Source organism: Streptomyces sp. NPDC104367, from assembly GCF_055583825.1.
On sequence record NZ_JBVJND010000006.1, the window covers coordinates 227200 to 339740 of the forward strand.

Genomic DNA, 112541 nt, shown 5'->3' on the forward strand with positions numbered 1-112541 from the left:
GCCGGAGAAGGGCAGCCGCACCCGGACCGGGTCCACCCCCCGGCGCTGGGGCAGGGGAGAGGGCGGGGCAGGGGTCTTCCGTCTCATGTGCAGCCAGGGTAGGCGCAGCGCCGCGCGCTAGACCGCCTCGGGCACGGGAACGGCCGCCCGCCGCTCCGCGCGCGTCAGCCTCCACCAGGCTCCCAGCCCCACCGTCGCGGCCAGGAAGAGGACCGTGAACCACCGGAAGTACCAGTGCCCGCCCGCCGGGTCGTACACCGCCGCCCGGGGCCAGGCCAGGTTCACGGCCATGAGCAGCCCGTAGAGCAGCGCGACCGCGTTCACCGGCACGCCCCAGCGCCCCAGCGAGAACAGCGGTGCCCCGGTCTCGTCCGTGCCCTCGACCCGGAACTCACCCCGCAGCCGCCGCACCAGCAGCGGTCCGGTCACCATCGCGTAGGCGAGGTACAGCATCACGATGCACGTGGTCCCGATCGCGAGGAACGCGTCCGGCGAGACGAAGTTCAGCAGCAGCAGTACGGCGGCGAGCACCCCGACCGCCACGGCCGGCGCGGCCGGCATGCCCGTACGGGGGTTCACCCGGGCCAGCCGCGGGGCGAACGGGAGCTGCCCGTCGCGTGCCATGGAGAAGAGCATCCGGGAGGCCGCGGTCTGGATCGCCAGCGTCGCGACCGCGATGGCCACCACCACGTCGGCCAGCAGCACCCGGCCCACCCCGTCCCCGAGGCTGCTGGTCAGGACGTAGCTCAGGCCGTCGACCCCCAGGTGCCCGTCGGTGAGGCTGGGCGCGGCCAGCAGGCCGCCCAGCACGACCAGCCCGCCGAGCAGTCCCGCGGCGGCCAGCGCCGTGAGAATCGTGCGCGGCGCGGTCCGCCGGGGGTGGTGCGTCTCCTCGCTCATCTCGCCCGCGCTGTCGAAGCCGATCATCACGTACGCGGCGGTGAACGAGCCCACCAGGAGCGCGCCCAGCAGACCGGACCCGGCGGCCGTCCCGGTGTGGAACGTGATGCCGGGGGAGCGCTCGGAGTGGGTGAGCAGCAGCACGATGATCAGCACCGCGCCGATGATCTCGGCGGTCACCCCGACCCGGTTGATCACGGACATCACGCGGTTGTCCAGGACGTTCACCAGAGTGGTCAGCGCCAGCAGCACGACGCCCAGGACGGCCGCGTTGGCGGCTCCGTCGGCCGAGGTGGGCGCGGGGTCGGTGCCGATCAGCTGGAAGCCGGACCACAGCGCGGGCAGCACCATCTGGAGCGCCAGCGCGGCCGCCGCGACCACCACGACCTGCCCGATCACCATGATCCAGCCGGCGAACCAGCCGAAGGCCGGGTTGGACAGGCGTGAGGACCACTGGTAGATCGCGCCCGAGATCGGATAGCGCCCGGCCAGCTCGGCGAAGCAGGCGGCCACCAGCAACTGGCCGGTCAGCACGGCCGGCCAGGCCCAGAAGAAGACCGGGCCGCCGAACGCGTACCCGAAGGCGAAGAACTGGAAGACGGTCGTCAGTACGGAGATGAAGGAGAACCCGGCGGCGAAGGAGGCGTACCGGCCGAGGCTGCGGTGCAGCTCCTGGCGGTAGCCGAACTCCTCCAGGGAGCGGTCGTCGGGTTCCACGGAGCGGTCGTCGAGTGTCGTCACGGCGGCACCTGCCTGTGAGGCCTATTTCCTGTCGGGCGACAGAAATTAGGGACGCGCTGTTTCGGACGCGTCACCAAGGCGTGTCCGGTGCGGGCCCAAGTCCTCACGCCCTCGCGGGGCCCTTTTGTACGCGATACATCGCGTGCGTCGACGGTGGCGCTCGACTCGCGGCGCTGACGGGTTCCCCCGCCCTCGCCGGTGGCGCGCGATGAGCGGCGCCTTCTCCCGGACCTGGTTCATGACCCGGCGTCAGCTGCTGGTGTCCGCCCGCCGGCCCGCGCTCGCGGTCATCGCCCTGATCCAGCCGGTGATCCAGCCGGTGATCCAGCCGGTGATCCAGCCGGTCCTGTTCGGCGGCCTCTTCGGGAACGTCGTCGGCCACCCGGTGCCGGGCGTGGTCGTGATGAGCGCCCTCGGCTCCACCGGGTGGGCGGGCACGGGCGCGTCGGAGGAGATCCGGCGCGGCACCCTCGACCGCTTCCCGGGCACCCCGGTCGGCCGGGCCGCGCTGATGGACGGCGACGTGGTGCACGACGGCCCGGTCACCGCGGGCCAGTCGCTGATCGTCGCGCTGCTCGGCGCGGCGTGGCGCGGACTGCCGGGCGTGATCACCGGCGTGACCGGCGTGTCCGTGCCGACGGCGGCCGCCGTCCCGCTCGGCACGGTCTTCGGGGCGCTGTCCGACGCACTCGGCATGCCGGTGCGGGAGCGCGAGTCGATCACGGGTCGGCGGCACCCCTGGGCGCCGCCGGTCTCACGGTTTTCTCAGGCCCCAGGCCCCAGGCCCCAGGCCCCAGGCCCCAGGCCTCAGGCTCCAGGCATCCTCAGGCTCCAGGCATCCTCGGGCCTCAGGCCGCCGCCGCGCCGCCGCTCTCCTGCTCGGCCTCGATGCGGGCGTTCCACTCGCGCTTGGAGGCCTGCCAGCCGTCCTCGTTGTGGCCGAGACGCCAGTAACCGGAGATCGACAGGTCCTCGCGCGCGATCCCGCGCTCGACCCGCAGCAGCGCCCGCAGCTCCTTCACGAAGCTCGCCTCGCCGTGGACGAAGGCGTGCACCCGGCCCGCCGGGAACTCCAGCGCCTGTACCGCGGCCACCAGGGCCTCGCCGACCGGCCGCTCGCCCCGGTGCAGCCAGACGACCTCCACATCGGAGTCGATCTTCTGCTCCTCCTCCGGACCGGAGACCTCGATGAAGGCGAAGGCCTTCGACCCGGCGGGCAGGGACTCCAGGGAGCGGGCGATCGCGGGCAGCGCGCTCTCGTCCCCGGCGAGCAGGTGCCAGTCGGCGTCGGTGTCGGGGGCGTAGGCGCCGCCGGGACCCATGAAGCGCACGGTCTCGCCCGGCCGGACACGGCACGCCCACGGCCCGGCCAGACCCTCGTCGCCGTGCACGACGAAGTCCAGGGTCAGCTCGCGGTGCTCGGGGTTCCAGGAACGGACGGTGTAGGTCCGGGTCACCGGCCAGTGCTCGCGCGGGAACTCGGCGCGGATCCGCTCCAGGTCGAAGGGTTCCGGGTAGGTGACGCCCGCGGGTCCGAAGAGGAGTTTGACGTAGTGGTCGGTGCAGGTGTCCGCGGCGAAGCCGGCCAGTCCGTCACCGCCGAGAACCACCCGCTGCATGTGCGGGGACAGCCGTTCGGTGCGTACCACCTGGGCGGATTGGGGCTTACGCGGCTTACGTCCCGGGCGCTCTGCCATGATCGGCCTCCCTGCTCCATTGGTTAGGTTTACCTAAGTTAGCACCTCCTTCCCAGTTAACACCTCTTCCATGAACACTTGATGAGCGTGTTTTGCCTGAATAATTCTTTGACAGCATTCCGTCCGCTGCCAAGTCGGCCGCCGGGTCAGCCGCCGAGTGTCAGCAGGAGCCGGTGCAGCGAGCCGCCCAGCCCCCAGCGCGCCGCCAGCGCGTCCAGTGCGGCCGGGTCGCGCGGGGCCTTCGGCAGCGCGGTGTCGACGTCCGGCAGCGGTACGTCACCGGCCACCCGCACGACCGTCGGCGCGACGGCGACGTACGGCCGGGCCTCGTCCAGCCGCCTGCGCTGCGAGGGGGTGAGCTTCGCCCCGGGATCGTCGACCGCGGCCATGATCCCGGCCAGGTCGCCGAACTCGGCGAGCAGTTTGGCCGCGGTCTTCTCCCCGATGCCCGGCACGCCCGGCAGACCGTCGCTCGGGTCGCCGCGCAGCAGCGCCAGATCCGCGTACCCGGCTCCGTCCACCCCGTACTTCTCGCGCAGCCACGCCTCGTCGGTCGTCTGGAGCGTGCCGACGCCCTTGAGCGGGTACAGCACCCGCACCCCGCGCGCGTCGTCCACCAGCTGGTACAGGTCGCGGTCGCCGGTGACGATGTCGACCGGGCCGTCGGCGCGTGCCGTGAAGGTGCCGATCACGTCGTCCGCCTCGTAGCCGGCCACACCGACCCGGGCGATGCCGAGCGCGTCCAGCACCTCCTCGATGACCGGCACCTGCGGCGAGAGGGTGTCCGGCACCTCCTCCTGGTCCGGTCCGCCCGCGCGCTCCTCGGCGACCCGGTGCGCCTTGTAGGAGGGGATGAGGTCGACCCGCCACTGCGGCCGCCAGTCGGCGTCCATGCAGGCCACCAGCCGGTCCGGGCGGTGGTCCCTGACCAGCCGGTCGATGAAGTCCAGCAGCCCGCGCACGGCGTTCACCGGCGTGCCGTCCGGGGCCCGCACGGAGTCGGGGACGCCGAAGTAGGCGCGGAAGTACAGCGAGGCGGTGTCGAGAAGCATCAGTCGCGCGGTCACGCCTCGCATCATGCCGTACGGCACTGACGACACGCTGTCGCGCAACGGGTTGCGTTCTGCGCACCACGGCGTGACCTGGGCCACGTCCGCGTTTGATCTTCACGGCCCAGGGCAGGCGCGGCTTTTGTCGTGTACCCCGAGGCGCCGCCGCCCCCGGCCGGGCGCCCCAGAGAGAGGTTCGTGTGTCACCCAGGCTTGAGACCGAGCACCTGTTCAAGGTGTTCGGCAGACGACCGGACGCAGCGGTGGAACGGCTTCGGCAGGGCGCCGACCGGGAGGAGCTGCGCGCCGACGGCACCACCGCCGCCGTGATCGACGCCTCCTTCCAGGTCGACCCCGGCGAGATATTCGTGGTGATGGGCCTGTCCGGCTCCGGCAAGTCCACGCTGCTGCGCATGCTCAACGGCCTGCTGGAACCGACCGCGGGACAGGTCCGCTTCGACGGCCAGGACCTCACCGCGCTCACCGACCGTGAACTGCGCGACCTGCGCTCCCGGAAGATCAGCATGGTCTTCCAGCACTTCGCGCTCTTCCCGCACCGCAGCGTCCGTGACAACGCCGCCTACGGCCTGGCCGTGCAGGGCGTGCCCCGCGCCGAGCGCGTCCGCCGCGCCGACGAGGCGCTCGCCCTGTGCGGTCTGGCCGGCTGGGAGGACTCCTGGCCCGACGAGCTGTCCGGCGGTATGCAGCAGCGCGTCGGCCTGGCCCGCGCCCTGGCCACCGACGCCGACCTGCTCCTGATGGACGAGTCGTTCAGCGCCCTCGACCCGCTGATCCGCCGCGACATGCAGGACCAGCTCCTGGAACTCCAGAAGACCCTGAAGAAGACGATCGTCTTCATCACCCACGACCTCAACGAGGCCATGCGCCTGGGCGACCGCATCGCCGTGATGCGCGACGGCCGGGTCGTCCAGACCGGCACCGCCGAGGACATCCTGCTGCGTCCCGCCGACGACTACGTGGCCTCCTTCACCCAGGACGTCGACCGCTCCCGGGTGCTCACTGCCGCCGCCGTCATGGACACCGACGTGCGCGGCGACGAGGCCGGCTGCGGCTGCGCGACGGCGTCCCCCGGCACCCCGTTCACCGAACTGTGCGCGCTCAGCGCCCGGTTGCCGCACCCCGTCGCCGTACTGGACGAGACCGGCGCCGTCGTGGGCGTCGTACCGAGGGAGCGGCTGATCGGCTTCCTGTCGGAGGAGAAACCGGAGGAAGAGAGCGAACCCGTGGTCTGCGACGGTGGGGAGAAGGTGACCGCCCGTGCCTAGGCTGCGTCTCGGCGACTGGGTCGACTCCGGCGTCGACTGGCTGGTCGCCCACATGTCCTGGCTCTTCGACGCGGTCCGCGCGGTCGTCGAAGGCATGTACGACGGCATCGACGCCGTCCTCACCGCCCCCGAACCGCTGCTGCTCGCGGGCATCCTCGCGGTACTGGCCTGGTGGCTGCGCGGCTTCGGCGCGGGCGTCCTCGCCTTCGCCGGGTTCGCGCTGGTCGACTCGCTCGACCTGTGGGACCGGGCCATGTCCACCCTGGCGCTGGTCCTCGTCGCCACCGTGATCGCGCTGGTCGTCTCGGTGCCGCTGGGCATCTGGGCGGCCCGCTCCAGGGCGGTCAGCGCGACCGTGCGGCCGGCCCTGGACCTGCTCCAGACCATGCCGTCGATGGTCCTGCTGATCCCGGCCATCCTCTTCTTCGGCCTGGGCACCGCCGCGGGCGTCATCGCCACCCTGATCTTCGCGCTCGCCCCCGGCGTCCGCATGACCGAGCTGGGCATCCGCCAGGTCGACGCCGAACTGGTCGAGGCCGCCGAGGCGTTCGGCACCCCGCCCCGGGACACCCTGCTCCGCGTCCAGCTGCCGCTCGCCCTGCCGACCATCATGGCCGGCGTCAACCAGGTCATCATGCTGGGCCTGTCGATGGTCGTCATCGCCGGCATGGTCGGCACCGGCGGCCTCGGCGGCGCCGTGAACGAGGCCATCGGCCAGCTCGACATCGGCTTCGGCTTCGAGGCGGGCGTGGGCATCGTCGTCCTCGCCATCTACCTCGACCGCATGACCAGCGCGCTCGGCACCCAGCTCTCCCCGCTCGGCCGCCGCGCCGCCGCCAAGGCCCGCCCCACCCCGTGGACCTACCGCCCCCGCCCGGTCGTCGCCGTCGTCGGCGTGGTCGTCCTGGCCCTGGTCGCCGGCGGCATGGGCGTCTTCGGCTCCGCCTCCGGCACCGCGGACGCGTCGTCCGCGACCAACGTGGGCCAGGGCAAGGAGATCAAGATCGGCTACATCCCCTGGGACGAGGGCATCGCCTCCACCTTCCTCTGGAAGGAGCTCCTGGAGCAGCGCGGCTACAAGGTGACCACCGCCCAGTACGCGGCCGGCCCCCTCTACACCGGCCTCGCCACCGGCCAGCTCGACTTCGAGACCGACTCCTGGCTGCCCACCACCCACGCCGAGTACTGGAAGAAGTACGGCAAGCAGCTCGACGACCTCGGCAAGTGGTACGGACCCACCTCCCTGGAGCTGACCGTCCCCTCGTACGTGAAGGACGTGAACTCCCTTGCGGACCTGAAGAGCCACGCCTCCGAGTTCGGCGGCAAGGTCGTCGGCATCGAGCCCAGCGCCGGCATGATGGGCCTGCTCAGGACCAAGGTCCTCAAGGAGTACGGCCTCGACGGCACCTACCGGGTCGTCGACGGCTCCACGCCCGCCATGCTCGCCGAGCTCAAGCGGGCCTACGCCAAGAAGCAGCCGATCCTGGTCACCCTGTGGTCGCCGCACTGGGCGTACAGCGAGTACGGCCTGAAGAAGCTCGACGACCCCAAGGGCGCCTGGGGCAGCGGGGACGGCGTGCACACCCTGTCCCGCAAGGGCTTCGCCGACGACAATCCGCGGGTCGGGAGCTGGCTCAAGGACTTCTCCATGACGGAGAAGCAGCTCACCGGCCTGGAGGCCGAGATCCAGAAGGCGGGCCAGGGCGGCGAGCAGTCGGCGGTCCGCGCCTGGCTGAAGAAGAACCCGGGCCTCGTCGACAAGTGGGCGCCGGTCGGGAAGTGACCCGGCGGGAGGGGAGGGGCGGCACCCGCCCCTCCCGCCCCCGCTCGTTCCCGGCCCGTCCGGACCCGGCCGCGCCTACGAAAAGGATCCGGCCAACCACATAGCGCTACGGCGCTGCCCGGACCTCGCCGTTCCCTCCGGCGGAAGCCCCGATCGGGCGTTCGAAGCGCGCCGCGCTCACGCCCGCCGCGCCGAGCGCGCCCCGGACGGGTCCGCGGTCCGCCGGGACACCGCGGGACCGGGCTGTCACCGCCCCGCCACCGGCCGCCGACTCCGCTGCGCGCCAAGGGACTTCGGGGTCCGGCGGGCCCGCTCTGAGCAGCGGCTCGGCCCGGCGCCGCCGGGCCGGGGCGCCACCGGAGACACCGCCGCCCGCCCACGCGCCGCACTCCTGCGTGTCCCCTCGCCCTGTCCCGGGGGACGCGCGCCGGCCGGGCGGCTCCGGGAGCCGGTGGACGCCGCGGCCCCGGCCGGGGCCGCGGGCCGGGCCCGCGCCTCCCCGGGGCGGGCCGCACCCGCGCCGGTCCGCCGCCCGTCCGGCCCTTCTGGGCAGCGCTTTCGTCCCGGACGAGGAGCCCGCGCCCGGCGCGTTCGGCGAGCGCGGGCACTGGCGCGAACCGTGAGGGTCGGGGTCACCGGACGTGACAGGGATGTGACGGCCGCCTGAAACGGTTTGCCGAACATGCGTAGGGTGCAGAGAACCCATCAGGAGGGGTGTGCCCCGAGCGGCGCGCCCGCGGGACGGAACGACGAGCGAAGGAGGGAGCCGGAGCGATGGGCGACCACAAAGACCAGCAGCCCGTGCGAGTGGGCGCGGCAGTACGGCGGCGCCGTCGCGCGCTGGAGCTGACCCTCGCCGTCGTGGCCGAGCGCAGCGGCCTGTCGGTGCCCTTCCTGAGCCAGATCGAGAACGACAGGGCCCGCCCCAGCCGCACCTCCCTGGAGAAGCTCGCCGACGCCCTGCGCACCACGGCCGTGGAACTCCTCGCCGCCGCCGACCCGGCGTGCAGCGTGGACGTCGTACGGGCCGAGACCGCCGAGGCGGACTTCGCGCCCAAGGTGCGCTCCCTGGTCCGCGGCCACCACCAGCTGCACGCCTCGGAGTTCACCGGCGACCACGACGCCGGCCGTGAGTTCCAGCACCGCAACGACGAGCTGATGTACGTCGCCGACGGCGCCGTGGAGATCGAGGCCGAGGGCCGCGCCTACCGCCTCGGCCGCGGCGACACCCTCTACCTCACCGGTGGCGTCCGCCACCGCTGGCGCGCGACGGTCCCCGACACCCGGGTGATCGTGGTGGCGGTGGCCGAGCACATCGAGGCCGTCCACGACCGGCAGCGCTGACGGGGCCTCGCCGGCGCCACGGACCGGCGCACCCGTCCGGTCGAACCCCGGCCCGCCCGGCGGGCTGGTCAGCGGGCGGCGCCCGACGTGGTGCGGCCCGTCACCGGCAGCGGCGCCGCGGGGGCCGACGCGGGCCCCGCGAGCAGCTCACCGCCGAGCAGCCCGCGCACCGTGCCGGACGCCGCCGCGAACCAGCCGACGACGAGCAGCCCGTACAGACCGAGCGCCAGCCCGTCGTAGACGGCGAGCCCGGTGTGCCGGGCCAGCGCCGCCGCGCCCGTGACGCACGTCCCCACCGGGAAGGTGAACGCCCACCAGGTCATCGCGAACCGCATCCCCTGCCGCCGGGCCCGCGCCACGTGCGCGACGGACAGCGCCAGCCACAGCAGCGCGAACCCCATGACCGGAACGCCGTAGAGCACGGCGAGCACGCCGAACCCGCCGTCGTAGGGCGCCGGTACGACGCCGGGCGCGAGGTCGGCGAACGCGCCGACCGCCGTGGTGGACTGCCCGAGCGGCCCCAGCACCAGGAAGAACGTCGGCGTCAGCGCGAGCGGCAGCGGCCCGCCGCCGATCACCCGGGCGAAGACCAGGGGCAGCATCAGCAGCGTGGCCAGCAGGCTCAGCCCGAACATCGCCACGCAGGCCAGCAGCAGGGTCTCGCGCGGCTGCCCCGGCGGCAGATGCGGTACGAGCCGCGGCCCGAGCGCGGCCGACACCATCGGCGCGACCAGCGGCAGCAGCCACACCGGGGTGGCCTGCCCGGGCTCCACCCGGTGCCGTACGGCCATCAGGTACGGCACGGCCACGGCCGCCGCCAGTCCCACGGCCGTACCCGCGGTGAACAGCACGGCGTCCAGTGCCACGGCCGCCGGTGCGCCGATCCAGTCCTGCCCGAGCGACAGGGCACCGCCGCCGACGGCGAGCAGCGCCATGGCGAGGCATCCGTAGAAGGGCGCCGTCGCCGGATCGAGGAGATGGGCGCGGGCCTGGTCGCGGTGGTGGACCCAGTGCAGGGTCCGGGCGGCGAGCAGCGCGAGGAGCTGGAGCAGGGACAGCGCCCAGACACCGACGAAGACCGCGCGGAGCGGGCCGGTGCCGACGGCGGCGCCGGCGGTGGCGAGGGCGGCGGTGCCCATGACGGAGGCGTACCAGTTGGGGCCGAGATGCCTGACTGCGGTGACCATGACACCCACGGTGCCGCGCGCCCGGGCCCGCGACCAGGGAGCCCTCTCCTATGGGGGCATAAGCTGGTCTTATGAGCGAGACGGAGGACCGGGCGCCGAGGTCCGGCACGCTGGCGCACCGGGTGCCGGACCTCGGCGCGCTGGAGCTGCTGCTGGCGGTGGCGCGGCTGGGCAGCCTCGGGGCCGCGGCACGGGAGGTCGGCATCACCCAGCCCGCGGCCAGCAGCCGGATCCGCTCCATGGAACGGCAGCTGGGCGTGGCCCTCGTCGACCGCTCGCCGCGCGGTTCCCGGCTCACGGACGCGGGAGCGCTGGTCACCGACTGGGCGCGGCGCGTGGTGGAGGCGGCGGAGGCCTTCGACGCGGGGACACAGGCGCTGCGGGACCGGCGGGACTCACGGCTGCGGGTCGCGGCGAGCATGACCATCGCCGAGTACCTGCTCCCCGGCTGGCTGCTCGCGCTGCGCGCGCAGCGCCCCGACACGGCGGTGTCGCTGCTCGCCGGCAACTCGGCGGCGGTGGCCGAGCGGCTGCTCGCGGGCGAGGCGGACCTGGGGTTCGTGGAGGGGCTGACGGTCCCGCCGACCCTGGACTCGGCGGTGGTCGCCCACGACCGGCTGATCGTCGTCGTCGCCCCCGGCCACCCCTGGGCCCGCCGCCGGCGCCCGCTCGCCGCGGCGGAGCTGGCCGCGACACCGCTCATCCTGCGCGAACGCGGCTCCGGCACCCGTCAGGTCCTCGACGCGGCGCTCGGCGGCCTGGCCCGCCCGCTGATCGAGCTGTCCTCCACCACGGCGGTGAAGGCGTCGGCGGTGAGCGGCGCGGGCCCGGCGGTCCTCAGCGAGCTGGTGGTGGGGGAGGAGCTGGCGATGCGGCGCCTGGTGGGCATCCCGGTGGAGGGCATGGAGTTCCGCCGCGACCTGCGGGCGGTCTGGCCCACCGGCCACCGCCCGGCCGGCCCGGCCCGGGAACTGCTCGCGCTGACCCGCGGCTGACGGGCCCCGGCCCGTCCGGGACCTTCAGGACGCCGCCGCGACCAGGGCCCGCATCACCCGCAGGTCCTCGCCCATCTCCGGGTGCCACTGGACACCGAGGAGCCAGCCGCGTCCGGCGGGCAGCTCGATCGCCTCGACGGTGCCGTCGGCCGCGTGGGCGGACGCCACCAGGCCGTCGCCCAGCCGGTCCACCGCCTGGTGGTGGAAGGTGGGGACCGAGGTCTCCTCCGGGACCGTGTCGGCGTAGAGCGTGCCGGGGACCGGCTTGACCGGGTGGCGGCCGAAGACGCCCGGCACCTCCGCGTGGCCGTCGATGTGCTGGACCAGGGTGCCGCCGAGGGCGACGTTGAGGAGCTGGTGGCCGCGGCAGATGCCGAGGAGGGGGACGCGGGCGGTCAGGGCCGCGTCGATCAGGGCCAGCTCCCAGGCGTCCCGCTCGCGCGCGGGGCGGCCGGTGCGGGGGTCGGGCTCGGCGCCGTAGCGGACCGGCTCGACGTCCGGGCCGCCCGCGATCACCAGGCCGTCCAGCCGGGCCACCGTCGCCGCCGCGTGCTCGGGGGCGTCCGGCGGCAGCATCGCCGCCAGGCCGCCGGCCCGCTGGACCAGCCTCGGATAGCCGGCCGGCAGCAGCGCCGCCTCCAGCTCCCAGGAGCCCCAGCGCGCGCCGGCCTCCAGATACGTGCTCACGCCGATCAGCGGCCGTCCGGTCATGGGCCCCTCCCCAGTCACAAAGGTGTTCGTGCGTACCTTTATGACACGCCCATGGCCCGTTACGCCAGAAAGCCCCGCAGCAGCGCCGCCGTCCCCGCGCAGTGCTCCCGCATCATCTCCCGGGCGCCGTCCGCGTCCCCGTCCAGCACCGCCTCCACCAGGGCGATGTGCTGACGCTGGGAGTGCTCCAGGTTGCGGACCAGCAGCGGGATGCAGTCCAGCAGGTCGTTGACGGTGGCCCGGACCGCCGCGTACTGGGCGGTGAGCGAGGGCGAGCCGCACAGCTCGGCGAGGGTCAGGTGCAGCAGCGTGTCCAGCCGGCGATAGTCCGTGAGCGGGGCGTCGTGGGTGCGGGCCAGCGCCTCGCGGAGCCGCTCCGCCTGCTCGTCGGTCAGGCCGTGCGCCGCGCACAGGCCCGCCGCGCCCACCTCGAGCACCTCGCGGAAGCGCAGCACGTCCTCGATGTCGACCGCGGAGATCCGGCGCCGCAGCTCGTCCTCGCCGCCCGCGTCCGCGCGCGGCAGCACGAACGTGCCGCCGTACCGCCCGCGCCGGGACTCCACCAGACCCTGGTCCTGGAGCACCTTGAGCACCTCGCGCAGGGTCACCCGGCTGATCCCCAGCCGCTCCGCCAACTCCCGCTCCGCGGGCAGCCGTTCGCCGCCCGGAACCAGGCCGAGCCGGACGACCTGGAGGATCTGCTCCAACGCCTCCTCGAAGCCGTTGCCCGCCCGCACCGGACGCAGCACCGGTGTCAGCGCGTCGTCGAGGGCGCCGTCCGCGTCCAGCGACATCTGGCCCCACCCCCTTCCCAAGCAATGGTTCTATTCAATACCTTAGGGCTCCCGGCCCGGTCGCAGAAGCGCAGCACCAGCAGTACCCGCTGTAACCGCGTGAAAGAAGCCGAAGGAGCTCCCCCGTGGCAGACCGCACACCCCCGCTGAGCGTCGAGGAACTGCACACCCTCGTCGCCGGCGGCGAGATCGACACCGTCGTCCTGGCCTTCCCCGACATGCAGGGACGCTTGCAGGGCAAGCGGTTCGCCGCCCGGTTCTTCCTCGACGAGGTCCTCCGGAACGGCACCGAGGGCTGCAACTACCTGCTCGCCGTCGACACCGAGATGAACACCGTCGACGGCTACGCCATGTCCTCCTGGGACCGCGGCTACGGCGACTTCGCGATGCACCCCGACCTCTCCACCCTCCGCCGCGTGCCCTGGAACGCGGGCACCGCCATGCTCGTCGCCGACCTCGCCTGGAACGACGGCTCCCCGGTCGTCGCCGCACCCCGCCAGATCCTCCGCCGCCAGCTGGAGCGCCTCGCCGAACTCGGCTACACCGCACAGGTCGGTACGGAGCTGGAGTTCATCGTGTTCAAGGACACCTACGAGGCGGCCTGGGACGCGAACTACCGGGGACTGACCCCGGCCAACCAGTACAACATCGACTACTCGGTGCTCGGAACCGGCCGGATCGAGCCCCTGCTCCGCCGCATCCGCAACGAGATGGCGGGCGCCGGGCTGACCGTCGAGTCCGCCAAGGGCGAGTGCAACCCCGGACAGCACGAGATCGCCTTCCGCTACGACGAGGCCCTGGTCACCTGCGACCAGCACGCCATCTACAAGACCGGCGCCAAGGAGATCGCCGCCCAGGAGGGCGTCTCCCTCACCTTCATGGCCAAGTACAACGAGCGCGAGGGCAACTCCTGCCACATCCACCTCTCGCTCACGGACCCGGACGGACACCCCGCGTTCGCCGCCGGAGCCGGCATGTCCGACGTGATGCGGCACTTCCTCGCCGGACAGCTGGCCGCGCTGCGCGACTTCTCCCTCCTGTACGCACCCCACATCAACAGCTACAAGCGGTTCCAGCCGGGCTCCTTCGCGCCCACCGCCGTCGCCTGGGGCCACGACAACCGCACCTGCGCCCTGCGCGTCGTCGGCCACGGCCGCTCCCTGCGCTTCGAGAACCGGCTGCCCGGCGGCGACGTCAACCCGCACCTCGCCGTCGCCGCCCTGGTCGCGGCCGGCCTCCACGGCATCGAACAGAAGCTGGAACTCCCCGAGGCCTGCCCCGGCAACGCCTACACCGCCGACTTCGCACACGTCCCGACCACCCTCCGCGAGGCCGCCGAGCTCTGGGAGAACAGCCCCATCGCCAAGGCCGCCTTCGGCGACGAGGTCGTCGCGCACTACCGCAACATGGCCCGCGTCGAGCTGGAGGCCTTCGACGCCGCGGTGACCGACTGGGAGCTGCGCCGCTCCTTCGAACGCATGTGAGGCACCCCTTGTCCCGAGAACACGAACTCGACGTCCTCAACCCGGCCACGGAGGAGGTGATCGCGACCGTCCCCGGAGCGGGGGAACAGGACGTGGACGCCGCCGTACGGCGGGCCGCGCGCGCCCAGGAGCGCTGGGCCGCCCTCGCCCCCGGCGAACGGGCCCGGCTGCTGCGCCGCTTCGCCGTCGTCGTCGACGAACACCGCGAGGAACTGGCCCGGTCGGAGGTCCGCGAGGCCGGCCACACCGTCGGCAACGCCCGCTGGGAGGCCGGCAACGTCCGTGACCTGCTCGACTACGCGGCCGGCGGAGTGGAACGGCTGTCCGGACGGCAGATCCCGGTGCCCGGCGGCCTCAATGTCACCCTCCTCCAGCCGCTCGGCGTCGTCGGCGTCATCGCCCCCTGGAACTTCCCGATGCCCATCGCGGCCTGGGGCGCCGCACCCGCGCTCGCCGCCGGCAACGCGGTCCTCCTCAAGCCCGCCGAGACCACCCCGCTCACCGCGCTCCGCCTCGCCGAACTCGCCCTGGAGGCAGGCCTGCCCGAGCACCTCCTCCAGGTGCTGCCCGGCCGCGGCGACATCACCGGCGAGGCGCTCGTGCGACACCCGGGCGTCGCCAAGATCGTGTTCACCGGCTCCACCCGCGTCGGCAAGCGCATCATGGCGCTCTGCGCCGACCAGGTGAAGCGCGTGACCCTCGAACTCGGCGGCAAGAGCCCCAACATCGTCTTCGCCGACGCCGACATCGAGGCCGCCGCGGCCGCCGCCCCCATGTCCTTCCTGGACAACTCCGGCCAGGACTGCTGCGCCCGCACCCGCATCCTCGTCCAACGCCGGGTCCACGACCGCTTCCTGGAACTCCTCGCCCCGGCGATCGAGTCCGTCACCGTCGGCGACCCGGCCGACGAGAACACCGACATGGGCCCGCTGATCTCCAGGGCCCAGCTGGAACGGGTCCGTTCGTACGTCGACGCGGACGCCCCCGGCATCCGCGGCAAGGCCCCCGAGGGCCCCGGCTTCTGGTTCCCGCCGACCGTCCTCACCGGCATCGACCCGCACGCCCGGGTGGCCGTCGAGGAGGTCTTCGGACCGGTCGCCGCGGTCATCCCGTTCGACGACGAGGCCGACGCCGTCCGGCTCGCCAACGACACCGACTACGGCCTGTCCGGCTCGATCTGGACCCGCGACGTGGGCCGCGCCCTGCGCGTCTCGCAGGCTGTCAGGGCCGGCAACCTGTCCGTCAACTCCCACTCCAGCGTCCGCTACTGGACCCCCTTCGGCGGCTTCAAGCAGTCGGGGATCGGCCGCGAACTCGGCCCGGACGCCCTCACCGCCTTCACCGAAACCAAGAACGTCTTCATCAGCACGGAGGGCCCCGCACAGTGACCGCATCCACCGAAGAGATCGTGTGCCGCCGACTCGTCGGCCGTACCGCCGTCATCACCGGAGCCGGCAGCGGCATCGGCCTCGCCACCGCCCGGCGGCTGGCCTCCGAGGGCGCCCACGTCGTCTGCGGCGACGTGGACGACACCCGGGGCAAGGCCGCCGCCGAGGAGGTCGGCGGGATCTTCGTGAAGGTCGACGTCACCGACGCCGAACAGGTCGAGGCCCTGTTCAAGACCGCCTTCGACACCTACGGCAGCGTCGACATCGCCTTCAACAACGCCGGTATCTCGCCGCCCGACGACGACTCCATCCTGGACACCGGCCTGGAGGCCTGGAAGCGCGTCCAGGAGGTCAACCTCACCTCCGTCTACCTGTGCTGCAAGGCCGCCATCCCCTACATGCGGCGGCAGGGCAGGGGCTCCATCATCAACACCGCGTCCTTCGTGGCCAGGATGGGCGCGGCCACCAGCCAGATCTCCTACACCGCCTCCAAGGGCGGAGTTCTGGCCATGTCCCGTGAACTGGGCGTGCAGTTCGCCCGCGAGGGCATCCGGGTCAACGCCCTGTGCCCCGGACCGGTCAACACCCCTCTGCTCCAGGAGCTGTTCGCGAAGGACCCGGAGCGGGCCGCCCGCCGCCTCGTGCACATCCCGCTCGGCCGCTTCGCCGAGGCCGAGGAGATCGCCGCCGCCGTCGCCTTCCTGGCCAGCGACGACTCCTCGTTCGTCAACGCGAGCGACTTCCTCGTGGACGGCGGGATCTCCGGGGCCTACGTCACACCCCTGTAGGAGCCGCCCGGGCTCCCGTCCTACAGTGCGGGAGTGAGCATGACGCCGCCCGGCTGGTACTCCGACCCCGAGGCCCCGCCCCTGGAACGCTGGTGGGACGGGCTGGCCTGGTCCGAGTACCGGCGCACCCCGTCCGGCCTGCCCGCGCCGCCCGTCCGGGCGGCCGGCGGGTCCGGACGCGCCAGGGCGGTCGCGCTCAGCACCGCCGGGGCGGTGCTGGCGACGGCGATCGTCACCGGCGGGACGGTCCTGCGCACCGACCTCGCCGGCGGCGGCAGAGGGACCGACACGGCCCCCGGCGGCCCGCCGGACTCCCTCGTCGTCGACCGGCTCAACGGCATCACCCTGCCGGTACCGGCCGGCTGGACCGGCACCTCGGCCGTCGCCCAGGACGACGTCGTGATGACCACCGACGGCACCTACGACTGCCCCGCCGCCACCGGCCGCTGCCGCCACGGCCAGGTCATCAGCCGTACGGCGGGCAGCTCCGACGGCGCCTCGCCGCGCGCCGTCGCCGAACGGGACGTCCCCGACGCGGCCGAGACGGCCTACGGCCAGGACTCCGGGGGCCGGCAGCCCTACGGCGGCATCCGCTCCCACCAGGTCGTCAGGGCCGGGCGGGTCGCGGTCGCCGGGCACGACGGCTACCTGGTGCGCTGGCGGGTGCGGACCGCCGAGGGACCCGGCGGTTACGTCCAGTCCGTCGCCTTCCCGTCCGACACCGGCATCCCGGCCCCGGTCGTCGTCCGCCTCGTCCTCGACGCGGGCCCGGACGGACCGCCGCTGTCCGACATGGACGAGATAACCGACGGCATCCGCCCGGTGGGCCGCCCCGGGGGCCGCCCGCGCGGTTAGAGGAAGGTCTGCCCCTCACCCCGGTACGTCGGCACGGTCGCCGTCACCCGGTCGTCCTCGACCAGGTGCAGCTCGGCGAACCGCTCGCACAGCTCGCCCGCCTTGGCGTGCCGGAACCACACCTTGTCGCCGATGAGCAGGTCGTCCGCCGCCGAGCCGAGCAGCGGGGTCTGCACCTCGCCGGGGCCCTCCTGCGCGTCGTACGACAGCCCCTCCGGCAGGTACGGCACCGGCAGCCGGTCGCGGCCCGCGACGCCCGAGGCCGGGTAGCCGCCGCCGAGCACGGTCACCACCCCGACACCGGGCCGCCGGACCACCGGCACGGCGAAGAGCGCGGCCGGACGGCCGCTGAACGACGTGTAGTTGTCGAAGAGCCGCGGCACGTACAGGCCGGAGCCCGCCGCTATCTCGGTGACCGCGTCCTCCGCCGCCGTGGTCTGCACACTGCCGGTGCCGCCGCCGTTGACGAACTCCAGCTCCGGCGCCACCGCACGGACCGCCCGCACCACCGCGGCACGCCGCTCGGCCAGTTCACGGCGGGCGGTGGCCTGCATCAGCCGCACCGCGCGCGACCGCAGCGGCCGGCCCGCGACGTCGTCCCCGACCCCGGCGATATGGCCCTCGTACCCCATGATCCCGACCAGCCTGAAGCCCGGCCGGCGGGCCACGGTCCGCGCGAGATCGGCGAGCTGGGCGGGGGAGTACAGCGGTGAGCGCCGGGCCCCGACCCGCACCCGGCCCCCGAACATCTTCAGCGAGGTGTCCAACTCCAGGCAGATCCGGACCACTTCGCTCCCGCCGTCCCGGGAGGCGTCGATCAGGTCCAGCTGCGCCGGGTCGTCGACCATCACGGTCACGGCGGCGGCCAGCTTCGGATCGGCGGCCAGCTCGGCGAAGCCGGCCCGGTCGGCGGACGGATACGCCAGCAGGACGTCGTCGAACCCCGAGCGCGCGAGCCACAGCGACTCCGCGAGCGTGAACGACATGATCCCCGCGAAGCCCTCCTTCGCGAGGACCCGCTCCAGCAGATGGCGGCAGCGGACGGACTTGCTCGCGACCCGCACCGGCTTGCCGCCGGCCCGGCGCACGAGATCGTCCGCGTTGGCGTCGAAGGCCTCCAGGTCCACGATCGCGAGGGGGGCGTCCAGGTGGGCGGTGGCCCGGTCGTAACGGGCCCGGTCGGCGGCGCGCGCAGTCATGAACGAAGCCTGCCAGACAGGATTACCGCAGGGTAGGGGGACGATACGGGCAGATGCCCCGGGGGCGCGGACTGGTTCCCGTTCGCCCTCGCGCAACCCGTAGAGTGACGCGGACGTACGGCGGAACGGCCCCGGTCGCCTGACCCGCGCCGGGATGCGGATCCGCACGTGCGGGTATGCGTGCCCGGAGGGCGGCTGTGCCGCGCCGCGGGACACGGCGGCCCGTACGTGGAGTTGGCCCGGGCCAGAGGAGACGGGGGGCGCATGAGCAGGGAAGCGCAGCACGCCCCGAACCCGCGGGAGGAAGGTTCCGCCGCGGACGTGCCGGGCCGGATGAATGGGACCCGCCCCTCCGACGTATCCACCGGTGGAGCCGGCACGGCCGGCCGGAGCGGGACACCGCACCGGTCCGGGCCGCGGCAGCAGAGTGAGCGGACTAGTTCGGGCGGTGCGGTGGGGCAGGGCGAGCAGGGCAAGGGCGCGGCGGACCGGGTCGGCGGCCGTGTACCGTCCGCCGACCGCATCACCCGCCCCCGCCACCCCGACCTCCGCCCGCCCCAGAGCCCGGCCTTCCCCCCGCCCCCGGCCTCCGCCCGCTTCCCCGACACCCCGCCCCGCCCCACCCCCACACCCCCCGACCGCCCTGCTCAGCCCACACCCGCAGCCTGGACCCCCACCCGCACCACACCCCCCGGCCGCACGACCTCGCCCGCGCAGGACACCACCCGCACGACGCCGACACCTCCCGCCCACACCGCTGACCGCGCCGTGCCCCCCGCGTCTCCCGGGCGTGCCGGGTCGTCCGGGTTCTTCGGGCAGGCTCCGGGCCGGCCGGCCCCGTCCGCGTCCCCGGCACAGGACTCCGCCCGCGCGACGTCGACACCTCCCACCCGCACGACGCCGACACCTCCCGCCCACACCGCTGACCGCGCCGTGCCCCCCGCGTCTCCCGGGCGTGCCGGGTCGTCCGGGTTCTTCGGGCAGGCTCCGGGCCGGCCGGCCCCGTCCGCGTCCCCGGCACAGGACTCCACCCGCACGACGCCGACGCCTTCCGGCGACCGGGACGTGCCGTCTGCCGCTCCCGGGCGGGAATCCGACCGCCCCGCGGCGCAGCCCGTGTCGTTCGTGCGGGAGGGCGGGCGGGTCAAGCCGCCGTTCCGGCTGTCGTACGGGGGGCCGGGGCGGTCCGTGAGGGCTGCGGCGGAGCCGGAGGAACGGGCCGGGGGCGGTGAGGCCGCCGACCCGCGTCCGGACGGTGACACGACCGGGAGCAGGCGGCCCGTCCGCGGGGAGTTCTCCGCCGGGTTCGGCGCCCCCGCGTCGGGCGCCGCGTGGAGCCCGCACATGCGGACCTTCCCCGTACCGACGGCCCCACCACGCCCCACCGCACCCCCGAAGGCCGCCCCGCCCCCCGCCGTCCCGCCGCGCCCGACGGAGCCGCCGAAGACCGTGGGCCGGACGGAGACCGACGCCCCGCACCACGGCCCGGACCCCGCCATGTCCTGGAGCGCCTCCGTGGGAACTCCCGGCAGGGACCGGCCCGTTGTGAGCTTCGGCGAGCCGGAGGGGTACGACGAGCGAGGACGGGGGCGGTCGTTGTTCGGTCGCGTCGCGCCCCGCACCGTCGCGGCCACCGCCTGCATGGTGCTCGGCATCGGCCTCATCGGCGGCGCCGTCACCGGCAGCTGGCTCATCGACGACGGCACCGACGCCGCCTCGGCGACCACCTTCAGCGCCGCCTCCGGCCTGTGGCACAACGTGCCCGTCGACGAACTCTTCCCGCCCACCGTGGAGGGCACCGGCGCCGGCCCCGGCGGAGCCGACCGCACCTGGACCCGCATCGCCGTCGCCCCGGCCACCGGCTGCACCGACGCCTTCGACCCGCTGCTGCGCAAGGTCCTCGCCCCCGTCGGCTGCCGGCGCCTGATCCGCGCCACCTACACCGACGCCACCCAGAGCTACGTGACCACCGTGGGGCTGCTGTTCACCACGTCCGACCCGGCCGGGATGACCGCCCTCGCCAAGCGGTTCGAGACCGAGGGACTGGACCGCCGTACCGACCTGATGCCCCTCCCGTACGCCGCGAAGGACACCGCCGCCGAACGGTTCGGCCCGCACCAGCGCGCCTCCTGGGCGATCTCCGTGCTCACCGACGCCCCGGTCGTCGCCTACGCGGTCTCCGGCTGGGCCGACGGCCGTACCGTCGACACCCCGCAGTCCGCCGCCGACGCCGAGGCGTCCGGCGCCACCACCGCCCCCGCCCAGGCCGGCCTCGGCAACGAGGCCCAGGGCCTGGCCGACCGCATCGAACGGCGGCTGCGCCAGGACATCGCCGGTACGGCAACGGAGTCGCCCTCATGAACCGCCGCGCAACCGGTGCCGCGCTGAGCCTGCTGCTCGCCGGATCACTCACCCTGCTGCCGTCCACCACCGCGTACGCCGACAGCATCCGCGCCCAGCAGTGGGGCCTGGCCGCCCTGCACCTCGACGAGGCCTGGCAGACCACCAAGGGCAAGGGCGTCACCGTCGCCGTCCTGGACACCGGCGTCGAGGCCGACCACCCGGACCTCGTCGGCAACGTCCTGGCCGCGAAGGACATGATCGGTTTCGGGGCCACCGAGGGCAATCGCAACTGGGCCCGGCACGGCACCGCCATGGCCGGCATCATCGCCGGTCACGGCCACGGCGTGGGCAACGGCGACGGCGTGATGGGCGTCGCCCCGGAGGCAAGGATCCTCCCCGTCCGGGTCATCCTGGAGGACGGCGACAGCGCCCGCGGCAAGGCCCGCGCCACCCGGGGCAACGCCCTCGCGGAGGGCATCCGCTGGGCCGCCGACCACGGCGCCGACGTCATCAACCTCTCCCTCGGCGACGACTCCGACTCCGCCCACCCCGAGCCCGGCGAGGACGAGGCCATCCAGTACGCCCTGAAGAAGGACGTCGTGGTCGTCGCCTCGGCCGGCAACGGCGGCAAGAAGGGCGACCACATCTCCTACCCGGCCGCGTACCCGGGCGTCATCGCCGCCACCGCCGTGGACAAGTTCGGCGTCCGCGCCTCCTTCTCCACCCGCCGCTGGTACGCCACGGTCAGCGCCCCCGGCGACGACATCGTCATCGCCGACCCGGACCACAAGTACTACGAGGGCTGGGGCACCAGCGCCGCCTCCGCGTTCGTCTCCGGCGCCGTGGCCCTGCTCAAGGCCGCGCACCCGGGTCTCACCCCGGCCCAGATCAAGAAGCTGCTGGAGGACACCGCCCGCGACGCCCCCTCCGGCGGCCGCGACGACTCCCGGGGGTTCGGCATGGTCGACCCGGCGGCCGCCATCAAGGCCGCGGCCAGGCTCAGGACCGAGAACCTCACCTCGGCGTCCTACGGCGACAAGTTCTTCGGCACCGGCCCCGACACCGGGACGAGGACCACCAGTGCCACCGACTGGGCGGCCCCTCTGGCGGGCGGCGCGGGCGGTGTCCTCCTGGTGGCCGCCGGAGTCCTGTGGCGATCCCGCCGCCGCCCCTTCGAAACCCCCTGAGGACACCCCGCTCCGAAGGGGGCGCGGGGAACGGCGCGATCGACCCCCACCGTCCCGCAGCCGAACACGAGCCCCTACTGCGAAGCAGAAGCAGAAGCAGAAGCAGAAGCAGACGCCGAAGCCGACGCATCCGCTCCCGTGAACGACCCCACGGCCGCCTTCGCCGCCGCCTCCACCAGCGAGATGCCCTTCGCCTGGCTCACGGTCCCGTTCGACAGCACGGCCACGAGATAGTCGGTCCCGTCCACCGTCACCCGCCCGATGCTGTTGACGTCCCACAGCCCCGTCGTGCTCCGCGCCAGCCACCCGTTCTTCAGCGCGTACGACGAACCGTCGGCCGCCGCCGAGACACCCCACCGCTGGTCGGACTCGACCGTCTTCATCAGCCCCTGGACGTACGCCCGCGAGGCCTCGCTCAGCTTCGAGTCGTCCCCGAACACCTGCTGGAGCAGCGTGAGTTGGTCGGCGGCGGTGGTCTGGGTCAGCCCCCACAGCGCCCCGTCGCCGCCCTCCGTCTCCGTCAGCCCGAAGCGCTTGTTCGCCGCGTCCAGCCCGCTCGCCTTGCCGATGGCGTCCCACAGCTGCGACGCCGACGTGTTGTCGCTGTTCTGGATCATCTTCGTGGCGTACGCCTTCTCCGTCGCCGTCAGATGCCGGTCCGCGTCCTGCGCCTGCAACAGCAGTGCCGCCAGGATGTCGACCTTCACGATGCTCGCGGTGTCGAAGGCCGCGTCCCCGTGGACCGCGCTGTCCCCGGAGTCCAGGTCGAGGACGGCCGCCGAGACCTTCGCCCCGGACGGCACGGTCAGCGCGTCCATCGCCGTGCTCAGCAGTGCGTCCCGGTCCACGGCCGGTTCCGCCACGGGTTCCACCGATGCCTCCCCGTTCGCCGACACCGAGGAGGAGGGCGACGGCGACGCAGCCGAGGATACGGTCCCGCCGTCGCCCGCGTGCGCCGTCATGTACACGGTTCCCGCCGCCGTGGCGCCGACGACGGCGACCAGGGCCAGACCCGTGTAGAGAACGGCCCGGCGCCTCGGCCGGCGGGCGCGACGGCGGTCTCGGCGGGCTCCTGAGGTGGCTCTGGGGGACTCCATGCCCGCGATGCTCGGGGCGTGGACTGTGTGCGCCGTTAGCCGGAAGTGAGAACTGGGTCAGGGAAATCTGAGATTCCCGTGAATCCTGTGCCGACGCGGTTTCGGGGCCCGCACAAGCCCAGCAGCATCCCACCGATAGGGTCGGGGACCGTGGCGAACAAGAACATTCCCGACTCCGGTTACTCCGACGACGACGGCTCCGCCGACCCCGGCCTCGCCGCCGCGCTGGCCGCCTGGGGCGAGGACCGGACGGCCGTGGCGCCGGTGCTGGAGGCGCTCAGGGGCGCCCGGCTGCTCGTGCCCGTGGTCGCCGTGCTCGGCGAGGTCGAGGAGGACGAGAACGGGCTGCGCCGCGAGAAGACCAGCGACATGGCCGTCCCCACCCTGAAGGCCGGCCACCGCACCGCCCTGCCCGCGTTCACCTCCACGGAGTCGCTGGCCCGCTGGGACCCGGCGGCCCGGCCCGTCGCCGTACCGCTGCACCAGGCGCTCCAGGCCGCCGCGCACGAGAAGGCGGACACGGTGGTGCTGGACGTGTCGGGGCCGGTGCCCTTCGAACTGACCGGGCCGGCGCTGCTGGCCCTCGCCGAGGGGCGTACGGCGGTCGACCCGCTGGCCGACCCGGCCGTGGTCGAGGCGGTCAGGGCCGCCGTGGCCGCCGAGTCCGGCATCCTGCGCGCCCACCTCGGGCCCGGCCCGGCCGACGGCACCCTCGCGCTCGTCCTCGACCCGGCGGCGCCGCCCGCCGAGACCGCGCGGGCGGTCGCCGAGCGGCTCGCCGCGGACGAGACGCTGCGGGCCCGCCTGGTGCGCGGCCTCGACCTGGCACTGCTGCCGGCCGGGACCACGCCTCCGGGCGAGCCCTTGTACGTGCGGAGCTGATCCGCCGGCTGATCCGACGGCCTCCGCCGGATCGGCCGGTCTAGCCGTAGACCGGGCCGGTGTACTTCTCGCCGGGGCCCTGGCCCGGTTCGTCGGGGACGATCGAGGCCTCGCGGAAGGCCAGCTGGAGCGACTTCAGGCCGTCCCGCAGCGGAGCCGCGTGGAAGGAGCTGATCTCGGTCGCGGACGCGTCGAGCAGTCCGGCGAGGGCGCTGACCAGCTTGCGGGCCTCGTCGAGGTCCTTGTACTTGTCCCCCTCCCCTTCCTGGGGGGCCAGACCCAGCTTCACGGCCGCGGCGCTCATCAGGTTGACGGCGACCGTCACGATCACCTCGACCGCGGGGACCTCGGCGATGTCGCGGGTCATCTCGTCGAAGTCGGGCTGCCCGGCGTCATCGGGGCCGGGAAGGGGCGTCTCACTCATGTGCCACACGATAGGCGCAGGGGCGCGCGGGACCGTCACCCAGGCCCGGTTCGCCCCGGCCGATGCCCCGGCCCGCCCCAATTAGCCCTCTCTCCGCTTAGCTGCTAACCTTGTGTGACGACCGGCCGGACAGGTATGCCTCACGGCACACCGAACCGGCCCACAAGTGGAGGCTTCGAACTCCCACCCGACCACCCCCAGGGCGGCGGGTCACCGGTCAGACGGTCGCTCCGCCGTTCACGGCGGCGGCGTTCCGTCCGATTTCGCGCCCCGCGATCCTCGCGGCGGTGTTCCGGTAGTTCGAGGAGCCCCGCCTGTGATCGTCCGGGGCATTTTTCTTGCTTCGGTGCGGTTAGGTCTTACGAAAACAGACGTTACGCGGCTGTCCGCCAGACCGTCGTGTGGTGCTACCGAGGAGGATCCATCAGCACCGAGCCCCGCATCAACGACCGGATTCGCGTTCCCGAGGTGCGACTTGTCGGTCCCAGCGGCGAGCAGGTCGGGATTGTTCCGCTTGCCAAGGCGCTGGAGCTTGCCCAGGAGTACGACCTCGACCTGGTCGAGGTGGCGGCGAGCGCACGTCCGCCGGTCTGCAAGCTCATGGACTACGGCAAGTTCAAGTACGAGTCGGCCATGAAGGCCCGTGAGGCGCGCAAGAACCAGGCGCACACGGTCATCAAGGAAATGAAGCTCCGGCCGAAGATCGATCCGCACGACTATGACACCAAGAAGGGTCACGTCGTCCGGTTCCTCAAGCAGGGCGACAAGGTCAAGATCACGATCATGTTCCGTGGTCGCGAGCAGTCCCGGCCCGAGCTGGGCTACCGACTGCTGCAGCGTCTCGCGGAGGACGTCCAGGACCTCGGTTTCGTCGAGTCGAACCCGAAGCAGGACGGCCGGAACATGATCATGGTTCTCGGTCCGCACAAGAAGAAGACCGAGGCGATGGCCGAGGCCCGGCAGGCGCAGGAAGCCCGCAAGGCGGACGCCAAGGCCAACCCCGGTCGCTCGCAGAACGCCGCCGAGATCGAGGCCGAGGCCCCCGCCGACGCCGAGGCCGAGGCCGAGGCGCCTGCCGAGGAGCACGCCGAGGCGTGATCCCGGGGCAACCGTCCCGGGGCAGCAGCCAGGGGCGACAGCCCCAGGATGTAACCCATACAAGAGCGACGTTCCACCGTGCCCGGTTTCACGACCGGGCACCGGAGCGCCACCGACGAGGAGATAACGGCGCTATGCCGAAGAACAAGACGCACAGCGGTGCCAGCAAGCGCTTCAAGGTCACGGGCTCCGGCAAGGTGCTCCGCGAGCGCGCCGGCAAGCGCCACCTGCTCGAGCACAAGTCGTCCCGCGTGACGCGCCGCCTCACCGGCAACGCCGAGATGGCCCCGGGCGACGCCGCGAAGATCAAGAAGCTTCTCGGCAAGTGACACGAGGGCGCCTCGCCGCGCCCTGAGTCAGCACATCCGGGACCCAGTCGTTTCCGGGCCGCGTGAGTCCAACCGCGGCCCCGCTACAAGGAGTTAAACAAGTGGCACGCGTCAAGCGGGCAGTCAACGCCCACAAGAAGCGCCGGGCGATCCTCGAGGCGGCCTCCGGCTACCGCGGTCAGCGTTCGCGTCTGTACCGCAAGGCCAAGGAGCAGGTCACCCACTCGCTGGTCTACAACTACAACGACCGCAAGAAGCGCAAGGGCGACTTCCGTCAGCTGTGGATCCAGCGCATCAACGCCGCTGCCCGCGCCAACGGCATCACCTACAACCGCTTCATCCAGGGTCTGAAGGCCGCCAACGTCGAGGTCGACCGCAAGATCCTCGCCGAGCTGGCCGTCAACGACGCGGGCGCCTTCGCCGCCCTCGTCGAGGTGGCGCAGAAGGCGCTGCCGGCCGACGTCAACGCCCCCAAGGCGGCGTGACGCTGCGCTGGCTCCGGCCGACGTGACTTGAGGACCCGCAGGCTTCACGGCTTGCGGGTCCTGTTGTTGGCCCACGGCATTCGTTCGGCTGCGGGCCTGTGGGGGCTGGTCGCGCAGTTCCCCGCGCCCCTTCGGGGCGCGCTTTCGCCGCGTTTCTTCGAAAGTGACCGACACGATGCCCACCCCCGAGCTGATCTCTCCCCGTTCCACGCGTGTTTCCGCCGCCCGGCGGCTGGCCAGGCGGAACTTCAGGGGGAAGGACCGGCTGTTCCTCGCCGAGGGGCCGCAGGCCGTCCGGGAGGCGGCCGGGCATCGGGTCGACGACGAGCCGACGCTGGTCGAGCTGTTCGCCACCGTCGAGGCCGCCGAGCGGTACGCCGACATCGTGGGGGAGGCCAGGGCGGTCGGCGCCCGGATCCACCTCGCCTCCGAGGACGTCATCGCCGACATCTCCACCACCGTCACGCCCCAGGGGCTCGTCGGTGTCTGCCGGTTCCTGGACACGCCGTTCGAGGAGATCCTCGCCGCCCGTCCCCGGCTCGTCGCCGTCCTCGCCAACGTCCGCGACCCCGGCAACGCCGGGACCGTGCTGCGCTGCGCCGACGCCGCCGGCGCGGAGGCGGTCGTCCTCACCGACGCGTCCGTGGACCTCTACAACCCCAAGGCCGTCCGCGCCTCCGTCGGATCGCACTTCCACCTGCCGGTCGCCGTCGGCGTCCCCGTCGAACGGGCCGTCGCCGGACTCAAGGAGGCCGGCGTGCGCATCCTCGCCGCCGACGGGGCCGGGACCGACGACCTCGACGACGAGCTGGACAAGGGCACCATGGGCGGGCCCACCGCCTGGGTCTTCGGCAACGAGGCCTGGGGGCTCCCGGAGGAGACCCGCGTGCTGGCGGACGCCGTCGTGCGCGTTCCGATCCACGGGAAGGCCGAGAGCCTGAACCTCGCCACCGCCGCCGCCGTATGTCTCTACGCATCGGCCCGTGCACAGCGCGCCTCCGGAGGGTGCCGTTCCGTCACCGAGAGCTAGTAGGGTGACCAGCTCGGGGGCCTGCTGCGCCGTCTGAGAGGTGGAGTACGGGGTATGAGTGTCGGCACCAGCAACGCGCCGGGGGGCCGCGTACCCGCGCCCCGGCACGGCGACCTCACCGGGCTCGGCGTCGACCCCGACGAACTGCCCGACGGCCTCGTCATCGCCGACGAGCACGGTCTCGTCGTCTGCTTCAACGCGGCCGCCGCCCGGATCACCGCCACCGCCCCGGCCGACGCCCTCGGGCAGCGCCTGGAGAAGGCCCTCCCCTTAGAGGACCTGGAGGGCCGGCGCTGGTGGCAGCTCACCGATCCCTACGGCGGCCTCGCCATCCGGGTCGGCCAGCCCGAGCGCAACCTGCTGCTGCCCGGCGGCCGGGAGGTGCTGGTGTCCGCGAAGTACGTGCGGACCGAGCCGACCGGACCCGTCCGGCGGGTCGTCGTGTCGCTGCGGGACACCGAGGCCCGCCTGCGCACCGAGCGCAGTCACGCCGAGCTGATAGCGACCGTGGCCCACGAGCTGCGCTCGCCGCTCACCTCGGTCAAGGGGTTCACGGCCACCCTGCTCGCCAAGTGGGAACGGTTCACCGACGACCAGAAGCGGCTGATGCTGGAGACCGTCGACGCGGACGCCGACCGGGTCACCCGGCTCATCGCCGAGCTGCTCGACATCTCACGGATCGACAGCGGACGCCTGGAGGTGCGCAGGCAGCCGGTCGACATAGGCGCGGCCGTCGGACGGCACATCCAGGCGTACGTCGCCGCCGGGCAGCCCGCCGACCGCTTCCTGCTCCGCGTCGAGCAGCCGCTGCCCGCGCTGTGGGCCGATCCCGACAAGGTCGACCAGGTCCTCAGCAACCTCATCGAAAATGCGGTGCGGCACGGCGAGGGAACCGTCACGATTGACATCACGGCCACGGCGTCCCCGCGCGAGGGGGAGAGCCACGAGAACGCAGCCACGTCGGTCACGGTGAGCGACGAGGGGCCAGGCATCCCGGAGGAGTCCATGAACCGCGTCTTCACCCGCTTCTGGCGGGGCAGCAAGCGCGGTGGCACCGGCCTCGGGCTGTACATCGTCAAGGGCATCGTCGAGGCCCACGGCGGCACCATCACCGTCGGACGCGCCGCCGGCGGCGGCGCCGAGTTCCGATTTACGTTGCCCGTGGGCGCCCCGGCGTATCTCGCCTGACGGCCCGCGGGCTCTTCGTATACCTCCACCCCGTTAGACTCGGCCTTTGGCACTTTTGTGTCCTTCACACGGCCCACCCATCGGTCACGGGGACCATCCGCCAGCCAATCGGAAGCACGGGAAGAGATGTCGGCACCGAATAAGTCGTACGACCCTGTCGAGGTCGAGGCGTTGAAACCGGAAGAGATCGAGCGCATGCGGGACGAGGCGCTCGCCGCCTTCGCCGCCGCGGACTCCCTCGACGCGCTCCAGGAGGCCAAGGTCGCCCACACCGGCGGCACCTCCCCGCTGGCCCTGGCCAACCGCGAGATCGGCGCCCTGCCCCCGCACGCCAAGGCCGCCGCGGGCAAGCTGGTCGGCCAGGCCCGGGGCGCGGTGAACAAGGCCCTCGCCGGCCGTCAGGAAGAGCTGGAGGCCGAGCGTGACGCCCGGGTGCTGGTCGAGGAGGCGGTGGACGTCACCCTGCCGCACGACCGGGTCCCGGCCGGCGCCCGGCACCCGCTGACCACGCTGTCGGAGCGCATCGAGGACATCTTCGTGGCCATGGGCTACGAGGTCGCCGAGGGCCCGCAGGTCGAGGCCGAGTGGTTCAACTTCGACGCGCTCAACATCGGCCCGGACCACCCGGCCCGCGGCGAGGCGGACACCTTCTTCGTGCAGGGCCCCGAGGGCGGCACCGAGTCCGGTGTCGTGCTGCGCACCCACACCTCCCCGGTCCAGATCCGCTCGCTGCTCGACCGCGAGCTGCCGGTCTACGTGATCTGTCCGGGCCGGGTGTACCGCACCGACGAGCTGGACGCCACGCACACCCCGGTCTTCCACCAGGTCGAGCTGCTCGCCGTGGACGAGGGCCTGACCATGTCGGACCTCAAGGGCACCCTGGACCACATGGTCCAGTCGCTGTTCGGCGAGGGCATGAAGACCCGGCTGCGGCCGAACTTCTTCCCCTTCACCGAGCCGTCCGCCGAGATGGACATGCTCTGCTACGTCTGCAAGGGCGAGTCCGTAGGCAACCCGGACCGGCCCTGCCGTACCTGCTCCTCCGAGGGCTGGATCGAGCTGGGCGGCTGCGGCATGGTCAACCCGCGGGTGCTCACCGCGTGCGGCGTGGACCCGGAGAAGTACAGCGGCTTCGCCTTCGGGTTCGGGATCGAGCGGATGCTGATGTTCCGCCACAACGTCGAGGACATGCGAGACATGGTCGAGGGCGACGTCCGGTTCACCCGGCCGTTCGGGATGGAGATCTGATGCGGGTCCCGCTTTCTTGGCTGCGGGAGTACGTCGACCTGCCGGCGACTCAGACCGGACGTGACGTCCAGGCCAAGCTCATTTCGGCCGGTCTGGAGGTCGAGACCGTCGAGCAGCTCGGCGACGGCCTCAAGGGCCCCCTGGTCGTCGGCCGGGTGCTGACCATCGAGGAGCTGGAGGGCTTCAAGAAGCCGATCCGCTTCTGCACCGTCGACGTCGGCACCGCCAACGGCACCGGTGAGCCCCAGGAGATCGTCTGCGGCGCCCGCAACTTCGCCGTCGGCGACAAGGTCGTCGTCGTGCTGCCGGGGGCCGTGCTCCCGGGCGGGTTCTCGATCAGCGCCCGCAAGACGTACGGCAAGACCTCCCACGGCATGATCTGCTCCACCGGCGAGCTGGGCATGGGCGACGACGGCAGCCACGGCATCATCGTGCTGCCGCCGGAGACCGAGGTCGGCAAGGACGCCATCGAGCTGCTGGAACTGGTCGACGAGGTCCTGGACATCGCCGTCACCGCCAACCGCGGCGACTGCCTGTCCATCCGCGGCGTCGCCCGCGAGACCGCCATCGCCTACGGCCTGCCGCTGCGCGACCCGGCCCTGCTCGACGTGCCCGGCCCGAACGCCTTCGGCTACCCGGTCCAGGTCTCCGACCCGCTCGGCTGCGACCGCTTCACCGCGCGCACCGTCGTCGGTCTGAGCCCCGAGGCCCGCTCCCCGATCTGGCTCCAGCGCCGCCTCCAGAAGGTCGGCATGCGCCCGATCTCGCTCGCCGTCGACGTCACCAACTACGTGATGATGGAGCTCGGCCAGCCGCTGCACGCCTACGACCGCAGCCTGGTCCAGGGCACCATCGGCGTCCGCCGCGCGGCCGAGGGCGAGAGGATCGTCACCCTCGACGGCACCGAGCGGAAGCTGCACGCCGAGGACCTGGTGATCACCGACGACCGCGGCCCCATCGGCCTCGCGGGCGTCATGGGCGGCGCCAACACCGAGATCGCCGACCACGACGCCGCCGAGAACGGGGGCAGCTCCACGACGGACGTGGTCATCGAGGCGGCCCACTTCGACGCCGTCGCCATCGCGCGCACCGCCCGCCGGCACAAGCTGTCCTCGGAGGCCTCCCGCCGCTTCGAGCGCGGGGTCGACCCGCAGGCCGCGGCCGCCGCCGCGCAGCGCACCGTCGACCTGCTGGTGCTGCTCGCCGGCGGCACCGCCGAGGCCGGGGTCACCGAGGTCATCGCGCCGTCCGCGCCGCACACCATCACCGTCGCGGCGGACCACCCCGACAAGGTCGCGGGTGTCGCGTACGGCCGGGAGACCGTCGTGCGCCGCCTCCAGGAGGTCGGCTGCGACGTCTACGGGCAGGACGAGCTGATCGTCACCGTCCCGTCCTGGCGGCCCGACCTGGCCGAGCAGAACGACCTGGCCGAAGAGGTCATCCGGCTGGAGGGCTACGAGAACCTGCCCTCCACGCTGCCCAAGCCGCCGTCCGGCCGCGGCCTGACCGGCCGCCAGCGGCTGCACCGCCGGGTCGGCCGCGCGCTGGCCGGGGCCGGCTACGTCGAGGCGCCGAACTACCCGTTCGTGGGCGAGCAGGTCTTCGACCAGCTCGGTCTGGCCGCCGACGACCCGGCCCGCCGTGTCGTCCGGCTGACCAACCCGCTCAACGACGAGGAGCCCGCGCTCCGTACGTCGCTGCTGCCGGGCCTGCTCGGCGCGCTGCGCCGCAACGACGGGCGCGGCGCGCACGACCTGGCGCTGTTCGAGACCGGTCTGGTCTTCCTCCCGCGCGAGGAGCCGGGCGTCGCCGGGCACCTGACGGTCGACCGCCGTCCCACCGACGAGGAACTGGCCGCGCTGAACGCGGTGCTGCCCGAGCAGCCGCGCCATGTCGCCGTCGTCCTCGCGGGCTCCCGCGAGCAGGCCGGCTGGTGGGGCAAGGGCCGTCCGGCGGACTGGGCCGACGCGGTCGAGGCGGGCCGGACCGTGGCCGCCGAGGCGGGCGTCGAGCTGATCGTGCGCTCCGGGCAGTACGGGCCGTGGCACCCGGGCCGGTGCGCCGAGCTGGTGGCCGTCGCCGACGGCACCGAGCGGGTCGTCGGCCACGCCGGTGAGCTGCACCCGCGCGTGGTCAAGGCGCTGGGTCTGCCGGCGCGGACCTGCGCGATGGAGCTGGACCTCGACGCGCTGGAGCTGGCCGGCGACGGCGTGCCGCAGGCGCCGGGCATCTCCACGTTCCCGGTGGCCACGCAGGACGTCGCCCTCGTCGTCGACAAGGCGGTGCCGGCGACCGAGGTCGAGGCGGCGCTGCGCGAGGGCGCGGGTGAACTCCTGGAGGGCATCCGGCTGTTCGACGTCTACGAGAACGCCGCCCAGCTCGGCGGCGAGAAGAAGTCGCTGGCCTACGCGCTGCGCTTCCGGTCGGCCGAGCGGACGCTGACGGTCGACGAGGCGTCGGCGGCCCGGGACGCCGCGGTCGCCCTCGCGGGCGAGCGCACGGGAGCGGTGCTGCGCGGCTAGCCGTGCGGCCGGCCGCCGTCGGGGCCGTGTGACCGGCCGGGTGCGGGTTTCGCCGCGGCCGGTCACGCGGTTTCCGGCGCCCCCGACGGGGCGTCGGCCCCTGCGACCTGCATAAATGCGAGTGTCCTGGGAGTGGTCGCTCATTCGGGTGAGATCCATCCGGGACCTGGCCCGTTCGGGGCATGCCGTCGACAGAATCGGACCGGCCTCACGGGGCCGGTCCGTCTGTTCTGTCAGGGCCTACTTGGGGGCCATCGGCATGATCCGCATCAAGGCTGGGGTTCCCCGCAGCGGGCGGCCCCGGACGAATCCACGGCCCGGGCGCCGTGCTCTCTCCCTCGGGTTGCCCACGGTGTGGGGCGCCGTCGCGATCGGCTACAGATTCGGGTGCCCACTGGCCGCGCAGAACCAGCTCGGCGCGCGGATCGTCACCAGCGCCGTGTTCTTCGCGGTCGGCACCGGGCTCATCCTCCACGTCCGGCACGCCCTGCTCCGCGAGCTGCGGCAGGTCCGCAAGGTCGCCGGCGCCGCCCAGCGCGTGCTGCTGCGGCCGTTGCCGCCCCGCCTCGCCGGGCTGGACGTGGCCGCCGCCCAGCTCTCCGCCGACCGGGGCGCGGCCATCGGCGGCGACCTGTACGAGGCCGTCGCCACCGAACACGGCGTACGGGTGGTGATGGGCGACGTCCGCGGCCACGGGCTGGCGGCCATCGACACCGCCGCCGCCCTCCTCGGCAGCTTCCGCGAGGCCGCCCACGACGAGCCCGAACTGGGCCGTGTCCTCGCCCGGCTGGACCGCACCCTCGCCCGGCACCTGCGCGAACGCGCCAGGATCGAGCACCCCTCCAGCGGCCGGGACCCCGACAGCCCGGTCGCCGAGGAGTTCGTCACCGTACTCCTCCTGGAGATCGCCCGGGACGGCGAGCTGCGGGCCCTCAACTGCGGCCATCCCTGGCCGTACCTGATCAGTGGGGCGACCGTCGACCTGCTGTCGCGGGCCGATCCGCTGCCGCCGCTCGGGCCCTTCCCGCTGCCGTCCGACCTGGCCGCCTCCGACTGCGGCCGGCTGCTTCCCGACGAGTCGCTGGTCCTGTACACGGACGGGGCGGAGGACGCCAGGGACGCGCGGGGGCGCTTCTTCTCCCTCCGGCAGGCCCTGGCGGAAGCGGTCCGCGACCGCCCGGTCGCACCGCAGACGATCCTGCGGACGGTCATCGCCGCCCTGCTCCACCACACCAACGGCCGCCCGACCGACGACATCGCCCTCCTCGCGCTCACCAACGACCGTGCCGCGGCCGACGAGGCACGGCTCGGCTTCCTGGAACACGGCCAGGCCACCGCACTGTAGGAGGGGGAGCCGGCGGCCCGGCCGGCCTCTTGCGAGGCAGTTCAGTCAACCGGCACGACACGCTCCGCAACAGTGTGCACACGCTGCGGATGCGCGCACTCCGTTCACACCCCGTGTGAACACGAACGCACTACGCTGACCGCACCAGGCCACCGGGGGGGCATCCATGCAGCCCAACTCTCTGCTCGACGCGATCCTGGACGAGGCGGGGATCTCGCACGCGGGTCTCGCCGCCCACGTCAACCAGGCGGGCCGGGCCCGCGCACTCTCGCTCCGCTACGAGCACACCGCCGTGGCGCGGTGGCTGAAGGGCCAGCGGCCGCGCGGCCAGGTGCCCGACCTGATCTGCGAGGTGCTCGCCGTCCGGCTGCACCGCCCGGTGACCCTCGACGACATCGGGCTCGGCGTCCCCGGCGAGCCCAGCACCCCGCACGCCGGCTCGCTCTCCGGGTTCGTCGAGCGGGCCACCGCGCTGTGGCGCTCCGACGAGCAGCAGCGCCCGCACATACTGGGCGCCCCCGCCGTCACCGGCACGCCCGCGGTGATGCCGGTGTGGGAGTGGGAGAACCCGCCGGAGGACGTGGACGTCTCGCGCGGCGGGCGGCACCGGGTCACCGCGGCCGACCTTCAGATGCTGCGCGCCGCCCGGGCCCACTACGAGCAGATGTACCGCAAGGCCGGCGGCATGGCGACCCGCACCCGGATCGTCGGCTTCCTCAACGCCGAGGCGGCCCCGCTGCTGCGCGGCAGCTACACCGATGCCACGGGCCGTCAGCTGCACCGGGCGACCGGCGGGCTGGTGGCGATCACCGGGATCTGCGCCTACGACTCGGACGCGCACGGGCTCGCCCAGCGCTACTTCCACCAGGCGCTGCGGCTGGCGAAGGCCAGCGGGGACCGGGGGCTCGGCGCGTACGTCATCGCGCTGCTGGTCAACCAGTCGCTGTTCATGCGGGAGTACCGGCAGGCCGTCGCCTTCGCGGAGGCCGCGCTGCGCACCGCGGGCAAGCACATCACCCCCGCCCTCGCCTCCGACCTGTACGCGATGCAGGCCAAGGCGTACGCCCACCTCGGCGACGGCACGAGCGCGCTGTCCTGCATCCGGCGGGCCGAGGCGGCCGCCGAACGCATCCGGCGGGGCTACGAACCCGACGAGACCGGCTATGTCCAGCCGGGTCTGGTCAACGTGCAGGTGGCCGAGGCGCTGCTCAGCCTCGGTGAACTGGCCGCCGCCCGGGAGCATGCCGCGGCCGCCGTGGACAACCCGGCCCACGACCGGGGGCGGGTGCACCGGCTCGCCATGCTCAGCACCATCGAACTGCGCCAGGGGAACGCCGACAACGCGGTGGCCACGGCCGTGAAGATGGCCGAACAGGCCCGTGGAATGGAGTCCCAGCGGCTGCGCGACAGACTCCGCGCGGTACGCGAGCACCTGGTGCGCAGCGGCTCGGCCGGAACCGCCGAAGCCGCCGAACTCATCGACGGGGCGCTGCGCGTACCGCTGTAGAGGCCCGGTGGGCCTGAGGAGTCCCTGCTGCGATATTGCCACTTACTCGGCGGAAGGTGGCAGAACCGTGCAGTGGACGAAACAGAACGAACAAACTGTGTATGAAAACCGCTGGTTCAGCGTCAATCTCGCAGATGTCGAGCTGCCGGACGGCCGGCACCTCGACCACTTCCTGATACGGCTGCGGCCCGTGGCCGTGGCGACGGTGGTCAACGAGGCCAATGAGGTCCTCCTGCTGTGGCGCCACCGTTTCATCACCGACAGCTGGGGCTGGGAACTCGCGGCGGGAGTCGTGGAGGACGGCGAGGACATCGCCGTGGCGGCCGCCAGGGAACTGGAGGAGGAGACCGGCTGGCGGCCGGGGACCCTGCACCATCTCATGACCGTGGAGCCGTCCAACGGCCTCACCGACGCCCGGCACCACATCTACTGGTCCGACGAGGGCGAGTACCTCGGACACCCGGTGGACGACTTCGAGTCGGACCGCCGGGAGTGGGTCCCGCTCAAGCTCGTCCCGGACATGATCGCCCGTGGGGAGGTCCCGGCCGCCAACATGGCGGCCGCGTTACTTCTGCTGCACCACCTGCGGCTCACCGACGACTAACGGGCCAGCGTCTGCCAGACGGTGACCACGAGGGCGCCCAGTGCGATGAGCGCGGCGAGCGAGGGCAGGGGCCAGCGGGCGTGCTCCAGTGAGGCGAGGCGGGTGTTCAGGTCGTCCAGTTCCTTCGCCGTCTCCTTGGTGCGGTGACTGAGCAGGTTCAGTCCTCCCTCGACCTGTGCGTAGGCCACGTCGAGGCGACGGCGTAACTCTGCGAGTTCTCCTTGGACCACGGGATGCTCTGGTTCGGTGGTCACGGGTCCACTCCCTCCGCGTAGTAGAAGATGTCGTTCCGCATCCCTTGCATGCGCATGAAGAGTGAACTCGCCTGGTGAGCGCGAGGGGAGAGTGTGCGAAGGGCATATGCGAGCCCGGTACGCACACGGTGTGTGAAAGCCGCGGGCCCGGCACCGACGACGGTGCCGGGCCCGCGGGACGTCGCTCCCTGTAACCGCTCGGGGGACGCGGGTGCGGTCACCCGTAGGTGTAGAACCCCGAGCCGGACTTCCGGCCCAGGCGGCCCGCCTCGACCATGCGCTGGAGCAGCGGGGGAGCGGCGTACAGCGGCTCCTTGTATTCCGCGTACATCGAGTTGGCGATCGACACGATGGTGTCCAGGCCGATCAGGTCGGACAGCTTCAGCGGGCCCATCGGGTGGGCGCAGCCCAGCTCCATGCCGTTGTCGATGTCCTCGCGGCCCGCGATCCCGGACTCGAACATCCGGATCGCCGAGAGCAGGTACGGCACCAACAGCGCGTTGACCACGAAGCCGGAGCGGTCCTGGGCGCGGATCGCGTGCTTGCCGAGGACCTTCTCCGCGAACGCCTGGGCGCGGCTGAGGGTGCCCTCGGAGGTGGTCAGCGCCGGGATCAGCTCGACGAGCTGCTGCACCGGGGCCGGGTTGAAGAAGTGGATGCCGATCACGTGGTCGGGGCGCGAGGTCGCGACCGCCAGCTTCACCAGCGGGATCGAGGAGGTGTTGGAGGCCAGGATCGCGTCCGGGCGCGTCACCACCTGGTCGAGCACCTGGAAGATCTCCGTCTTCACCTGCTCGTTCTCGACGACGGCCTCGATCACCAGGTCACGGTCGGCGAACTCGCCGAGGTCCGTGGTGAAGCTCAGCCGGGCCACCGTGGCGTCCCGCTCCGCCTCGCTGATCTTGCCGCGCTCGGCGGCCTTGGCCAGGGAGTTGAGCAGCCGGGTGCGGCCGATCTCCAGGGCCTCGCCGGTGGTCTCGGCGACCCGCACGTCCAGACCGGCGCGGGCGGCGACCTCGGCGATGCCCGCTCCCATCTGGCCGCAGCCCACGACTCCGACCTTCTCGATGTCGGTCACATCGTCCCCTTCGCTGATCTACGGGCGGCCGGCAGGTCCTCCGGATCCGGTGCCTGCTCCGTTCGTGCACGTTACCCGTAAGTATCGATGATCGATCGTCCGGGTGGGGGCATCCTGTGGCGCGGAGGCGATCCGTGACGGCGCGGATCCGGAGAGTGAGAGGTTCTCACGATGGCAGGAGTGTCTCGCAGGACATTTGCGCTGACGGCGCTGTCGGCGATGTCGACGCTGACTCCGGCCGTGCCGGACGCGGCGGCCGCACCCGGGCGGCCCCGCCGGACGGCCACCGAGATGCGGGGCATGTGGCTGGCGACCGTCTCCAACCGCGACTGGCCCTCCCGCACCGGCCTCACGGCCGCGGACCAGCACAAGGAGCTGACCGCCTTCCTCGACAAGGCGGTCCACTACCGGCTCAACACCGTGATGTTCCAGGTGCGGCCCACCGCCGACGCCTTCTGGCCCTCGCCCTACGAGCCCTGGTCCCAGTACCTCACCGGCACCCAGGGCAAGGACCCCGGCTGGGACCCGCTGGGCACCGCCGTCGCGGAGGCCCACGCCCGCGGGCTGCAACTGCACGCCTGGTTCAACCCGTACCGGATCGCCAACCACACCGACCCCGGCAAGCTGGTCTCCTCGCACCCCGCCCGCAAGCACCCGGACTGGGTGGTGCCCTACGGCGGCAAGCTCTACTACAACCCGGGCATCCCGGCCGTCCGCGCCTTCGTGGAGCAGGCCATCCTCGACGCGGTCGCCAAGTACCCCGTGGACGCCGTCCACTTCGACGACTACTTCTACCCCTACCCGGTGGCCGGCCAGACCTTCGAGGACGACGACGCCTACGACACCCACGGCGGCGACTTCTCCTCCCGGGCGGCCTGGCGGCGGGACAACGTCGACAAGCTGGTGACCGAGACCGCCGCCGGGATCAGGGAGCTGCGGCCCGGCACGCGGTTCGGCATCAGCCCGTTCGCGGTATGGCGCAACGCCACCACCGACTCCCGCGGCTCCGACACCAAGGCGGGCGTCCAGACGTACGACGACCTGTACGCGGACACCCGCAAGTGGGTGCAGAAGAACTGGATCGACTACATCGTCCCGCAGGACTACTGGCAGATCGGCAACGCGGCCGCCGACTACGCCAAGGTCCTCGACTGGTGGGCGGGCGTCGCCCAGGGCACCGGGACCCGGCTCTACATCGGGGAGGCGCTCTACCGGGCGGGCGCCGCCGACTCGCCCTCGGCCTGGCAGGACCCGGCCGAGCTGTCCCGGCACCTCACCCTGGCCGACCGGTATCCGCAGGTCGGCGGGCATGTGTACTTCGCGGCGAAGGACGTGGCCGCCGACCCGATCGGGGCCATGTCGCGGGTGGTCGCCGATCACTACCAGCAGCCGGCGCTCCCGCCCCGCTGACCCGTGCGCGGCCGGCGGCCCCGCCGTCGCGGCCTACTGCCGTTGTGGGGTCTCCCGGTGCCTGACCTGGCAGTCGGGGCCGGGGGACATGATGGCCTCGTGGCCGTCCTCGAAGCGGACCCGGTAGGGCGGGGTGCCCTCGGGGCCCAGCACCTTGACGACGGTCGAGACCTGGTCGTGCTGTCCGACCACCCTGCCGTGCTGGACAAGCTGGTCGCCCTCGGATGCACGCATCTCCAGGGCCTCCTCACGATCGCGATCGTTGGGTGACGGCGATGCACACGAGCACGGCGGCGGCCGTGAGTGGAGCGGCCGCGGAGAGGTGCTCGCCCAGCAGCAGCACCGACCACACCAGTGTGAGCAGCGGCTGGGCCAACTGCAACTGGCTGGCCTTCGGAATCCCGACCGCCGCCATGCCCCGGTACCAGACCACCAGGCCGAGGAACTGCGAGCCCGCCGCCACCCACAGCACACCGGCCACCCCGTGCACGGTCCAGACCACCGGCTCGTACGACAGCGCGAGCGCGGCGGCCGGCACGGTCAGCGGCAGGCAGAACACCAGCGCCCAGCCGATCACCTGCCAGCCCGGCATGATCCGGGCCAGCCGGCCGCCCTCGGTGTACCCGGCCGCGCACACCACCAGCGCCGCGAACAGGTAGCCGTCGGCGGTGGTGAGGGTCCCGCCGCTCTGCGCGACGGTGAACGCGAGCACGGCCGCCGCGCCGGCCAGGGCCGCCGCCCAGAAGGTCCGGGAGGGGCGGTGGCCCGTCCGCAGCGTGGAGAGGAGGGCGGTGGTCAGCGGGAGCAGGCCCACCACGACGGCCGCGTGCGAGGTGGTGGAGGTCTCCAGGGCGAGCGTGGTCAGCATCGGGAAGCCCAGCACGACCCCGGCCGCGACGACGGCCAGCCCCGCCCAGTGCCGGCGATCGGGCAGCCGGACCCGGAGGAACAGCAGGCAGCCGCCCGCCATGAGCGCCGCCAGCACACTGCGCACCGCCACCAGCGACCAGGGCCCGAAGCCCTCCAGGCCCCAGGCGGTGGCCGGGAAGGTGAGGGAGAACGCGAGGACGCCGAGGGCCGCCTGGAGCGTGCCGAACCGGTGGGCGGCGGGGACGGCCGGGGCGGCAGGGGGAGTGCCGACCGCTATCGAAGTCGGGCCGGTAGCGCTACTCTGTGTTCTCATGCGAGAGCGTAGCAGTGTGCTGGAACTGGCGGAACAGCTGCGGCGGGACCTCGACCGCTACTCTCCCGGTGGAAAGCTCCCGTCGAGCAGGGCCCTCGTGGAGCGGTTCCGGGTGAGCCCGGTGACCGTCTCGCGGGCGCTGGCCCACCTGGTCGCCGAGGGCCTCGTCGTCACCCGGCCCGGCGCCGGGGCCTTCAGGGCCCGCCCGCACACCACGCCCGAACCCGCCGGGGACACCTCCTGGCAGGAGGTGGCACTCAGCGCCGACGGCGCCCTCGACGTGGTCCCGCGCACGGTCGACGCCTCCGGGGTCACCGTCTGCCTCGCCGCCCCGCCGCCCGGCGTCCTGGAGTTCAACGGCGGCTATCTGCACGCCTCCCTGGAGCCCGAACGCGCGCTCGCCGCCGCCCTGGCACGGGCCGGCCGCCGCCCCGGCGCCTGGGGCCGGCCACCGCTCGAAGGCCTGCCCGAGCTGCGCGAGTGGTTCGCCCGCGACATCGGCGGCGCCGTCACCGCCGCCGAGGTGCTGGTCGCGGCCGGCGGCCAGTCCGCCCTGGCCACCGCGCTGCGCGCACTCGCCCCGCCCGGCGCCCCCGTCCTCGTCGAGTCCCCGACCTACCCCGGCATGCTCGCCATCGCCCGCGCCGCCGGACTGCGCCCGGTCCCGGTACCGGTCGACCCCGACGGTGTGAAGCCTGAGCTGCTCGCCGACGCCTTCCGGGCCACCGGCGCCCGGGTCTTCGTCTGCCAGCCCCTCTTCCAGAACCCGACCGGAGCCGTCCTCGCCCCCGGCCGCCGCGCGGAGGTGCTGCGCATCGCCCGCGAGGCCGGCGCCTTCGTGATCGAGGACGACTACGTGCGGCGGCTGGTGCACGCCGACGCGGGCCCGCTGCCCCGCCCGCTCGCCGCCGACGACCCGGACGGGGTCGTCGTCCACGTCGGCTCGCTCACCAAGGCCACCTCGCCGAGCTTCCGGGTGGCCGCCCTGGCCGCCCGCGGCCCGGTCCTCGAACGCCTCCGGGCCATCCAGATCGTCGACTCCTTCTTCGTCCCCCGCCCCCTCCAGGAGGCCGCCCTCGAACTCGTCGGCTCCCCGGCCTGGCCCCGCCACCTGCGCACTCTCTCCGCCGAGCTGAAGGCCCGGCGCGACGCCCTCACCGGCGCCCTCGCCCACCACCTGCCCCTGCTCGCCCTCCCGCACATCCCGTCCGGCGGCTACCACCTCTGGCTCCGCCTGCCCGGCCGCGCCGGAGCGGACACGGCCCTGACCGCCGCCGCCCTGCGCGCCGGTGTCGCCATCACCCCCGGCAGCGCCTACTTCAGCGCCGAACCCCCGGCCGCCCACGTCCGCCTGAGCTTCGCGGCGGTCGCCGGGGTGGGGGAGATCGCCGAAGGGGTACGGCGGTTGCGCGTGGCCTGCGACGAGGTGCTGCGGTCCGGTACGTGAAATCCGGTCGACGCGGCCACCCCCGACCGGCGAGCATCCCCGCATGAACGACGCGACCAGGCTTCCCGAGGGCTACGAATTCTCCGCCGACACCGACCGCGTGGACGTCGGCCGGGTCCACCGCTGGCTGTCGACCGACGCCTACTGGGCGACCGGCCGGCCGCTGGAGAAGCAGCGCCGGGCGATGGACAACTCCCTCAACTTCGGGGTGTACGAGGCGGTCACCGGCGAGCAGGTGGCGTACGCGCGGGTGGTGACCGATCTGGCGATGTTCGCCTGGCTCGCCGACGTGTACGTCGACCCGTCGGTGCGCGGGAAGGGCGTCGGCACCGCGCTGGTCGGGGCGATCCGCGAGCACCTGCGGCCGTACGGGCTGCGCCGCGTGCTGCTGGCCACCCACGACGCCCACGGGGTCTACGAGAAGCTGGGCTTCGCCCCGCTCGAACAGCCGGACCAGTGGATGGCGCTCCACTACGAGCCGTCCGCGTCGCCCGAGCCGTCCGCGTCAGCCGCGTCAGCCGAGCCGTCCGCGTCGCCCGAGTCACCCGAGCCGTCCGCGTCGCCCGTGTGACATTACGGTCGACTTGTCGGACACCTCCTGACCTTTGGGTAACATTTCGTCCGCCCTGAACCATTCACAGCCTTGCAGACCTTGACCTGTCCACAGGTGCGGCAGAACATCGCCGCATGCCACTTCGGGTCACGTTCGTAGCAGCCGCGCGCAGCTCGGCGCTGCTCGGGGAGCGCTTCGAGGACACCCGCCCGCTGGACCAGGCGGGCTGGGACGAGGTGCTGCGCGTCGCCGGTGAACTGCTGCCGCTCGCCGCGGCCGAGCTGCGCTACTGCTCGCCGACCCCGCGCAGCCGCTCGACCGGCGAGGCCCTCGGGTACGCCCCGTTGGTCCAACTGGCGCTGCGCGACTGCGACATGGGCCGCTGGCGCGGGCTGACCCTGGGCGAGGCGATGGCCAGGGAGCCGGACCAGGTCGACGCCTGGCTCGCCGACCCGCGCTCCACCCCGCACGGCGGCGAGTCGCTGCTCTCCTTCATCTCCCGGGTCGGCGGCTGGCTCGACACCCGGCCGGTGGGCGACGGCGGCCGGATCGTCGCCGTCGCCGAACCCGCGGTGATCCGGGCCGCGCTCGTCTACGCCCTCAAGGTGCCGCCCTCGACCTACTGGAACCTCGACGTCCGCCCCCTGTCGACCACCATGCTCACGGGTCACGCCGGCCGCTGGAACCTCCGCTTCGAGACCGCGTCGGCACAGGCCCCACGGCTGTAGCGGCCCGCCGCTCCGTCGTGGACCCCAGCCGCTCCGTTCAGGTGAGCCGGGTGTAGTCGGTGGTGAGGAGCAGGTCCTTCGCCGGGCCGCCGACCCGCCAGGCGGTCCGCCAGTGGTCGGCGTCCCGGACGGTGAACTCGCCCCGGTAGAGGTCGGCCGCGCAGGGGTGGTCGGCCACGTACCGTCCCGAGGCCAGGTCCAGGTCGTGGAAGGGGCGCCCGTCGGCGAACCGCACCTCGGCCGTCCCCGGCCGCGCGCCCGGCAGGAACCGCAGGGTGCGCTCGGCGGGCCGGGCCACGCCCTGCCAGGTGAACGTTCCCGACTCCTCGTGCAGCAGCCCGCCGCCCTCGGCCGGCCGGAACACCGTCGCGCCCTCGAACCGCCCCTCGTCCCCGCTCGCCAGGTCCCGTACGGTCCGCTCCACGCGCCACCGTCCGGCCAGATGCGCCAGCACGTCCGGCACCGGCCACAAGCCGCCCACGGTCATCCCTTCCTCGGGCGCGGGCACCCGGCCGGCACCTCGCGCTCCACCGGCGCCCGGACCTCGTGGTGCGCGGGGTGACCTGTCACCCGGGACGCCTCCCCGTGCGCGGCCCGCGCGTCCGCATCCCCCGACCCTACGCCCGCCCCATTGACGCGCTCATGGCGTGTACATATCTTGCCGTTCGAAGTGCTGACCGCTGTCCGATATTTCGAATAAGCAACTCCCTCAACTCCTCACGAGCCGCGGAGTATCCATGTCACGCACCACCCGCACCCGGCTGAGACTCGGCCTTGGGGCAAGCGCTTTCCTGCTGGCCGTCGGGCTCGTCCCGGCCCCCGCCCACGCCGAGGACACCACCGACTACTCGATCACCGTCGACCCCGCCGCCCAGGGCGCCAGGATCGACAGGACGATGTACGGCGTCTTCTTCGAGGACATCAACCGCGCCGCCGACGGCGGCCTGTACGCGGAGCTGGTCCAGAACCGGTCCTTCGAGTACACGACCGACGACAACAAGTCGTACACCCCGCTCACCGCGTGGACGGTCACCGGCACCGCCCAGGTCGTGAACGACTCCGGCCGCCTCAACGACCGCAACCGCGACTACCTCTCCCTGGACGCCGGTTCGTCCGTCACCAACGCCGGCTACAACACCGGTGTCAGCGTCGAGGACGGCAAGCGGTACGACTTCTCGGTCTGGGCCCGCGCCGACGCCGGGACCACCCTCACCGTCGGACTCTCGGACGCCGAGGGCACCCTCGCCGCCGCCCGCCGGGTGGCCGTGGAGAAGAACGGCTGGGCCAAGTACACGGCCACCTTCACCGCGACCCGCACCAGCTCCACCGGCCGCCTCACCGTGGCCAGTTCGGACGCGGCCGCCCTCGACATGGTCTCGCTCTTCCCGCGCGACACCTACAGGCACGAGTCCAACGGCCTGCGCAAGGACCTCGCCGAGAAGATCGCCGCCCTGCACCCGGGCTTCGTCCGTTTCCCCGGCGGCTGCCTGGTCAACACCGGCTCCATGCAGGACTACAGCGAGGCCTCCGGCTACCAGCGCAAGCGGTCCTACCAGTGGAAGGACACCGTCGGCCCGGTCGAGACCCGCGCCACCAACGCCAACTTCTGGGGCTACAACCAGAGTTACGGACTCGGCTACTACGAGTACTTCCGTCTCGCCGAGGACGTGGGCGCGATGCCGCTGCCCGTCGTCCCCGCCCTCGTCACCGGCTGCGGGCAGAACAAGGCCGTCGACGACGACGCGCTGCTGGAGCGGCACATCCAGGACACCCTCGACCTCATCGAGTTCGCCAACGGCCCGGCGACCTCGAAGTGGGGCAGGGTGCGGGCCGGGATGGGCCACCCGAAGCCCTTCCACCTCACCCACATCGAGGTCGGCAACGAGGAGAACCTGCCCACCGAGTTCTTCGCCCGCTTCACCCGGTTCCGGGCCGCCGTCCAGGCGAAGTACCCGTACATGCAGGTGATCTCCAACTCGGGCCCGGACGACTCCGGTACGACCTTCGACACGGCCTGGCAGCTCAACAAGGACGCCCAGGTCGACATGGTCGACGAGCACTACTACAACAGCCCGCAGTGGTTCCTGCAGAACAACGACCGCTACGACTCCTACGACCGCAGCGGCCCGAAGGTCTTCGTCGGCGAGTACGCCTCCGGCGGCAACACCTTCGGCAACGGCCTCGCCGAGGCGGCCTACATGACCGGCCTCGAACGCAACGCGGACGTCGTCAAACTCGCCTCCTACGCACCGCTGTTCGCCAACGAGGACTACGTCCAGTGGCGCCCGGACCTGGTCTGGTTCAACAACCACGCCTCCTGGGACTCGGCCAACTACGAGGTCCAGAAGCTCTTCATGAACAACGTCGGCGACCGGGTGGTCCCGAGCACCGCCACCACCACACCGGACGTCAGCGGCCCCATCTCCGGCGCCGTCGGCCTGTCGACCTGGAACACCAGCGCCGCCTACGACGACGTCCTGGTGACCGACGCCGACGGGAACACGCTGCTCAGCGACGACTTCTCCGGTGACGACGCGCAGTGGACGCACACCGGCGGCGGCAGCTGGAGCGTCCAGGACGGGCAGTACGTCGAGACGTCGGACACCGCCGAGAACACCATGGTCCAGGCCGGCGACACCGGCTGGCACGACTACGACCTGCGGGTGAAGGCGACCAAGAAGTCCGGCCAGGAGGGCTTCCTCGTCGCCTTCGGCGTCAAGGACACCGGGAACTACTACTGGTGGAACATCGGCGGCTGGAACAACACCCAGACCGCCGTCGAGCAGGCCGTGGGCGGCGGCAAGTCCACGCTCATCGCCAAGGCGGGGTCGGTCGAGACCGGCCGCACCTACGACGTCGACATCAAGGTGCGCGGCCGGCAGGTCACCCTCTCCCTCGACGGCCAGGAGTGGGGCAGCTTCACCGACGACAAGCCGGCCGAGCCCTTCCGGCAGGTCGTCACCAGGGACCAGAAGACCGGCGACCTGATCGTCAAGGTCGTCAACGCCCAGCCCGCGGCGGCCCGTACGGCCGTCGACCTCGGCGGCGCCAAGGTCGCGGACAAGGCCCGGGTGACCACGCTCGCGGCGGCCCAGGACGCGGTGAACACCGAGACGTCCACCGCGGTCGCCCCGGTCACCTCCACCTTCACCGGGGTCGCCGACAGGTTCACGTACACCTTCCCGGCGAACTCGGTCACCTTCCTGCGGATCAGGCAGAGGTAGCGTCCGGCGCGGGCTGCTCTGCGACCGGCAGCAGCCCGCGCTCGGCGAACACTCTTCTCGGCCCTCCTCGCGACCGGTCACCGCAACGCCACGAGCCGGAGCGCGCTCCAGGTCGAGCCGGCGCGGCCGTCACCCCGGCGCACGCGGCGCGGTCAGGGCGTCCCTGTCGCGGACGGTCTCCGCGGCCCTCTGGAGTTCGGTGAGTACGGTGCGGACCGCTCGGCGGGCGGTGCGTTCGGGGCGGTGGAGCGCGTCGATGTGGCGGTGGGCCTCGATACCGGCGAGGGGGCGCAGGACGATGCCCGGATGCGGGCGGGAGGTCCAGCGGGGCATCAGGGCGATCCCGCCGCCCGCGGCGACCACCTCGGCGACCACCGCGATCTCGTTGACGCGGTGGACGATCTCGACCCGGCGTCCGGCGGCCGCCGCGACGGCCTCCACGGTCGCCAGCAGCGGGAAGCCGTCGTGCACGGAGATCCACGGTTCACCGGCCACGTCCCGCGCGGTCAGCTCCGGCCGCCCGGCCAGCGGGTGGCCGACCGGCAGGGCGATGTCGAGCGGCTCGCGCAGCAGCGGTGTGGCCGCGGCGGTGCGCGGCCAGGGTGGCGCGTGGTCGAGGCGGTGGGCGACGACCAGGTCGTAGACGCGGGTCAGGGGCGGGAAGTCGGCCTGGGCGACATCCTCGTCGTGGAGGGCGACCCGGGGCGCCCCCGGTCCGCGCAGCCGGCGCAGCAGCGGGGGGAAGAACGCGGCCGCCCCGCTGTGGAAGGCCGCCACCGTCACCGTGCCGCCGGGCTCGGCGACGTACGCGTCGACGGCGTGGCGGGCCCGCGCCAGCGCCGTCTCCACCCCGATCGCCGCGTCGGCGAGGGCCTGGCCGGCCGCCGTGAGGACCAGCCGGCGCCCGGCGCGCTCGGTGAGCGGGACCGGGATCGAGCGCTGGAGCAGGCGCAGCTGCTGCGAGATCGCCGACGGAGTCACCCGCAGCGCCCGGGCGACCGCCGTGACGCTGCCCAGTTCGCCCAGCTCCCGCAGGACCCGCAGCTGCCGTTCGTCCACGGCGTGAGTGTAGTCCGTGCGTGTAGCTCTGCTTAAGCATCGGTTGAGAAAGACGTCGTTTACTTCAAAATGCAGGTCGGGGATCGTGAACGCCATGCCGACCACCCGCCGTACCGACGCGGTGCTCCTGGTCGTCGCCGTGGTCTGGGGCTCCAGTTACCTGACGGCGAAGACGGCCACGGACACCCTCCCCGTCCCGCTCGTCCTCTTCCTGCGGTACGCCATCGCGGCCGTGGTGTGCGTCGCCCTGCTGGGCCGGTTCGGCCCGCCCACCCGGGACGAGCGGGTCCACGGCTGCCTGCTCGGCCTCACCCAGGCCGTCGTCCTCGTCCTGGAGACGTACGGCGTCGCCCGCACCAGCGCCGGGAACGCGGGCCTGATCATCAGCCTGACCCTCGTCCTCACCCCGGTCCTGGACCGGGTGGCGTTGCCCGGGACCTTCTTCCTGGCGGCCGGGGTGTGCGTGGTCGGCGTCGGTCTGCTCGTGTCCGGGAACGGGCTGCGCGCCCCCGGCGGCGGCGACCTGCTGATGCTCGCCGCGGCGGTCGCCCGGGCCGGTCACGTGGCGCTGGTCGGGCGGGTGACCGCGGCCCGCGCCGTGCGCCCCGCGCACCTGACCGGTGTGCAGTGCGCGGTCGGCGCCGCCCTGTGCCTGCTGCCCGCCGCGCCCGCACTGCCGCGCCTGGCCGGAACCGGCGCCGCCACCTGGGCCCAACTGGTCTACCTGGCCCTCTTCTGCGGCCTGTTCGCCTTCCTCGCCCAGACCTGGGCGGTCCAGCGCACCTCCGCCACCCGGGCCGGCCTGCTGCTGGGCACCGAACCGGTCTGGGCCCTCCTGGTCGGCGCCGGTCTCGGCGGCGAACACCTCGCCCCGCTCGCGGTGCTGGGGGCCGCCCTGATCGTCGCGGGCACGTACTGGGGACAGTCCCTCGAACGCGCCTCCCTCGCAAGCGCGTTCACCTGAACAGCATTTCCCCGAAGCCTTCCGTTCTCTTTTAGGGCGCGCATTCTTTCCTGGGCCCTACACGGATTCGGAATTCGACTTATTACTTCACAGCCGAGACACAACCATCAGGAACATCCACCCGTCTAAGTCGGCGAAACAACGACCTGCGGGGAGTGACACCCCCGTATTTCCCTGGGGGCCGCGGACAATGAATCGCACCATCCTGGCCGGACAAGGAAAGGGGGCGGATCCGGCAGGGGGCGAAGAAGAACGCGAGCCCGGGCCGGTGAACCCGCCCGGCGCCGCCGCGCGACGGGCCGCGGCCCTCCTCGCGGCCTTCCTGGCGGCCCTCGCGTTCTGCGCCGCCGACGCGGTGGCCGGCAGCTACCCCTTCGGCTCCCGCACCCGGGACGTCAACGACCTCGGCAACCAGTACGTCCCCTTCCACGCCCACCTGTGGGACCTGCTGCACGGCAGGGCGGACGGCGGTCTCCTCGTCAACTGGCAGTCCGGCTACGGCTCCAGCTTCCTGCCCGACGCCGGCACCTACCTCAGCAGCCCGTTCGCCCTGCTGGTCGGGGTGTTCCCGCGCCACGAGATCGACCTCGCGGTGTACGTGATCACCGTGCTGAAGACGGCGACCGCCGGCGCGGCCATGGCCTGGCTGCTGCTCGGCCTGCGCCCGGGACGCTGGTGGGCGGCCGGCCTCCTGGGCGCCTCCTACGCCCTGTGCGGCTGGAACCTCGCCCTCGCCTCGTACAACCCGATGTGGCTCGACGGCCTGATCGCGCTGCCGCTGCTGTGCCTGGTCGGCGAGTGGACCCTGGCCGCCCGGCGTCCGCTGCTGGGCGTGCTGGTCGTGGCGCTCGCCTGGACCGCCAACTTCTACACCGCCTACATGGCCACCCTCGGCGCCGCCCTGGTGCTGCTGCTCAGGCTCGTCCTGGCCCGGCCGCCCCGGCGGCGCGCCCTCCTGGTGCCGGTCCGGGCCGCCGTGACCGCCGGGCTCGGTGCCGGGCTGGCCGCGCCGCTGGTCGTCGTCGTGTACGCCGGCACCAGGCACGCCTACCCGGGCCGCGAGGGCCACTTCGCCCCGGTCGGCGCCGACGACCTGCTCGCCCGGCTGCTGCCGGCCACCTACAGCTACAGCTCCCCGGCCCTCTACGTCGGCGTCACCGCGCTGGTGCTCGCCCTGGCGCTGCCCTTCCACCGGGGCGTCCCGGTCCGGGTGCGGGCGGGCTGGACGGTCCTGGTGCTCGCCGTGGCCCTGTCCTTGCAATGGGCGCCGACCAGTCTGGTCTGGCACGCCTTCGCGGCCCCCAACGGCAGCTCCTACCGCCAGGCCTTCGTGCTCTGCGGCCTGCTGGTCATCGCCGCCTGGCACGCTCTCGCCCAGGGCCCGCCGGACCGGCGGGCCCTGGGGGCGGCGGCCGTCCTGCTGGCCCTGGTCGCGGCCGCCGCGAGCCGCAGCGCCCTGACCCGGCAGCACGGCCACCACACCTGGCCGGTGGTCGCGCTGGCCGCCGCGGGAGCCCTGGGCGGGCTCGTCCTGCTCGGTCTGCGCCGCGGCCGCCCGGCACTCGTGGGCCTCGCCGCGCTGCTGCTGATCGGCGCCCAGTTCGGCGAGGCCGCGGCCACCTCGGCCGTGGCCGGCCGCGCGCGGCTCGGCCAGATGGACGACTACGCTCCGTGGGGCGAGCGCCAGCGCCGGGAGGCGGCCGCGGTCGCCGGGCACGACGCCTGGCCCGCGTACCGCACCGAACCCGGCCGGGACCAGACCGTCGCCAACGACCCGATGACGGTGGGCGGTCAGGGCGCGCAGTACTACAGCAGCCTCACCGCCGACGTCCTCACCCGCACGCTCACCGCCCTCGGCGACGGCTGGACCTCGCGCGGCCGCAGCCTCCAGAGCCTCGACAACCCGGTCACCGACGCGGTCTTCTCGGTGGGCGCCCGGGTGCACAACCCGCCGGACCCGCACCAGAAGTGGCTGCCCCAGGGCGGCGGTCCGCCGACCGTCACCCGCGAGGACGTCCCGCCGCTGGTCACCGTGCGGGCCACCACCCGGGGCGGCACCACAGCGGCCGGCTTCGGCCCCTCGCCCTACCGCAACCAGGAACTGCTGCTCGGCGCCCGCGTCTACACCCTGCCCCGCACCACCCTCGGCGGTGGGCCCGAGGGGGACGCGGTGCGCGGACTGCTCGTCCGGGGGCCCCGGACGCTCACCGCGCGGTGCCGGGCCGGGAACGAGGTGTTCCTGTGGGCGCCGCACTACTCGGGCACGGCCCGGCTCGCCGGCGGGGGCGCGCCGAAGCTGTTCCGGTCGGACGCGGAGGGCACCAGGACCGCCGCGATGCAGCCGCTCGGCACGGTGCGTGCCACCGGTCCGGTGCGCGTCGACCTGAGGCCCGACCGGCTCGGCCGGATACCCGCCCGGGGCGCGGTCGGCTGCCTCGACACCGCTGAACTGCACCGTGCCGTGCGGGACTTGAAGTCCTCCGCCGCGACCGAGGTGACCGTCCACGACGGCACCCTGCACGCCGAACTGCCCGCCGGGAGCCGCGGCACCGCCGTCGTCGCCGCTCCCCGGATCGCCGGCTGGCGCTGCTCGGCCGGTGGCGCCGAGGCCCCCGCGGGCGAGTTCCACGGCCTGATCGCCGTCCCCTTGCACGGCTCCGCCACCAGCCTGACCTGCACCTTCCACCCGCCCGGCCTGCGTCTGGGGGCCGCCGTCGGCGGCGCCTCGCTGCTGGCCCTGATCCTGCTCGGCGTCGCCTCGGCCCTGCGCCGCGGATCCGCCACCCGCCCCGGCGAGCGCACGACCACCGCCCGCCGACCCGTCCCCAGGGGGAAGAACCCGTGCTGATATCGATCGTCGCGCCGTGTTACAACGAGGAAGACGTCATCGAGCGCTTCCACGAGCGGATCCAGCGGACCGCCGGCGAACTCCTGCCGCTCGGGCACGACATGGAGTTCGTGTACGTCGACGACGGCAGCCGCGACCGCACCCTCGCCCGCCTCGGCTCGATCGCCGACCGCGACCCGCGGGTCCGCTACGTCTCCTTCAGCCGCAACTTCGGCAAGGAGTCGGCCCTGCTCGCCGGTCTCCAGCACGCCTGCGGCGACTGTGTGATCGTGATGGACGCCGACCTCCAGCACCCGCCCGAACTCGTCGGGCGCATGGTCGAACTCCGCGGCGAGGGCTACGACCAGGTCATCGCCCGGCGCACCCGGCAGGGCGACCGGCTCGCCCGCACCCTCACCGCACGCCTGTACTACCGGCTCGTCAACCGGCTCGTCGACGTCGAACTCGTCGACGGCGTGGGCGACTTCCGGCTGATGTCGCGCCGGGTGGTGGACGCCGTCCTGAACCTCACCGAGTACAACCGCTTCTCCAAGGGGCTGTTCGCCTGGGTCGGCTTCCCCAGCACCACCTTCGAGTACGAGAACGCGGTGCGCGCGCACGGCACCAGCTCCTGGTCGTTGCGCAGCCTGCTCGATTACGGCCTCGACGGGCTGCTCTCCTTCAACAACCGCCCGCTGCGCGCCGCGCTCCACCTCGGGATGACCCTGCTCGCCCTGGCCGGCGCGTACACGGCGTGGATCGTGGGCGGTGCGATGATCCACGGCGTCGAGACACCCGGCTATGTCACCATCATCACAGCCGTCACCGCCCTGGCCGGCGTCCAGATGATCATGCTCGGGGTCATCGGGGAGTACACCGGCCGGATCTACTACGAGGTCAAGGGGCGCCCGCACTTCCTGGTGAAAGCGACGAACGTGGACCGAACGGAAGACCGCACCCGCGACACGAAGAAGGACCTCATCCCCTGATGCCGAACGCCCTGTCGACCGCCACCGGACCCGCTCGCCCGATATCGGGTCAGATCGCCACCTTCGCGGCGGTCGGTGTCGTCAACACGGCGACGTACTACGGGCTCTACCTGCTTTTCCTCAGGTATTTGCCGTACCTCGCCGCGCATATTCTCGCATTCGTGCTGAGCATGATCGGATCGTTTTTCCTCAATGCGAGGTTCACTTACCGGACGCGTCCCACCTGGCGGAAATTCCTGCTCTTCCCGCTCACCAACGCGACGAATTTCGTGCTCACGACGGTGGGTGTCTACGTGTTCGTCGACGTGCTGCACGCGGGGAGCACGTTCGCCCCGCTGATGGCCTCGGCGGCGGCGATCCCGGTGACCTTCCTGGTCTCGCGGTGGGTCATGCTGCCGAAGGCGGAGGCCGCATAGAGATGCCAGGCGTTGCATAAACGTGCAGCGCGCCGTATAGTCATGCCATCCAGAGGAGGATGGACATGGCGGTACGTGCGGCGGTGGCCGGAGCGAGCGGATACGCGGGCGGAGAGGTCCTGCGGCTGCTCCTCACACACCCCGAGGTCGAGATCGGTGCCCTGACCGGCAACTCCAACGCGGGCCAGCGCCTGGGCGCGCTCCAGCCGCACCTGCTCCCGCTGGCCGACCGTGTGCTGGAGGAGACGACCGCCGAGGTCCTCGCCGGCCACGACGTGGTCTTCCTCGCACTCCCTCACGGCCAGTCCGCCGCCGTCGCCGAACAGCTCGGCCCGGACGTCCTCGTCGTCGACATGGGCGCCGACTTCCGGCTGGCCGACCCGGCCGACTGGGAGCGCTTCTACGGCTCCCCGCACGCCGGCACCTGGCCCTACGGCCTCCCCGAACTGCCGGGTGCCCGCGCCGCGCTGGAGGGGGCCAAGCGCATCGCGGTACCCGGTTGCTACCCCACCGCCGTCTCCCTCGCCCTCTACCCGGCCTACGCCGCCGGCATCGCCGGGCCCGAGGCGCTCGTCGTCGCCGCGTCCGGCACCTCCGGCGCAGGCAAGGCGGCCAAGCCCCACCTGCTCGGCAGCGAGGTCATGGGCTCCATGACGCCGTACGGCGTCGGCGGCGGCCACCGGCACACCCCCGAGATGATCCAGAACCTGAGCGCGGTGGCGGGGGAGCGGGTCGCCGTCTCCTTCACACCGACGCTCGCGCCGATGCCCCGGGGCATCCTCGCCACGTGCAGCGTCAAGGCCGTGCCGGGGGTGACGGCCGAGTCCGTGCGCGCCGCCTACGAGAAGGCCTACGCCGACGAGCCCTTCGTCCACCTCCTCCCCGAGGGCCGGTGGCCCGCCACCGCGTCCGTCTACGGTTCGAACGCCGTTCAGGTGCAGGTCGCGTACGACGACGCCGTGGGCCGCATCATCGCGATCAGCGCCATCGACAACCTGACCAAGGGCACCGCCGGCGGTGCCGTCCAGAGCATGAACCTCGCCCTGGGTCTCGCCGAGGCCACCGGGCTGACCACGATCGGAGTTGCGCCGTGAGCGTGACGGCAGCGAAGGGATTCACGGCCGCGGGCATCGCCGCCGGGATCAAGGAGAGCGGCAACCCGGACCTGGCCCTCGTGGTCAACAACGGTCCGCGCCGCGCCGCCGCGGGCGTCTTCACCTCCAACCGCGTGAAGGCCGCGCCCGTGCTCTGGTCCGAGCAGGTCATCGCGAGCGGCCAGGTCTCGGCCGTCGTCCTCAACTCCGGCGGCGCCAACGCCTGTACCGGCCCCAAGGGCTTCCAGGACACCCACGCGACGGCCGAGAAGGCGGCCGAGGCGCTGGGCCGGGGCGCGATCGAGGTCGCCGTCTGCTCGACGGGCCTGATCGGCGTGCTGCTGCCCATGGACAAGCTGCTGCCCGGCGTCGAGACCGCCGCCGCCCAGCTCTCCGAGCACGGCGGCGAGAAGGCGGCCATCGCCATCAAGACCACCGACACCGTGCACAAGACGGCCGTCGTGGCCAAGGACGGCTGGACCGTCGGCGGCATGGCCAAGGGCGCGGGCATGCTCGCCCCCGGCCTCGCCACCATGCTGGTCGTCCTCACCACGGACGCGGTCGTCGGCGCCGAGGACCTGGACCGGGCGCTGCGGGCCGCGACCCGCACCACCTTCGACCGCGTCGACTCCGACGGCTGCATGTCCACCAACGACACCGTGCTGCTGCTCGCCTCCGGCTCCTCCGAGGTCACCCCGGACCAGGCGGAGTTCGCCGAGGCCGTCCGCGCCGTCTGCGACGACCTCGGACAGCAGCTGATCCGGGACGCCGAGGGCGCCAGCAAGGACATCAGGATCGAGGTCGTGAACGCGGCGACCGAGGACGACGCCGTCGAGGTGGGCCGCTCCATCGCCCGCAACAACCTCCTCAAGTGCGCCATCCACGGCGAGGACCCCAACTGGGGCCGCGTGCTCTCCGCGATCGGCACCACCCGCGCCGCCTTCGAGCCCGACCTGCTCAACGTCGCCATCAACGGCGTCTGGGTCTGCAAGAACGGCGGGGTGGGCGAGGACCGCGAGAAGGTCGACATGCGCTACCGCGAGGTGCACATCGTCGCCGACCTCGCGGCCGGCTCCGAGACGGCCACCGTCTGGACCAACGACCTCACCGCCGACTACGTCCACGAGAACAGCGCGTACTCGTCATGAGCACCACGCGCAAGCACACCGCGCTGCCCAAGGCCCAGACCCTCATCGAGGCGCTGCCCTGGCTGGTCCGTCACAACGGCCGGACCGTTGTGATCAAGTTCGGCGGCAACGCCATGATCGACGAGGACCTGAAGGCGGCCTTCGCCCAGGACGTCGTCTTCCTGCACCACGCGGGCCTCAGGCCGGTCGTCGTGCACGGCGGCGGCCCGCAGATCAGCGCAGCCCTCGACAAGCACGGCATCGTCAGCGAGTTCAAGGCCGGGCTCCGGGTCACCACCGAGGACGCCATGGACGTCGTACGGATGGTGCTCGCCGGGCAGGTCCAGCGCGAGCTGGTCAACCTGCTCAACCAGCACGGGCCCCTCGCCGTCGGACTGACCGGCGAGGACGCCCACACCATCACCGCCACCAAGCACCGGCCCACGATCGACGGCGAGTTGATCGACATCGGGCGGGTCGGCGAGATCACCGCGATCGACACGGGCGCGATCGAGGCCCTGCTCGCCGACGGCCGCATCCCGGTCGTCTCCTCCATCGCCCGCTCCCAGGACGACGGACACGTCTACAACGTGAACGCCGACACGGCGGCCGCGGCACTCGCCGCCGCTCTGGGCGCCGAGACCCTCATGGTCCTCACCGACGTCGAGGGGCTCTACGAGGACTGGCCGAACTCCGACGAGGTGATCAGCCGCCTCACCGCTTCCCAGCTGGAGAAGCTGCTGCCGGACCTCAGCGCCGGCATGGTGCCGAAGATGGAGGGCTGCCTGCACGCCGTGCGCAACGGCGTGCAGACCGCCCGGGTCATCGACGGCCGGGTCCAGCACTCGATCCTGCTGGAGATCTTCACGGACGAGGGGATCGGCACGATGGTCGTGCCGGACCCGGAGGGTGAGTCATGAGCAACCAGGAACTGACCTCGCGCTGGCAGGGCGCGCTCATGAACAACTACGGCACCCCGCGGCTGCCCCTCGTCCGCGGCGAGGGCGTCAGGGTCTGGGACACCGAGGGCCGGGAGTACCTCGACTTCGTCGGCGGCATCGCCACCAACGCGCTCGGCCACGCCCACCCGGCGATCGTCGAGGCCGTGAGCAGCCAGATCGCCTCCCTCGGCCACATCTCCAACTTCTTCATGGCCGAGCCCACCGTGGCCCTCGCCGAACGGCTGATCCAGCTCTTCGGCCGGGACGGCAGGGTCTTCTTCTGCAACTCCGGCGCCGAGGCCAACGAGGCCGCCTTCAAGATCGGCCGGCTCACCGGGCGGACCCACATGGTCGCCACCGAGGGCGGCTTCCACGGCCGTACGATGGGCGCCCTCGCGCTCACCGGACAGCCCGCCAAGCAGGATCCGTTCCGCCCGCTGCCCGCCGACGTCACCCATGTGCCCTTCGGCGACGCCAAGGCGCTGGCCGCCGCGGTCACCGAGGAGACGGCACTCGTCGTCATCGAGCCGGTCCAGGGCGAGAACGGCGTGGTCGTGCCCCCGGCCGGCTACCTCAAGGCGGCCCGCGCGATCACCGCCGCCACCGGCGCCCTGCTCGTCCTCGACGAGGTGCAGACCGGCGTCGGCCGTACCGGCACCTGGTTCGCCTACCAGGCTCACGAGGGCGTCCTGCCCGACATCGTCACCCTCGCCAAGCAGCTCGGCGGCGGGCTGCCGCTCGGCGCGACCGTGGCCTTCGGCCGCGCCGCCGAACTGCTCCAGCCCGGCCACCACGGCACCACCTTCGGCGGCAACCCGGTCGCCTGCGCCGCCGGCCTCGCCGTCCTCGACACCATCGGCAACGACGGACTGCTGGAGAACGTCAAGCGGCAGAGCGAGCGGCTGCGGGACGGAATCGAGGGCCTCGGCCACGGCCTGATCGATTATGTCCGGGGTGCGGGCCTGCTCCTGGGTATCGTGCTCACCGAGCCGCTGGCGCCGCGGGTGCAGCAGGCGGCTCAGGAGGCCGGGTTCCTGGTGAACGCGCCCGCTCCCGACGTCGTACGGCTGATGCCGCCGCTGAACCTGCGCGACGACGAGGCGGACGCGCTCCTGCGGGCACTGCCAGGCATCCTCGACGCAGCGGGCGGGCACGGACGATCCGGAGAATGAGACGACGATGAGCCAGGCGCAGGAGTTCGACCAGTCGGGCGGGACGGGGGCGGCGGTGCCGCAGACCCGGACCGCCCGGCACCGCCGGATCGTGGACATCCTCAACCGGCAGCCGGTGCGCTCGCAGAGCCAGCTCGCCAAGCTGCTGGCCGACGACGGGCTCACGGTCACCCAGGCGACACTCTCCCGGGACCTCGACGAGCTCAACGCGGTGAAGATCCGCAACACCGACGGCGAACTGATCTACGCGGTCCCCAGCGAGGGCGGCTTCCGCACCCCCCGCGCCCCGCTGGGGGAGTCGGCGAAGGAGGAGCGGATGCGCCGCCTCTCCCAGGAACTGCTGATCTCGGCGGAGGCCTCGGCCAACCTGGTCGTCCTGCGCACCCCGCCGGGCGCGGCCCAGTTCCTGGCCTCGGCGATCGACCAGGCCGAGCTGCACGACATCCTCGGCACCATCGCCGGCGACGACACGCTGCTGCTGATCAGCCGCGAGCCCACCGGCGGCCAGGCCCTCGCCGACCACCTGCTGCGCCTGGCCCAGAACGGGCACTGACCCACGTGCGGGGCCCGTCCCGCCGACGGAGAATGGACATGTGATCTTCCGCGGCGGGCGGGCAATCCCCTGGCGGCCGTCGAACGTATACAGGGGTGTGTCGGGATTCGGGTTCCCCGTCGGCCGCCTGCCGGACGAAGCTCTGCTGTCCGGGCTGGCCACCGGAGATCCGGAGCTCGCTGTGATCTTCGTACGGAGGTTCCAGCACCGGGTCTTCGGGGTGGCCATGGCCGTCACAGGTGATCAGCAGCTCGCCGAGGACATCGCCCAGCAGACCTTCGAGCGGGCCTGGCGGCACGCCCAGATCTACGACTCGCGCCGCGGCTCGGTCGCCACCTGGCTGACCACCATCGCGCACAACCTCGCCGTCGACGCCGTCCGCGCACGCCGCACGGAACCGATGGCGCCCGAGGACCTCGACCCCCTGCTGGACGCCGTCACCGAGACCCCCGAGCGGTGGGCCCTGGCCGAGGAGGCCGCCACCCAGCTCCGGGCCGCGCTGGCCCGGCTGCCCAGGGAGCAGGCCAGGGCCCTGATGATGGCGGGCGTCTACGGCATGACGGCCCAGCAGATCGCCGACGTGGAGAAGATCCCGCTCGGCACCGCCAAGACGCGGATCAGGACGGCGATGGCGAAACTCCGCACCGCCCTCGCGTCCCCCAAGCGAGGCGACCATGTCCGGTGACGCGCACTGCGAGAAGCTGCGGGAGGTGGGCGCCGAGCTGGCGCTGGGCGTCCTGCCCGGCCGCGAGCGCGCCGAGGCGGTCGCCCACCTGGACGGCTGCGCCGACTGCCGGGAGTACGTGCGTCGGCTGACCGGGATCGGTGACCGGCTGATCGGCCTGCTGCCGGACGCCGAACCCCCGCCCGGCTTCGAGACCCGGGTGGCCCGCGCCCTGACCGCCCGGCCGGCCGGGGCCGAGGGACAGCGCCCGGCCGCCGTCCCGCGGGGCCGGCTCGGCCGGATCGGACGCGCCCGGCTGCGGCTCGCCGCGGTGGCCACCGCCCTGACCGTCGCCGTCGGCTTCGCCGGCTGGGCGATCGGCGGCGCCGTGGAGGGTGCCGTCACCGCCGCCTCGACGCCCGCCTCCGAATCCGAGCCCATGCTCGTCGGCGACATGATCCCGGCCGGCGGCGGACAGCCCGTCGGCGAGGTCTACGCCCACCCCGGCAGCCCCGCCTGGATCTTCGTCTCCGTCGCCCTCCCCGGCACCCCCTACAACGGCAGGGTCACCTGCCTCCTCGACCGCGCCGACGGCACGGCGGCCGTCCGGGTCGGAGACTTCCCGCTGCGCGCCGGACGCGGCAGCTGGGGCGTGGCCGTCCCCGTCGACCTCACCAGGTACGGCGCCGCCCGTCTGACCGCTCCCGACGGCACCGTCCTCGCCACCGCGCGGCTCCAGCAGGGCACGGTGGTCACACCGCACGGGTCATGACGTCAGGACGGGGCATGACCCGTCAGGACAGCACGGCTCCCGCCTCGTGCAGCCGGTGCAGCCGGGCGTACGGCCCCTCGCGCCCGAGCAGCTCCGCGTGGGCGCCGTCCTCGACGACCCGGCCGCGGTCGAGCACCACGATGCGGGTCGCGTCCCGGACGGTCAGCAGGTTGTGGGAGATGACCACGGTCGTCCGTCCGGCCATCAGCCGCCGCAGCGGGTCCATGATCCGCCGGCCCGACCGGACGTCCAGCCCGGCCGTCGGCTCGTCGAGCAGGAGCACCGGCGCGTCCCGGACCATCGCCCGGGCGATCGCCAGCCGCTGGCACTGCCCGCCGGACAGCGTCCGGCCGCGCTGGCCGACGAGCGTGTCGTAGCCCTCCGGGAGCCGCTCGACGAACTCGTGCGCGTCGGCCGCCCGCGCCGCCGCGACGATCTCCGCCTCCGTGGCCGACGGCCGCCCGTAGGCGATGTTCTCCCGCACGGTGCCGTGGAAGACGAGCGTCTCCTGGAGCACCACCGCGACACTCTCCCGCACGTCGGCGAGGGCCAGCTCGCGCAGGTCGGTCCCGTCGAGGCGGACCGCGCCCCGGTCGGGGTCGTAGAACCGCAACTGGAGCTTGGCCAGCGTGGACTTGCCCGCGCCGCTCGCCCCGACCAGCGCCAGGGTCTCCCCGGGCGCCGCGTGGAACGACACGTCCGACAGCGCCCAGGCCCCGGTGCCCGGGTAGCGGAACCACACCCCGTCGAACTCCACGTCCCCGCGCGCCCGCCGGATCCGCCGGGCCCCCGGCGCCTCGGCCACCTGGGGCCGCTGGTCCAGCAGTTCGATGATCCGCTCCGCCGAGGCGGAGGCCGCGTAGAAGGTGGTGCCGAGCCCGGACAGACCGTGCACCGGGCCGTACAGCTTGCCGATCAGCGCGAGGAAGACCAGCAGGCCGCCGAGGGTCAGCTGGCCCTGCGCCAGTTTCCAGGTGCCCAGGCCCAGCACCGCGAGACCGCCCGCCACCTCGATGAACTCGACGACCGGCCCGTACACCCCGCGGATGCGCGCCGAGGCCATCGCCGCCCGGAACCTGCCGGTGTTCTCCCGCTCGAACCGGCGCTCCTCCCACTCCTGCCGGTTGTACGCCTGCACGAGCACGACGTTGCCCAGGGACTCCTCCGCGATCGCGCTGAGCGAGCCGCCGCGCCGCCTGCGCTCCCGCGACGCCTCCTTGATCAGCCGCGAGAAGTGCCGGGCCGCGCCCCAGAACAGCGGCACGATGACGAGGGCGAGCAGGGTCAGGTCCCAGCGCAGGTAGAACAGCAGGCCGACGAAGACGGCGAGCCGGATCACGTAGTACAGGGCGTCCGCCACGCCCGAGAGCAGGAACGTCTCCACCGCGTCGACGTCGCCGGTGACCCGGGAGAGCACGTCACCGAGCCGGCGGCGCTCGAAGAAACCCAGCGACAGGCCCTGGACGTGCCGGAACACGTCGGTGCGCAGCGCCAGCAGGAAGCGTTCGCCGACCCAGGTGGAGGTCATGTCGTCGGCGAAGCCGAGGACGCCGGAGCACAGGACGAGACAGAGGTAGGCGGGGGCGATCCACAGGAACGGGCGCAGGTCGCGGGGGACCAGCACGTCGTCCACGACCACCTTGAACAGCCAGAGCTCGGCCGCGTCGACGGCGGGGGCGGTCAGGCTCAGCGCGACGACCGGCAGCAGCCAGCGGCGGCCGCCGCGGGTGTACGGCCAGAACCGGCGGAACACCTCGCGCGGGGACACCGGGGGCGCCGCGGCGACCACGGCGTCGGAGGTGCCGCCGGTCGAGAGCGGACGCCGTACGGGATGCGCCATGGCACGGGTTCCTCACCAGCGGTCGGCGAAGCGGACCGGCTTCCCCGGACGCCGGTCCGCTCACCCTTTCCGGTGTGGTCAGTAGCCGTTGCGGCCGTGCCGGTCGCCGTGGTCGTGACGGTCGCCGTCGAAGCGGTCACGGTCGAAGCGGTCGCCGTGGTCGTGCCGGTCGCCGTCGAAGCGGTCGCCGTGGTCGCCGTGGCCACCGTGGTCCCCGTGGCCACCGTGGTCGCGGTGCATCGCCGGCATCAGATTGCTGAAGACAGCCATGGTGTTCCTCCCGAAAATCCCTACACAGGGGATACGGGCGAGAGGGCTGCCGGGATGGGGGAACCGGGAAGAAAGTCCTGACCGGTCTCGGTGCCGGGCGCCGGTGCGCCGGGGCTCGTCGCGCGGTTCCCCGCGCCTGTGCCGGGGCGCCTCAGCCCAGGCGGGCCGCCAGGCCCCCCGTGCAGCGCACCTCGTCGCCGGCCGTGATCAGGAGGCCCTCCACGTCCGGCAGGGACTCCAGCCAGGCGAGACCTTCGCGGGAGCCCATCGCGAAGGCCGCGGTGGCCCAGCAGTCCACCCAGGTCAGACGGGGTCCCACCACCGTGACCGCGACCAGGTCCGTCACCGCGGACTTGCCCGTCCGGGGGTCGACGATGTGCGCGCCGCGCTCCGCCGTGCCCGAGGTGGCGACCGACAGCTCGTCCACCCCGGCCGCCGAGATCACCGCCGCCAGACCGCCCGGCCGCAGTGGGTCGGCGATCCCCACCCGCCACGCCCGCGTCGGCTCCGGCGCCCCGAACATCTGGACGTCGCCGCCGCCGTTGACGCTCACGCCGCTCACCCCGGCCACCCCGGCGAGCAGCCGTGCGGCCCGCTCCGCGGACCAGCCCTTCACGATGCCGGTGGGGTCGAGCCGGCCCCGGTAGCGGGTGCTGAACCAGCCGTCGCTCACCCGCTCCGCCTCGGCCGCCAGCTCCAGCACCTCGGCGACCTCCTGGTCGCACTCCGCGACGCCGATCTCCTCCCGGGCCAGCCGGGACACCTGGCTGTCCTCGCGGTAGGTGCTGAACACCTCGTCGACCCGGTGCAGTGCGGCGACCGCCTCGTCCAGGGCCGCCCGTACCGCGTCCGGATCCCCGCCGCGGACGTCAAAGGAGAAGACAGTCCCCATGACCTCTTCCGCATGACGTACCGCGGCGGGAGCTTCCGCGGACTCCGCCACCGTGTCAGCCACCGGCCTGGTCCAGCGCCGACTGCAGTGACTGCTTGTAGCCGGTGCTGGTGTAGGTGGCTCCGGAGACGGAGTCGATGTCGGCGCTGCCCGCCGCCACCGCCTCCTGGTTGAGCTTCGGGACCGAGAGCGCGGTCTTCTGGTCGCTGGTGCCGCCGCTGGGCGCCTGCACGGCCTCGGCCTTGGTGATCTTCCCTCCCGAGACGGTGATCCGGACCTGGACCGGCCCGTACTGGGTCTGCGCCACCTGCCCGGTCACCGTCTTGGCCCCGGCCTGCGCGGACCCGGACGACGAGCCCGATCCCGACGAGGAGCCCGAGGACGAGCCCGTGGACGGGGAGGAGCTCGCCTCCTTCATCTTGTCCAGCGCCGACTGGAGCGACTGCTTGTAGCCGGTGCTGGTGTACGTCGCTCCGGAGACGGAGTCGATGGCCGCGCTCTGCGCCGCCACCGTCTCCTTGTTCAGCTGGGGCACCGACAGCGCCGTCTTCTGGTCGCTGGTGCCGCCCTTGGGCGCCTGGATCGCCTCGGCCTGGGTGATCTTCCCATTGGCGACGGTCAGCCGGACCTGCACGACCCCGTACTGGGTCTGGGTCGCGTCGCCGTCCACCGTCGTGGTGCCGGCCGCCCCGGTGCCGCCCTGCGGCGACTCCTGCCCGGCCGCCGTCGCCGACGGGGCCACGCCCGCCGCCGACGCGGACGCCGGATCGGACGCCGGCTTCAGCGACAGCAGCAGCACGACACCGGACACGGTCGCCGCGGTGGCCAGCACCACACGCCTGATGGGGTGACTCTTCCTCATCGTTCCAGAACTCCCGATTCCCCTGGATTCCCTGAATTCCCGTCGCTCACATCTCGAACGACTCGTGATGGATGCGGCGGGCGGGAACCCCCGCGCCGCGCAGCGCCTCGTACACTCCCTGCGCGAACCCGGGCGGGCCGCACATGAAGACGTCGTGGTCGTCGATGTCCGGGATCTTCCGCTGGAGGTTCTCCGCGGAGATGTCCGGCCGCTCGCCCTCCGGGCTGTTGACCGCGTACATCAGCCGGGCCCCGCGCTCGTTGGCGATCTTCGCGAGTTCGTCCCAGAGCGCCAGGTCCTGCGTGGTGTTGGCCCGGTAGAGCAGCGTCAGGTCGCCCGCGGCGCCGGGCAGCGTCTCGAACAGCGCCCGCATGGGCGTGATCCCGACGCCGCCCGCCACCAGCAGGACCTTGCCGCGGCTGCGCCGGGACGCGGTCATCGCCCCGTACGGCCCTTCGGCCCACACCTTGGTCCCGGGCCGTAGTTCGCGCAGCCGCGCGCTGTGGTCGCCGATCGCCTTGACGGTGATCCGCAGCATGCCGGGGCGCGGTGCCGCCGACAGCGAGTACGGGTGCGAGCTGAACCGCATCCCGGGAGCCAGGAACCGCCAGCGGAAGAACTGGCCGGCCTCCGCGCCCATCCGGTGCAGCTTGCGCCCGCCGATCAGCACCGACACGATGCCCGGCGTCTCCTCGATGACCGCCTCGACCCGCATCCGGTGCCGCAGGTTGAGCCGGATCGGGGTGAGGATCCGGTACCAGACCACCAGCGCGCTGACGGCGCCGTACAGCCCGTACCAGAAGGTCTTGGCCAGCGGCGTGAGCGCGAAGTCGTTGCCGGTGGTGATCTGGTGCCAGAAGGTCAGGAACACGGCCCCGTACGTGAGCAGGTGCACGTGGTACCAGGTGTCGTACGGCAGCCGGCGCCGGACCGGGCCGATCGAGGTCAGGCCGATGACCACGAACAGACCGGTGCCGATGGCGGCCTTTCCCATGTCGGGCAGTTGGTTCACGGAGTCGACGGTCTGCTGGACGATGTCGTTGAGCGTCTTGCCGGCCTGGAGCGCGTAGCCCCACATGATGAGGAAGACGTGCGCGAAGACCAGGCAGAGGGTGTAGCGGCCGCTCATCGCGTGCCAGCGGGCGACGCGGTCGGAGCCGACCCGCCGCTCCAGCGCGGGCACCCGGGCCATCTGGAGGACGACGAGCGCCATCAGGTAGCCGGCCAGCAGGCCCGTGATGCGGCCCGCGTTGAGGATCTTGCCGTTCTGGTCGGCGATGGACGGGGTGTTGTGCCACCACAGCCAGAGCACGGCCGCCGCGCCGGCCCACACGGCGAGCAGCAGCGGTACGGCCGGGGAGCGGCGCGGGCGGATGCGGCGCATCGTCTGGCGGCGGGCGGCACGTCCGCCTGCGAGTGTGGTGGTCACGGTTCCTCCGTGGGGACTTGACCCTTGGCCCACAGATACGTGCCGTACCGCCCGAGTGTTCAGAGACCTGCCGAGTCCAGTGCCGACTGGAGGGACTGCTTGTATCCGTCACTGGTGTAGGTGGCCCCGGAGACGGTGTCGATGTCCGCGCTCTGCGCCGCGAGCGCCTCGCTGCGCAGCTGCGGGACGGCATAGCTGTTGATCTGCTGGTCGCGGGGGTTCTCCGTCGGGTACTGCACCGCCGTGACGTCCGTGATCCTGCCGTTCTTCACGGTCACCCTCACCTGCACCGGCCCCCAGCGGGTCTGCACGGTGTCCCCGGTGACGGTCCTGGTGCCGCCGCTGGACGTGCCGCCGGAGGCGCCCGGCGTGGCGCCGGCGCTGCTGGAGGGGGCCGGGGCCGCCGAGTCCGTGACCACGGCCGGGCCGGTGTGCGGCTTCAGCGCGAGCAGCATCACGATCCCGGAGACGGTGGCGGCACTCGCCAGCACGACCCGGCGCAGCGGGCGGTTCTTGTTCAGTGCGTGCACGTCAGGGGCCTCACAGCTCGAAGGACTCGTGGTGGATACGGCGGTCCGGCACCCCGGCGGCCCGCAGCGCGCCGTACAGCTGCCGGGCGAAGCCGTGCGGGCCGCAGATGTAGACGTCGTGCCCGGCGAGGCCGGGGAAGGTCGCGCGCAGCGACTCGGCCGAGATGTCCGGGCGCTCGCCCCGGGGCCCGTTCAGGGCGTACAGCACCCGTGCCCCGCGCCAGCGCGCTATCGCCTCCAGCTCGCCGCCCAGCGCCAGGTCCTCGGCCGTCCGCGCCCGGTAGAGCAGGGTGACCTCGCCGGGCAGCGTCTCGAACAGCGCCCGCAGCGGGGTGACACCGACACCGGCCGCGATCAGCAGGCTCCGCCCGCCGGTGGCCCGGTCCGCGGTGAGGGAGCCGTAGGGCCCCTCTGCCCACACCCGGGTGCCGGGGCGCAGCAGCGGCATCGCCGCGCTGTGGTCGCCGAGCGCCTTGACGGTGATCCGCAGCAGGTCGCCGCGCGGCGGCGCCGACAGCGAGTACGGCGTCGACGCCCAGCCCATGCCGTCGCCGCCGAAGAACCGCCAGCGCAAGAACTGCCCCGCCTCGGCGCCCAGTTCGCCGATCCGCCGCCCCCGCATCACGACCGAGTACACCCCCGGCGCCTCCTGCTGCACGGACTCCACCCGGAGCCGGTGCCGCAGGTTGAGCCGCACCGGCGCCAGCACCCGGAACCACAGCACCAGCGCCGCGGCCCCCAGGTACAGCGCGTACCAGAAGGCGGTGGCGACCGGCCTGCCGTTGAGGTCGTCGCCGAGCGCCAGCTGGTGGCCGAAGGCGAGGAAGACGGCCGCGTAGGTGAGGAGATGGACGTAGTACCAGAACTCGTAGCTGGTGCGGCGGCGCACCGCGCGCACCGAGGTGACGCCGACCGCGAGGAGGATCACCGTGCCGATGGTGGCCTTCAGCATCTCCGGGTAGTGCAGGACGACGTCCACCGTCTCGCGGACGAGCGGGGCGTGGTCCTGGGCCGCGTACCCGGTGAGGACCAGCACGATGTGCGCGACCAGCAGGCAGACCGTGTACCGCCCGGCCATCGCGTGCCACCGGGCCACCCGGTCGGAGCCGACCCGGACCTCCAGCAGCGGCACCCGGGCCATCAGCCCGACCAGCACCGCGCAGGAGTAGCCGCACAGCAGCCCGGCGATCCGGCCGGCCCCGGTCAGCCAGCCGGCCGCGCCGACGACCGTGCCGGTGTCCGACCACCACAGCAGCAGCACCGCCGCCGCCCCGGCCCACAGCACGGCGAGCACGGCGGCGGCGGGGGAGCGGCGCGTGGCCACGGCGGGCCCGGCCGGGGCCGTACGCCGTTCGTCCACGGTCGTCATGAGTCGCGTCCTTTCTCCGTTCGGTGCCGCCACTGTGCAGCCCGAACTTCTGAGCGACCTCTCAGTGACCGCCCCGCTCAGCGGACTCAGAGGAAACTCAGAGCACCGCAGGTCGCTCGCCGTCGCCCGCAGGAGCGATGCTGGTAGACGCGATGAACACCACCCGATCCGGCCGCCCGGCCCTCACCAGACCCGACGGCACCCCGCTGCGCGTCCTCGTCGTCGACGACGACCCGGACCTCGCGGAGGTCCTCACCGGCGCCCTGCGCTACGAGGGCTGGGAGGTCCGCGGGGCCGGTGACGGCGCGAGCGCGCTGGCCGCGGCCCGGGAGCTGCTGCCGGACGCGGTCGTCCTCGACGTGATGCTCCCGGACACCGACGGCTTCGCCGTCCTGCGCTCGCTGCACCAGGTCAAGCCGGACGTCTGCGTGCTCTTCCTGACCGCCCGGGACGCCGTCGAGGACCGGATCGCCGGGATCACCGCGGGCGGCGACGACTACGTCACCAAGCCCTTCAGCCTGGAGGAGGTCGTCGCCCGGCTGCGCGGTCTGCTGCGCCGCGCCGGCATGGCCCGCCAGCAGGAGGACGGCCCGCGCCTCGTCGTCGGCGACCTCGCCATGGACGAGGAGGCCCGCGAGGTCACCCGGGCCGGCGAACTGATCGAGCTCTCCCCGACCGAGTTCGAGCTCCTCCGCTTCCTGATGCGCAACCCGCGCCGCGTCCTCAGCAAGGCGCAGATCCTCGACCGGGTCTGGTCCTACGACTTCGGCGGCCGCGCCCATGTCGTGGAGCTGTACATCTCCTACCTGCGCAAGAAGGTCGACGCCGGCCGCGAGCCCATGATCCACACCGTGCGCGGCGCCGGGTACGTCCTCAAGCCGGTGGCCAGGTGAACCCCGTACGACGGCTCCGGCGCCTGCCGCGCCCGCGCGTCCCCCGTACCCTCCGCGCCCGCCTCACCGCGGGCCTGGTCGTACTGCTCGCGCTGAGCTGCGCGGCCGTCGGCGTCGCCGCGGTCGTCGAGCTGAACGGCTTCCTCACCGGACGCGTCGACCAGCAGCTCCAGCAGACCGGACCGAGCTTCCCGCAGTCCCTGGAACACGGCACCTACAAGCCGAGCGACCGGGACGGCGACGAGCGCGGCGACACCCGCCGGCAGGCCGCCGGCACCTTCGGCGCCCGCCTGCTGAACGGCGAGGTCACCAACGCGGCCCTGATCCCCTCCGGCGCCGATCCCGACCTGACCGTCGGCCTCACCGCCGGCGACCGCGCGGCCCTCGCCCGGGTCCCGGTGGACGGCAGGCCGCACACGGTCCGGCTCTCCTCGATCTGCTCCTACCGGCTGATGGCCTGGTCGGGCCGGGACGGCGACGTCCTGATCACCGGTCTGCCCCTGGAGCCGGTCCGGGCCACCGTGCACCGTCTGGAACTGGTCTGCGCCGCGGTCTTCGGCCTCGCCCTGGCCGTGGCCGGGGTGGCCGGCGCCCTCTGGGTCCGCTGGTCCCTGCGCCCCCTGAGCCGGGTCGCGGCGACCGCCACCCGGGTCAGCGAGCTGCCGCTCGCCAGCGGCGAGGTCGCCCTGCCGCCGCGCGCCCCCCGGTCCGATCCGCGCAGCGAGGTCGGCCGGGTGGCCACCGCCTTCAACCGCATGCTGGGCCATGTGGAGGACGCGCTCACCAAACGCCACGCCAGCGAGGAGCGCCTGCGCAGCTTCGCGGCCGACGCCAGCCACGAACTGCGCACCCCGGTCGCCTCCGTCCGCGGCCACGCGGAACTGGCCCTGCTCCACCCCGGCCCGGTGCCCGCCGAGGTCACCCGGGCCCTGGAACGCATCGCCGCCGAGTCCTCCCGCATGGGCGAGATGGTGGACGACCTGCTCCTGCTGGCCCGTCTGGACGCGGGCCGCCCGCTGGAGAGCCGTCCGGTGGACCTCACCCGCCTCATCCTCGACGCGGTCACCGACGCCCGGGCCGCGGGTCCCGACCACCGCTGGACCCTGGACCTCCCCGAGGACCCGGTGACGGTCACCGGCGACACCCACCGCCTCCAGCAGGTCCTCGCCAACCTCCTGGCCAACGCCCGGCTGCACACACCCGCGGGCACGACGGTGACGGTGACCCTGGAGACGGACGGGGCGGCGGTCCTGCTGCGGGTCCACGACGACGGGCCCGGCATCCCGCCCGACATCCGGCCGGGCGTCTTCGAACGCTTCACCCGGGCCGAACACCGCCGCCGCCAGGACGCGACGGGGGCGGGAGCGGGCCTGGGCCTGTCGATCGTGGCGGCGGTGGTGGAGGCGCACGGAGGCACGGTGACCGTGGAGAGCCGCCCGGGTTCGACGACGTTCACCGTGCGCCTGGTGCCGGGGGCGCCCGCATAGGGCCGCAGGGAACCCCTGCGGCGAAGCGCCGATCTCAGTACCGGGTGAGAGCGGTGTCCCCGCTCGCGGTCCCCATGGCGATGTGCGGTGCCTTCCCGGGATCCGCCCACTGCATGATCCGCCGCATCGCGTCCTCCGGCACCGACACGCACCCCGCGGTGGCCCCGGCCCCGTTGACATGCAGGAAGATCCCGGCCCCGCGCCCGCGCACCGGCCGCTCGTAGTTGAACCCGATCACCAGGGCGTGCGCGTACTGCGTGCCGTAGGACGACAGGTGCTCCGCCTCCGTGGTCCGGCAGTCGGCGGGCAGCGGCTCGGTCCAACGGTTGTAGGAGGCGGAGTCGTTGTCCTGGCACCACCAGGAGTCCGCGGTCACCGCCCGGTACTCGACCCTGGTCCCCGCCGGCGCCGCCCGGAGGCCGAACCCGAACGGAAGGCCGTACAGCCCCGTGGGGGTCGTCTTCGTGCCCTGCTGCCGCTTCGCGCCCTCGACCAGCCCGTTCGCGCCGAAGCGGGCGTCGGCGGAGCCGACCTTCGCCCACTGCCCGTCCCGGAGTTCCCACCAGGTCAGGGTCCCCGAGGTCGAGGCCGTCCCGGCCGCCTCGGCGGTGATCAGCTGGCTGCCGCCACCCGTGTCGGCCATGAGAGCGGGCAGCGGTGACGGGTCACCGGCCCCCGGTGCCGCTCCGAGCAGCAGCAGGGACGCGGAGACGAGGGTGCCGACGACGCCTGGACGCATGGCCCAGACGCTAGACGGGGCCGGTGGCCCCGGCAGCCCGGGTGGGCCGTCCGGGGGTGCGGGCCCCGGACGGACGGGAACCACCGTGGCCGCCCCGGCCGGCGCTCTCAACGGGGCGGCCACGGCTGCCTGTCACGTCACTTGGTGAGCGTGCAGGCGGCCAGGGAGTCGAGGCCGGTGGGCTTGGTCGAGGTGCGGCCGATCGAGATGGCGATGCGGTCGATGGTCGACACGCGCTTGTCCTTGAGGGGGCCGAGGATGGCGTTGTTGACGAAGTTCGGGCCGCCCTGGCCGAGGGTGTCGACCAGGCGCTTGTTGGCCTCGTCGATCTGCGTCTGGAGGAGGGTGAGGTTGCGGGTGACCTCGGCCTGCGCGGAGGCGGGGACTGCGGGGAGCTGGGAGGCCACGTCCGGGCAGGTGATCGTGCCGGCGGCGCTGGTGCTGGTGCCCGTGCCGCCCGTGGACTGCTGCTGGGTCGCCGTCGCGCTGGGCGCGGCGGAGGCCGTGGCCGTCGCCGTACCGCTGCCGGTGTTGGTCGCGGTCCCGCTCGCGTTCAGGGTGCAGGCGGCCAGGGAGTCGAGGCCGGTGGGCTTGGTCGAGGTGCGGCCGATCGAGATGGCGATGCGGTCGATGGTCGACACGCGCTTGTCCTTGAGGGGGCCGAGGATGGCGTTGTTGACGAAGTTCGGGCCGCCCTGGCCGAGGGTGTCGACCAGGCGCTTGTTGGCCTCGTCGATCTGCGTCTGGAGGAGGGTGAGGTTGCGGGTGACCTCGGCCTGCGCGGAGGCGGGGACTGCGGGGAGCTGGGAGGCCACGTCCGGGCAGGTGATCGTGCCGGGCGAGGCGGCGAGCGTGCGGGCGTTGCTGGTGGCGCTGCTGTCGGGCGTCCCGGCGAGGGCCGAACCGGCGATGACCGCACCGGACAGCGCCACGGCGGCAGCGCCACCGATGAGCGCGACGCGACGCTTGTTGTACTTCGGAAGAGCCCTGGACATGGCGGATGCCTCACTTGGGTCAGGAGTGTGTTTACCAACGCGGCGCCAGCGTTCAGGCATGGGTACGGGAAAGCGGTTTCAAGTGTTCAAGCCTCTTTGACAAATCTCCGACATGCCCCGGACGGCATGCCCGGATTGACGAATCATGCAGAGCTCTGCATACTCATGCATAGCAAGGATGCACGTGAGGAGGGACCCATGACCGAGCGCGTCGTACTCGCCTACTCCGGCGGGCTGGACACCTCCGTCGCCATCGGCTGGATCGCCGAGGAGACGGACGCCGAGGTCATCGCCGTCGCGGTGGACGTCGGCCAGGGCGGCGAGGACCTGGACGCCATCCGCAAGCGCGCGCTCGCCTGCGGTGCGGTCGAGGCCGAGGTCGCGGACGCCAGGGACGAGTTCGCCGAGGAGTACTGCCTCCCGGCCGTCAAGGCGAACGCCCTCTACATGGACCGCTACCCGCTGGTCTCCGCGCTCTCCCGGCCCGCGATCGTCAAGCACCTCGTCGCCGCCGCCCGCAAGCACGGCGCCTCCACGGTCGCCCACGGCTGCACCGGCAAGGGCAACGACCAGGTCCGCTTCGAGGCCGGCATCGTCGCCCTCGCCCCCGATCTGAAGTGCATCGCCCCGGTCCGCGACTACGCGATGACCCGCGACAGGGCCATCGCCTTCTGCGAGGCCAAGCGGCTCCCGATCGCCACCACCAAGAAGTCCCCGTACTCCATCGACCAGAACGTCTTCGGCCGCGCCGTCGAGACCGGCTTCCTGGAAGACATCTGGAACGGCCCGATCGAGGACATCTACGAGTACACGCAGAACCCGGCCACCCCGCGCGAGGCCGACGAGGTGGTCATCGGCTTCGAGGCGGGCGTCCCGGTCGCGATCGACGGCAGGCCGGTCACCGTCCTCCAGGCGATCCAGGAACTCAACGAGCGCGCGGGCGCCCAGGGTGTCGGCCGGATCGACATGGTCGAGGACCGCCTGGTCGGCATCAAGTCCCGCGAGGTCTACGAGGCCCCCGGCGCGATCGCCCTCATCACGGCCCACCAGGAGCTGGAGAACGTCACCGTCGAGCGCGAACTCGCCCGCTACAAGCGGCAGGTGGAGCAGCGCTGGGGCGAACTCGTCTACGACGGCCTGTGGTTCTCCCCGCTCAAGCGTGCCCTGGACGGCTTCGTCGACGAGGCGAGCCGGCATGTCACCGGCGACATCCGGATGACCCTGCACGGCGGCCGCGCGGTCGTCACCGGCCGCCGCTCCGACTCCTCCCTCTACGACTTCAACCTCGCCACCTACGACACCGGCGACACCTTCGACCAGGCCGCGGCCAAGGGCTTCATCGACATCTACGGCCTGTCGTCGAAGATCGCCGCGCAGCGTCAACTGCGGGCGTAGCCCGACGGGACCTCGCGTAAGCAGTAGCGTGACGACCGCCTCCCCGTTCATGGCCGGGGAGGCGGTGCCACATCCGGATCTCTCCTAGGAGCAACGCAAGTGAGCAGCAACAGCGGTGACGTACGGCTCTGGGGCGGCCGTTTCGCCGACGGTCCCGCCGAGGCCCTGGCGAAGCTGTCCGCGTCCGTCCACTTCGACTGGCGGCTCGCGCCCTACGACATCGCGGGTTCGCGTGCCCACGCGCGCGTGCTGCACAAGGCGGGGCTGCTCACCGCGGACGAACTCCAGCGCATGATCGCCGGCCTCGACCGGCTGGAGGCCGATGTCGCCGACGGCTCCTTCGTGGGCACCATCGCCGACGAGGACGTCCACACCGCCCTGGAGCGCGGCCTGCTGGAGCGCCTCGGCCCCGACCTCGGCGGCAAGCTCCGCGCCGGCCGGTCCCGCAACGACCAGGTCGCGACCCTCTTCCGGATGTACCTGCGCGACCACGCCCGTGTGATCGGCGGCCTGATCGCCGACCTCCAGGACGCCCTGATCGGCCTCGCGGAGGCCCACCCGGACGTGGCGATGCCCGGCCGTACCCACCTCCAGCACGCCCAGCCGGTGCTCTTCGCCCACCACGTTCTGGCCCACGTCCAGTCCCTGTCCCGGGACGCGGAGCGGCTGCGCCAGTGGGACGACCGCACGGCCGTCTCCCCGTACGGCTCCGGCGCCCTCGCCGGTTCCTCGCTGGGCCTGGACCCGGAGGCGGTGGCGGCGGACCTCGGCTTCGAGCACGGCAGCGTCGGCAACTCCATCGACGGCACCGCCTCCCGCGACTTCGTCGCCGAGTTCGCCTTCATCACCGCGATGATCGGCGTGAACCTCTCCCGGATCGCGGAGGAGGTCATCATCTGGAACACGAAGGAGTTCTCCTTCGTGACCCTGCACGACGCGTTCTCCACGGGCTCGTCGATCATGCCCCAGAAGAAGAACCCGGACATCGCGGAACTCGCCCGTGGCAAGTCCGGCCGCCTGATCGGCAACCTGACCGGCCTCATGGCCACCCTGAAGGCACTCCCGCTCGCCTACAACCGCGACCTCCAGGAGGACAAGGAGCCGGTCTTCGACTCCTGCGACCAGCTGGAGGTCCTGCTGCCCGCCTTCACCGGCATGATGGCCACCCTCACCGTCAACCGCGAGCGCATGGAGGAACTGGCCCCGGCCGGCTTCTCCCTCGCCACCGACATCGCCGAGTGGCTGGTCAAGCAGGGCGTCCCGTTCCGTGTGGCCCACGAGGTCGCCGGCGAGTGCGTGAAGGCGGCGGAGGCCGAGGACAAGGAGCTCGACCAGCTGACGGACGACCAGTTCGCCAAGATCTCCGCCCACCTGACCCCCGAGGTCCGCTCGGTCCTCAACGTCCCGGGCGCCCTCGCCTCCCGCAACGGCCGCGGCGGCACGGCCCCGAGCGCCGTCGCCGTCCAGCTGACGGAGGTCAAGGCGAACGTGGCCGGGCAGCACGACTGGGCGTCAGCCAAGAAGCAGGCGTAAGAGCAGGCGCCCCGTCAGGGCGCGGGGAACGGCGCGAGGAACCACGGCGCACCCGCACCCGCACCCGCACCCGCACCGAACACCCCGAGCTGAACGCCGAACCAGAGGTCATCGCGGGTTACGTTGGTCAGGATCCGAATCGGAGCCGACCCACCGGAGCCCGCGATGCCCTTCGCCCGACTGGCCACAGCCACCACTCCCACCTGCCACATCGGCCTCGGCCTCGCCGCGGTCGGCCGCCCCGGCTACATCAACCTCGGCCGGGACGAGGACCTCGGGGAGAACCGCACCGTGGAGGCGCTCCGCACCCGCACCCACGAACTCCTCGACGCCGCCTACGCCCAGGGCGTCCGCTACTTCGACGCGGCCCGTTCCTACGGCCTCAGCGAGGAGTTCCTCGCCGGCTGGCTCACCGCCCACCCCGGCGTCGACGACGTGGTCATCGGCAGCAAATGGGGCTACACCTACACCGCCGACTGGACCACGGACGCCGAGAAGCACGAGGTCAAGGACCACAGCCTCGCGACCTACGAGCGCCAGCGCGCCGAGACCGCCGAACTCCTCGGCGACCGCCTCGACCTCTACCAGATCCACTCGGTGACCCCGGACAGCCCCGCCCTCACCGACAAGGACCTCCACGCCCGCCTCGCCGAAGCGGCCGCCGCCGGCCTCAGCGTGGGCTTCTCCACCAGCGGACCGGCCCAGGCCGCCGCGATCCGCGCCGCCCTCGCCGTCACGGTCGACGGCGAACCCCTCTTCCGCACCGTCCAGTCGACGTACAACGCCCTGGAGACCTCGGCCGGACCCGCCCTCGCCGAGGCGCACGACGCCGGACTGACGGTGATCGTGAAGGAGGGCATGGCCAACGGCCGCCTCGCCGGACCGTACGCCCCGGACGCGCTGCGGGCCGTCGCCGAGGAGACCGGCCTGGGCAGCGACGCCGTCGCCCTCGCCGTCGTACTGCGGCAGCCCTGGGCCGGTGTCGTCCTGTCCGGCGCCGCGACGCTCACCCAGCTCGCCTCCAACCTCCACGCGGCCGCCGTCGACCTCGACGAGGACCAGCTGACCCGCCTCGCCGCCCTCACCGAGAACCCGCACACGTACTGGGAACACCGCACCACCCTCCCCTGGCACTGACACGACCCCGCCTACCCGGATCAGCCGGCCCTGACCGGCCGGCTCCGATCAGCCGGCCCGGATCAGCCGGCCCTGACCGGCCGGCTCCGATCAACCGGCCCGGATCAACCGATTCGGATCAGTCGGCCCGGATCAACCGACCCGGATCAACCGACCCGGATCAGCCGATTCGGATCAGTCGGCCTGACCAGCCGGCTCCGATCAGCCGGCCCTGACCCGCCCCGTCCGCCCTGACTCGCCCGCCACCGGCCCGATCCGCCCTCACCGGCCCTGACCTGCCCCCTCGCCCGCCCGACCTGCCCGCCCCCGTCCGCCCGACCTGCCCGCCCCCGCCAGCCCGACCCGCCCTGACCTACCCGGCCCGGCCCCGCCGCCCCGACCTGCCTCTTATGAGTCGCGCGTGTTGATGGTGAGACAAAATTGTCTCATGTGGGTTAGTCTTGTCTCATGGCCCTCGATCGTGACCTCGTCCTGCGCAGCGCGGCCGCGCTGCTGACCCGTAAATCCACCGCGACCATGGACGAGGTCGCGAAGGCCGCCGGCATCAGCCGCGCCACCCTGCACCGCCACTTCGCCGGGCGCGACGCCCTCGTGCGCGCGCTGGAGGCGCTCGGCATCGAGGAGTGCGAGGCGGCCCTGGACGCGGCCCGCCCGGACGAGGGCCCCGCGGTGGACGCCGTGCGCCGGCTGGTCCGCGAGTTCGAGCCGTCCGCCGGTCTCATGGCCTTCCTCTACACCGAGAACCAGCTGTTCGAGGGCGAGGGCCAGAACCCTGGCTGGGTCCGTATCGACGAGCGCATCGCGGCGCTCTTCCGGCGCGGCCAGCAGAGCGGCGAGTTCCGTATCGACCTGACGCCGGCCTGGCTCACCGAGGCACTGTTCGGCCTGCTGGCCTCCGCGGCCTGGGCCGTGGCCGAGGGCCGCGTCGCCCCCAAGGACTTCACCCACATGATCGTCGAGCTGCTGCTCGGCGGCGCACGAAGGAGAGAGGAACCATGACCGGCACCCTGCAGCCGGCGCGTGCGGCGGAGACGGAGGAGAGGCGTCCGGGCCGTTGGCTCGCGCTCTCCGTCCTCGTGCTCGCCGTGCTGCTGGTGGCCGTGGACGCGACCGTCCTCGGCCTCGCGACCCCCTACATCAGCGAAGACCTCGACCCCACCGGCACCCAGCTGCTCTGGATCGGTGACGTCTACTCGTTCGTCATCGCCGGCCTGCTGGTCTCGATGGGCAGCCTCGGCGACCGCATCGGCCGCAAGCGGATCCTGCTCGGCGGTGCCACGGCGTTCGGCGCGATATCCGTGCTGAACGCCTATGCGACGACCCCCGAACTCATGATCCTGGCAAGGGCGTTGCTCGGTGTCGCGGGCGCGACGCTGATGCCCGCCACCCTCGCCCTGATCCGCAACCTCTTCCACGACCCGCGCGAGCGCAGCCTCGCCGTCGGCATCTGGGGCGCCACCGCCTCCGCCGGTACGGCCGTCGGCCCGATCGTGGGCGGCCTCCTGCTCGAACACTTCTGGTGGGGCTCGGTCTTCCTCATCAACCTGCCGGTGATGGCCGTCCTGGTCCTCGTCGGCCTGCGGACCCTGCCCGAGTCCCGCAACCCCGACCCCGGCCCCTGGGACCTGGCCAGCGTCGTCCTGTCGCTGGTCGGCATGATCGCGGTCGTGTACGCGGTGAAGGAGGCCGCGTCCCACGGCCTCACCGGCCCGGTCGCCGTCACCGCGGTGCTCGGCACGGCCGCGCTGTACGGCTTCGTCCGCCGCCAGCTCACCATGCCCAAGCCCCTGCTGGACATGCGGCTGTTCCGCGGGCGAGGCTTCAGCGGCGCGGTGCTGGCCGACCTGCTGACCGTGCTCGGCATGTCGGGGCTGGTGTTCTTCCTCTCCCAGTACCTGCAACTGGTCCAGGGCAGGTCCCCCTTCGAGGCGGGCCTGGCCGAAGCCCCCGCGGCGGCCGGCGCGGTGGCGGCGGGCCTGGTGGCCGGCCGGGCGGCCCGCCGGTACTCGGTGCGCGCGGTCGTCTCCGGCGGTCTGGCGGCCGTCGGTGCGGCCCTCGCCGCCCTGACCACGCTCTCGCAGTCCACCGGCTACCCGGTCCTCGGCGCCGCCCTCCTGGTGGTCGGCATCGGTGCCGGCTTCTCCTTCACGGTCACCGCGGACGTCATCCTCTCCAGCGTCCCCAGGGACCAGGCGGGCGCCGCCTCGGCGGTCTCCGAGACGGCGTACGAACTGGGCGCGGCGCTGGGCATCGCCCTGCTGGGCTCCATCGTGATGGGCGTCTACCGCGGCTTCCCGGCCCCGACGGGCACACCGGCAGCCGCCCACGAGTCCCTCGGCGCGGCGGTGGAGGCGTCGAGGACCATGCCCCCGCACGCGGCGGCCGAGATGCTCGCCGCGGCCCGCGACTCCTTCACCCACGGCCTGCACCTGGCCTCGGGCGCGGGCGCCGCGGTCCTGCTGGCCACGGCGCTGGCGGCCTGGTTCCTGCTGCGGGGCCAACGGCTGGAGAGCGCCGGGTGAGGGGTCCGCGGCGGCGCGGTCATCTCTTGTAACCGAGCACCGTCATCATCCCGCTCTCCGAGTGGTACTGGTTGTGACAGTGCAGCATCCACAGCCCGGGGTTGTCCGCGTCGAAGTCGAGCACCAGCTTGCGGTGCGGCAACACCAGCGTCGTGTCCTTGCGCGCGCCCACGGAGTTGATCCCGGTCACGGAGAACGTGTGGCCGTGCAGATGCATCGGGTGCCACATGTCGGTCGCGTTGATGAGGGTCAGCCGCACCCGCTCGCCGGCCCGTACGGCGTGCCGCTGGCGCACGTCGTACGCCTTGTGGTCGAAGCCCCAGTCGTAGTCGCGCATGTTGCCCGTGATCCTGATCCGCAGGTCCCGGTCGGGCACGCGGTCGTCGAGGGCGACGGACTCGGCCGGCAGCAGCCGCCGCGCCGGCACGCACTCGCGGTCCAGTTCGTCGGGCCGGACATCCGGCGACGGAAGGTTTCTTCCCTTGTCGGTGCGGAGGATCGCGAGCGCCTTGCCCTTCTTGCCCTCGGCCAGCGCGACGAGGGGGAAGACGCCGTCCTTCGCGGTGACGAGCACGTCGTACCGCTCGGCCATGCCGATGAGCAGCGTGTCGGTCTTCCGGTGCTGCACGGGATAGCCGTCGGTGTGGGTGATGGTCATGGCGTGGCCGCCGAGCGCGACCCGGAAGGCCGTCTCGGAGCCCGCGTTGATGAGCCGGATCCGGACGCGGTCGCCGGGGCGGCAGCGGAAGACGGAGGGGTCGGTGCGCAGCCGCCCGTTGGCCAGGTAGTGCGGGTAGGCGACGTTGCCGCCCTCCCCGTGCAGCATCCGGCTGTGGGAGTCGCGCAGCACCCGGTCCGGGCCCGTCGGCGCCTTGGCGCCGGACCGGGACCTGGACGGCGACGGCGAGGCGGAGGCGTGCGCCGACCCGTGCGGGCTCGGGCTGCCGCCGCGCTCGGGGCCCATGCCCATGCCCGCCTTCATCGCCATGGAGCCGCCGGGCTTGAGCTGGTCGAGCACCTGCTCGGGGGTGGAGCCCTCGATGCCGTCGACCCAGTCGTCCAGCACGACGATCCACTCGTGGTCGTAGGCGAGGGGCTCCCTGGGGTCGTCCACGATGAACGGCGCGTACAGGGCGCGGTCGGGCTGCATGCCGACGTGCGAGTGGAGCAGGTACGTGCCCGGGTGCGCGGCGACGAACCGGTAGACGAAGTCGGTCCCCGGCGCGATCGGGGCCTGGGTCAGGTCCGGCGCGCCGTCCATGTCGCAGCGCAGCCGCACCCCGTGCGCGTGCAGGGTGGTCTTCTCGGACAGCCGGTTGGCGAGGGTCAGGCTGAGGACGTCACCGGCGGTGACCCGCACCAGCGGCCCGGGCACCGACTCGTTGTACGACCAGCTGTGGACGGACCGCCCGCCCAGGTCCAGCATGCTCTCGGCGGCCGTGAACCGGACCATCCGGACCGGTCCGGATCCACGCCTGCGCTCGGCCGCGAGGACCTCTGGGTCCGACGGGTTGACGTACCCCTTGGGCCCCTGGGGGACGAACGCTCCGGTGCCGGCCATGTTGCGCGGGCCGGAACGCGGTTCGGGGCCGGAGTCGGAACACGAGGCAAGGAGCCCCGCGCCTGCGGCAGCGAGCGGAGCGCGGAGCAGGGTACGCCGAGAAGGTTTCTGCATGTCTGAATAAGACATGGTGTGTGCCCATATGGCCGGTAAATGCGAAGGAATGACCGGAGTGTCGGACCAGATTCCACCGGCAGGCGGACGACCGGCGCGGGACGCACGGAGGGGCACGGACCACCGGTCCGTGCCCCTGGGCCGAAAGAGTGTCAGGCGGCCTTCGCCTTCGTGGCGTACATGTCCACGTACTCCTGCCCCGACAGCCGCATGACCTCGGTCATCACGGAGTCGGTCACGGCCCGCAGCACGTAGCGGTCCCGGTCCATCCCCTCGTACCGCGAGAACTCCATCGCCTCGCCGAACCGGACGGTGACCTTGCCCGGCCGCGGGATGCCCGCGCCGCCCGGCTGGAGCTTGTCCGTGCCGATCATCGCGAAGGGCACCACCGGCGCGCCGGTCATCAGCGTCAGCCGCGCGATACCGGTGCGGCCCCGGTACAGCCGGCCGTCGGGGGAGCGGGTGCCCTCGGGGTAGATGCCGAAGATCCGGCCCTCGTCCAGGACCCGCTTGCCGGTCATCAGCGCGGCGACCCCGCCGCTCGCGCCGTCCCGGTCCACCGGGATCATGCCGACGCCGGTGAAGAACCAGGCCATCAGCCGGCCCTTGAACCCCTTGCCGGTGACGTACTCGTCCTTGCCGATGAAGAACACCTGCCGCTTGTTGACCAGCGGAAGGATCATCGAGTCGATGAACGTCAGATGGTTGCCGGCGAGGATGACCGGACCGTCCCCCGGGATGTGCTCCACGCCCTCCACCTGGGGGCGGAACATCAGGCGCATGATCGGTCCGAGCACTGCCTTGATGAGCGCGAAGCGGGACAACGGGTCCTCCGATGTCGAGGGGCGGTATGAGTCTGTGCAGGTGAGGACATTACTCGCGGCTCCGTGGGAAGCGCACATCGGGTACGGCCGGTTCACCGAGGTCTTACGCACTGTTGACGCTGGTTTACCTGCGGTGGCGCGCAGGAGACGGAACGTAACGCCCCTGCGACGATGTGACGGATGTCGCCGACGGTCCATCAGTACCGGGTGCCCATCTGCCATACGGCGTCACCCGGCCGTTGGGCCGGCCGTCTCCCCTCCGTCATGTCCGCGCCCCTACGATCGGCCCGAAATCACAGGCCCCGAAGGCGGAGCGCCCGCACATACGCAGGGCGGACGGCAGGAGAGCGCTCATGGACAAGCACGAGACGAACGAGCGGACCCAGGTGAACGGCACGACCGGACGGCGCGCCCTGCTCGGCGCGGCGATGCTCGGCGCCGGCGGCGCGGTCCTCGGACTGCCCGGCGCCGCCAGAGCGGCCGAGGCGACCGGGGCCGGCCACGGCAACGGCGGCCTGAAGAGCCTGCCGAAGCCGACGGTCATCGGCCACCGGGGCGCCAGCGGCTACCGCCCGGAGCACACCTTCGGCTCCTACGGGCTGGCCCTCGACCTCGGCGCCGACATCGTCGAGGCCGGCGACCTGGTCCCCACCAGGGACGGCCACCTCGTCTGCCGCCACGAGCCGGAGTTCGGCGGCACCACGGACGTCGCCGACCATCCCGAGTTCGCCGACCGCAGGACCACCAAAATCCTGGACGGCGTCTCCACCACCGGCTGGTTCACCGAGGACTTCACCCTCGCCGAACTCAAGACGCTCCGCGCGATCGAGCGCATCCCGGCCAACCGCCCGCACAACACCCTCTACAACGGCCGCTGGGAGATCCCCACCTTCGAGGAAGTCCTGAAGTGGCAGGACGAGCAGACCCGCAAGCGCGGCAAGCAGGTCTGGATCTACCCCGAGACCAAGCACCCCACCTACTTCCGGGCGCTCGGCCTGGGCCTGGAGGAGCGGGTCGCCAAGCTGCTGCGCAAGTACGGCAAGGACAAGCGCAACTCGCCGGTCATCCTCCAGTCCTTCGAGCCCACCAGCATCCAGCGCCTGAACACGCTGGTCGACAACCCGCTGGTCGTGCTGCTCTCCGGCGCCACCAGCCGGCCCTACGACTTCGTCGCGACCGGCGACCCGCGCACCGTCGCCGACCTGATCACGCCCAAGGGCCTGCGGGAGATCGCCGGCTACGCGCAGGGCATCGGCCCCACCCTGGACCTGGTCATCCCGAAGGACGCGAACGGCGACCTCACCACGCCGACCACGCTGGTCGCGGACGCGCACAAGGTGGGCCTGATCCTGCACCCCTACACCATGCGCAACGAGAACCCCTTCCTGCCGCCGGCCTTCCGCAAGGGCACCGACGCCGACGCCTACGGCGACGTCTTCGGCGTCTTCCGGACCTACTTCGCGACCGGCATCGACGGCGTCTTCTCGGACAACGCCGACACCGCGCTCCTGGCCCGCGCCGACTTCGTCAACGGCTGAGCCCCCGCACCCCGTTCGGGGTGTTCACCGGCCGCCCCGGCAACCCGGCCCGGGGCGGCCGCGTCGTTCCCCACATGACGCACGACCTGCTCGCGGCCCTGCGCCCCCTGCTCACCGCCGAGGCCTCGGCCGAGGCGCACGCCACCGGGGACGACCCCGGCGACCTCGAACAGTCGGTCTGGCTCCGCCTCCTGGAGCGCCTCCAGACCCACGGCCCGCCGCGCGCCCCGGCGGACTGGCTGCGCCGCGCCGTCCGCGCCGAGTCCCGCCGCACCCGCCGGACGGCCCGCCATGAACGGCCGTACGGCACCGAACCCGCCGACGCCACCGCCCCCGGCCCCGAACAGCAGGTCCTCGCCGGCGCCCACCACCGCGCCCTGCGCGAAGCGGTCGCCCGCCTCCCCGGCCGCTGCCCCCGTCTGCTCCAGGCCCTGCTCTCCGCGAGCGACCCGACATACCGGGAGATCGCGGGGGAGTTGGGTATCTCACAGGGCAGCCTGGGCCCGGAACGTTCCAGATGTCTGGGATGTCTGCGGCGATTGTTGACGCCGGAGGTTGCGGCTCGCGAAGTGCGGGGATAGGAGTGAGAACTACAGGCGATCAGGTGAGCGAGGGGCGTGCGCACATGGGCATGAGCGTGACCATCTCGGTGGCGACCGAGCAGGACGCAGAGCAGATCTTCAGGCTGCAGTACCTGTGCTTCCAGAGCGAGGCGGCGCTCTACGGGAACTACCGCATCGACCCGCTCGTCCAGAGCCTCGACTCGGTCCGCCAGGAACTCGCCACCGACTGCGTCTTCGTCGCCCGGCTCGGCGAGGAGGTCGTCGGCTCGGTCCGCGGCTCGGTCACCGAGGACGGCGCCGCCGCCATCGGCAAGCTCTGCGTCCACCCCCGCCTCCAGGGCCACGGCATCGGCGCACGCCTGCTGCGCGCGGCCGAGGGGGCGTTGGAGGAGGAGCGGGGCGCCAAGAAGTTCCGCCTGTTCACCGGCCACCGCAGCGAGGGCAACCTGAGGCTGTACCGCCGCGTCGGCTACGAGACGGTGGGCACGTCGAAGGGCGCGGACGGCGTACCGATGATCGTCCTGGAGAAGCCGGCCAGTACCTACGCGGCAACGGCCTGATCTCTCGGAGCCCGAACGCGGGGCGGTGTCCGATGTGCGGCTGCCGCCGCGTGGGCGCGACCGGCGTCAGCGCACCGCCAGTCGCGCACGTCCCTCAGGCGGTCTGCCCGCGCGCGCCCTTGCGCAGCCAGTACAGCGCGGAGAGCGGCAGCAGCACGGGAATGAACACGTACCCCATCCCGTAGTCCGACCACACGGTCGCGTCCGGGAACGCGGAAGGCTCGACAAGGGTCCACGTCCCCACGACCAGCACCCCCGCAAGCTCGGCGGCGCAGCACGCCTGCGCCACCTTGCGGGCGGTCTCGCCGCCCCGCACCAGCGTGTACGTGATGAACCCGTACACCACCCCCGCGACCGCGGACAGCGTGTATGCGAGCGGCGCCCGGCCGAACCCGGTCGCGATCTGGTAGGCGGACCGCGACACCGCTCCGACGACCATCACCCCGTAGAACCAGACGAGCAACGTGCCCGGCCCGCTGGTGAGCCGCTTCGGCTTCTCCGCCACGGCCGTCATCTCAGCCTCCCCAGATGTCATGGAGCCGCACCTCCAGCACGGCCAGCACCACACCGCCCGCGGCGACCGTCACCGATCCCCAGCGCGTCCGCTCCGCCAGCGACATGAACCCCGCGGCCGGGACGCACGCGAACGCGCCCAGCAGATAGGCGACGAAGATCGTCGTGCCCTGCTCCGGCTTCCCGCCCCGCGCCAGCAGCACGATCCCGGCCACCAGCTGGACCAGCGCCAGCACCGTCACCACGGCCATCCCGACGAAGTGCCAGTCCTTCGTCGGCTGGTCCCGGTACGCCGCCCAGCCGCACCACGCGGCGAGCAGCAGCGCGGCGACTCCGGTCACCAGCAGCAGGGCATTGAGCATGCGGCGACCTTATTACGGCCGAAACGGCCCGATGCCGCCGCCCCTGCCGTACACCGTAGGGTCGCCACCATGACGATCCGCGCACAAGCCCTGCTCTTCGACAACGACGGCACCCTGGTCTCCTCCCTCGACTCCGTGGAACGCTGCTGGACCCGCTGGGCCGGCGAGTACGGGATCACCCCCGGGGACTTCGCCCGCGTCGGACTGCACGGCCGTCCCGCGGTGGAGATCGTCGCCGACCTGCTCCCCGCCCACCTGGTCGCCGAGGCCGTGGCCCGCGTCGAGGAGCTGGAGCTGGCGGACGTCCCGGACGGCGGCGTCCGGCTGCTGCCCGGGACCGCCGCCCTGCTCGACTCCCTCCCCGCCGACCGCTGGGCCGTCGTCACCTCCGCCACCCGCCGCCTGGCCGAGGCCCGCCTGGACGCCGTGGGGATCCGGCCGAAGACGCTGATAGCCGCCGACGACATCACCCGCGGCAAGCCCGACCCCGAGCCCTACCTCCTCGCCGCCCGCCGGCTCGGCGTCGACCCGGCCGGCTGTGTGGTCTTCGAGGACGCCCCGGCCGGACTCCTGGCGGGCCGCGCGGCCGGGATGACCACCGTGGCGTTGGCCACAACCCACGCGGCCGGCGAACTCGACGCGGACCTCGTGGTCGAGGACCTCTCGGCCCTGTCGGCGCTGGTCACCGGCGACTGCGTCGAGATCTCCCCGCGCGGCTGAGACCCGCCCGCCGCCGTCCGGCATGCGGACGGCGGCGACCTGTCAGGACCCTGTGTCTGGTTTACTGGACGCATGACCACGACGAGCGACCGCACCCCTGCGACCGAGGCGACCATGACGCCCGGTGCTCGTTGTATGTGTCGAATGCGCGCCTTCTAGAGGGCCCCCGCACCACCCCAGAGCTCGCGCCCCGAAGCGAGACAGGTGGCTGTCCGTACGACGTGACGACGCGTGTACGTGACACCAGCCGCTTCCGCGCGCATGTTCTCCCCCCGGTTCAGCGCCCCAGCGAGAACCGTGCCGCGTCCCTGAACGAACGCATCCGTGCGCCCGGGCACACCCACGCCCGCGCACTCGACAGTGACGGAAACCCACGTGATCACCACAACGGGCCTCACCAAGGTCTACCGCTCGCGCGGTCGAGAGGTCACCGCCCTCGACGGCGTCGACCTGCACGTCCGCGAAGGCGAGGTGTACGGCGTCATCGGCCAGTCCGGCGCCGGCAAGTCCTCGCTCATCCGCTGCGTCAACCTGCTGGAACGCCCCACCGCCGGCACCGTGACGGTCGACGGACGCGACCTCACCGCCCTCGCCGGGCGCGGTCCCCGGGCCGGCCGGGAACTGCGGCAGGCGCGCAGCCGGATCGGCATGGTCTTCCAGCACTTCAACCTGCTGTCCTCCCGGACCGTCCAGGACAACGTCGAGCTGCCGCTCGAGATCCTCGGCACGTCCGGCAGGGAGCGGTCGCGCAAGGCCCTGGAACTGCTCGACCTCGTCGGACTCGCCGACAAGGCCAAGGCCTACCCGGCCCAGCTCTCCGGCGGCCAGAAGCAGCGCGTCGGCATCGCCCGCGCCCTCGCCGGCGACCCCAAGGTGCTGCTCTCCGACGAGGCCACCAGCGCCCTCGACCCGGAGACCACCCGCTCCATCCTCCAGCTGCTGCGCGACCTGAACCGGCAGCTGGGCCTCACCGTCCTGCTCATCACCCACGAGATGGACGTCGTGAAGTCGATCTGCGACTCGGCCGCCCTCATGGAGAAGGGGCGCGTCGTCGAGCAGGGCACCGTCAGCGAACTGCTCGCGACCCCGGGCTCCGAGCTGGCCGCCGCGCTCTTCCCGGTCGGCGGCGAGGCCTCCGGCGCGGACCGCACCGTCCTCGACGTCACCTTCCACGGCGAGGCCGCCACCCAGCCGGTCATCTCCCAGCTGTCCCGCACCTACAACATCGACATATCGATCCTCGGTGCGGCCATCGACACCGTGGGCGGCCTCCAGGTCGGCCGGATGCGCATCGAACTGCCCGGCCGCTACGAGGACAACGTGGTGCCCATCGGCTTCCTGCGCGAACAGGGCCTGCAGATCGACGTACTGGGCCGGGAGGCCCTGCTGGTGAAGGACGGTGCCAAGTGACCTGGTCCGAGATGCAGCCGCTGCTGTCGCAGGCGTGTTGGGACACCCTCTACATGGTCGGCTGGTCCACGCTGATCGCCGTGGTCGGCGGACTCCCGCTCGGCATCCTGCTCGTCCTCACCGACCGCGGCGGACTGCTCCAGAACGTGCTGGGCAACAAGGTCATCGGGCAGATCGTGAACATCGCCCGTTCCATGCCGTTCATCATCCTGATGGTCGCGCTGATGAGCTTCACGCGCTGGATCACCGGCACCACCATCGGCCGCGAGGCCGCCATCGTGCCGCTCGCCATCGGCGCCATCCCGTTCTTCGCGCGTCTGGTCGAGACCGCCGTCCGCGAAGTGGACGGCGGCCTCGTCGAGGCCGTGCAGTCGATGGGCGGCAACACCTGGACCGTCGTGCGCAAGGTCCTCGTGCCGGAGTCGCTGCCCTCGCTCATCTCCTCCACCACGACCACGATCGTCGCGCTCATCGGCTACTCCGCCATGGCCGGCACGGTCGGCGCCGGCGGCCTCGGCGACATCGCCATCCGCTACGGCTACCAGCGGTTCGAGACCCAGCTGATGTGGATCACCGTCGCGATCCTCGCCGTCGTCATCTCGGCCATCCAGTTCGCCGGCGACTACGCGGCCCGCTCCCTGCACCACCGCGGCGGACGCTCCGGCCCCGCCCCGAAGCTGCGCCTGCTGAAGGCCTCCTCCGCCACCACCGGCGAGACCGGCTGAGCCCGCCGCCACCCCCACGGTTTTCCCCGCACCACCAGCCGCGGGGTCGCTCCACCCATAAGGAAAGGCACTTTTCGTGCGTAACACCGCCAAGCTCACCACCGCCGTCCTCGCCGCCGGAGCCCTCACCTTCGGGCTCACCGCCTGCGGCTCGGACAAGGACTCCGCCTCCTCCGACTACAGCGGGCCGCTGGTCGTCGCCGCGAGCCCGACCCCGCACGCCGAGATCCTCGACTACGTCAAGGACCACCTGGCGAAGAAGGCCGGACTCGACCTCGAGGTCAAGGAGTTCACCGACTACATCACGCCGAACACGGCGACCGAGGACGGCTCGGTGGACGCCAACTACTTCCAGAACAAGCCGTATCTCGACGACTTCAACAAGAAGCGCGGCACCCACATCGTGCCCGTCGTCACGGTCCACCTGGAGCCGCTCGGCCTCTACTCCCACAAGGTCAAGAGCGTCGACGCGCTGAAGAGCGGCGCGACCGTCGCCGTCCCCAACGACGCCGTGAACGAGGCGCGTGCCCTCAAGCTGCTCGCCGCCAACGGGCTCATCACCCTCAAGGACGGCGCCGGCAGCGAGGCGACCCCGCAGGACATCGCCGAGAACCCGAAGAAGCTCCAGTTCAAGGAGGTCGAGGCGGCCCAGACCGCGCGCTCCCTGGACGACGTGGACGCCGCGGTGATCAACGGCAACTACGCCATCTCGGCCGGCATCAAGCCCGCCAAGGACGCCCTCGTCCTGGAGTCCGCGAAGAACAGCCCGTACGGCAACTTCCTCGCCGTCAAGAAGGGCAACGAGAAGGACCCGCGGGTCAAGAAGCTCGCCAAGCTCCTCACCTCGCCCGAGGTCAAGAAGTTCATCGAGGACAAGTACCAGGGCTCGGTCATCGCCTCCTTCTGACCCTGCGTCCGCACGTCCAAAGCGAACGTTCCGCACGTCCAAAGCGAACGTATCGCCACGCACGGGGTCCACTCCCTCACCGGGTGTGGACCCCGTCGTGCGGTTCGGTGGTTTCATGCTGCATGCTGGGCAGTTCGCAGGCCCTGAAGGATTTCCGAAGGTTACGGAGCGGCGCATGAGTAGCACCTTCCCCAACATCTCCATCAACACGGAGCGGTTGGTGCTGCGTCCCCTCGACGAGGACGACGTGCCCGCCCTGGCCGAGATGATGAACGACGAGCAGGTCGCCGCCTGGACCGACGTCCCCCAGCCGTTCACCGAGGACGGCGCCCGGCACTGGGTCGCCGAGCACGCCCCCGCCCAACGCACCACGGGCAGAGGCCTGGACCTCGCGGTCACCGAGTTCCTGACCCAGCGCCTGGTCGGCATAGTCCAGCTGTCCAGGACCAACTGGCACATCCGGTCCACCGAGCTGTCCTACATCGTCGCCCCCTGGGCGCGCGGTGAGGGCTACGCCTCCGAGGCCGCGCTCGCCACCTCCCAATGGCTCTTCCGCGAGCAGAAGTTCGAGCGCATCGAACTGCGCACCGCCGCCGACAACACCGCCTCCCAGCAGGTGGCCCAGAAGATCGGCTGTATCAGCGAGGGCGTGCTGCGCAACGCGTGCATCGTCCACGTCCGCACCGAGAACGGCACCTGGGCCGACCTGCGCACCGACTTCATCGTGTGGAGCCTGCTCCCGGAGGACCTGGAGGGCGCGGGCGAGGAACTCGCCGGCAGTGACGGCTTCACCTCCTGGAACTGACGCCGGCCCGACTCGCCCCGTCGCGCGCCCGACAGCTCCACCAGGTACTCTCACGGAGCCCGGCCACGGGCCCCGTACCCTGACGACCTGCGAAAACCCTGGAGACTGACGACGATGGCCGACCGGGTCACGGTGATCGGCTGGGACGGCTCGCCCCTGACCGCCGCGGGACGCGGCGCCCTGGGCGCCGCCACGCTCGTCGCGGGCGCGGCCCACCATCTGGATCTGCCCGAGGTGCCGCACGGCGCCGAGCGCATCCGCCTCGGCAGCGTCGCCCTCGCCGCCCGCCGCATCGCCGGCCACCGCGGCACCGCGGTGGTGCTCGCCGACGGCGACCCGGGCTTCTTCGGGGTCGTACGGACCCTGCGCGCACCCGAGTTCGGCCTGGAGGTCGAGGTCGTCCCCGCCGTCTCCTCGGTCGCCGCCGCCTTCGCCCGGGCCGGGATGCCCTGGGACGACGCACAGGTGGTCGTCGCGCACCCGCGCACCCTGCGACGCGCGGTGAACGTCTGCCGCGCCCACACCAAGGTCGCCGTTCTCACCTCACCCGGCGCCGGACCCGCCGAGCTCGGACTGCTCATGGAGGGCGTCCACCGCACCTTCGTCATCTGCGAGGAACTCGGCACCGGCCGCGAGCGGGTCTCCGTCGTCACCTCCGACAAGGCCGCCGACCACACCTGGCGCGACCCCAACGTCGTCATCGTCATCGGCGGCCCGGCCGGACCGGTGGCAGCGGCGGGCCCGGCGGGCGCGGCCGAGGGCGGCGGCTGGATCGCCGGCCGGGACCCGGCGGCCGGCCCCCGCGGCTGGGTCCGGCCGGACGCGGAGTACGGCGACGGAGTCGCCCTCGGCGAAGGGGAGACGGACCTGATCCGGGCCGCCCAACTCGCCCGGCTGGGACCCCGCACGGGCGACCTCGTCTGGGACATCGGCTGCGGCAGCGGGGCGTTCGCCACCGAGGCCGCGCGCGCCGGAGCCGCCGTCATCGCCGTCGACCGGGACCTCGCGGCCTGCGTGCGCAGCGAGTCGGCCGCCCGCCGGTTCGGGGTACAGCTCCAGATCGTGCACGGCGGCGCGCCCCATGTGCTGGAGAACCTGCCCGAACCCGATGTCGTCCGGGTCGGCGGCGGGGGAGCGGCCGTGGTCACCGCGGTCGCCGACCGCCGCCCGCAGCGCATCGTCACCCACGCCGCGACCCGCGACGCGGCCGAACGCGTCGGCCGCGACCTCACCGAGCACGGATACCAGGTCGAGTGCGCCCTCCTCCAGTCCGTCGAACTCGACACCAGGGCCTGGACGGAGACGGAACGGAACGTCGTGTTCCTGCTGAGTGGCGTCCTGCCCGAGCGCGCCCCGTGATCCTGTTGTCATACTTCGCGCGGTAGGCTGGCCGATCGCTGCACCGCACCGGTGGCCCGGAAATTCGTTCCTCAATGTCCGGAAAACACGCCCCTTTTGGGGTGGGTGTGGTAGGGCGGAAACCGGGGACACGCGCAACGTGGCGCAGTCCACAGCGGGCTGTCGCGGATCACGCTGTCGCGACGGTCGAACGGCCGGGACAATGCCACTGAATGGCTTTGTCGCCTTTTCCGGCGGGTCGTTCGTGCCGCTGGGCACGCACGCTCGTTCTCACTGTGGGGCGGTCGGTGCGCCGCCCCGGGTGAGCTGGTCGTAGAAGGCACTAACCGATGGGCGAGGGGTACGCATGACGGACACCGGCCAGGTCCCGGGCGAGGGACTGCCGGAGAGCGCAGGCATGGTGGAACAGCCGGGCGTTCCCGCGCACGGCGCGTACACCTACCTCTCCGAGTCGCCCGCCGAGGACGAAGAGCTGCTCCTGCCCGGCGCCCAGGGCGCCTGGGGCAACGAGGTGCCGCCGCCGGCCCCGGAGCCGGTCGTCGAGACCGTCCACGAGCCCGGCCCGCACGAGACGGCGGGCCGTGACAGCGGCTCGGTCGACCTCACCGCCGTCCGGCTGCCCAGCTCGGTGCCCGCGTCCCCGATCCTCTCGGTGCCGCACGACCCGACGCTGGCCCCGGCCCCCCGCCGCCCGCTGCACCTCGGCCCGCCCATCCCCGACGCCTCCGCCAGCCCGGTCCGCTCCCTCGCCGACCGCGGCCCCGCGGGTGTGCCGGTACGGCAGCCCGGTCTGCCGGCGGCCGGTGCCCCCGAGTACCTCGACGTCCAGCCGCCGCGTGAGACCGTGCCTCAGCCGGCCGCGCCCTGGGGTGCGCCGCAGGGCGCCCCGCAGGCCGTGCCCCGGCCCGTTCCGCAGGCCGCGCCGGTGGCACAGGTGAGCGTGCAGGCCCCGGCTGCCGAAACGGTTGCTCCGGTTCAGGAGCCGGTCGCCGCCCCCGCTCCCGCCGTCAGCGCCGTCGCCGCGGCGGTCGCCGCCGCTCCGGTCGCTGCCGCTCCGGTTGCCGCCACGGCGGTCGCCGCCGCTGCGGTCGCTGCCGCTCCGGTCGCCCTCGCGCCGGAGCCCGTGGCGGCCCAGCAGCCTCCGACGCCCCAGGTGCCCGTGGCACAGGTGCCGGCCGACCCGTCCGGTGCGGCCCAGGCGGCCGTCGCCCGGCTCGCCGCGGGGGTCGTGGCCGCCGAGGCCCCGGCCAGGCCCGCGGGCGGGGACGTCCCCGCGTCGGCCGTGGAGCCGGTGGCGCCGCCGGTCGCCGAGGCCGCGGAGGCGCCGGTGGTACCCGGTGGTCCGGAGGGCCCGCAGGGACCGGAGTCCGCACCGGTCGCGGAGACAGCGGAGACAGCGGAGGTCGCGGAGACAGCGGAGGTCCCGCAGGCCGCGGAAGCGGTGGAGGTCCCGCAGGCTGCCCAGCTTCCGCAGGTCCCCCAGGTTCCGCAGGAGCCGCAGGGGCAGGACGCCGTGCCGGTGTCCGGCGTCGGCGTCGCTCCGGGCCTGGCCCCCGCCGAGCCTGCCGAGGCCGTTGTGCCCGAGGCGGTCGTGCCCGAGGCCGTGGCGCCCGAGGTGGTCGTGCCCGAGGCGGTCGTGCCCGTGGTGGAAGAAGTGGAGGCCGGTCAGCCCGTGGAGGCGGCCGTCCCGGAGCCGGTCGCCGACGCCGAGGTGGCCGAGCCGGGGCAGCCCGCGCCGCAGGCGGTTCCGGAGCAGCAGGCAGCAGTGGAGCAGGTGGAGCAGGTCGTGGAACCGGTCGTACCCGAGCAGGCCGTGGCGGAGGCCGTCGTGCCCGAGCCCGCCCCCGCCCCGGAGGCCGTCGTGCCCGAGCCCGCCCCGGCCCCCGAAGCCGTCACGCCCGAGCCCGCCCCGGCCCCGCAAGCGCTCACGGCCGAGCCCGTTCAGCAGCCCGTCGACGCGCGGCCCGGGACGGCCCCCGCCGAGGAGTCCGCCCCGGCCGCCGAGGCCCCGCAACAGCCCGAGCCCCTCGCCGCCGCTGCCGAGGCCGGGCAGCCCGCTCCGGCCGCCGACGCCGTGGCGCCCGAGGCCCCGGCCCAGGCCCCCGTGGCCGTCGCCGCGCCCGAGTTCCCCGAGGCGCCGGTGACCCTGGCCGGCCCCCAGATCCAGGGCGCGCCCGCCCCCGAGGAGACCCCGGCGGTCCAGGAGCCCCTGGCCGCGGCCGTCCCCATGGCACCGGCACCCGATCAGCCGCTGGGCGAGTTCGTCGCCGTCCACGGCCAGGTGCCGACCACCCCGCACCTCGCCCCGACCCCGCCGCACCCCCTGGTCCTCCCCGGCCACGAGCAGGGCGAGCCCGCGCCGGAGCAGGCCGCGACCGTCCCGGCGCCCCGTGAGGCCGAGCCCGGCCCCGACGTCGTACAGCAGGCGGAGGACCTGGAGACCAGGGCCGCCGACCAGGAGGAGCCCCCGGCTCCCGTGGCGGAGCCGCGCCAGCCCACCGGTCCCGCCGCGCCCGCCTACGACGACGCCGAGCGCGAGGCCGTCCTCAAGGTCATGCGCGAACGCCGTGACATCCGCAACGGCTTCCGCAGCGACCCCATCCCGCACGAGGTGCTGCTGCGCGTCCTGGAGGCCGCCCACACCGCGCCCTCCGTCGGCCACTCCCAGCCCTGGGACTTCGTCGTCATCCGTTCGGCGGACACCCGCCACGCCATGCACGAACTGGCCATGCGCCAGCGCGACGCCTACGCCAAGTCGCTGCCCAAGGGCCGTGCCAAGCAGTTCAAGGAACTGAAGATCGAGGCCATCCTCGACACCCCGGTGAACATCGTGGTCACCGCCGACCCGACCCGGGGCGGCCGCCACACCCTCGGCCGGCACACCCAGCCGCAGATGGCGCCCTACTCGGCCGCCCTCGCCGTCGAGAACCTCTGGCTCGCCGCCCGCGCCGAGGGCCTCGGCGTCGGCTGGGTCAGCTTCTTCGACGAGCGCGAGATGGTCCGCGCCCTCGGCCTGCCCGAGCACCTGGAGGTCATCGCCTACCTGTGCGTCGGCTACGTCGACGAGTTCCCGGACGAGCCCGAGCTGATGCAGGCCGGCTGGTCCAAGCGCCGCCCGCTGTCGTGGGTCGTGCACGAGGAGACGTACGGCCGTCGCGCGCTGCCCGGCGAGGACCCGCACGACCTGCTCGCCGAGACCGTCGCCAGCGTCCGTCCGCTGGACGCCAAGGCGCTCGGCGAGGCCTGGGAGCGGCAGAAGCGGATGACCAAGCCGGCCGGCGCGCTCGGCATGCTGGAGATCATCTCCGCGCAGCTGTCGGGCCTGTCCCGGCAGTGCCCGCCGCCGATCCCGGAGCCCGCGGCCGTCGCGATCTTCGCCGGCGACCACGGAGTGCACGCCCAGGGCGTCACCCCCTGGCCGCAGGAGGTCACCGCGCAGATGGTGGCCAACTTCCTCGGCGGAGGGGCGGTCTGCAACGCCTTCGCCGGGCAGGTCGGCGCCGAGGTGTGCGTGGTGGACGTCGGCGTGGCCGCCGAGCTGCCCGCGACCCCGGGGCTCCTCCCGCGCAAGGTCCGGGCCGGCACCTCCGACATGACGACCGGTCCCGCGATGACCCGCGAGGAGGCCAAGCAGGCCATCGAGGTGGGCATCGAGACCGCCCGCGACCTGGTGGCGGCCGGCAACAAGGCGCTGCTCACCGGCGAGATGGGCATCGCCAACACCACGGCGTCCGCGGCGCTCATCTCCGTCTTCACCGGCGCCGACCCCGCCGAGGTCACCGGCCGGGGCACCGGCATCAACGACGAGACCCTCGCCCGCAAGACCGAGGTCGTCCGCCGGGCCCTGGAGGTCCACCAGCCGGACCCGGCCGACCCGATCGGCGTCCTCGCCGCGGTCGGCGGCTTCGAGCACGCGGCGATGGTCGGCCTGCTGCTCGGCGGCGCGTCCCTGCGTACGCCGGTGATCCTGGACGGCGTCAGCGCGGGCGCGGCCGCCCTGGTGGCCCGCGCGATCGCCCCCGAGGTGCTGGCCGCGTGCATCGCCGGCCACCGCAGCGCCGAACCGGGCCATGTCGCCGCCCTCAACAAGCTGGGCCTGCGCCCCCTGGTCGACCTGGACCTCCGGCTGGGCGAGGGCACGGGTGCCCTGCTGGCCCTGCCGCTGGTCCAGAGCACGGCGCGGGCCATGCACGAGGTCGCCACGTTCGACTCCGCCGGCGTGACGGAGAAGTAGGGGGCCGCGGCGCCGGGTGCGCACGACGACCGGCCGTGGCTGCGCCCCTGCGGGCGCGGCCGTCCGCGGCCGTGCCCTCGGCCCGGGCCGCCCAGCCACCGGACACCTGACCCGCCACATCGCCCTGCCGCTTAAAATCTGCACGTCAGGGCTATAGCAACGCCTCGGAGGAGCCGCACCTCATGGCCGAACACCCCGCCTACCCCGTAGGCCTCCGCCTCACCGGCCGCAAGGTGGTCGTCCTCGGCGGTGGCCAGGTGGCCCAGCGCCGCCTCCCGGCCCTCGTCGCGGCGGGCGCCGACATCACCCTCGTATCGCCGGAGGCCACCCCCTCCGTCGAGGCGATGGCGGACGCCGGCGAGATCACCTGGGCCAGGCGCGCCTACCAGGACGGCGACCTCCAGGACGCCTGGTACGCGCTCATCGCCACCAGCGACCTCGACGCCAACACCGCCGCCTCCGCCGAGGCCGAGCGCAACCGCGTCTGGTGCGTGCGCTCCGACGACGCCGACCGGGCCACCGCCTGGACCCCGGCGACCGGCCACAGCGAGGGCGTCACGGTCGCCGTGCTGACCACCGACGCGCGCGGCCGCGACCCCCGGCACACCGCCGCCATCCGGGACGCGGTCGTCGAGGGCCTGCGCGACGGCACGCTCGTCGCCCCGCACCACCGCACCCGCACCCCCGGCGTCGCCCTGGTCGGCGGCGGCCCCGGCGACCCCGACCTGATCACGGTGCGCGGCCGCCGCCTGCTGGCCGAGGCCGACGTCGTCATCGCCGACCGCCTCGGCCCCCGCGACCTGCTCGCCGAACTCCCGCCGCACGTCGAGGTGATCGACGCGGCGAAGATCCCGTACGGCCGCTACATGGCCCAGGAGGCCATCAACAACGCCCTGATCGAGCACGCGAAGCAGGGCAAGTCGGTGGTACGCCTCAAGGGCGGCGACCCCTACGTCTTCGGCCGGGGCATGGAGGAGGTCCAGGCGCTCGCCGAGGCCGGCATCCCCTGCACCGTCGTCCCGGGCATCTCCAGCTCGATCTCGGTGCCGTCCGCGGCCGGCATCCCGGTCACGCACCGGGGCGTCGCCCACGAGTTCACCGTGGTCAGCGGCCATGTCGCGCCGGACGACGAGCGCTCGCTGGCCGACTGGGCCTCCCTCGCGAAACTCACCGGCACCCTCGTCGTCCTCATGGGCATCGACAAGATAGGGAAGATCGCCGAGACACTTGTCGCCCACGGCAGGTCCCCCGAGACTCCGGTCGCCCTCGTCCAGGAGGGCACGACGGCCGCGCAGCGCCGGGTCGACGCCACCCTCGCCACCGTGGCGGACGTGGTGCGGACCGAGGAGGTCAGGCCCCCGGCGGTCATCGTCATCGGCGAGGTCGTGAACGTCGGACCGCGGACGTCCGCCTGAAGAGGCCCGGTCGCCGGAAGAGGTCCGGCTGCCGGAGAGGGCACGGCTGCCCGAGGGCGCCGGCGTAACCCCGGGTAACACAACCCGTTCCAGACCATTGGCACCCCACCCAGGACAAGGCAGTATCACCCTGTGGCCGATCTCATCACCGTTGAGGATCCCGACGACCCGCGCCTCCGTGACTACACGGGCCTGACCGACGTCGAGTTGCGCCGCAAGCGCGAACCGGCCGAGGGCCTGTTCATCGCCGAGGGCGAGAAGGTCATCCGCAGGGCGAAGGACGCGGGCTACGAGATGCGCTCGATGCTGCTGTCGGCCAAGTGGGTCGACGTCATGCGCGATGTCATCGACGAGCTCCCGGCCCCCGTCTACGCGGTCAGCCCGGAGCTCGCCGAGAAGGTCACCGGCTACCACGTGCACCGCGGCGCGCTCGCCTCCATGCAGCGCAAGCCGCTGCCGACGGCGACCGAACTGCTGCGCACCGCCCGCCGGGTCGTCGTCATGGAGTCGGTCAACGACCACACCAACATCGGCGCGATCTTCCGCTCCGCGGCGGCCCTCGGCATGGACGCGGTGCTGCTCTCCCCGGACTGCGCGGACCCGCTCTACCGCCGCAGCGTGAAGGTCTCGATGGGTGCGGTGTTCTCGGTGCCGTACGCCCGGCTCGACACCTGGCCCAAGGGGCTGGACTCGGTCCGCGAGGCCGGGTTCACCCTGCTCGCCCTCACCCCGGACGAGAAGGCCCGCAGCCTGGACGAGGCCGCCCCGCACCGGATGGACAGGGTCGCCCTGATGCTCGGCGCGGAGGGCGACGGCCTCTCCACGCAGGCGCTGGTCGCCGCCGACGAGTGGGTGCGCATCCCGATGTCCCACGGCGTCGACTCCCTCAACGTCGGCGCGGCCGCCGCGGTCGCCTTCTACGCGGTGACCGCGGGCCGCCCCGAGGCGTAGGGCCGGCGGCTACTCCCTGAGGGCCGCCGTCTTCGCCGGTACGGAACCGCCGGGCACGCCCATCCCGTGCGCGGGTCCGGAACAGCCCTGGGCCACCGCGATCCCGAGCGCGACCAGCAGGGTCACCACGACGAACACGAACAGCCGCTGGCGCAGCAGGCGCGGATTGGCCGGCCGCCGTCCGGTGCCCGTGGGGCGCGGCCGCCCGGTGCCGCTGCGCGGCGCGGGCCGGCCGCCGGTGCCGGGACGGGTGCCGCTGCCACGGGGCGCGGGGGTGGGACGCGCGCCGCCCGGCCGCGACGGAACCCCGCCGTTCGGGCGCGGGCCGCTGCCGCCGCGCGAGGGCGCGTTGCCCCGCACCGGGATGCCCGGCGAGGACGGCGACCGCCGCTGGGTGCGCTGCGTGTCCGGGTAGGTGTCGGCGAGCCGCCCGGTGGGCCGGTCCGCCTCCCCGGCCCGCGGCGCCGGCGGCCGTACGTCGGCCAGCCCCTGCGCCTCACGGGCGGCGATCTCCTTCAGCCGCAGCGACAGCTGAAGCGTGCTCGGCCGGTCCTCCGGGTCCTTCGCCAGACAGGCCCGCACCAGCGGCGCGAGCGCGTCCGGTACGCCGTGCAGGTGCGGCTCCTCGTGGACCACGCGGTAGAGCATCACCTCGGAACTGCCGTGCCCGAAGGGCGAGTCACCCGTCGAGGCGTACGCCAGGGTGGCGCCGAGCGAGAACACGTCCGTGGCCGGGGTGACGGCCGCCCCGCGCACCTGCTCGGGCGCCAGGAACCCGGGGGAGCCCACCGCCGTGCCGACGTGGGTGAGGGTGGAGGCGCCGGTGGCCCAGGCGATGCCGAAGTCGATGATCCGCGGGCCCTTGGGGGACAGCAGGATGTTGGACGGCTTGAGGTCCCGGTGGACGACCCCGGCCTCGTGCACCGCGACCAGTCCCTCGGACAGCGCGGCGCCGACCGCCGCGGCCTCCGCCGCGCCCAGGGCGCCCTCGTCGGCGACCTTGTCGTGCAGCGAGGGGCCGGGCACGTACTGGGTGGCGAACCACGGCCGGTCGGCGTCCAGGTCCGCCGCGACCAGCCGTGCCGTGCAGCCGCCCCTGATCCGCCGGGCCGCGGAGACCTCACGGGCGAACCGGGACCGGAACTCCTGGTCCTCCGCCAGATCGGGCCGGATCACCTTCAGCGCGACCCGCTGCCCCTTCTTGTCGGAGCCGAGGTAGACCACGCCCATACCACCGGCGCCGAGCCTTCTGTGAAGCCTGAACGAGCCGACGACGCGCGGGTCCTCGCGCCTCAGGCGCATCATCGCCATGTTCATCCCCGCTGCCCGGTCCGTCTGACGTGGCACAGCTTACGTTTACCGGGCCGCCCGTGCGCAGAGGCCGCGCCCTCTCGGCCCGACGGATTGTCAGTGCCGGGTGCGAGACTTGAGGAGTGGTCAGGAAGGCGCCGTAATGAGCGCCTTTGAGTACCCGTCTGCTCCAACAAGCCGTCACAGAAGGGGGATTGAAGCTGTGAAGGGTGACCGAGTGGAGATAGTCGTGGACGCCGGCGACACGACCCGCACCTATGAGGTGGTGGCGAGCAGGGCGGGCCGCCGGGTCGAGACGGCGGTACGCCGAGGGGTGGTCGAAGTGAGCGAAGTCACGCGCAACGGCACGGTCGTCCGCACGGCCCGTTTCATGGCCAACCGGGTGCTGGCCCTCGTCGAGCAGCCGGTGCCCCGCGAGGACAGCTCGGAAATACCGGGAAGGACCGGGCACCCCCTCAGGGAAGACCCCGAGAGGTAGGACGAGACGTAGGACCCGGTCTCCACCCAGGGGAGTAGAACGCAGTTCATGGCTCATCCTCCGGGAGGCCCGGGATTCGGTACGAGGGCATGACGCCCGCCGTAGCCCACACGCCTAGATTTGAGGTCAAGCGGCGGGTGCAGCACTCGTCCCCCGAGGTCAGACACCCGCCGCTGCCAAGGACAACCAAGACGGTCAGGAGAGGGACCATGGCCCTTACGGCACAGCGGACACACACCACCCGCCCGCGCCGGCAGGGCCGTCGCCACCCGCTGGTGGCGACGCTCATGGCCCTTCCCCTGGCGGCCCTGCTCCTCGTCGTCTTCGACGGCTGGGAGACGGTGGCCACACAGGCGTCGTCCGTGGGCGTGATGCTGGGGCGCTGAGCGGCGACCCCAGGCCCGGAAGAGCGGTCCGGGCGGGGACATCCACCCATGAAACCCCGTGGGGACGGGGGTGCGGCGGACGGCAAAAATGCCGGCGCAGCTGGGGAGCTGCGCCGGCATTGCTTTTCCCCGGGCGCGAGACCCCGGGTCCCTCGACGAGCCGTCCGGCCCATGAGGGCAGGGTGCGCGCGGCCGGGTCCGTGCCGACGTTGTGCCGCGGCGGTCCCGCACCGCACGGACCGATCCCCTCCGGCGCCGGGCGGAGGGAGAGACGGAGCGGGCGCACGGTTCCCGCGTACGCTCGGCGCACCGCACCGCACACCCGGGGGACCCTTGACGACCGCAGACGTACTGCCCGAGCTGACCGCCAAGGTCAGGGCCGCCGCCCACGCGGACCCGGCGGCCCCCTGCGTCTGCGGCACCGTCACCCTCGCCGACCGCTCCGACACCACGGTCCTCCGCCACGCGGCCACCGTCGCCAAGGCGCACGCCCCCGGCACCGACCCCGCCTGCCTCGCCCTGCGCCTGGAGGCGGCCGCCGCTCTCCCCGGCGTCTTCCTCGCGCCCCTCTCCCCGGCCACCCTCGTCGGCTCCCGCCCGGTCACCCTCTGGCCGTACGGCCGGCCGGTGGACCCCGACGACCCCGCCGCCGCCCCCTGGGAAGCCGCCGCCACCCTCCTGGCCCGCCTCCACCGCACCCCGCCCGACCCGGCCACCCCGCCCATGCGCGGCCCCGCCAAGGCGGCCCACGCCATCGCCCGGCTCGACGCGGCGCTCGCCGTGGCGGGCCCCCACCCCGCCGCCCCGCCCGTTCTGCGCGCCTGGGCCGCCCTGCCCGCCTGGGCCCGCGCCGAGGCCCCGATGCCCGAGACCCCCGCCCTCTGTCACGGCGACCTCCACCTCGGCCAGCTGGTCCGGCACCCCGCGCCGGACGGCCCCTGGCGGCTCATCGACGTCGACGACCTCGGCGCCGGAGTCCCCGCCTGGGACCTCGCCCGCCCCGCCTCCTGGTACGCCTGCGGGCTGCTCCCGCCCGACGAGTGGACCCGTTTCCTCGCCGCCTACCGAGCGGCCGGCGGTCCGGCCGTACCGCCGGACGGCGACCCCTGGCCCGCCCTGGACGTCCCGGCCCGCGCCCTCACCGTCCAGACCGCCGCGCGCTACCTCGCCAAGGCGCTCGCGGCGGACCGGCCCCTGGACGAGGTCCAGCGGTCCCTGATCGACGCCTGTGCCCGGATGGTCCCGTAATGGCCCCGGAGTGCCGCCTAAGGGCCCCGGTTCACGCCCGGTTGACGTCCGGATTCCCGAAGTAGGCTGCAACCGACCGGGGTCGGACGGAGTCTGTCCCGGGGAAACACGAAGCAGTATCGACCGGCGAGGAGTTGAGCCGACCATGCATTGTCCGAAGTGCCATGCGCCGATGCACACCTACAACCGCAGTGGCGTCCAGATCGAGCAGTGCAGCGGCTGCCGGGGCATCTTCCTCGACTACGGCGAGCTGGAGGCGCTGACCCAGATGGAGTCCCAGTGGGCGAAGCCCGTCCCGCCGGCCCCGCAGGCGTACCCGGCCCCGCCCGCGCCGGCCTGGGGTGCCCCGCAGCACGGCGGCCACCACGGTGGTCACCACGGCGGTCACGGCCACCACGGCGGCCACCACAACAAGAGCTGGGCCCACATGCTCTTCTCCAGCTGAACACGGAAGAGCCCCGGCCGTTCGAGACGGCCGGGGCTCTTCCGGTGATGTGGACGATACTGGGATTGAACCAGTGACCTCTTCCGTGTCAGGGAAGCGCTCTCCCGCTGAGCTAATCGTCCTCGGGACCACGATCCGAAGATCGCGGGCACTGCGTGCGCGATACTGGGATTGAACCAGTGACCTCTTCCGTGTCAGGGAAGCGCTCTCCCGCTGAGCTAATCGCGCGGGACGGATTCCAGACCTTTCGGTCGAGATCCAGTGGACGATACTGGGATTGAACCAGTGACCTCTTCCGTGTCAGGGAAGCGCTCTCCCGCTGAGCTAATCGTCCTTGGAGGTGGAGACGGGATTTGAACCCGTGTAGACGGCTTTGCAGGCCGTTGCCTCGCCTCTCGGCCACTCCACCAGGAGTGTAGGGGATCGGGAAGACCCCTCATTCCTTCGAGCGGACGACGAGGCTCGAACTCGCGACCTCAACCTTGGCAAGGTTGCGCTCTACCAACTGAGCTACGTCCGCCTGTCGTTTCGGTCCGCTCTCGCGTCCCGGCGACGTGTTGAACTCTAGCGGATTCCCGGGCCAGCACAAAAACGCGTTTGCGCAGCGTGCTGCGCCGGACCCGGCGGACTGCGTGGTCAGGGCACCCTCGCCGACATGCCCGGGTCACCCCCAGGACACCCGCCATAGACTCGACGACGTGCTCCGTCTCCCTGCTCTCGCCCGGTTCGGCCACCGTGTGGCCACCGGTCTCCTCGACGTCACCAGCGATCCCGCGGCCCTCGAATCCACCGGTTTCTGGGCCGTCTGCGCGGACTTCGGGGGGCGCCTGACCTGCGCCCGTTTCGGCCACGTACGGGAGGAGACGGTGCCCGCGCCGGTGCCGGGGCGGTGGCGGGGCCCGGCGGTCGGTGACTGGACGTCGTCCCTCGACCGCGCGGCGTACACGGCGGCCGTGCGGCGGATCCGCGCCCACATCGCGGCCGGCGAGGTCTACCAGGCCAACCTCTGCCGCGTCCTGTCCGCGCCGGTGGCCCCGGACGCCGACGTGGACGCCCTGACCGCGCTGCTGGCCCGCGGCAACCCGGCGCCGTATGCCGGAACGATTCGCCTGCCGGAGCACGGGGTGGAGATCTCCACCGCCTCGCCCGAGCTGTTCCTGCGCCGGGCGGGCCGGACCGTGGAGAGCGGGCCCATCAAGGGCACCGGCCGCACCGAGGCGGACCTCCTGGAGAAGGACTACGCCGAGAACGTGATGATCGTGGACCTGGTCCGCAACGACATCGGGCGCGTCTGCGCCACCGGCACGGTGACCGTCCCCGACCTGTGCGCCGTGGAGAAGCACCCGGGCCTCGTCCACCTGGTCTCCGCGGTCCGGGGCGAGCTGCGCGCGGACGCCGGCTGGCCCGAGCTGCTCGCCGCCGCCTTCCCGCCCGGCTCCGTCACGGGCGCGCCGAAGTCGAGCGCCCTGCGGATCATCGAGGCACTGGAGACCGCCCCGCGCGGCCCGTACTGCGGCGGGATCGGCTGGGTCGACGCGGACCGCGGGACCGGCGAGCTGGCCGTGGGCATCCGCACCTTCTGGATCGACCGGGCGGCGTCGGTCCTGCGGTTCGGCACCGGCGCCGGGATCACCTGGGGTTCCGACCCCGAGGGCGAGTGGCGGGAGACCGAGCTGAAGGCCGCCAGGCTGCTCGCGGTAGCGTCGGGGGCGTACGACATGGACCAAGGGGGTCTCAGGTGAAGATCTGGCTGGACGGCGGGTTGCGGGACATCGAGTCCGCGCGTGTCTCCGTCTTCGACCACGGGCTGACCGTCGGGGACGGCGTCTTCGAGACGGTGAAGGCGACCGGGGGCGAGCCCTTCGCGCTCACCCGCCATCTCGACCGGCTGACCCGCTCGGCGCGGGGCCTCGGCCTGCCCGACCCCGACCACGACGAGGTGCGCCGGGCCTGCGCGGCGGTCCTCGCGGCCAACCCGATGCCGCTCGGCCGGCTGCGCATCACCTACACCGGCGGCCACGGCCCGCTCGGCTCCGACCGCGGCGAGCACGGGCCGACCCTGGTCGTCGCCCTCGGCGAGACCGGCCGCCGCCCCGACTGCACCGCCGTCATCACCGTCCCCTGGACCCGCAACGAGCGCGGCGCCCTCACCGGACTGAAGACGACGTCCTACGCCGAGAACGTCGTCGCGCTCGCCCGCGCCCACCAACACGGCGCCTCCGAGGCCCTGTTCGCCAACACCGTCGGACAGCTCTGCGAGGGCACCGGCTCCAACGTCTTCGTCGTCCTCGGCGGCGAGATCCACACCCCGCCGGTCGCCTCCGGCTGCCTGGCGGGCATCACCCGCGCCCTGGCCGTGGAGTGGACCGGCGCCAAGGAGACCGACCTGCCCCTGGACGTCCTGGAGCGGGCCGAGGAGGTCTTCCTCACCTCCACCCTGCGCGACGTCCAGGCCGTGCACCGGATCGACGACCGCGAACTCCCCGGCGCCCCCGGCCCGGTGACCGCCAAGGCGATGCGGATCTTCGACGAGCGGTCGGGCCAGGACCTCGACCCGTAGGGGAGCGGCTCGTGGGGGTGCCGGGAAGCAGGGGGCGGCGGCTCGTGGGGGACTCCGGCTGGCACGGCGGCTCGTAGGGGAGCGGCTCGTGGGGGCGCCGGGAAAATGGGCTGCTGCGCGGTCCCCGCGCGGGTAGAAATCCCTTGATGACCACGACCCTGCGGCCGACCGAGCCGCTCCAGCGAGGTGCTGACGGGGCGCCGTCCCGCCGCTTCCAGGTGTGCGTGAACAGCCGCCCCGTCGGGTCGGTGAGCCTCTCCACCGACCCGTCCTTCGGGCCGTCCACCGCCGTGATCCACGACCTGCACGTCGAGGAACCCGACCGGGGCCGCGGCCGCGGCACGGTGGCCGCCCTCGCCGCCGAGGAGGTGGCCCGCGACTGGCGCTGCGCCCGCATCCGCGTCGACGTGCCCGCCGACGCGGGCGCGGCACTGCGGCTGGCCACGGCGCTCGGGTACGTGCACCGCAACCGCCGTATGGTGAAACCGCTCGGCGCGACCCCGCCCGGGCTGCCCGCGGGGAGCCGGGCGCGGCCCCTGACGGAGGCCGAGTTCGGCCCCTGGCTGGCGGCGGGCACGGTGGACTACGCGCAGGACTGGATCGACCGGGGCATCCCGGCCGAACTGGCGCTGGCCAAGTCGGAGAGGGACTACGCCGTGGGGCTGCCGCAGGGTCCGGCGACCCCGGACACCCTCCTCAGCGTCCTGGAGCACGAGGGAGTCAGGGTCGGCACCCTCTGGCTCGTCCTCGCCCGCGATCCCGCCTTCGTCTACGACGTCCTGGTCGACGAGGGCCGCCGGGGCCGGGGCCATGGACGCGCCCTCATGCTGCTGGCGGAGGCCCAGTCGATCGAGGCCGGGAAGCGTGCCCTCGGCCTCAACGTCTTCGCCGGCAACACCCCGGCGGAACGGCTCTACGAGTCGCTGGGGTACGTCACCACGTCGTACTCCCTGTGCAAGGACCTGATCTGAGGCCTTGGCCCACGCAGCCGACCCGGACATCTGCCCCGGACGTCTGATCCGGACATCTGATCCGGGCGGCCGATCCGGACATCCGATCCGCGTTCCCGATGCCGTCATCCGATCCGCGGTCCTGGTGTCGTCATCCGACTTGCTGCCCGATCCGCTGCCCATCCGGTGCCCGGCCCCGGGGATGATCCGGGCGGCGACCCGGGGTCGGCGCACGTGCGCGCGGAGGTGTCCTGGCCCGTGTCGGAGGTGTCGTAGGCCGGGCGGAGGCGGTCGGTGTCGGGGCCGGGGCCGGGCTACTCCTGGCCGGCCAGGAGCCGGTCGGCGATCTCCTCGATCCGCTTCCGCAGCCCCTCCTGGCCCTTGCCGCCGTCGAGGCGCTCGCCGCCGATGACATAGGTCGGGGTGCCGGTCACACCGATGGCCTTGCCCTCGGCCTGGTCGGCGTCGACGATCAGGATGTGCCGGCCGTCGACCAGCGCGGTGTCGAACTCCTCGGCGTCCAGGCCCAGTTCACCGGCCACCTGGACCAGGAAGGGTTCCCCTGCCCGGTCCAGCTCCTCGACCCGGCCCAGTACCGCCTCGACGTACTCCCAGCCCTTCCCCTGCTCCAGCGCCTCCTCGGCGGCCTGCGCGGCGGCGAAGGCGTGCTTGTGCTTCTCCAGCGGGAAGTGCCGCAGCCGCAGTTCCAGCCGGTCGCCGTACCGGGCGCGCAGGGCGCGGAGGTCGTCCAGGGCGCTGCGGCAGTCGGGGCACTGGAGTTCGCACCAGACGTCCAGGACCGGGGCGTCGGCGCGCGCGGGGGAGTCGTTCATGGTCACCAGTCTTCCAGGCCCGACTCCGTCGACCCAATCGGGACGGCTCGTACCTGGGGTGGAGACGACCCCGAGGGGACCCCGAGATGTCCCTGATTGTCAGGCCGGGGCATGGATCGCGCGGGCCTGGCGGTGCAGGATGGAAGGGGCGCGACGCGACACGTGCCCTTCGCCCCCGAGTACGCCCGACCGAGCCCGCCAGGAGGACCGGATGATCGCCGAGACAGTCTGCTCCGCCGTGTCCGCGGCCGGCCTGGGCATCGCCGTGGTCACCGCCTACCGCAAGCGGTATCTGGCGGCGGCCCGCATCGCCGCCTACTCGCTCGTGCCCGTCGGCCTGGTCATGACGGGTGTGGTCGGCTGGCTCGCCGACACCGCGTTCAGCCCGACCGCCTGGGCCGGCTTCGGCCTGCTCGGCGTGGCCTGGGCGCTGCTCGCCACCACGCGCGCCGTGGAGCGTCGGCGCGGCGGCACCCGCGCCGAGCGCAAGGCGGCCGCCCGGACCGCGCGGCGCGACGCCACCGCCCCCACGGCCTCCGCGCCGTCCCTGGCTCCCGCCACCCGCCCGACGGCCAGGCCCGCGGCGACGCCCCGCGGGACCGGCGCCGGCGCCGGCTCGGGCTCCGGCGACGACTTCAGCGACATCGAGGCCATCCTCAAGAAGCACGGGATATGACGCTCCCCGCGTGAGGCTGCGCGTGCCGCGCACCGCGGCCTGCGTGGGGCGATGCGGCTCGGTCCGGTCGCGGGCGCATGCATATGACAGTCACATGAGGCATTGAAACGACACAGTGCGGCAGCGGGGCGCGCGAAAGTGATCATGGGGCGACCGGAAGCGAAACGGACATCGCGGAATTCGGCGAACTCCCGCCTATTTCGGGCGTGTTGATCGCGCAGCGGGTGCCTGCTGGGTCATCATCGCCGCGAGATGCTGGACACGAAACAGAGCGAGGCCGTGCCGCCGAAGGACGAGCCGCGCGGGTGCCTCTTCGCCCTTTCCCAGCCACCGCTGATGATCTTCCTAGCGGTGATCGGGTGTCTGATTCTCATGGCTGCGCTGCACGACCTGCTGTGGCTGTGAGCCGTACCCGCCCGTCCCGGCGCCACCCGCCGGGACAGGCGTCGGCATCGACCGCCCCTCACGAGGGGGAGCCCCGGGCCGACCGCTCGGCCCGCTCGGGCGTTCCGACGGCCCCGCTCGCCCGTCGCCTCAGCTCGTCGCCTCCTTGCGACGCGCCCGGTACGCGGCGACGTGCAGGCGGTTTCCGCAGGTCCGGCTGTCGCAGTAGCGGCGGGACCGGTTGCGGGAGAGATCGACGAAGGCACGTCGGCAGTCGGGGGCCTCGCAGCGCCGCAGCCGCTCCTGCTCCCCGGCGACCACGAAGAACGCGAGCGCCATCCCGCAGTCCGCGGCGAGGTGGTCGGCCACGGAGGCGCCGGGCGCGAAGTAGTGCACATGCCAGTCGTAGCCGTCGTGGTTCGTGAGCTGCGGGGTGGTGCCGGCGGCGGCGACCAGCTCGTTGATCATCCCGGCGGCGACCTTGGCGTCCGGGGCCGCGAAGATCCCGGCGAACCGGCCGCGGACCTTGCGCACCGCCGACAGGTCGAACTCCGACAGCACGCCCACATCGCTGAAGTCGTGGTTTCGTACGAAATCCTGGAGCGCCGCGACGTCGGGCAGCCCGTCGGGCGCCGCGTCGTCCTCCGGCGCGGTGTTCACCAGATCCACCACGGCATCGAGGGAACACCGGGTGTCGTGGGTGATCAGCACGTTTCGCTCCCTGGCCTGAGGGTCGGGCGGTCGCCCGCCGATGGTGGCCGATGGTAGCGACATACGGCTTGCCCGCACCGTGCCCTGCCCCACTCGCTGCTGTCCCGTGGAACGGTCACCGCCCGCCGGGTGTTCCCGGGGGCTCACGGACACACCGGCGCCGCCCCCGTGACACATCACGGTGACGGCGCCGGTGCTGCCCTATGCGGTTGTCTAGGCCCGAGCCGTCTCCCCGAGTGGACGGCGCCGGGCGGCTTTCAGGGGCCTTGCCCTAACTCTCCGCCAGGATGTGCGAGAGCTCCTGATCGAGATCGAAGTGCCGGTGTTCCGTGCCGGGCGGCACGGCGGCGTCTGTTCGCTTCAGGAAGGACTCCAGGGCCCGCGCCGGGGCCTCGAGCAGAGCCTCACCCTCCGGAGAGCTCAGGGCGATGCAGACGACGCCCTGACCGTGGCTGCGGGACGGCCAGACGCGGACGTCGCCGGTGCCGGTGGGGCGGTGCAGCCCCTCGGCGAGGAGGTCGCGGGCGAACACCCACTCGACGGTCTCCTCGGCTCCGGTGTGGAAGGTGGCGTGCACGGCGTAGGGGTCGGCCGTGTCGTACCGCAGGCCTGCGGGGACAGGCAGGGAGGACTCGCTCGACACAACGAGGCGCAGGTGCAGCTCGCAGCTGACCGTGGTGTTCATAAGCGCCAGGGCCTTTCGCTCAGTGTGCGCTCGGGGATTCGCACGTCGGCGAAATCGACATGCCACCTACGGTGCCGTTGTAAACCCCTCTGAGTGTTTTGCGTGCCTTTACGTAACTCTTCCGGCCGAGAACCCGGACGTGATCTACGACCATTCCGGTGACCGGAATCGCTCGGGTAGGGTTTGGTCGTATGAATACGGGGAGTAACGAACTCGGCGGGGCCGCCGTGGCCCCGGACGGGACCGAGGTGGACGGGACGAAGACGGACGAGACGGATACGGACGGCGCCCGCGCCGAGCGGGGGCTGGGCTCCCGGGCGCCCGAGTTCGTCAAGGCGCGCCGGGCCCTGCACCTGAGCTGGCAGGTCGGCGTCTTCGTGGCGGGCCTGGCGGTCGTGATCGTCGGCATCATCATGCTGCCGTTGCCCGGGCCGGGCTGGGTGGTGATCTTCGGCGGCATGGCGATCTGGGCGACGGAGTTCGTCTGGGCCCAGCTGGTGCTCCGCTGGACGAAACGCAAGGTCACCGAGGCGGCACAGAAAGCACTCGACCCCAAGGTGCGCCGCCGCAACATCACGCTGACGGTGCTCGGGCTGGTGATCGTGGCCGGCCTGGTCGGGGTCTACCTCTCCCGGTTCGGGATAGTGATGCCCTGGAAGATCGAGGAGTGACCGGAGCACCGCTCCCGTGCCCCCGCGACTGGTCGGGGGCACCCCCTGACATGGGGTAATGTTCTTCCTGCGCCCGGGCGATTAGCTCAGTGGGAGAGCGCTTCGTTCACACCGAAGAGGTCACTGGTTCGAACCCAGTATCGCCCACCCGGAACTGCGGCCCACCTGCGAAAATGCAGGTGGGCCGCAGTCGTTCCCGGTGCGGTCGGCGCGCGGTGGCACCCTCGGTGGGGGAGCGGGTACGTCCGACCACGAGTCCCGCGGGGCGCGCTCGCGGACGCGCCACGACGGCGCTGGCCCACAGGGCCCCGACGGAGGCTGCCGCGGCCTCGACCGCTCACTGCGCCCCTCGACTGCCGCCGTACGGCTGTGCCGCTCCCTGGCGGGTGCGCAGGGGTGGTGATGGTGGCGGCTGTGGGGAGGCCGGCGGGGTGTGCGTAACCCTCGGTGTCCCAGGCCTCAGGTCTCAGGCACTCGTGACGGTCGAATCGGCACGGCTGGGTGCGGCCCCCGTCCTCGCCGCGGCCGGCCGATCGATCGCGAGCCTTCCCCCGAAACTGGCGCCCCTCCCGGCGCTCGTCCCGGCGCCCGTCTCGTCGTGCTCGGAGTGCTCCGCGAAGGCGGCTTCCAGTGGACCCGTCCCGAGAGCGGTGATCACGCTCAGTACACGAACCCCGCCGCGCCGCAGCCGGCGATCAGGGGGTCGTGATCTCCGGGTGAGACGGTTCGGCCCGGGGGAGCCGTCCCAATCGTCGGAGGTATCCCTCCCGTCGGCCGCGGCGAGGAAAGTCGCGTACCCACCCCCGTCCCGTCCCTCACCGTCTCCACCTTGCGCCCAACCCCGCATCTCCGTCACGGCCGCCCGCCCGCAAGGCTCCAGCAGCCCCAGCCTCCACCCCGACATCGGATCTCCGTCCACTCCAAGCCGCCGCCGGGACCCACTCCGGGCAGTCATCACACGCACCCGCAGACCACCCCGCCCGAGCCCTCACCCGCCCCCACGCAACGCCTCACCCAACGCCTCACCCCACCCCTCCCGCGCCTCTCCCGGCGCCCCCTGACTCCCCCTCACCCCTCCCCCTCGCCTCCCTGACCCCTGATCAGGCACCCCCTAACCCCGCCCCGCCCGGCTCGAACCGTCCGTCGAAGCCAAGCCGTAATCCCGGCTCGTGGCAGGCGACTTCACGTTCGGCCGGTCGATCGCGACCGTACTCACCTGCGCAGTTGTCCGCAGTCGGCGTCCGTGTCGGCGTCCCGGCCCGGCAGCGCGCCGTCCGCGGTCGCAAGAAATTCCTGTCCGAATCATTGACGCCTCACCGGCCCCTCCGTAACTTGTGCCAGCAAGCGCTTACTTGAAACGATTCATGCAGGCGGCAATGACGCTGCGGGGAGGGGCCCGACTGTGGGAACCAGCAGGAATGTTGAGAGGCGAACCATCCTGAAGGCGGCCGGTGCCTCGGCGGCCGCGCTCGGGCTGGCGGCGACGGCGGGGTGTGGCGGCGACAGCGGTTCCGGGGACGGGACGGTGACGATCCGTTACTCGTGGTGGGGCGCCGAGGAACGGGCGAAGAAGATCAACCAGACCATCGCGCTCTTCGAGAAGAAGTACCCGAAGATCAAGGTCAAGACCGACTTCCAGACGTATGCGTCCTTCTGGGAGAAGTTCCAGACCCAGGCCGCGGGTGGAAATCCCCCGGACGTTTTCCAGAATGCCGTCACCTTTCTTCGGAAGTACGACAAGCGAGGAATTCTCCTCGATCTCAAGTCGCAGGTTCAGGCGGGCAATCTGAGCCTGGATCACTTCCGGGCCGGCGTGACGAAGGTCGGCGAGGTCGACGGAAAGCAGCTCGGCGTCCCGGTCGGTTCGAACACCATGGCGCTGGTCATCGACAAGAAGGTCTTCGCGAAGGCGGGCGTCGAGCCGCACGAGGGCTGGACCTGGGACGACTACTTCAAGGCCCTCAAGACGATCCACGACAAGACGAAGGTCCCGGGGGACACGGGCTACTTCAGCATCATGTACCTGTACGACCTCTACCTGCGCCAGAACGGCAAGGCGTTCTACACCTCGGACGGACTCGGCTTCGACAAGGCCGACCTGACGGAGTGGTGGGCCGACGGCTACAGCCGCGTCAAGGCCGGTCTCGTGACCGACCCGAAGGTCGTCGCGCAGGACGTGCCCAAGTCCTCCCTCTCCGCCGGGCACGGTGCCTCGGAGTTCACCTGGGACAACTTCACCGTCCGCTACTCGGCGGAGGGCGACAGCACCTACGGCCTCGCCCCGATCCCGACCACGGACGGCAAGAACACCGGGCAGTACCTGGCCTCGCTGATGCTGAGCGCCTCCGCCCGTACCGCGCACCCCAAGGAAGTCGCGCAGTTCATCGACTTCATGGTCCACGACCCCGCGGTCGGCAAGATCATGGGCTACGACCGGGGCATCCTGGCGACCACCGACCAGTACGACGCGTTCAAGCCCGCCGACGAGGTGAGCAAGGAGATCGCGCAGTACGAGGTGGACACCGCCAAGGCCGGCGTCCTCGGCACGATCACCCCGCACCCCTCCGGTGCCGACACCATCGAGGCCGCCTTCCTGCGCATCGGCGGCGACCTCGGACAGGGCAAGACCAAGGTCGCGGACGCGGTGAAGCAGTTCTTCACCGAGTCCGAGGCCGCCTTCCAGGCCTGATAGGACCTGTCGTGACGCTCGTCAAGGACTCGCTGCCCGCGGCACGCGGGACGAGCTCGGCCGCCCCCGCAACCGCGGGGCGGCCGAGCCGCCGGCGTGAGAACCTCGCCGGCTACCTCTTCATGTCCCCGTGGATCGCGGGTTTCCTGCTGCTGACCGCGGGCCCGATGATCGCCTCGCTGTACTTCGCGTTCACCGACTACAACCTCTTCAACACACCGAAGTGGGTCGGGTTCGACAACTTCACCAAGATGCTCGACGACCCCCGCTGGCAGAAGTCGGTGGAGGTGACCGCGAAGTACGTCGTCATCGGCACTCCGCTGAAGCTGCTGCTGGCGCTCGGGGTGGCGATGCTGCTGGCCCAGAGCCGTCGCGGCCAGGCCTTCTACCGGGCCGCCTTCTACGCCCCCTCGCTGATCGGCGCGAGTGTCTCCGTCGGCTTCGTCTGGCGGTCGCTGTTCTCCGACGGCGCGGTCGTGGACCGTACCCAGACCTTCTTCGGCTGGCACGTCGGCGGCTGGGTCGGCAACGCCGACTGGGTGCTGTACTGCCTGGTCGCGCTGACGGTGTGGCAGTTCGGCGCGCCCATGGTCATCTTCCTGGCGGGCCTGAAGCAGGTGCCCAGGGAGCTGTACGAGGCGGCCGAGATGGACGGCGCCGGGCCGCTGCGGAGGTTCTGGAACATCACCCTGCCGATGATCTCCCCGGTGCTCTTCTTCAACGTGCTGCTGGAGACCATCCACTCCTTCCAGATCTTCGCCTCGGCGTACGTCGTCTCCAACACGGCCTGCGGACCGGCCGACGCCACGCTCGTCTACACCTGCTACCTGTACCAGCAGGGATTCAAGAACGCCCAGATGGGCTTCGCCGCCGCGATGGCCTGGATGCTGCTGCTCGCGGTCGCCCTGGTGACGGCCGTCCTCTTCTGGTCCCAGAAGAAGTGGGTGCACTACGAGGAGGGCGCTCGATGAGTGCGATCACCACCAAGCTCACGGACGGGACCGGCCGCAAGCGCGCGGGTTCCCTCGTCTGGCACCTCGGCGCCCTGGCCGTCCTCGTGGTCATCCTCTACCCGGTGGTCTGGGTGATCGGCGCCTCGTTCAAGCCGAGCAAGGACATCATCAACAGCCTCACGCTGTTCCCGTCCCACCCGATCGTGTCCAACTTCAAGGGCCTGGCCGACGGCATCGCGGACATCAGCATCTGGACCTTCTTCCAGAACTCCCTCTTCTACGCCGTCGGCGCCGTGGTCGGTGTGCTCGTCTCCTGCTCGCTCACCGCCTACGCCTTCGCCCGCATCCGGTTCGCCGGCCGCAACCTGCTCTTCTCCCTGATGATCGGCACCCTGCTGCTGCCGTACCACGTGCTGCTGATCCCGCAGTACGTGATGTTCCAGAAGCTGGGCTGGATCAACACCTACACCCCGCTCCTGATCGGCAAGTACCTCGCCACCGAGGCGTTCTTCGTCTTCCTGATGGTGCAGTTCATGCGGAACCTGCCCCGGGAGCTGGACGAGGCGGCCCGGCTCGACGGCTGCGGGCACTTCCGCATCTACTGGTCGATCGTGCTGCCGCTGTGCCGGCCCGCGCTCATCACCAGCGCGATCTTCACCTTCATCAACGCCTGGAACGACTTCATGGGCCCGCTGATCTACCTCAACGAGCCCGGCAAGTACACGGTCTCCCTGGGCCTGATGATGTTCCGCGACTCCGACGGGGTGGCCGCCAACTACGGCGGGATGATCGCCATGTCCCTGGTCGCGCTGCTGCCCGTGCTGCTGTTCTTCCTCGCCTTCCAGCGCTATCTGATCGACGGAATGGCGACCTCCGGACTGAAGGGCTGAGACCGTGGCCGACGACGTACGGGTGAAGGACGTACGGGTGAAGGACGTGCGGGTGAAGACCGGCGCCTTCTCCGACCGGTTCGGTGTCTTCGCCGAGTGTCTGCTCACCGGCGTGTGGATCGCCGTCGCCTCACTGGGCGTCGTCACCTGGCCGGCCGCCTTCGCCGCCGGCGCCCGGCACCTGCGCCGCCGCGCCGGCCACGTGGGCGGCGGCGGGCGGGAGTTCGTCGCGGACTTCCGTCGCGCGCTGCGCGGCGGCTGGGCCGTCGGGCTGGCCGGCTGGGCCGCGGTCGCGGTCGCCTGGGTGGACGTCCAGGCGGTCCGGGCCGGTCTGCCCGGCGGGCCGCTCGTCGGGGCCGTGGGGCTGTTCGCGGTGATCGGCCTGGTGGTCGCCGGGCTGCGCGCGGCGGCCGTCTGGGCCCCGGGCGACCGCTGGCGCACCCTGCTCCCGGCGGCCGGCCGCCGTACCGTCCTCGACCCCGGCGGATCCTTCCTGCTCGTCGGGGGAGCGGTCCTCGTGGTCTGTTCCGCGCTGCTCATCGCGCCGCTGGCGGTGCCCGTGCTGGGCGCCGTCGCGGCGGCGGCCGTCGCCGTGGAGGAACGCCTCCGCCGCCGCTGACCGGCCTCGTACCAGGGGCGGCGCCACCGGCGCCGTACCTCTATCTGTCATGCCCCTGACCACCTTGCACCCGCACGGAAAGGAAAGGCGGAAAATGTCTCCCATCCCCCGCAGGTCCCTCCTCAAGGCGGCCGCCGTCGCCGGCGCCGCCGCCCAGTTCAGCTGGGCGCTCGGCGCGAAGAGCGCGCAGGCCGCGCCCGTGGCCGGGGCCGCCGACGCGGACCCGGTGACCCTGGACTGGCTGGAGGACGGCGGCCTCGGCGCCGCACCCGGCGCGACCGTGGGCGTGCCCTGGCCGATGGGCGCCTTCCAGGAGGACCAGACGTTCGCGCTGACGGACGAGGACGGCAAGGACGTGCCGGTCCAGTCCTGGCCGATCGCCTACTGGCCGGACGGCTCCCTCAAGTGGACCGCCCACGCCGTCGGTTCGGGCGACGGCAAGCTCACCCTCGCGGCGGGCGACCCGGCGGCACCGTCCCGGAAGGTCACCGTCGACAGGAGCGGCGGCACGATCGACGTGTCCACCGGCGTCATCGCGGTGAAGATCGGCAAGAACGGCTCGACGCTGATCAAGTCGGTCACCCGCGGCTCGACGGAGATCGCCAGGAACGGCCGGCTGGTCCTGGTCCGGCAGCCCGAGGCCGAGGACGAGGACCAGGGCACGGTCAAGACCGAGCGCTTCGACGGCGCGATCGACTCCGTCACCGTCGAACAGGACGGCCCGGTCCGCGCGGTCGTCCGCATCGACGGCAAGCACCGCAAGGGAAGCCGGAGTTGGCTGCCGTTCTCGATCCGCCTCTACTTCTACGCGGGCGCCGACTCCTTCCGCATGGTCCACACGATCACCTACGACGGCACGCAGGAGCCGGGCAAGGCGAGCGGCGACTTCATCCGCGGGCTCGGCGTCCGCTTCAGCGTGCCGATGCGCGACGAGGCCTACGACCGGCACATCCGCATCGGCGGCGAGGGAACGGGCCTGCTGCGCGAAGCCGTCCAGGGCATCACCGGGCTGCGTCGCGACCCGGGCGCGGCCGTCCAGGCCGCCCAGTACGCGGGCGAGAAACTGCCCGACCCGTCCACCTGGGACCAGCGGGTCACCACCCGCCTCCAGTACATCCCGCACTGGGGCGACTACACCCTCTCCCAGCTCTCCGCCGACGGCTTCACCCTGCGCAAGCGCACGAAGAAGGGGTACGGCTGGATCGCGGCCGGCGGCGGCGGGCGGGCCTCCGGCTTCGGGTACGTCGGCGGGGCGAGCGGCGGATTCTCCTTCGGGCTAAGGGACTTCTGGGAGAAGTTCCCGGCCCAGCTCGACATCCGGGACGCGCACACCGACGAGGCCGAGGTGACCCTCTGGCTCTGGTCGCCCGAGGCCCAGCCGATGGACCTGCGCTTCTACCACGACGGCATGGACCAGGACACCTACGCCGAGCAGCTCGAAGGCCTCAACATCACCTACGAGGACTACGAGCCCGAGTTCGGCACCCCCTACGGCATCGCCCGCACCTCGGAACTGCTGTTCTGGGCCAACGAGACGACACCGACACCGCAGGCGCTCGCCGGCCAGGTCGAGGCGGTCCGGGTGCTCCCGCAACTCGCCGCCCCGCCCAAGCAGTTGATCAAGGCCAAGGTCTTCGGCCCGGGGCTGTTCTC

General features: G+C 72.7%; 104 protein-coding genes, 6 tRNA genes and 1 pseudogene (2 of these 111 only partly in view). 73 read left to right on the forward strand and 38 right to left on the reverse strand.

The features are described 5' to 3' along the window. Nucleotides 1–87 carry the start of an RluA family pseudouridine synthase gene (locus ACZ619_RS11625; RefSeq protein ID WP_469597226.1) on the reverse strand. Its footprint begins 870 nt before the window's first position, so the window shows 87 of its 957 coding nt (coding positions 1–87); it begins with the start codon at nucleotides 85–87; its stop codon lies beyond the left edge, outside the window. 30 nt (nucleotides 88–117) lie between these two features. After that, nucleotides 118–1641: an amino acid permease gene (locus ACZ619_RS11630; protein WP_469597228.1), complete on the reverse strand. Its 1524-nt coding sequence runs from the start codon at nucleotides 1639–1641 to the stop codon at nucleotides 118–120. A 238-nt stretch (nucleotides 1642–1879) separates the two neighbouring features. Between ACZ619_RS11630 and ACZ619_RS11635 the strand changes: the two are divergent. After that, nucleotides 1880–2185: pseudogene (locus ACZ619_RS11635) on the forward strand (ABC transporter permease); the annotation flags it as partial. 304 nt (nucleotides 2186–2489) lie between these two features. Here the strand turns inward: ACZ619_RS11635 and ACZ619_RS11640 are convergent. Next, nucleotides 2490–3338: a siderophore-interacting protein gene (locus ACZ619_RS11640; RefSeq protein ID WP_469597230.1), complete on the reverse strand. Its 849-nt coding sequence runs from the start codon at nucleotides 3336–3338 to the stop codon at nucleotides 2490–2492. A gap of 146 nt (nucleotides 3339–3484) precedes the next feature. Next, nucleotides 3485–4414: a 5'-3' exonuclease gene (locus ACZ619_RS11645; RefSeq protein ID WP_469597516.1), complete on the reverse strand. Its 930-nt coding sequence runs from the start codon at nucleotides 4412–4414 to the stop codon at nucleotides 3485–3487. Between the two features lie 173 nt (nucleotides 4415–4587). Here ACZ619_RS11645 and ACZ619_RS11650 point away from each other — a divergent pair, with 173 nt between their 5' ends. The 3 genes from ACZ619_RS11650 to ACZ619_RS11660 all read left to right on the forward strand — a co-directional run bounded on the left by ACZ619_RS11650 (nucleotide 4588) and on the right by ACZ619_RS11660 (nucleotide 8800). Then, nucleotides 4588–5673, forward strand: a complete 1086-nt coding sequence (locus ACZ619_RS11650) for a quaternary amine ABC transporter ATP-binding protein (protein WP_469597234.1) — start codon at nucleotides 4588–4590, stop codon at nucleotides 5671–5673. Then, complete coding sequence (locus tag ACZ619_RS11655; RefSeq protein WP_469597237.1) at nucleotides 5666–7456, forward strand: ABC transporter permease/substrate binding protein; 1791 nt, start codon at nucleotides 5666–5668, stop codon at nucleotides 7454–7456. Before ACZ619_RS11650 ends, ACZ619_RS11655 begins: the two co-directional genes overlap by 8 nt. Nucleotides 7457–8230: 774 nt before the next feature. Continuing rightward, nucleotides 8231–8800, forward strand: coding sequence for a helix-turn-helix domain-containing protein (locus tag ACZ619_RS11660; protein WP_469597240.1), 570 nt, complete (start codon nucleotides 8231–8233; stop codon nucleotides 8798–8800). A gap of 68 nt (nucleotides 8801–8868) precedes the next feature. On the opposite strand, the gene ACZ619_RS11665 is transcribed toward ACZ619_RS11660, so the two are convergent. Next, the gene (locus ACZ619_RS11665) at nucleotides 8869–9987 is read right to left on the reverse strand and encodes a TDT family transporter (protein WP_469597242.1); all 1119 of its coding nucleotides are present in this window, start codon (nucleotides 9985–9987) and stop codon (nucleotides 8869–8871) included. 71 nt (nucleotides 9988–10058) lie between these two features. Between ACZ619_RS11665 and ACZ619_RS11670 the strand changes: the two genes are divergently transcribed. After that, nucleotides 10059–10982 (forward strand): LysR family transcriptional regulator, encoded by a 924-nt coding sequence (locus tag ACZ619_RS11670; protein WP_469597245.1) that lies wholly within the window; start codon nucleotides 10059–10061, stop codon nucleotides 10980–10982. 24 nt (nucleotides 10983–11006) lie between these two features. Here the strand turns inward: ACZ619_RS11670 and ACZ619_RS11675 are convergent, their stop codons facing one another. Together ACZ619_RS11675 and ACZ619_RS11680 are read right to left on the reverse strand one after the other, a co-directional pair. After that, a complete protein-coding gene (locus ACZ619_RS11675; RefSeq protein ID WP_469597247.1) occupies nucleotides 11007–11693 on the reverse strand; it encodes a gamma-glutamyl-gamma-aminobutyrate hydrolase family protein in 687 nt (228 codons plus the stop codon). A gap of 59 nt (nucleotides 11694–11752) precedes the next feature. Further along, on the reverse strand, nucleotides 11753–12487 hold the full coding sequence (locus tag ACZ619_RS11680) for a FadR/GntR family transcriptional regulator (RefSeq protein WP_469597250.1): 735 nt from the start codon (nucleotides 12485–12487) through the stop codon (nucleotides 11753–11755). 125 nt (nucleotides 12488–12612) lie between these two features. Between ACZ619_RS11680 and ACZ619_RS11685 the strand changes: the two genes are divergently transcribed. From ACZ619_RS11685 to ACZ619_RS11700, 4 genes are read left to right on the forward strand one after another with little or no spacing between them, the layout of a single operon-like run. Continuing rightward, nucleotides 12613–13971, forward strand: coding sequence for a glutamine synthetase family protein (locus ACZ619_RS11685; RefSeq protein WP_469597252.1), 1359 nt, complete (start codon nucleotides 12613–12615; stop codon nucleotides 13969–13971). 8 nt (nucleotides 13972–13979) lie between these two features. Then, a complete protein-coding gene (locus ACZ619_RS11690) occupies nucleotides 13980–15359 on the forward strand; it encodes an aldehyde dehydrogenase family protein (protein WP_469597255.1) in 1380 nt (459 codons plus the stop codon). Then, nucleotides 15356–16147, forward strand: a complete 792-nt coding sequence (locus ACZ619_RS11695) for a 3-oxoacyl-ACP reductase (protein ID WP_469597260.1) — start codon at nucleotides 15356–15358, stop codon at nucleotides 16145–16147. Before ACZ619_RS11690 ends, ACZ619_RS11695 begins: the two co-directional genes overlap by 4 nt. Before the next feature lie 39 nt (nucleotides 16148–16186). Beyond that, entirely contained in the window at nucleotides 16187–17002 is an 816-nt protein-coding gene (locus ACZ619_RS11700) for a DUF2510 domain-containing protein (RefSeq protein WP_469597519.1), read from the forward strand. On the opposite strand, the gene ACZ619_RS11705 is transcribed toward ACZ619_RS11700, so the two are convergent. Then, on the reverse strand, nucleotides 16999–18201 hold the full coding sequence (locus ACZ619_RS11705) for an amino acid deaminase/aldolase (protein WP_469597262.1): 1203 nt from the start codon (nucleotides 18199–18201) through the stop codon (nucleotides 16999–17001). The two genes, ACZ619_RS11700 and ACZ619_RS11705, sit on opposite strands and share 4 nt — an antisense overlap. Before the next feature lie 1344 nt (nucleotides 18202–19545). On the opposite strand from ACZ619_RS11705, the gene ACZ619_RS11710 reads away from it, so the two are divergent. Both ACZ619_RS11710 and mycP read left to right on the forward strand, forming a co-directional pair. Further along, a complete protein-coding gene (locus tag ACZ619_RS11710; protein WP_469597264.1) occupies nucleotides 19546–20562 on the forward strand; it encodes a hypothetical protein in 1017 nt (338 codons plus the stop codon). Beyond that, nucleotides 20559–21731: a type VII secretion-associated serine protease mycosin gene (mycP, locus tag ACZ619_RS11715; protein ID WP_469597265.1), complete on the forward strand. Its 1173-nt coding sequence runs from the start codon at nucleotides 20559–20561 to the stop codon at nucleotides 21729–21731. The genes ACZ619_RS11710 and mycP overlap by 4 nt, the downstream gene beginning before the upstream one ends. 74 nt (nucleotides 21732–21805) lie before the next feature. Here mycP and ACZ619_RS11720 read toward each other — a convergent pair whose 3' ends face one another. Next, nucleotides 21806–22828 carry a serine hydrolase gene (locus ACZ619_RS11720; protein WP_469597267.1) on the reverse strand — a complete coding sequence of 341 codons (1023 nt, stop codon included), beginning with the start codon at nucleotides 22826–22828 and terminating at the stop codon, nucleotides 21806–21808. Nucleotides 22829–22978: 150 nt separating this feature from the next. Between ACZ619_RS11720 and ACZ619_RS11725 the strand changes: the two genes are divergently transcribed. Then, nucleotides 22979–23710: an SseB family protein gene (locus tag ACZ619_RS11725; RefSeq protein WP_469597270.1), complete on the forward strand. Its 732-nt coding sequence runs from the start codon at nucleotides 22979–22981 to the stop codon at nucleotides 23708–23710. Nucleotides 23711–23750: 40 nt separating this feature from the next. On the opposite strand, the gene ACZ619_RS11730 is transcribed toward ACZ619_RS11725, so the two are convergent. Beyond that, nucleotides 23751–24134 carry a DUF1844 domain-containing protein gene (locus ACZ619_RS11730; RefSeq protein WP_469597272.1) on the reverse strand — a complete coding sequence of 128 codons (384 nt, stop codon included), beginning with the start codon at nucleotides 24132–24134 and terminating at the stop codon, nucleotides 23751–23753. Nucleotides 24135–24533: 399 nt separating this feature from the next. Here ACZ619_RS11730 and infC point away from each other — a divergent pair, with 399 nt between their 5' ends. From infC to ACZ619_RS11780, 10 genes are all read left to right on the forward strand, one after another. Further along, the gene (gene infC / locus ACZ619_RS11735; protein ID WP_469597273.1) at nucleotides 24534–25232 is read left to right on the forward strand and encodes a translation initiation factor IF-3; all 699 of its coding nucleotides are present in this window, start codon (nucleotides 24534–24536) and stop codon (nucleotides 25230–25232) included. Between the two features lie 134 nt (nucleotides 25233–25366). Then, complete coding sequence (gene rpmI, locus ACZ619_RS11740) at nucleotides 25367–25561, forward strand: 50S ribosomal protein L35 (RefSeq protein WP_016576627.1); 195 nt, start codon at nucleotides 25367–25369, stop codon at nucleotides 25559–25561. Between the two features lie 101 nt (nucleotides 25562–25662). After that, nucleotides 25663–26046, forward strand: coding sequence for a 50S ribosomal protein L20 (rplT, locus tag ACZ619_RS11745; protein WP_018549117.1), 384 nt, complete (start codon nucleotides 25663–25665; stop codon nucleotides 26044–26046). 175 nt (nucleotides 26047–26221) lie between these two features. Continuing rightward, nucleotides 26222–27076 (forward strand): TrmH family RNA methyltransferase, encoded by an 855-nt coding sequence (locus tag ACZ619_RS11750; protein WP_469597522.1) that lies wholly within the window; start codon nucleotides 26222–26224, stop codon nucleotides 27074–27076. Between the two features lie 54 nt (nucleotides 27077–27130). Then, on the forward strand, nucleotides 27131–28264 hold the full coding sequence (locus ACZ619_RS11755; protein ID WP_469597276.1) for a sensor histidine kinase: 1134 nt from the start codon (nucleotides 27131–27133) through the stop codon (nucleotides 28262–28264). 126 nt (nucleotides 28265–28390) lie between these two features. After that, nucleotides 28391–29512, forward strand: coding sequence for a phenylalanine--tRNA ligase subunit alpha (pheS, locus tag ACZ619_RS11760; protein WP_469597279.1), 1122 nt, complete (start codon nucleotides 28391–28393; stop codon nucleotides 29510–29512). Beyond that, complete coding sequence (gene pheT, locus ACZ619_RS11765) at nucleotides 29512–32034, forward strand: phenylalanine--tRNA ligase subunit beta (RefSeq protein WP_469597281.1); 2523 nt, start codon at nucleotides 29512–29514, stop codon at nucleotides 32032–32034. The genes pheS and pheT overlap by 1 nt, the downstream gene beginning before the upstream one ends. 259 nt (nucleotides 32035–32293) lie before the next feature. Beyond that, complete coding sequence (locus ACZ619_RS11770) at nucleotides 32294–33379, forward strand: PP2C family protein-serine/threonine phosphatase (protein ID WP_469597284.1); 1086 nt, start codon at nucleotides 32294–32296, stop codon at nucleotides 33377–33379. A 166-nt stretch (nucleotides 33380–33545) separates the two neighbouring features. Continuing rightward, nucleotides 33546–34886, forward strand: coding sequence for a transcriptional regulator (locus tag ACZ619_RS11775; RefSeq protein ID WP_469597286.1), 1341 nt, complete (start codon nucleotides 33546–33548; stop codon nucleotides 34884–34886). A gap of 67 nt (nucleotides 34887–34953) precedes the next feature. Next, nucleotides 34954–35490 carry an NUDIX hydrolase gene (locus ACZ619_RS11780; RefSeq protein ID WP_469597289.1) on the forward strand — a complete coding sequence of 179 codons (537 nt, stop codon included), beginning with the start codon at nucleotides 34954–34956 and terminating at the stop codon, nucleotides 35488–35490. Here ACZ619_RS11780 and ACZ619_RS11785 read toward each other — a convergent pair. Further along, entirely contained in the window at nucleotides 35487–35744 is a 258-nt protein-coding gene (locus ACZ619_RS11785) for a hypothetical protein (RefSeq protein ID WP_469597290.1), read from the reverse strand. The two genes, ACZ619_RS11780 and ACZ619_RS11785, sit on opposite strands and share 4 nt — an antisense overlap. 217 nt (nucleotides 35745–35961) lie before the next feature. Beyond that, nucleotides 35962–36822 (reverse strand): 3-hydroxybutyryl-CoA dehydrogenase, encoded by an 861-nt coding sequence (locus tag ACZ619_RS11790; RefSeq protein WP_469597292.1) that lies wholly within the window; start codon nucleotides 36820–36822, stop codon nucleotides 35962–35964. Nucleotides 36823–36993: 171 nt separating this feature from the next. Between ACZ619_RS11790 and ACZ619_RS11795 the strand changes: the two genes are divergently transcribed. After that, complete coding sequence (locus ACZ619_RS11795; protein WP_469597295.1) at nucleotides 36994–38232, forward strand: glycoside hydrolase family 10-like protein; 1239 nt, start codon at nucleotides 36994–36996, stop codon at nucleotides 38230–38232. A 33-nt stretch (nucleotides 38233–38265) separates the two neighbouring features. On the opposite strand, the gene ACZ619_RS11800 is transcribed toward ACZ619_RS11795, so the two are convergent. Together ACZ619_RS11800 and ACZ619_RS11805 are read right to left on the reverse strand one after the other, a co-directional pair. Next, nucleotides 38266–38466, reverse strand: a complete 201-nt coding sequence (locus ACZ619_RS11800) for a DUF1918 domain-containing protein (RefSeq protein ID WP_469597298.1) — start codon at nucleotides 38464–38466, stop codon at nucleotides 38266–38268. 13 nt (nucleotides 38467–38479) lie between these two features. Further along, nucleotides 38480–39415, reverse strand: a complete 936-nt coding sequence (locus tag ACZ619_RS11805; RefSeq protein ID WP_469597301.1) for a DMT family transporter — start codon at nucleotides 39413–39415, stop codon at nucleotides 38480–38482. Between ACZ619_RS11805 and ACZ619_RS11810 the strand changes: the two genes are divergently transcribed. From ACZ619_RS11810 to ACZ619_RS11820, 3 genes are all read left to right on the forward strand, one after another. Further along, nucleotides 39414–40862 carry an aminotransferase-like domain-containing protein gene (locus ACZ619_RS11810; protein WP_469597303.1) on the forward strand — a complete coding sequence of 483 codons (1449 nt, stop codon included), beginning with the start codon at nucleotides 39414–39416 and terminating at the stop codon, nucleotides 40860–40862. The two genes, ACZ619_RS11805 and ACZ619_RS11810, sit on opposite strands and share 2 nt — an antisense overlap. Nucleotides 40863–40905: 43 nt before the next feature. Continuing rightward, entirely contained in the window at nucleotides 40906–41433 is a 528-nt protein-coding gene (locus tag ACZ619_RS11815; protein WP_469597305.1) for a GNAT family N-acetyltransferase, read from the forward strand. Nucleotides 41434–41549: 116 nt separating this feature from the next. After that, nucleotides 41550–42143, forward strand: a complete 594-nt coding sequence (locus tag ACZ619_RS11820; protein WP_469597307.1) for a histidine phosphatase family protein — start codon at nucleotides 41550–41552, stop codon at nucleotides 42141–42143. 37 nt (nucleotides 42144–42180) lie between these two features. On the opposite strand, the gene ACZ619_RS11825 is transcribed toward ACZ619_RS11820, so the two are convergent. Then, on the reverse strand, nucleotides 42181–42624 hold the full coding sequence (locus ACZ619_RS11825) for a DUF6314 family protein (protein WP_469597309.1): 444 nt from the start codon (nucleotides 42622–42624) through the stop codon (nucleotides 42181–42183). Between the two features lie 256 nt (nucleotides 42625–42880). Between ACZ619_RS11825 and ACZ619_RS11830 the strand changes: the two genes are divergently transcribed. Beyond that, nucleotides 42881–45367: an alpha-L-arabinofuranosidase C-terminal domain-containing protein gene (locus ACZ619_RS11830; RefSeq protein ID WP_469597312.1), complete on the forward strand. Its 2487-nt coding sequence runs from the start codon at nucleotides 42881–42883 to the stop codon at nucleotides 45365–45367. A 129-nt stretch (nucleotides 45368–45496) separates the two neighbouring features. Here ACZ619_RS11830 and ACZ619_RS11835 read toward each other — a convergent pair whose 3' ends face one another. Then, nucleotides 45497–46426, reverse strand: a complete 930-nt coding sequence (locus tag ACZ619_RS11835; protein ID WP_469597315.1) for a LysR family transcriptional regulator — start codon at nucleotides 46424–46426, stop codon at nucleotides 45497–45499. A gap of 94 nt (nucleotides 46427–46520) precedes the next feature. Between ACZ619_RS11835 and ACZ619_RS11840 the strand changes: the two genes are divergently transcribed. From ACZ619_RS11840 to ACZ619_RS11890, 11 genes are all read left to right on the forward strand, one after another. After that, a complete protein-coding gene (locus ACZ619_RS11840) occupies nucleotides 46521–47390 on the forward strand; it encodes a DMT family transporter (RefSeq protein WP_469597316.1) in 870 nt (289 codons plus the stop codon). Nucleotides 47391–47580: 190 nt separating this feature from the next. Further along, a complete protein-coding gene (locus ACZ619_RS11845; protein ID WP_469597317.1) occupies nucleotides 47581–50238 on the forward strand; it encodes a YfhO family protein in 2658 nt (885 codons plus the stop codon). Continuing rightward, a complete protein-coding gene (locus tag ACZ619_RS11850; protein WP_469597319.1) occupies nucleotides 50232–51206 on the forward strand; it encodes a glycosyltransferase family 2 protein in 975 nt (324 codons plus the stop codon). The genes ACZ619_RS11845 and ACZ619_RS11850 overlap by 7 nt, the downstream gene beginning before the upstream one ends. After that, nucleotides 51206–51622, forward strand: a complete 417-nt coding sequence (locus ACZ619_RS11855; RefSeq protein WP_469597321.1) for a GtrA family protein — start codon at nucleotides 51206–51208, stop codon at nucleotides 51620–51622. The genes ACZ619_RS11850 and ACZ619_RS11855 overlap by 1 nt, the downstream gene beginning before the upstream one ends. A 65-nt stretch (nucleotides 51623–51687) precedes the next feature. Continuing rightward, nucleotides 51688–52716: an N-acetyl-gamma-glutamyl-phosphate reductase gene (gene argC, locus ACZ619_RS11860; protein ID WP_469597324.1), complete on the forward strand. Its 1029-nt coding sequence runs from the start codon at nucleotides 51688–51690 to the stop codon at nucleotides 52714–52716. Next, complete coding sequence (gene argJ / locus ACZ619_RS11865) at nucleotides 52713–53864, forward strand: bifunctional glutamate N-acetyltransferase/amino-acid acetyltransferase ArgJ (protein WP_469597326.1); 1152 nt, start codon at nucleotides 52713–52715, stop codon at nucleotides 53862–53864. The genes argC and argJ overlap by 4 nt, the downstream gene beginning before the upstream one ends. Then, complete coding sequence (gene argB / locus ACZ619_RS11870) at nucleotides 53861–54763, forward strand: acetylglutamate kinase (RefSeq protein ID WP_469597327.1); 903 nt, start codon at nucleotides 53861–53863, stop codon at nucleotides 54761–54763. Before argJ ends, argB begins: the two co-directional genes overlap by 4 nt. Beyond that, entirely contained in the window at nucleotides 54760–55956 is a 1197-nt protein-coding gene (locus tag ACZ619_RS11875) for an acetylornithine transaminase (RefSeq protein WP_469597329.1), read from the forward strand. The genes argB and ACZ619_RS11875 overlap by 4 nt, the downstream gene beginning before the upstream one ends. Before the next feature lie 7 nt (nucleotides 55957–55963). Continuing rightward, nucleotides 55964–56509 (forward strand): arginine repressor, encoded by a 546-nt coding sequence (locus ACZ619_RS11880; RefSeq protein ID WP_123978432.1) that lies wholly within the window; start codon nucleotides 55964–55966, stop codon nucleotides 56507–56509. A gap of 97 nt (nucleotides 56510–56606) precedes the next feature. Beyond that, on the forward strand, nucleotides 56607–57194 hold the full coding sequence (locus ACZ619_RS11885) for an RNA polymerase sigma factor (RefSeq protein WP_469597332.1): 588 nt from the start codon (nucleotides 56607–56609) through the stop codon (nucleotides 57192–57194). Continuing rightward, nucleotides 57184–57945 (forward strand): hypothetical protein, encoded by a 762-nt coding sequence (locus tag ACZ619_RS11890; RefSeq protein ID WP_469597334.1) that lies wholly within the window; start codon nucleotides 57184–57186, stop codon nucleotides 57943–57945. Before ACZ619_RS11885 ends, ACZ619_RS11890 begins: the two co-directional genes overlap by 11 nt. Nucleotides 57946–57967: 22 nt before the next feature. Here ACZ619_RS11890 and ACZ619_RS11895 read toward each other — a convergent pair whose 3' ends face one another. The 7 genes from ACZ619_RS11895 to ACZ619_RS11925 all read right to left on the reverse strand — a co-directional run bounded on the left by ACZ619_RS11895 (nucleotide 57968) and on the right by ACZ619_RS11925 (nucleotide 65137). Beyond that, the gene (locus tag ACZ619_RS11895; RefSeq protein ID WP_469597336.1) at nucleotides 57968–59785 is read right to left on the reverse strand and encodes an ABC transporter ATP-binding protein; all 1818 of its coding nucleotides are present in this window, start codon (nucleotides 59783–59785) and stop codon (nucleotides 57968–57970) included. Nucleotides 59786–59863: 78 nt separating this feature from the next. Further along, a complete protein-coding gene (locus ACZ619_RS11900; RefSeq protein ID WP_469597339.1) occupies nucleotides 59864–60055 on the reverse strand; it encodes a hypothetical protein in 192 nt (63 codons plus the stop codon). A 151-nt stretch (nucleotides 60056–60206) separates the two neighbouring features. Beyond that, nucleotides 60207–61010: an FAD:protein FMN transferase gene (locus ACZ619_RS11905; protein WP_469597341.1), complete on the reverse strand. Its 804-nt coding sequence runs from the start codon at nucleotides 61008–61010 to the stop codon at nucleotides 60207–60209. Continuing rightward, nucleotides 61003–61809 carry an FMN-binding protein gene (locus tag ACZ619_RS11910; RefSeq protein WP_469597344.1) on the reverse strand — a complete coding sequence of 269 codons (807 nt, stop codon included), beginning with the start codon at nucleotides 61807–61809 and terminating at the stop codon, nucleotides 61003–61005. The genes ACZ619_RS11905 and ACZ619_RS11910 overlap by 8 nt, the downstream gene beginning before the upstream one ends. Before the next feature lie 46 nt (nucleotides 61810–61855). Continuing rightward, a complete protein-coding gene (locus ACZ619_RS11915; protein ID WP_469597346.1) occupies nucleotides 61856–63238 on the reverse strand; it encodes a ferredoxin reductase family protein in 1383 nt (460 codons plus the stop codon). Between the two features lie 59 nt (nucleotides 63239–63297). Further along, complete coding sequence (locus tag ACZ619_RS11920) at nucleotides 63298–63768, reverse strand: FMN-binding protein (protein ID WP_469597348.1); 471 nt, start codon at nucleotides 63766–63768, stop codon at nucleotides 63298–63300. A 10-nt stretch (nucleotides 63769–63778) separates the two neighbouring features. After that, nucleotides 63779–65137, reverse strand: coding sequence for a ferredoxin reductase family protein (locus ACZ619_RS11925; protein WP_469597351.1), 1359 nt, complete (start codon nucleotides 65135–65137; stop codon nucleotides 63779–63781). Nucleotides 65138–65289: 152 nt separating this feature from the next. Between ACZ619_RS11925 and ACZ619_RS11930 the strand changes: the two genes are divergently transcribed. Then, nucleotides 65290–66030, forward strand: a complete 741-nt coding sequence (locus ACZ619_RS11930; RefSeq protein WP_469597353.1) for a response regulator transcription factor — start codon at nucleotides 65290–65292, stop codon at nucleotides 66028–66030. Further along, entirely contained in the window at nucleotides 66027–67517 is a 1491-nt protein-coding gene (locus tag ACZ619_RS11935) for a HAMP domain-containing sensor histidine kinase (protein WP_469597356.1), read from the forward strand. The genes ACZ619_RS11930 and ACZ619_RS11935 overlap by 4 nt, the downstream gene beginning before the upstream one ends. A 34-nt stretch (nucleotides 67518–67551) precedes the next feature. Here ACZ619_RS11935 and ACZ619_RS11940 read toward each other — a convergent pair whose 3' ends face one another. Both ACZ619_RS11940 and ACZ619_RS11945 read right to left on the reverse strand, forming a co-directional pair. Further along, the gene (locus ACZ619_RS11940) at nucleotides 67552–68256 is read right to left on the reverse strand and encodes a L,D-transpeptidase family protein (protein WP_469597357.1); all 705 of its coding nucleotides are present in this window, start codon (nucleotides 68254–68256) and stop codon (nucleotides 67552–67554) included. A gap of 137 nt (nucleotides 68257–68393) precedes the next feature. Then, entirely contained in the window at nucleotides 68394–69251 is an 858-nt protein-coding gene (locus ACZ619_RS11945) for a hypothetical protein (RefSeq protein ID WP_469597359.1), read from the reverse strand. Between the two features lie 198 nt (nucleotides 69252–69449). Between ACZ619_RS11945 and ACZ619_RS11950 the strand changes: the two genes are divergently transcribed. The 5 genes from ACZ619_RS11950 (at nucleotide 69450) to ACZ619_RS11970 (ending at nucleotide 75838) form a co-directional block, all read left to right on the forward strand. Next, nucleotides 69450–70646 carry an argininosuccinate synthase gene (locus ACZ619_RS11950; protein WP_469597362.1) on the forward strand — a complete coding sequence of 399 codons (1197 nt, stop codon included), beginning with the start codon at nucleotides 69450–69452 and terminating at the stop codon, nucleotides 70644–70646. 99 nt (nucleotides 70647–70745) lie between these two features. After that, nucleotides 70746–72179 carry an argininosuccinate lyase gene (argH, locus tag ACZ619_RS11955; RefSeq protein ID WP_469597364.1) on the forward strand — a complete coding sequence of 478 codons (1434 nt, stop codon included), beginning with the start codon at nucleotides 70746–70748 and terminating at the stop codon, nucleotides 72177–72179. 165 nt (nucleotides 72180–72344) lie between these two features. After that, nucleotides 72345–73316, forward strand: coding sequence for an aldo/keto reductase (locus ACZ619_RS11960; protein WP_469597366.1), 972 nt, complete (start codon nucleotides 72345–72347; stop codon nucleotides 73314–73316). A 447-nt stretch (nucleotides 73317–73763) separates the two neighbouring features. Beyond that, entirely contained in the window at nucleotides 73764–74315 is a 552-nt protein-coding gene (locus tag ACZ619_RS11965; RefSeq protein ID WP_469597367.1) for a TetR/AcrR family transcriptional regulator, read from the forward strand. Next, nucleotides 74312–75838, forward strand: coding sequence for an MFS transporter (locus ACZ619_RS11970; RefSeq protein WP_469597370.1), 1527 nt, complete (start codon nucleotides 74312–74314; stop codon nucleotides 75836–75838). The genes ACZ619_RS11965 and ACZ619_RS11970 overlap by 4 nt, the downstream gene beginning before the upstream one ends. A 19-nt stretch (nucleotides 75839–75857) precedes the next feature. Here the strand turns inward: ACZ619_RS11970 and ACZ619_RS11975 are convergent, their stop codons facing one another. Together ACZ619_RS11975 and ACZ619_RS11980 are read right to left on the reverse strand one after the other, a co-directional pair. Further along, nucleotides 75858–77513, reverse strand: a complete 1656-nt coding sequence (locus ACZ619_RS11975) for a multicopper oxidase family protein (protein WP_469597373.1) — start codon at nucleotides 77511–77513, stop codon at nucleotides 75858–75860. A gap of 152 nt (nucleotides 77514–77665) precedes the next feature. Continuing rightward, the gene (locus tag ACZ619_RS11980) at nucleotides 77666–78337 is read right to left on the reverse strand and encodes a lysophospholipid acyltransferase family protein (RefSeq protein ID WP_469597374.1); all 672 of its coding nucleotides are present in this window, start codon (nucleotides 78335–78337) and stop codon (nucleotides 77666–77668) included. A 353-nt stretch (nucleotides 78338–78690) separates the two neighbouring features. Between ACZ619_RS11980 and ACZ619_RS11985 the strand changes: the two genes are divergently transcribed. From ACZ619_RS11985 to ACZ619_RS11995, 3 genes are all read left to right on the forward strand, one after another. Then, nucleotides 78691–79875 (forward strand): glycerophosphodiester phosphodiesterase, encoded by a 1185-nt coding sequence (locus tag ACZ619_RS11985; protein WP_469597375.1) that lies wholly within the window; start codon nucleotides 78691–78693, stop codon nucleotides 79873–79875. 74 nt (nucleotides 79876–79949) lie between these two features. Then, the gene (locus ACZ619_RS11990) at nucleotides 79950–80456 is read left to right on the forward strand and encodes an RNA polymerase sigma factor (protein ID WP_469597377.1); all 507 of its coding nucleotides are present in this window, start codon (nucleotides 79950–79952) and stop codon (nucleotides 80454–80456) included. A 44-nt stretch (nucleotides 80457–80500) separates the two neighbouring features. Then, on the forward strand, nucleotides 80501–80998 hold the full coding sequence (locus ACZ619_RS11995) for a GNAT family N-acetyltransferase (protein ID WP_469597524.1): 498 nt from the start codon (nucleotides 80501–80503) through the stop codon (nucleotides 80996–80998). A 94-nt stretch (nucleotides 80999–81092) separates the two neighbouring features. Here ACZ619_RS11995 and ACZ619_RS12000 read toward each other — a convergent pair whose 3' ends face one another. Together ACZ619_RS12000 and ACZ619_RS12005 are read right to left on the reverse strand one after the other, a co-directional pair. Continuing rightward, entirely contained in the window at nucleotides 81093–81533 is a 441-nt protein-coding gene (locus ACZ619_RS12000; RefSeq protein WP_469597379.1) for a hypothetical protein, read from the reverse strand. Next, the gene (locus ACZ619_RS12005) at nucleotides 81514–81873 is read right to left on the reverse strand and encodes a hypothetical protein (protein ID WP_469597381.1); all 360 of its coding nucleotides are present in this window, start codon (nucleotides 81871–81873) and stop codon (nucleotides 81514–81516) included. The genes ACZ619_RS12000 and ACZ619_RS12005 overlap by 20 nt, the downstream gene beginning before the upstream one ends. A 69-nt stretch (nucleotides 81874–81942) precedes the next feature. On the opposite strand from ACZ619_RS12005, the gene ACZ619_RS12010 reads away from it, so the two are divergent. From ACZ619_RS12010 to ACZ619_RS12050, 9 genes are all read left to right on the forward strand, one after another. Then, nucleotides 81943–82593, forward strand: a complete 651-nt coding sequence (locus tag ACZ619_RS12010; RefSeq protein ID WP_469597382.1) for an HAD family hydrolase — start codon at nucleotides 81943–81945, stop codon at nucleotides 82591–82593. A 375-nt stretch (nucleotides 82594–82968) separates the two neighbouring features. Beyond that, nucleotides 82969–84003 carry a methionine ABC transporter ATP-binding protein gene (locus ACZ619_RS12015; RefSeq protein WP_469597384.1) on the forward strand — a complete coding sequence of 345 codons (1035 nt, stop codon included), beginning with the start codon at nucleotides 82969–82971 and terminating at the stop codon, nucleotides 84001–84003. Continuing rightward, on the forward strand, nucleotides 84000–84728 hold the full coding sequence (locus ACZ619_RS12020; RefSeq protein ID WP_469597386.1) for a methionine ABC transporter permease: 729 nt from the start codon (nucleotides 84000–84002) through the stop codon (nucleotides 84726–84728). The genes ACZ619_RS12015 and ACZ619_RS12020 overlap by 4 nt, the downstream gene beginning before the upstream one ends. Nucleotides 84729–84804: 76 nt before the next feature. Next, on the forward strand, nucleotides 84805–85635 hold the full coding sequence (locus ACZ619_RS12025) for a MetQ/NlpA family ABC transporter substrate-binding protein (protein WP_469597389.1): 831 nt from the start codon (nucleotides 84805–84807) through the stop codon (nucleotides 85633–85635). Between the two features lie 175 nt (nucleotides 85636–85810). Continuing rightward, nucleotides 85811–86440 carry a GNAT family N-acetyltransferase gene (locus ACZ619_RS12030; RefSeq protein ID WP_469597392.1) on the forward strand — a complete coding sequence of 210 codons (630 nt, stop codon included), beginning with the start codon at nucleotides 85811–85813 and terminating at the stop codon, nucleotides 86438–86440. A 114-nt stretch (nucleotides 86441–86554) separates the two neighbouring features. Continuing rightward, nucleotides 86555–87799 carry a precorrin-6y C5,15-methyltransferase (decarboxylating) subunit CbiE gene (gene cbiE / locus ACZ619_RS12035; protein WP_469597395.1) on the forward strand — a complete coding sequence of 415 codons (1245 nt, stop codon included), beginning with the start codon at nucleotides 86555–86557 and terminating at the stop codon, nucleotides 87797–87799. A 346-nt stretch (nucleotides 87800–88145) separates the two neighbouring features. Then, nucleotides 88146–92033, forward strand: a complete 3888-nt coding sequence (cobT, locus tag ACZ619_RS12040; protein WP_469597398.1) for a nicotinate-nucleotide--dimethylbenzimidazole phosphoribosyltransferase — start codon at nucleotides 88146–88148, stop codon at nucleotides 92031–92033. 182 nt (nucleotides 92034–92215) lie between these two features. Beyond that, on the forward strand, nucleotides 92216–93448 hold the full coding sequence (cobA, locus tag ACZ619_RS12045; RefSeq protein ID WP_469597400.1) for a uroporphyrinogen-III C-methyltransferase: 1233 nt from the start codon (nucleotides 92216–92218) through the stop codon (nucleotides 93446–93448). A 132-nt stretch (nucleotides 93449–93580) separates the two neighbouring features. Then, entirely contained in the window at nucleotides 93581–94399 is an 819-nt protein-coding gene (locus ACZ619_RS12050) for a TrmH family RNA methyltransferase (protein ID WP_365345547.1), read from the forward strand. Between the two features lie 9 nt (nucleotides 94400–94408). Here the strand turns inward: ACZ619_RS12050 and ACZ619_RS12055 are convergent, their stop codons facing one another. After that, nucleotides 94409–95716 (reverse strand): serine/threonine-protein kinase, encoded by a 1308-nt coding sequence (locus ACZ619_RS12055; protein ID WP_469597526.1) that lies wholly within the window; start codon nucleotides 95714–95716, stop codon nucleotides 94409–94411. Nucleotides 95717–95912: 196 nt separating this feature from the next. Here ACZ619_RS12055 and ACZ619_RS12060 point away from each other — a divergent pair, with 196 nt between their 5' ends. The 4 genes from ACZ619_RS12060 to ACZ619_RS12075 all read left to right on the forward strand — a co-directional run bounded on the left by ACZ619_RS12060 (nucleotide 95913) and on the right by ACZ619_RS12075 (nucleotide 98267). Then, the gene (locus tag ACZ619_RS12060; RefSeq protein WP_469597403.1) at nucleotides 95913–96188 is read left to right on the forward strand and encodes a hypothetical protein; all 276 of its coding nucleotides are present in this window, start codon (nucleotides 95913–95915) and stop codon (nucleotides 96186–96188) included. A gap of 209 nt (nucleotides 96189–96397) precedes the next feature. Further along, nucleotides 96398–96574 carry a hypothetical protein gene (locus tag ACZ619_RS12065; RefSeq protein WP_469597406.1) on the forward strand — a complete coding sequence of 59 codons (177 nt, stop codon included), beginning with the start codon at nucleotides 96398–96400 and terminating at the stop codon, nucleotides 96572–96574. Nucleotides 96575–96907: 333 nt separating this feature from the next. After that, complete coding sequence (locus ACZ619_RS12070) at nucleotides 96908–97822, forward strand: phosphotransferase family protein (protein ID WP_469597409.1); 915 nt, start codon at nucleotides 96908–96910, stop codon at nucleotides 97820–97822. Between the two features lie 145 nt (nucleotides 97823–97967). Further along, nucleotides 97968–98267, forward strand: a complete 300-nt coding sequence (locus ACZ619_RS12075; protein ID WP_469597412.1) for a TFIIB-type zinc ribbon-containing protein — start codon at nucleotides 97968–97970, stop codon at nucleotides 98265–98267. Nucleotides 98268–98317: 50 nt separating this feature from the next. On the opposite strand, the gene ACZ619_RS12080 is transcribed toward ACZ619_RS12075, so the two are convergent. From ACZ619_RS12080 to ACZ619_RS12100, 5 genes are all read right to left on the reverse strand, one after another. Further along, a tRNA-Val gene (locus ACZ619_RS12080) sits at nucleotides 98318–98389 on the reverse strand. A gap of 34 nt (nucleotides 98390–98423) precedes the next feature. Next, nucleotides 98424–98495, reverse strand: a tRNA-Val gene (locus tag ACZ619_RS12085). Nucleotides 98496–98529: 34 nt separating this feature from the next. Beyond that, nucleotides 98530–98601 (reverse strand) — tRNA-Val (locus tag ACZ619_RS12090). Between the two features lies 1 nt (nucleotide 98602). Next, a tRNA-Cys gene (locus tag ACZ619_RS12095) sits at nucleotides 98603–98676 on the reverse strand. A gap of 38 nt (nucleotides 98677–98714) precedes the next feature. Further along, nucleotides 98715–98787 (reverse strand) — tRNA-Gly (locus tag ACZ619_RS12100). A gap of 178 nt (nucleotides 98788–98965) precedes the next feature. Here ACZ619_RS12100 and ACZ619_RS12105 point away from each other — a divergent pair. The 3 genes from ACZ619_RS12105 (at nucleotide 98966) to ACZ619_RS12115 (ending at nucleotide 101798) form a co-directional block, all read left to right on the forward strand. Next, entirely contained in the window at nucleotides 98966–100009 is a 1044-nt protein-coding gene (locus tag ACZ619_RS12105) for a chorismate-binding protein (protein WP_469597414.1), read from the forward strand. Beyond that, nucleotides 100006–100827: an aminotransferase class IV gene (locus ACZ619_RS12110; protein ID WP_469597416.1), complete on the forward strand. Its 822-nt coding sequence runs from the start codon at nucleotides 100006–100008 to the stop codon at nucleotides 100825–100827. The genes ACZ619_RS12105 and ACZ619_RS12110 overlap by 4 nt, the downstream gene beginning before the upstream one ends. A 146-nt stretch (nucleotides 100828–100973) precedes the next feature. After that, entirely contained in the window at nucleotides 100974–101798 is an 825-nt protein-coding gene (locus ACZ619_RS12115) for a GNAT family N-acetyltransferase (RefSeq protein WP_469597418.1), read from the forward strand. A gap of 293 nt (nucleotides 101799–102091) precedes the next feature. Here ACZ619_RS12115 and ACZ619_RS12120 read toward each other — a convergent pair whose 3' ends face one another. Next, nucleotides 102092–102610: a DsbA family protein gene (locus tag ACZ619_RS12120; RefSeq protein ID WP_469597420.1), complete on the reverse strand. Its 519-nt coding sequence runs from the start codon at nucleotides 102608–102610 to the stop codon at nucleotides 102092–102094. 211 nt (nucleotides 102611–102821) lie between these two features. Here ACZ619_RS12120 and ACZ619_RS12125 point away from each other — a divergent pair, with 211 nt between their 5' ends. Both ACZ619_RS12125 and ACZ619_RS12130 read left to right on the forward strand, forming a co-directional pair. Beyond that, complete coding sequence (locus ACZ619_RS12125; protein WP_469597422.1) at nucleotides 102822–103286, forward strand: hypothetical protein; 465 nt, start codon at nucleotides 102822–102824, stop codon at nucleotides 103284–103286. Nucleotides 103287–103538: 252 nt separating this feature from the next. Beyond that, nucleotides 103539–103691 carry a hypothetical protein gene (locus ACZ619_RS12130; RefSeq protein WP_469597424.1) on the forward strand — a complete coding sequence of 51 codons (153 nt, stop codon included), beginning with the start codon at nucleotides 103539–103541 and terminating at the stop codon, nucleotides 103689–103691. A 129-nt stretch (nucleotides 103692–103820) separates the two neighbouring features. Here the strand turns inward: ACZ619_RS12130 and ACZ619_RS12135 are convergent, their stop codons facing one another. Together ACZ619_RS12135 and ACZ619_RS12140 are read right to left on the reverse strand one after the other, a co-directional pair. Beyond that, the gene (locus tag ACZ619_RS12135) at nucleotides 103821–104381 is read right to left on the reverse strand and encodes a CGNR zinc finger domain-containing protein (RefSeq protein ID WP_469597427.1); all 561 of its coding nucleotides are present in this window, start codon (nucleotides 104379–104381) and stop codon (nucleotides 103821–103823) included. Between the two features lie 271 nt (nucleotides 104382–104652). Continuing rightward, nucleotides 104653–105066: an SsgA family sporulation/cell division regulator gene (locus ACZ619_RS12140; protein ID WP_004002642.1), complete on the reverse strand. Its 414-nt coding sequence runs from the start codon at nucleotides 105064–105066 to the stop codon at nucleotides 104653–104655. A 191-nt stretch (nucleotides 105067–105257) separates the two neighbouring features. On the opposite strand from ACZ619_RS12140, the gene ACZ619_RS12145 reads away from it, so the two are divergent. The 7 genes from ACZ619_RS12145 to ACZ619_RS12175 all read left to right on the forward strand — a co-directional run. Beyond that, nucleotides 105258–105737, forward strand: coding sequence for a TIGR02611 family protein (locus ACZ619_RS12145; protein WP_469597429.1), 480 nt, complete (start codon nucleotides 105258–105260; stop codon nucleotides 105735–105737). A 75-nt stretch (nucleotides 105738–105812) separates the two neighbouring features. After that, a tRNA-Val gene (locus ACZ619_RS12150) sits at nucleotides 105813–105884 on the forward strand. Nucleotides 105885–107139: 1255 nt separating this feature from the next. Continuing rightward, on the forward strand, nucleotides 107140–108426 hold the full coding sequence (locus ACZ619_RS12155; RefSeq protein ID WP_469597431.1) for an ABC transporter substrate-binding protein: 1287 nt from the start codon (nucleotides 107140–107142) through the stop codon (nucleotides 108424–108426). A gap of 11 nt (nucleotides 108427–108437) precedes the next feature. Then, nucleotides 108438–109397 (forward strand): carbohydrate ABC transporter permease, encoded by a 960-nt coding sequence (locus ACZ619_RS12160; protein ID WP_469597434.1) that lies wholly within the window; start codon nucleotides 108438–108440, stop codon nucleotides 109395–109397. After that, a complete protein-coding gene (locus tag ACZ619_RS12165) occupies nucleotides 109394–110269 on the forward strand; it encodes a carbohydrate ABC transporter permease (protein WP_469597436.1) in 876 nt (291 codons plus the stop codon). Before ACZ619_RS12160 ends, ACZ619_RS12165 begins: the two co-directional genes overlap by 4 nt. 37 nt (nucleotides 110270–110306) lie before the next feature. After that, complete coding sequence (locus ACZ619_RS12170) at nucleotides 110307–110888, forward strand: hypothetical protein (protein WP_469597529.1); 582 nt, start codon at nucleotides 110307–110309, stop codon at nucleotides 110886–110888. Between the two features lie 94 nt (nucleotides 110889–110982). After that, on the forward strand, nucleotides 110983–112541 hold the 5' portion of the coding sequence (locus tag ACZ619_RS12175) for an exo-rhamnogalacturonan lyase family protein (RefSeq protein WP_469597439.1). Its footprint extends 1180 nt past the window's final position; 1559 of the gene's 2739 nt are visible here — the first part of the coding sequence; the start codon lies at nucleotides 110983–110985; its stop codon lies beyond the right edge, outside the window.

What these genes read in the sequence shown, in the direction of transcription:
- ACZ619_RS11640 (WP_469597230.1), bottom strand. Translation starts at nt 3,338, where the DNA reads ATGGCAGAGCGCCCGGGACGTAAGCCGCGTAAGCCCCAATCCGCCCAG.
- ACZ619_RS11645 (WP_469597516.1), bottom strand. Translation starts at nt 4,414, where the DNA reads ATGCGAGGCGTGACCGCGCGACTGATGCTTCTCGACACCGCCTCGCTG.
- ACZ619_RS11660 (WP_469597240.1), top strand. Translation starts at nt 8,231, where the DNA reads ATGGGCGACCACAAAGACCAGCAGCCCGTGCGAGTGGGCGCGGCAGTA.
- ACZ619_RS11665 (WP_469597242.1), bottom strand. Translation starts at nt 9,987, where the DNA reads ATGGTCACCGCAGTCAGGCATCTCGGCCCCAACTGGTACGCCTCCGTC.
- ACZ619_RS11670 (WP_469597245.1), top strand. Translation starts at nt 10,059, where the DNA reads ATGAGCGAGACGGAGGACCGGGCGCCGAGGTCCGGCACGCTGGCGCAC.
- ACZ619_RS11675 (WP_469597247.1), bottom strand. Translation starts at nt 11,693, where the DNA reads ATGACCGGACGGCCGCTGATCGGCGTGAGCACGTATCTGGAGGCCGGC.
- ACZ619_RS11680 (WP_469597250.1), bottom strand. Translation starts at nt 12,487, where the DNA reads ATGTCGCTGGACGCGGACGGCGCCCTCGACGACGCGCTGACACCGGTG.
- ACZ619_RS11700 (WP_469597519.1), top strand. Translation starts at nt 16,187, where the DNA reads ATGACGCCGCCCGGCTGGTACTCCGACCCCGAGGCCCCGCCCCTGGAA.
- ACZ619_RS11705 (WP_469597262.1), bottom strand. Translation starts at nt 18,201, where the DNA reads ATGACTGCGCGCGCCGCCGACCGGGCCCGTTACGACCGGGCCACCGCC.
- ACZ619_RS11710 (WP_469597264.1), top strand. Translation starts at nt 19,546, where the DNA reads ATGCGGACCTTCCCCGTACCGACGGCCCCACCACGCCCCACCGCACCC.
- mycP (WP_469597265.1), top strand. Translation starts at nt 20,559, where the DNA reads ATGAACCGCCGCGCAACCGGTGCCGCGCTGAGCCTGCTGCTCGCCGGA.
- ACZ619_RS11720 (WP_469597267.1), bottom strand. Translation starts at nt 22,828, where the DNA reads ATGGAGTCCCCCAGAGCCACCTCAGGAGCCCGCCGAGACCGCCGTCGC.
- ACZ619_RS11730 (WP_469597272.1), bottom strand. Translation starts at nt 24,134, where the DNA reads ATGAGTGAGACGCCCCTTCCCGGCCCCGATGACGCCGGGCAGCCCGAC.
- rpmI (WP_016576627.1), top strand. Translation starts at nt 25,367, where the DNA reads ATGCCGAAGAACAAGACGCACAGCGGTGCCAGCAAGCGCTTCAAGGTC.
- ACZ619_RS11750 (WP_469597522.1), top strand. Translation starts at nt 26,222, where the DNA reads ATGCCCACCCCCGAGCTGATCTCTCCCCGTTCCACGCGTGTTTCCGCC.
- ACZ619_RS11755 (WP_469597276.1), top strand. Translation starts at nt 27,131, where the DNA reads ATGAGTGTCGGCACCAGCAACGCGCCGGGGGGCCGCGTACCCGCGCCC.
- pheS (WP_469597279.1), top strand. Translation starts at nt 28,391, where the DNA reads ATGTCGGCACCGAATAAGTCGTACGACCCTGTCGAGGTCGAGGCGTTG.
- pheT (WP_469597281.1), top strand. Translation starts at nt 29,512, where the DNA reads ATGCGGGTCCCGCTTTCTTGGCTGCGGGAGTACGTCGACCTGCCGGCG.
- ACZ619_RS11770 (WP_469597284.1), top strand. Translation starts at nt 32,294, where the DNA reads ATGATCCGCATCAAGGCTGGGGTTCCCCGCAGCGGGCGGCCCCGGACG.
- ACZ619_RS11775 (WP_469597286.1), top strand. Translation starts at nt 33,546, where the DNA reads ATGCAGCCCAACTCTCTGCTCGACGCGATCCTGGACGAGGCGGGGATC.
- ACZ619_RS11795 (WP_469597295.1), top strand. Translation starts at nt 36,994, where the DNA reads ATGGCAGGAGTGTCTCGCAGGACATTTGCGCTGACGGCGCTGTCGGCG.
- ACZ619_RS11800 (WP_469597298.1), bottom strand. Translation starts at nt 38,466, where the DNA reads ATGCGTGCATCCGAGGGCGACCAGCTTGTCCAGCACGGCAGGGTGGTC.
- ACZ619_RS11810 (WP_469597303.1), top strand. Translation starts at nt 39,414, where the DNA reads ATGCGAGAGCGTAGCAGTGTGCTGGAACTGGCGGAACAGCTGCGGCGG.
- ACZ619_RS11805 (WP_469597301.1), bottom strand. Translation starts at nt 39,415, where the DNA reads ATGAGAACACAGAGTAGCGCTACCGGCCCGACTTCGATAGCGGTCGGC.
- ACZ619_RS11815 (WP_469597305.1), top strand. Translation starts at nt 40,906, where the DNA reads ATGAACGACGCGACCAGGCTTCCCGAGGGCTACGAATTCTCCGCCGAC.
- ACZ619_RS11820 (WP_469597307.1), top strand. Translation starts at nt 41,550, where the DNA reads ATGCCACTTCGGGTCACGTTCGTAGCAGCCGCGCGCAGCTCGGCGCTG.
- ACZ619_RS11830 (WP_469597312.1), top strand. Translation starts at nt 42,881, where the DNA reads ATGTCACGCACCACCCGCACCCGGCTGAGACTCGGCCTTGGGGCAAGC.
- ACZ619_RS11840 (WP_469597316.1), top strand. Translation starts at nt 46,521, where the DNA reads ATGCCGACCACCCGCCGTACCGACGCGGTGCTCCTGGTCGTCGCCGTG.
- ACZ619_RS11845 (WP_469597317.1), top strand. Translation starts at nt 47,581, where the DNA reads ATGAATCGCACCATCCTGGCCGGACAAGGAAAGGGGGCGGATCCGGCA.
- ACZ619_RS11855 (WP_469597321.1), top strand. Translation starts at nt 51,206, where the DNA reads ATGCCGAACGCCCTGTCGACCGCCACCGGACCCGCTCGCCCGATATCG.
- argC (WP_469597324.1), top strand. Translation starts at nt 51,688, where the DNA reads ATGGCGGTACGTGCGGCGGTGGCCGGAGCGAGCGGATACGCGGGCGGA.
- argB (WP_469597327.1), top strand. Translation starts at nt 53,861, where the DNA reads ATGAGCACCACGCGCAAGCACACCGCGCTGCCCAAGGCCCAGACCCTC.
- ACZ619_RS11875 (WP_469597329.1), top strand. Translation starts at nt 54,760, where the DNA reads ATGAGCAACCAGGAACTGACCTCGCGCTGGCAGGGCGCGCTCATGAAC.
- ACZ619_RS11880 (WP_123978432.1), top strand. Translation starts at nt 55,964, where the DNA reads ATGAGCCAGGCGCAGGAGTTCGACCAGTCGGGCGGGACGGGGGCGGCG.
- ACZ619_RS11890 (WP_469597334.1), top strand. Translation starts at nt 57,184, where the DNA reads ATGTCCGGTGACGCGCACTGCGAGAAGCTGCGGGAGGTGGGCGCCGAG.
- ACZ619_RS11895 (WP_469597336.1), bottom strand. Translation starts at nt 59,785, where the DNA reads ATGGCGCATCCCGTACGGCGTCCGCTCTCGACCGGCGGCACCTCCGAC.
- ACZ619_RS11900 (WP_469597339.1), bottom strand. Translation starts at nt 60,055, where the DNA reads ATGGCTGTCTTCAGCAATCTGATGCCGGCGATGCACCGCGACCACGGT.
- ACZ619_RS11910 (WP_469597344.1), bottom strand. Translation starts at nt 61,809, where the DNA reads ATGAGGAAGAGTCACCCCATCAGGCGTGTGGTGCTGGCCACCGCGGCG.
- ACZ619_RS11925 (WP_469597351.1), bottom strand. Translation starts at nt 65,137, where the DNA reads ATGACGACCGTGGACGAACGGCGTACGGCCCCGGCCGGGCCCGCCGTG.
- ACZ619_RS11930 (WP_469597353.1), top strand. Translation starts at nt 65,290, where the DNA reads ATGAACACCACCCGATCCGGCCGCCCGGCCCTCACCAGACCCGACGGC.
- ACZ619_RS11940 (WP_469597357.1), bottom strand. Translation starts at nt 68,256, where the DNA reads ATGCGTCCAGGCGTCGTCGGCACCCTCGTCTCCGCGTCCCTGCTGCTG.
- ACZ619_RS11945 (WP_469597359.1), bottom strand. Translation starts at nt 69,251, where the DNA reads ATGTCCAGGGCTCTTCCGAAGTACAACAAGCGTCGCGTCGCGCTCATC.
- ACZ619_RS11950 (WP_469597362.1), top strand. Translation starts at nt 69,450, where the DNA reads ATGACCGAGCGCGTCGTACTCGCCTACTCCGGCGGGCTGGACACCTCC.
- ACZ619_RS11960 (WP_469597366.1), top strand. Translation starts at nt 72,345, where the DNA reads ATGCCCTTCGCCCGACTGGCCACAGCCACCACTCCCACCTGCCACATC.
- ACZ619_RS11965 (WP_469597367.1), top strand. Translation starts at nt 73,764, where the DNA reads ATGGCCCTCGATCGTGACCTCGTCCTGCGCAGCGCGGCCGCGCTGCTG.
- ACZ619_RS11970 (WP_469597370.1), top strand. Translation starts at nt 74,312, where the DNA reads ATGACCGGCACCCTGCAGCCGGCGCGTGCGGCGGAGACGGAGGAGAGG.
- ACZ619_RS11975 (WP_469597373.1), bottom strand. Translation starts at nt 77,513, where the DNA reads ATGCAGAAACCTTCTCGGCGTACCCTGCTCCGCGCTCCGCTCGCTGCC.
- ACZ619_RS11985 (WP_469597375.1), top strand. Translation starts at nt 78,691, where the DNA reads ATGGACAAGCACGAGACGAACGAGCGGACCCAGGTGAACGGCACGACC.
- ACZ619_RS11990 (WP_469597377.1), top strand. Translation starts at nt 79,950, where the DNA reads ATGACGCACGACCTGCTCGCGGCCCTGCGCCCCCTGCTCACCGCCGAG.
- ACZ619_RS11995 (WP_469597524.1), top strand. Translation starts at nt 80,501, where the DNA reads ATGGGCATGAGCGTGACCATCTCGGTGGCGACCGAGCAGGACGCAGAG.
- ACZ619_RS12000 (WP_469597379.1), bottom strand. Translation starts at nt 81,533, where the DNA reads ATGACATCTGGGGAGGCTGAGATGACGGCCGTGGCGGAGAAGCCGAAG.
- ACZ619_RS12005 (WP_469597381.1), bottom strand. Translation starts at nt 81,873, where the DNA reads ATGCTCAATGCCCTGCTGCTGGTGACCGGAGTCGCCGCGCTGCTGCTC.
- ACZ619_RS12010 (WP_469597382.1), top strand. Translation starts at nt 81,943, where the DNA reads ATGACGATCCGCGCACAAGCCCTGCTCTTCGACAACGACGGCACCCTG.
- ACZ619_RS12030 (WP_469597392.1), top strand. Translation starts at nt 85,811, where the DNA reads ATGAGTAGCACCTTCCCCAACATCTCCATCAACACGGAGCGGTTGGTG.
- cbiE (WP_469597395.1), top strand. Translation starts at nt 86,555, where the DNA reads ATGGCCGACCGGGTCACGGTGATCGGCTGGGACGGCTCGCCCCTGACC.
- cobT (WP_469597398.1), top strand. Translation starts at nt 88,146, where the DNA reads ATGACGGACACCGGCCAGGTCCCGGGCGAGGGACTGCCGGAGAGCGCA.
- cobA (WP_469597400.1), top strand. Translation starts at nt 92,216, where the DNA reads ATGGCCGAACACCCCGCCTACCCCGTAGGCCTCCGCCTCACCGGCCGC.
- ACZ619_RS12055 (WP_469597526.1), bottom strand. Translation starts at nt 95,716, where the DNA reads ATGAACATGGCGATGATGCGCCTGAGGCGCGAGGACCCGCGCGTCGTC.
- ACZ619_RS12065 (WP_469597406.1), top strand. Translation starts at nt 96,398, where the DNA reads ATGGCCCTTACGGCACAGCGGACACACACCACCCGCCCGCGCCGGCAG.
- ACZ619_RS12075 (WP_469597412.1), top strand. Translation starts at nt 97,968, where the DNA reads ATGCATTGTCCGAAGTGCCATGCGCCGATGCACACCTACAACCGCAGT.
- ACZ619_RS12115 (WP_469597418.1), top strand. Translation starts at nt 100,974, where the DNA reads ATGACCACGACCCTGCGGCCGACCGAGCCGCTCCAGCGAGGTGCTGAC.
- ACZ619_RS12120 (WP_469597420.1), bottom strand. Translation starts at nt 102,610, where the DNA reads ATGAACGACTCCCCCGCGCGCGCCGACGCCCCGGTCCTGGACGTCTGG.
- ACZ619_RS12125 (WP_469597422.1), top strand. Translation starts at nt 102,822, where the DNA reads ATGATCGCCGAGACAGTCTGCTCCGCCGTGTCCGCGGCCGGCCTGGGC.
- ACZ619_RS12130 (WP_469597424.1), top strand. Translation starts at nt 103,539, where the DNA reads ATGCTGGACACGAAACAGAGCGAGGCCGTGCCGCCGAAGGACGAGCCG.
- ACZ619_RS12140 (WP_004002642.1), bottom strand. Translation starts at nt 105,066, where the DNA reads ATGAACACCACGGTCAGCTGCGAGCTGCACCTGCGCCTCGTTGTGTCG.
- ACZ619_RS12145 (WP_469597429.1), top strand. Translation starts at nt 105,258, where the DNA reads ATGAATACGGGGAGTAACGAACTCGGCGGGGCCGCCGTGGCCCCGGAC.
- ACZ619_RS12165 (WP_469597436.1), top strand. Translation starts at nt 109,394, where the DNA reads ATGAGTGCGATCACCACCAAGCTCACGGACGGGACCGGCCGCAAGCGC.